The 115,343-nt window shown below is 67.3% G+C and carries 105 protein-coding genes, 1 pseudogene and 2 riboswitches (1 of these 108 running past the window's edge); of the genes and pseudogenes, 48 read left to right on the top strand and 58 right to left on the bottom strand.

Annotated features, from left to right (window positions below; genetic code table 11):
* The 4 genes in view from GOPIP_RS04165 to GOPIP_RS04150 are tightly spaced (at most 6 nt apart) and all read right to left on the bottom strand, a layout consistent with a single transcriptional unit that may run on beyond the window.
* Window positions 1-253: the beginning of an ABC transporter permease gene (locus tag GOPIP_RS04165; RefSeq protein WP_006368301.1), read on the bottom strand. The gene continues 632 nt to the left of window position 1, outside the view; 253 of the gene's 885 nt are visible here — the first part of the coding sequence; the start codon lies at window positions 251-253; its stop codon lies off the left edge, out of view.
* Window positions 246-1,235, bottom strand: a complete 990-nt coding sequence (locus GOPIP_RS04160; RefSeq protein WP_006368300.1) for an ABC transporter permease — start codon at window positions 1,233-1,235, stop codon at window positions 246-248. Before GOPIP_RS04160 ends, GOPIP_RS04165 begins: the two co-directional genes overlap by 8 nt.
* Window positions 1,236-1,241: 6 nt before the next feature.
* The gene (locus GOPIP_RS04155) at window positions 1,242-2,870 is read right to left on the bottom strand and encodes an ABC transporter substrate-binding protein (protein ID WP_006368299.1); all 1,629 of its coding nucleotides are present in this window, start codon (window positions 2,868-2,870) and stop codon (window positions 1,242-1,244) included.
* Window positions 2,870-4,033, bottom strand: a complete 1,164-nt coding sequence (locus GOPIP_RS04150) for an LLM class flavin-dependent oxidoreductase (RefSeq protein WP_006368298.1) — start codon at window positions 4,031-4,033, stop codon at window positions 2,870-2,872. Before GOPIP_RS04150 ends, GOPIP_RS04155 begins: the two co-directional genes overlap by 1 nt.
* A gap of 7 nt (window positions 4,034-4,040) precedes the next feature.
* Window positions 4,041-4,125, bottom strand: a riboswitch (SAM riboswitch).
* Between the two features lie 207 nt (window positions 4,126-4,332).
* Here GOPIP_RS04150 and GOPIP_RS04145 point away from each other — a divergent pair.
* Complete coding sequence (locus tag GOPIP_RS04145) at window positions 4,333-5,292, top strand: ABC transporter substrate-binding protein (protein ID WP_006368297.1); 960 nt, start codon at window positions 4,333-4,335, stop codon at window positions 5,290-5,292.
* A 21-nt stretch (window positions 5,293-5,313) separates the two neighbouring features.
* On the opposite strand, the gene GOPIP_RS04140 is transcribed toward GOPIP_RS04145, so the two are convergent.
* The 3 genes from GOPIP_RS04140 to GOPIP_RS04130 form a co-directional block, all read right to left on the bottom strand.
* Entirely contained in the window at window positions 5,314-6,720 is a 1,407-nt protein-coding gene (locus GOPIP_RS04140) for an NAD(P)/FAD-dependent oxidoreductase (protein WP_006368296.1), read from the bottom strand.
* Between the two features lie 19 nt (window positions 6,721-6,739).
* Window positions 6,740-6,818: riboswitch (ZMP/ZTP riboswitch) on the bottom strand.
* Between the two features lie 57 nt (window positions 6,819-6,875).
* A complete protein-coding gene (locus GOPIP_RS04135; RefSeq protein ID WP_170320170.1) occupies window positions 6,876-7,709 on the bottom strand; it encodes an SDR family NAD(P)-dependent oxidoreductase in 834 nt (277 codons plus the stop codon).
* A gap of 9 nt (window positions 7,710-7,718) precedes the next feature.
* Window positions 7,719-8,156 (bottom strand): SRPBCC family protein, encoded by a 438-nt coding sequence (locus GOPIP_RS04130; RefSeq protein ID WP_006368294.1) that lies wholly within the window; start codon window positions 8,154-8,156, stop codon window positions 7,719-7,721.
* Between the two features lie 157 nt (window positions 8,157-8,313).
* Here GOPIP_RS04130 and GOPIP_RS04125 point away from each other — a divergent pair, with 157 nt between their 5' ends.
* Entirely contained in the window at window positions 8,314-8,892 is a 579-nt protein-coding gene (locus GOPIP_RS04125; RefSeq protein WP_006368293.1) for a TetR family transcriptional regulator, read from the top strand.
* On the opposite strand, the gene GOPIP_RS04120 is transcribed toward GOPIP_RS04125, so the two are convergent.
* Both GOPIP_RS04120 and GOPIP_RS04115 read right to left on the bottom strand, forming a co-directional pair.
* Entirely contained in the window at window positions 8,881-10,476 is a 1,596-nt protein-coding gene (locus GOPIP_RS04120) for a GMC oxidoreductase (protein WP_006368292.1), read from the bottom strand. The two genes, GOPIP_RS04125 and GOPIP_RS04120, sit on opposite strands and share 12 nt — an antisense overlap.
* An 89-nt stretch (window positions 10,477-10,565) precedes the next feature.
* Window positions 10,566-11,093, bottom strand: a complete 528-nt coding sequence (locus GOPIP_RS04115) for a MarR family winged helix-turn-helix transcriptional regulator (RefSeq protein ID WP_006368291.1) — start codon at window positions 11,091-11,093, stop codon at window positions 10,566-10,568.
* A gap of 50 nt (window positions 11,094-11,143) precedes the next feature.
* Here GOPIP_RS04115 and GOPIP_RS04110 point away from each other — a divergent pair, with 50 nt between their 5' ends.
* From GOPIP_RS04110 to GOPIP_RS04100, 3 genes are all read left to right on the top strand, one after another.
* Complete coding sequence (locus GOPIP_RS04110; RefSeq protein ID WP_006368290.1) at window positions 11,144-12,280, top strand: FUSC family protein; 1,137 nt, start codon at window positions 11,144-11,146, stop codon at window positions 12,278-12,280.
* Window positions 12,281-12,417: 137 nt separating this feature from the next.
* On the top strand, window positions 12,418-14,589 hold the full coding sequence (locus GOPIP_RS04105; protein ID WP_006368289.1) for a glutamine synthetase III family protein: 2,172 nt from the start codon (window positions 12,418-12,420) through the stop codon (window positions 14,587-14,589).
* A gap of 116 nt (window positions 14,590-14,705) precedes the next feature.
* The gene (locus tag GOPIP_RS04100) at window positions 14,706-16,340 is read left to right on the top strand and encodes a PucR family transcriptional regulator (RefSeq protein WP_006368287.1); all 1,635 of its coding nucleotides are present in this window, start codon (window positions 14,706-14,708) and stop codon (window positions 16,338-16,340) included.
* Between the two features lie 117 nt (window positions 16,341-16,457).
* Here GOPIP_RS04100 and GOPIP_RS04095 read toward each other — a convergent pair whose 3' ends face one another.
* From GOPIP_RS04095 to GOPIP_RS04085, 3 genes are all read right to left on the bottom strand, one after another.
* Complete coding sequence (locus GOPIP_RS04095; protein ID WP_006368286.1) at window positions 16,458-18,095, bottom strand: HNH endonuclease signature motif containing protein; 1,638 nt, start codon at window positions 18,093-18,095, stop codon at window positions 16,458-16,460.
* A 411-nt stretch (window positions 18,096-18,506) separates the two neighbouring features.
* Window positions 18,507-19,205, bottom strand: coding sequence for a GntR family transcriptional regulator (locus tag GOPIP_RS04090; RefSeq protein WP_006368285.1), 699 nt, complete (start codon window positions 19,203-19,205; stop codon window positions 18,507-18,509).
* The gene (locus GOPIP_RS04085; RefSeq protein WP_006368284.1) at window positions 19,189-19,764 is read right to left on the bottom strand and encodes an HD domain-containing protein; all 576 of its coding nucleotides are present in this window, start codon (window positions 19,762-19,764) and stop codon (window positions 19,189-19,191) included. The genes GOPIP_RS04090 and GOPIP_RS04085 overlap by 17 nt, the downstream gene beginning before the upstream one ends.
* 126 nt (window positions 19,765-19,890) lie before the next feature.
* Here GOPIP_RS04085 and GOPIP_RS04080 point away from each other — a divergent pair, with 126 nt between their 5' ends.
* From GOPIP_RS04080 to GOPIP_RS04055, 6 genes are all read left to right on the top strand, one after another.
* Complete coding sequence (locus GOPIP_RS04080; protein WP_006368283.1) at window positions 19,891-20,934, top strand: 2-aminoethylphosphonate ABC transporter substrate-binding protein; 1,044 nt, start codon at window positions 19,891-19,893, stop codon at window positions 20,932-20,934.
* Between the two features lies 1 nt (window position 20,935).
* A complete protein-coding gene (locus tag GOPIP_RS04075) occupies window positions 20,936-22,114 on the top strand; it encodes an ABC transporter ATP-binding protein (RefSeq protein WP_006368282.1) in 1,179 nt (392 codons plus the stop codon).
* On the top strand, window positions 22,111-22,995 hold the full coding sequence (locus GOPIP_RS04070) for a 2-aminoethylphosphonate ABC transporter permease subunit (protein WP_006368281.1): 885 nt from the start codon (window positions 22,111-22,113) through the stop codon (window positions 22,993-22,995). Before GOPIP_RS04075 ends, GOPIP_RS04070 begins: the two co-directional genes overlap by 4 nt.
* 3 nt (window positions 22,996-22,998) lie before the next feature.
* On the top strand, window positions 22,999-23,796 hold the full coding sequence (locus tag GOPIP_RS04065) for an ABC transporter permease (protein ID WP_006368280.1): 798 nt from the start codon (window positions 22,999-23,001) through the stop codon (window positions 23,794-23,796).
* Between the two features lie 88 nt (window positions 23,797-23,884).
* Window positions 23,885-25,516 carry an L-glutamate gamma-semialdehyde dehydrogenase gene (pruA, locus tag GOPIP_RS04060; RefSeq protein WP_006368279.1) on the top strand — a complete coding sequence of 544 codons (1,632 nt, stop codon included), beginning with the start codon at window positions 23,885-23,887 and terminating at the stop codon, window positions 25,514-25,516.
* The gene (locus tag GOPIP_RS04055) at window positions 25,516-26,478 is read left to right on the top strand and encodes a proline dehydrogenase family protein (RefSeq protein ID WP_006368278.1); all 963 of its coding nucleotides are present in this window, start codon (window positions 25,516-25,518) and stop codon (window positions 26,476-26,478) included. Before pruA ends, GOPIP_RS04055 begins: the two co-directional genes overlap by 1 nt.
* A gap of 15 nt (window positions 26,479-26,493) precedes the next feature.
* Here the strand turns inward: GOPIP_RS04055 and GOPIP_RS04050 are convergent, their stop codons facing one another.
* The 6 genes from GOPIP_RS04050 to GOPIP_RS04025 form a co-directional block, all read right to left on the bottom strand.
* On the bottom strand, window positions 26,494-27,036 hold the full coding sequence (locus GOPIP_RS04050) for a hypothetical protein (protein WP_006368277.1): 543 nt from the start codon (window positions 27,034-27,036) through the stop codon (window positions 26,494-26,496).
* Between the two features lie 31 nt (window positions 27,037-27,067).
* Entirely contained in the window at window positions 27,068-28,651 is a 1,584-nt protein-coding gene (locus GOPIP_RS04045; protein WP_006368276.1) for an AAA family ATPase, read from the bottom strand.
* A gap of 45 nt (window positions 28,652-28,696) precedes the next feature.
* Window positions 28,697-29,572: a catechol 1,2-dioxygenase gene (catA, locus tag GOPIP_RS04040; protein WP_006368275.1), complete on the bottom strand. Its 876-nt coding sequence runs from the start codon at window positions 29,570-29,572 to the stop codon at window positions 28,697-28,699.
* A 73-nt stretch (window positions 29,573-29,645) separates the two neighbouring features.
* On the bottom strand, window positions 29,646-29,930 hold the full coding sequence (gene catC / locus GOPIP_RS04035; protein WP_006368274.1) for a muconolactone Delta-isomerase: 285 nt from the start codon (window positions 29,928-29,930) through the stop codon (window positions 29,646-29,648).
* A 9-nt stretch (window positions 29,931-29,939) separates the two neighbouring features.
* Window positions 29,940-31,043, bottom strand: a complete 1,104-nt coding sequence (locus GOPIP_RS04030; protein ID WP_006368273.1) for a mandelate racemase/muconate lactonizing enzyme family protein — start codon at window positions 31,041-31,043, stop codon at window positions 29,940-29,942.
* Complete coding sequence (locus GOPIP_RS04025) at window positions 31,040-31,963, bottom strand: LysR substrate-binding domain-containing protein (protein WP_006368272.1); 924 nt, start codon at window positions 31,961-31,963, stop codon at window positions 31,040-31,042. Before GOPIP_RS04025 ends, GOPIP_RS04030 begins: the two co-directional genes overlap by 4 nt.
* A 234-nt stretch (window positions 31,964-32,197) precedes the next feature.
* On the opposite strand from GOPIP_RS04025, the gene benA reads away from it, so the two are divergent.
* The 5 genes from benA to GOPIP_RS04000 all read left to right on the top strand — a co-directional run bounded on the left by benA (window position 32,198) and on the right by GOPIP_RS04000 (window position 41,875).
* Complete coding sequence (gene benA, locus GOPIP_RS04020) at window positions 32,198-33,622, top strand: benzoate 1,2-dioxygenase large subunit (protein ID WP_006368271.1); 1,425 nt, start codon at window positions 32,198-32,200, stop codon at window positions 33,620-33,622.
* A gap of 50 nt (window positions 33,623-33,672) precedes the next feature.
* Window positions 33,673-34,215, top strand: a complete 543-nt coding sequence (gene benB, locus GOPIP_RS04015; RefSeq protein ID WP_006368270.1) for a benzoate 1,2-dioxygenase small subunit — start codon at window positions 33,673-33,675, stop codon at window positions 34,213-34,215.
* A 16-nt stretch (window positions 34,216-34,231) separates the two neighbouring features.
* Window positions 34,232-37,033 (top strand): benzoate 1,2-dioxygenase electron transfer component BenC, encoded by a 2,802-nt coding sequence (benC, locus tag GOPIP_RS04010; RefSeq protein WP_006368269.1) that lies wholly within the window; start codon window positions 34,232-34,234, stop codon window positions 37,031-37,033.
* 519 nt (window positions 37,034-37,552) lie between these two features.
* On the top strand, window positions 37,553-39,133 hold the full coding sequence (locus tag GOPIP_RS04005; protein WP_006368268.1) for an HNH endonuclease signature motif containing protein: 1,581 nt from the start codon (window positions 37,553-37,555) through the stop codon (window positions 39,131-39,133).
* Between the two features lie 219 nt (window positions 39,134-39,352).
* On the top strand, window positions 39,353-41,875 hold the full coding sequence (locus tag GOPIP_RS04000; protein WP_006368267.1) for a helix-turn-helix transcriptional regulator: 2,523 nt from the start codon (window positions 39,353-39,355) through the stop codon (window positions 41,873-41,875).
* On the opposite strand, the gene GOPIP_RS03995 is transcribed toward GOPIP_RS04000, so the two are convergent.
* From GOPIP_RS03995 to GOPIP_RS03980, 4 genes are read right to left on the bottom strand one after another with little or no spacing between them, the layout of a single operon-like run.
* On the bottom strand, window positions 41,821-42,519 hold the full coding sequence (locus GOPIP_RS03995; protein WP_006368266.1) for a CoA transferase subunit B: 699 nt from the start codon (window positions 42,517-42,519) through the stop codon (window positions 41,821-41,823). The two genes, GOPIP_RS04000 and GOPIP_RS03995, sit on opposite strands and share 55 nt — an antisense overlap.
* Before the next feature lie 52 nt (window positions 42,520-42,571).
* Complete coding sequence (locus tag GOPIP_RS03990) at window positions 42,572-43,354, bottom strand: CoA transferase subunit A (protein WP_006368265.1); 783 nt, start codon at window positions 43,352-43,354, stop codon at window positions 42,572-42,574.
* Window positions 43,351-44,127, bottom strand: coding sequence for a 3-oxoadipate enol-lactonase (gene pcaD / locus GOPIP_RS03985; protein ID WP_006368264.1), 777 nt, complete (start codon window positions 44,125-44,127; stop codon window positions 43,351-43,353). Before pcaD ends, GOPIP_RS03990 begins: the two co-directional genes overlap by 4 nt.
* Window positions 44,124-45,365, bottom strand: coding sequence for an acetyl-CoA C-acetyltransferase (locus GOPIP_RS03980; protein ID WP_035727117.1), 1,242 nt, complete (start codon window positions 45,363-45,365; stop codon window positions 44,124-44,126). The genes pcaD and GOPIP_RS03980 overlap by 4 nt, the downstream gene beginning before the upstream one ends.
* 93 nt (window positions 45,366-45,458) lie before the next feature.
* Between GOPIP_RS03980 and GOPIP_RS03975 the strand changes: the two genes are divergently transcribed.
* Window positions 45,459-46,349, top strand: a complete 891-nt coding sequence (locus tag GOPIP_RS03975) for a LysR substrate-binding domain-containing protein (RefSeq protein ID WP_006368262.1) — start codon at window positions 45,459-45,461, stop codon at window positions 46,347-46,349.
* Window positions 46,350-46,398: 49 nt separating this feature from the next.
* On the opposite strand, the gene GOPIP_RS03970 is transcribed toward GOPIP_RS03975, so the two are convergent.
* From GOPIP_RS03970 to GOPIP_RS03950, 5 genes are all read right to left on the bottom strand, one after another.
* The gene (locus GOPIP_RS03970; protein WP_006368261.1) at window positions 46,399-47,988 is read right to left on the bottom strand and encodes a ferredoxin--NADP reductase; all 1,590 of its coding nucleotides are present in this window, start codon (window positions 47,986-47,988) and stop codon (window positions 46,399-46,401) included.
* Complete coding sequence (locus GOPIP_RS03965) at window positions 47,985-48,926, bottom strand: FAD:protein FMN transferase (RefSeq protein ID WP_006368260.1); 942 nt, start codon at window positions 48,924-48,926, stop codon at window positions 47,985-47,987. Before GOPIP_RS03965 ends, GOPIP_RS03970 begins: the two co-directional genes overlap by 4 nt.
* Before the next feature lie 4 nt (window positions 48,927-48,930).
* On the bottom strand, window positions 48,931-49,431 hold the full coding sequence (locus tag GOPIP_RS03960) for an FMN-binding protein (RefSeq protein ID WP_006368259.1): 501 nt from the start codon (window positions 49,429-49,431) through the stop codon (window positions 48,931-48,933).
* Window positions 49,432-49,538: 107 nt separating this feature from the next.
* Entirely contained in the window at window positions 49,539-51,269 is a 1,731-nt protein-coding gene (locus tag GOPIP_RS03955; RefSeq protein WP_006368258.1) for a VWA domain-containing protein, read from the bottom strand.
* A 73-nt stretch (window positions 51,270-51,342) separates the two neighbouring features.
* Entirely contained in the window at window positions 51,343-51,780 is a 438-nt protein-coding gene (locus GOPIP_RS03950) for a type II toxin-antitoxin system Rv0910 family toxin (RefSeq protein WP_006368257.1), read from the bottom strand.
* Between the two features lie 21 nt (window positions 51,781-51,801).
* On the opposite strand from GOPIP_RS03950, the gene GOPIP_RS03945 reads away from it, so the two are divergent.
* The gene (locus tag GOPIP_RS03945; RefSeq protein ID WP_006368256.1) at window positions 51,802-52,455 is read left to right on the top strand and encodes a DNA-3-methyladenine glycosylase; all 654 of its coding nucleotides are present in this window, start codon (window positions 51,802-51,804) and stop codon (window positions 52,453-52,455) included.
* Here the strand turns inward: GOPIP_RS03945 and GOPIP_RS03940 are convergent.
* From GOPIP_RS03940 to GOPIP_RS03930, 3 genes are all read right to left on the bottom strand, one after another.
* The gene (locus tag GOPIP_RS03940; protein ID WP_006368255.1) at window positions 52,452-52,685 is read right to left on the bottom strand and encodes an antitoxin; all 234 of its coding nucleotides are present in this window, start codon (window positions 52,683-52,685) and stop codon (window positions 52,452-52,454) included. The genes GOPIP_RS03945 and GOPIP_RS03940 overlap by 4 nt on opposite strands.
* Before the next feature lie 88 nt (window positions 52,686-52,773).
* A complete protein-coding gene (locus tag GOPIP_RS03935; RefSeq protein WP_006368254.1) occupies window positions 52,774-55,287 on the bottom strand; it encodes an HAD-IC family P-type ATPase in 2,514 nt (837 codons plus the stop codon).
* Window positions 55,284-56,465: an MBL fold metallo-hydrolase gene (locus GOPIP_RS03930; protein ID WP_006368253.1), complete on the bottom strand. Its 1,182-nt coding sequence runs from the start codon at window positions 56,463-56,465 to the stop codon at window positions 55,284-55,286. The genes GOPIP_RS03935 and GOPIP_RS03930 overlap by 4 nt, the downstream gene beginning before the upstream one ends.
* A gap of 142 nt (window positions 56,466-56,607) precedes the next feature.
* Between GOPIP_RS03930 and GOPIP_RS03925 the strand changes: the two genes are divergently transcribed.
* From GOPIP_RS03925 to GOPIP_RS03910, 4 genes are all read left to right on the top strand, one after another.
* The gene (locus GOPIP_RS03925) at window positions 56,608-57,234 is read left to right on the top strand and encodes a TetR/AcrR family transcriptional regulator (RefSeq protein WP_035727113.1); all 627 of its coding nucleotides are present in this window, start codon (window positions 56,608-56,610) and stop codon (window positions 57,232-57,234) included.
* Window positions 57,231-58,490, top strand: coding sequence for an alanine racemase (locus GOPIP_RS03920; protein WP_006368251.1), 1,260 nt, complete (start codon window positions 57,231-57,233; stop codon window positions 58,488-58,490). The genes GOPIP_RS03925 and GOPIP_RS03920 overlap by 4 nt, the downstream gene beginning before the upstream one ends.
* On the top strand, window positions 58,478-59,797 hold the full coding sequence (locus tag GOPIP_RS03915; protein ID WP_425558234.1) for a D-arabinono-1,4-lactone oxidase: 1,320 nt from the start codon (window positions 58,478-58,480) through the stop codon (window positions 59,795-59,797). Before GOPIP_RS03920 ends, GOPIP_RS03915 begins: the two co-directional genes overlap by 13 nt.
* Window positions 59,798-59,880: 83 nt before the next feature.
* The gene (locus GOPIP_RS03910) at window positions 59,881-60,960 is read left to right on the top strand and encodes an XdhC family protein (RefSeq protein WP_006368249.1); all 1,080 of its coding nucleotides are present in this window, start codon (window positions 59,881-59,883) and stop codon (window positions 60,958-60,960) included.
* Here the strand turns inward: GOPIP_RS03910 and GOPIP_RS03905 are convergent.
* Entirely contained in the window at window positions 60,934-62,787 is a 1,854-nt protein-coding gene (locus GOPIP_RS03905) for a purine-cytosine permease family protein (protein WP_006368248.1), read from the bottom strand. The two genes, GOPIP_RS03910 and GOPIP_RS03905, sit on opposite strands and share 27 nt — an antisense overlap.
* Before the next feature lie 141 nt (window positions 62,788-62,928).
* Complete coding sequence (locus GOPIP_RS03900; RefSeq protein WP_035727110.1) at window positions 62,929-63,660, bottom strand: enoyl-CoA hydratase; 732 nt, start codon at window positions 63,658-63,660, stop codon at window positions 62,929-62,931.
* Between the two features lie 77 nt (window positions 63,661-63,737).
* Here GOPIP_RS03900 and GOPIP_RS03895 point away from each other — a divergent pair, with 77 nt between their 5' ends.
* Window positions 63,738-64,892 carry an NAD(P)-binding domain-containing protein gene (locus GOPIP_RS03895; RefSeq protein ID WP_006368246.1) on the top strand — a complete coding sequence of 385 codons (1,155 nt, stop codon included), beginning with the start codon at window positions 63,738-63,740 and terminating at the stop codon, window positions 64,890-64,892.
* 10 nt (window positions 64,893-64,902) lie between these two features.
* Here GOPIP_RS03895 and GOPIP_RS03890 read toward each other — a convergent pair whose 3' ends face one another.
* Window positions 64,903-65,382 (bottom strand): hypothetical protein, encoded by a 480-nt coding sequence (locus GOPIP_RS03890; RefSeq protein WP_006368245.1) that lies wholly within the window; start codon window positions 65,380-65,382, stop codon window positions 64,903-64,905.
* A gap of 176 nt (window positions 65,383-65,558) precedes the next feature.
* Between GOPIP_RS03890 and GOPIP_RS03885 the strand changes: the two genes are divergently transcribed.
* From GOPIP_RS03885 to GOPIP_RS03870, 4 genes are read left to right on the top strand one after another with little or no spacing between them, the layout of a single operon-like run.
* Window positions 65,559-65,843: a helix-turn-helix transcriptional regulator gene (locus GOPIP_RS03885; protein WP_006368244.1), complete on the top strand. Its 285-nt coding sequence runs from the start codon at window positions 65,559-65,561 to the stop codon at window positions 65,841-65,843.
* On the top strand, window positions 65,843-66,445 hold the full coding sequence (locus GOPIP_RS03880) for a hypothetical protein (RefSeq protein WP_006368243.1): 603 nt from the start codon (window positions 65,843-65,845) through the stop codon (window positions 66,443-66,445). The genes GOPIP_RS03885 and GOPIP_RS03880 overlap by 1 nt, the downstream gene beginning before the upstream one ends.
* Entirely contained in the window at window positions 66,442-67,338 is an 897-nt protein-coding gene (locus GOPIP_RS03875) for an ABC transporter ATP-binding protein (RefSeq protein WP_006368242.1), read from the top strand. Before GOPIP_RS03880 ends, GOPIP_RS03875 begins: the two co-directional genes overlap by 4 nt.
* Window positions 67,335-68,561 (top strand): ABC transporter permease, encoded by a 1,227-nt coding sequence (locus GOPIP_RS03870; protein ID WP_006368241.1) that lies wholly within the window; start codon window positions 67,335-67,337, stop codon window positions 68,559-68,561. Before GOPIP_RS03875 ends, GOPIP_RS03870 begins: the two co-directional genes overlap by 4 nt.
* Before the next feature lie 19 nt (window positions 68,562-68,580).
* Here the strand turns inward: GOPIP_RS03870 and GOPIP_RS03865 are convergent, their stop codons facing one another.
* Window positions 68,581-70,023 carry an MFS transporter gene (locus GOPIP_RS03865; protein WP_035727107.1) on the bottom strand — a complete coding sequence of 481 codons (1,443 nt, stop codon included), beginning with the start codon at window positions 70,021-70,023 and terminating at the stop codon, window positions 68,581-68,583.
* Window positions 70,024-70,089: 66 nt separating this feature from the next.
* On the opposite strand from GOPIP_RS03865, the gene GOPIP_RS03860 reads away from it, so the two are divergent.
* Window positions 70,090-71,154 carry an Lrp/AsnC family transcriptional regulator gene (locus GOPIP_RS03860; RefSeq protein ID WP_006368239.1) on the top strand — a complete coding sequence of 355 codons (1,065 nt, stop codon included), beginning with the start codon at window positions 70,090-70,092 and terminating at the stop codon, window positions 71,152-71,154.
* Here the strand turns inward: GOPIP_RS03860 and GOPIP_RS03855 are convergent.
* The 4 genes from GOPIP_RS03855 to GOPIP_RS03840 form a co-directional block, all read right to left on the bottom strand.
* Entirely contained in the window at window positions 71,106-72,395 is a 1,290-nt protein-coding gene (locus GOPIP_RS03855) for a cryptochrome/photolyase family protein (protein WP_006368238.1), read from the bottom strand. The two genes, GOPIP_RS03860 and GOPIP_RS03855, sit on opposite strands and share 49 nt — an antisense overlap.
* 78 nt (window positions 72,396-72,473) lie before the next feature.
* The gene (locus tag GOPIP_RS03850; RefSeq protein ID WP_006368237.1) at window positions 72,474-72,842 is read right to left on the bottom strand and encodes an FKBP-type peptidyl-prolyl cis-trans isomerase; all 369 of its coding nucleotides are present in this window, start codon (window positions 72,840-72,842) and stop codon (window positions 72,474-72,476) included.
* Window positions 72,843-72,923: 81 nt separating this feature from the next.
* Complete coding sequence (locus GOPIP_RS03845; protein WP_006368236.1) at window positions 72,924-74,246, bottom strand: citrate synthase; 1,323 nt, start codon at window positions 74,244-74,246, stop codon at window positions 72,924-72,926.
* 67 nt (window positions 74,247-74,313) lie between these two features.
* Window positions 74,314-75,258, bottom strand: coding sequence for a carbohydrate kinase family protein (locus GOPIP_RS03840; RefSeq protein ID WP_020170251.1), 945 nt, complete (start codon window positions 75,256-75,258; stop codon window positions 74,314-74,316).
* A 136-nt stretch (window positions 75,259-75,394) separates the two neighbouring features.
* Here GOPIP_RS03840 and GOPIP_RS03835 point away from each other — a divergent pair, with 136 nt between their 5' ends.
* Together GOPIP_RS03835 and GOPIP_RS03830 are read left to right on the top strand one after the other, a co-directional pair.
* Entirely contained in the window at window positions 75,395-76,060 is a 666-nt protein-coding gene (locus tag GOPIP_RS03835) for a 5-oxoprolinase subunit B family protein (RefSeq protein WP_006368234.1), read from the top strand.
* Entirely contained in the window at window positions 76,057-76,929 is an 873-nt protein-coding gene (locus tag GOPIP_RS03830) for a 5-oxoprolinase subunit C family protein (RefSeq protein WP_006368233.1), read from the top strand. The genes GOPIP_RS03835 and GOPIP_RS03830 overlap by 4 nt, the downstream gene beginning before the upstream one ends.
* A gap of 24 nt (window positions 76,930-76,953) precedes the next feature.
* Here the strand turns inward: GOPIP_RS03830 and GOPIP_RS03825 are convergent, their stop codons facing one another.
* Complete coding sequence (locus GOPIP_RS03825) at window positions 76,954-77,430, bottom strand: hypothetical protein (RefSeq protein ID WP_006368232.1); 477 nt, start codon at window positions 77,428-77,430, stop codon at window positions 76,954-76,956.
* A gap of 191 nt (window positions 77,431-77,621) precedes the next feature.
* On the opposite strand from GOPIP_RS03825, the gene GOPIP_RS03820 reads away from it, so the two are divergent.
* The gene (locus GOPIP_RS03820; RefSeq protein WP_006368231.1) at window positions 77,622-78,620 is read left to right on the top strand and encodes an oxygenase MpaB family protein; all 999 of its coding nucleotides are present in this window, start codon (window positions 77,622-77,624) and stop codon (window positions 78,618-78,620) included.
* 201 nt (window positions 78,621-78,821) lie between these two features.
* Here GOPIP_RS03820 and GOPIP_RS03815 read toward each other — a convergent pair whose 3' ends face one another.
* The 5 genes from GOPIP_RS03815 to pdxH all read right to left on the bottom strand — a co-directional run bounded on the left by GOPIP_RS03815 (window position 78,822) and on the right by pdxH (window position 84,607).
* A complete protein-coding gene (locus tag GOPIP_RS03815; protein WP_006368230.1) occupies window positions 78,822-80,408 on the bottom strand; it encodes an HNH endonuclease signature motif containing protein in 1,587 nt (528 codons plus the stop codon).
* Between the two features lie 467 nt (window positions 80,409-80,875).
* The gene (locus tag GOPIP_RS03805) at window positions 80,876-81,961 is read right to left on the bottom strand and encodes an isopenicillin N synthase family dioxygenase (RefSeq protein WP_006368229.1); all 1,086 of its coding nucleotides are present in this window, start codon (window positions 81,959-81,961) and stop codon (window positions 80,876-80,878) included.
* 46 nt (window positions 81,962-82,007) lie between these two features.
* Window positions 82,008-83,276: an MFS transporter gene (locus GOPIP_RS03800; protein ID WP_006368228.1), complete on the bottom strand. Its 1,269-nt coding sequence runs from the start codon at window positions 83,274-83,276 to the stop codon at window positions 82,008-82,010.
* A gap of 9 nt (window positions 83,277-83,285) precedes the next feature.
* Entirely contained in the window at window positions 83,286-83,915 is a 630-nt protein-coding gene (locus tag GOPIP_RS03795; RefSeq protein WP_035727101.1) for a PadR family transcriptional regulator, read from the bottom strand.
* The gene (pdxH, locus tag GOPIP_RS03790; RefSeq protein WP_050955234.1) at window positions 83,912-84,607 is read right to left on the bottom strand and encodes a pyridoxamine 5'-phosphate oxidase; all 696 of its coding nucleotides are present in this window, start codon (window positions 84,605-84,607) and stop codon (window positions 83,912-83,914) included. Before pdxH ends, GOPIP_RS03795 begins: the two co-directional genes overlap by 4 nt.
* 214 nt (window positions 84,608-84,821) lie before the next feature.
* On the opposite strand from pdxH, the gene GOPIP_RS03785 reads away from it, so the two are divergent.
* On the top strand, window positions 84,822-85,949 hold the full coding sequence (locus GOPIP_RS03785; RefSeq protein WP_006368225.1) for a citrate synthase 2: 1,128 nt from the start codon (window positions 84,822-84,824) through the stop codon (window positions 85,947-85,949).
* Between the two features lie 156 nt (window positions 85,950-86,105).
* On the opposite strand, the gene GOPIP_RS03780 is transcribed toward GOPIP_RS03785, so the two are convergent.
* Window positions 86,106-86,756 (bottom strand): AAA family ATPase, encoded by a 651-nt coding sequence (locus GOPIP_RS03780; RefSeq protein ID WP_006368224.1) that lies wholly within the window; start codon window positions 86,754-86,756, stop codon window positions 86,106-86,108.
* Between the two features lie 229 nt (window positions 86,757-86,985).
* Between GOPIP_RS03780 and GOPIP_RS03775 the strand changes: the two genes are divergently transcribed.
* The gene (locus tag GOPIP_RS03775; RefSeq protein WP_006368223.1) at window positions 86,986-87,231 is read left to right on the top strand and encodes a hypothetical protein; all 246 of its coding nucleotides are present in this window, start codon (window positions 86,986-86,988) and stop codon (window positions 87,229-87,231) included.
* Between the two features lie 20 nt (window positions 87,232-87,251).
* Here the strand turns inward: GOPIP_RS03775 and GOPIP_RS03770 are convergent, their stop codons facing one another.
* From GOPIP_RS03770 to GOPIP_RS03760, 3 genes are read right to left on the bottom strand one after another with little or no spacing between them, the layout of a single operon-like run.
* On the bottom strand, window positions 87,252-88,838 hold the full coding sequence (locus tag GOPIP_RS03770) for an ABC transporter permease (RefSeq protein WP_006368222.1): 1,587 nt from the start codon (window positions 88,836-88,838) through the stop codon (window positions 87,252-87,254).
* Window positions 88,835-89,773 carry an ABC transporter ATP-binding protein gene (locus GOPIP_RS03765; RefSeq protein WP_006368221.1) on the bottom strand — a complete coding sequence of 313 codons (939 nt, stop codon included), beginning with the start codon at window positions 89,771-89,773 and terminating at the stop codon, window positions 88,835-88,837. The genes GOPIP_RS03770 and GOPIP_RS03765 overlap by 4 nt, the downstream gene beginning before the upstream one ends.
* Window positions 89,770-90,456 (bottom strand): TetR/AcrR family transcriptional regulator, encoded by a 687-nt coding sequence (locus GOPIP_RS03760; RefSeq protein ID WP_006368220.1) that lies wholly within the window; start codon window positions 90,454-90,456, stop codon window positions 89,770-89,772. Before GOPIP_RS03760 ends, GOPIP_RS03765 begins: the two co-directional genes overlap by 4 nt.
* 114 nt (window positions 90,457-90,570) lie before the next feature.
* On the opposite strand from GOPIP_RS03760, the gene serC reads away from it, so the two are divergent.
* From serC to GOPIP_RS03740, 4 genes are all read left to right on the top strand, one after another.
* A complete protein-coding gene (gene serC / locus GOPIP_RS03755) occupies window positions 90,571-91,713 on the top strand; it encodes a phosphoserine transaminase (protein WP_006368219.1) in 1,143 nt (380 codons plus the stop codon).
* A 23-nt stretch (window positions 91,714-91,736) separates the two neighbouring features.
* Window positions 91,737-92,504, top strand: a complete 768-nt coding sequence (locus GOPIP_RS03750; RefSeq protein ID WP_006368218.1) for a class I SAM-dependent methyltransferase — start codon at window positions 91,737-91,739, stop codon at window positions 92,502-92,504.
* Between the two features lie 199 nt (window positions 92,505-92,703).
* Window positions 92,704-93,756, top strand: coding sequence for a septation protein SepH (sepH, locus tag GOPIP_RS03745; protein ID WP_006368216.1), 1,053 nt, complete (start codon window positions 92,704-92,706; stop codon window positions 93,754-93,756).
* Window positions 93,757-93,764: 8 nt separating this feature from the next.
* Window positions 93,765-94,550 carry a DUF6928 family protein gene (locus tag GOPIP_RS03740; protein ID WP_006368214.1) on the top strand — a complete coding sequence of 262 codons (786 nt, stop codon included), beginning with the start codon at window positions 93,765-93,767 and terminating at the stop codon, window positions 94,548-94,550.
* 50 nt (window positions 94,551-94,600) lie between these two features.
* On the opposite strand, the gene GOPIP_RS03735 is transcribed toward GOPIP_RS03740, so the two are convergent.
* Window positions 94,601-94,987 carry a DUF2537 domain-containing protein gene (locus GOPIP_RS03735; protein ID WP_006368212.1) on the bottom strand — a complete coding sequence of 129 codons (387 nt, stop codon included), beginning with the start codon at window positions 94,985-94,987 and terminating at the stop codon, window positions 94,601-94,603.
* Complete coding sequence (locus GOPIP_RS03730; protein WP_006368211.1) at window positions 94,984-95,835, bottom strand: TrmH family RNA methyltransferase; 852 nt, start codon at window positions 95,833-95,835, stop codon at window positions 94,984-94,986. Before GOPIP_RS03730 ends, GOPIP_RS03735 begins: the two co-directional genes overlap by 4 nt.
* Window positions 95,836-96,017: 182 nt before the next feature.
* On the opposite strand from GOPIP_RS03730, the gene GOPIP_RS03725 reads away from it, so the two are divergent.
* Window positions 96,018-97,259, top strand: coding sequence for a GNAT family N-acetyltransferase (locus GOPIP_RS03725; protein ID WP_006368210.1), 1,242 nt, complete (start codon window positions 96,018-96,020; stop codon window positions 97,257-97,259).
* A gap of 51 nt (window positions 97,260-97,310) precedes the next feature.
* Here GOPIP_RS03725 and GOPIP_RS03720 read toward each other — a convergent pair whose 3' ends face one another.
* Window positions 97,311-97,751, bottom strand: a complete 441-nt coding sequence (locus GOPIP_RS03720; protein ID WP_006368209.1) for a MarR family winged helix-turn-helix transcriptional regulator — start codon at window positions 97,749-97,751, stop codon at window positions 97,311-97,313.
* Between the two features lie 264 nt (window positions 97,752-98,015).
* Window positions 98,016-99,563: an NCS2 family permease gene (locus GOPIP_RS03715; protein ID WP_006368208.1), complete on the bottom strand. Its 1,548-nt coding sequence runs from the start codon at window positions 99,561-99,563 to the stop codon at window positions 98,016-98,018.
* A gap of 23 nt (window positions 99,564-99,586) precedes the next feature.
* Between GOPIP_RS03715 and GOPIP_RS03710 the strand changes: the two genes are divergently transcribed.
* The gene (locus tag GOPIP_RS03710; protein ID WP_006368207.1) at window positions 99,587-99,835 is read left to right on the top strand and encodes a DUF2530 domain-containing protein; all 249 of its coding nucleotides are present in this window, start codon (window positions 99,587-99,589) and stop codon (window positions 99,833-99,835) included.
* Window positions 99,836-99,864: 29 nt separating this feature from the next.
* Here GOPIP_RS03710 and GOPIP_RS03705 read toward each other — a convergent pair whose 3' ends face one another.
* Window positions 99,865-100,440 carry a TetR/AcrR family transcriptional regulator gene (locus GOPIP_RS03705; RefSeq protein ID WP_035727160.1) on the bottom strand — a complete coding sequence of 192 codons (576 nt, stop codon included), beginning with the start codon at window positions 100,438-100,440 and terminating at the stop codon, window positions 99,865-99,867.
* Window positions 100,441-100,486: 46 nt separating this feature from the next.
* Between GOPIP_RS03705 and GOPIP_RS03700 the strand changes: the two genes are divergently transcribed.
* The 7 genes from GOPIP_RS03700 (at window position 100,487) to GOPIP_RS03670 (ending at window position 107,991) form a co-directional block, all read left to right on the top strand.
* A complete protein-coding gene (locus GOPIP_RS03700) occupies window positions 100,487-101,371 on the top strand; it encodes an alpha/beta fold hydrolase (protein WP_035727095.1) in 885 nt (294 codons plus the stop codon).
* A 156-nt stretch (window positions 101,372-101,527) separates the two neighbouring features.
* Complete coding sequence (locus GOPIP_RS03695) at window positions 101,528-102,322, top strand: enoyl-CoA hydratase-related protein (RefSeq protein WP_006368204.1); 795 nt, start codon at window positions 101,528-101,530, stop codon at window positions 102,320-102,322.
* A 51-nt stretch (window positions 102,323-102,373) separates the two neighbouring features.
* Window positions 102,374-103,123 (top strand): SDR family NAD(P)-dependent oxidoreductase, encoded by a 750-nt coding sequence (locus tag GOPIP_RS03690; protein ID WP_006368203.1) that lies wholly within the window; start codon window positions 102,374-102,376, stop codon window positions 103,121-103,123.
* Window positions 103,124-103,152: 29 nt separating this feature from the next.
* Window positions 103,153-104,883, top strand: coding sequence for a class I adenylate-forming enzyme family protein (locus tag GOPIP_RS03685; RefSeq protein WP_006368202.1), 1,731 nt, complete (start codon window positions 103,153-103,155; stop codon window positions 104,881-104,883).
* A complete protein-coding gene (locus GOPIP_RS03680; RefSeq protein WP_006368201.1) occupies window positions 104,880-106,088 on the top strand; it encodes an acyl-CoA dehydrogenase family protein in 1,209 nt (402 codons plus the stop codon). The genes GOPIP_RS03685 and GOPIP_RS03680 overlap by 4 nt, the downstream gene beginning before the upstream one ends.
* A gap of 11 nt (window positions 106,089-106,099) precedes the next feature.
* Window positions 106,100-107,245 (top strand): acyl-CoA dehydrogenase family protein, encoded by a 1,146-nt coding sequence (locus GOPIP_RS03675; protein ID WP_006368200.1) that lies wholly within the window; start codon window positions 106,100-106,102, stop codon window positions 107,243-107,245.
* A 68-nt stretch (window positions 107,246-107,313) separates the two neighbouring features.
* A complete protein-coding gene (locus GOPIP_RS03670; RefSeq protein ID WP_006368199.1) occupies window positions 107,314-107,991 on the top strand; it encodes a TetR/AcrR family transcriptional regulator in 678 nt (225 codons plus the stop codon).
* Window positions 107,992-108,016: 25 nt separating this feature from the next.
* On the opposite strand, the gene GOPIP_RS03665 is transcribed toward GOPIP_RS03670, so the two are convergent.
* The 3 genes from GOPIP_RS03665 to GOPIP_RS03655 form a co-directional block, all read right to left on the bottom strand.
* Window positions 108,017-109,090 carry a phosphotransferase family protein gene (locus GOPIP_RS03665; RefSeq protein WP_006368198.1) on the bottom strand — a complete coding sequence of 358 codons (1,074 nt, stop codon included), beginning with the start codon at window positions 109,088-109,090 and terminating at the stop codon, window positions 108,017-108,019.
* Between the two features lie 74 nt (window positions 109,091-109,164).
* Window positions 109,165-109,857, bottom strand: a complete 693-nt coding sequence (locus GOPIP_RS03660; RefSeq protein WP_006368197.1) for a hypothetical protein — start codon at window positions 109,855-109,857, stop codon at window positions 109,165-109,167.
* Window positions 109,858-109,938: 81 nt separating this feature from the next.
* Window positions 109,939-111,078 carry an FAD-dependent monooxygenase gene (locus GOPIP_RS03655; protein WP_006368196.1) on the bottom strand — a complete coding sequence of 380 codons (1,140 nt, stop codon included), beginning with the start codon at window positions 111,076-111,078 and terminating at the stop codon, window positions 109,939-109,941.
* Between the two features lie 65 nt (window positions 111,079-111,143).
* Between GOPIP_RS03655 and GOPIP_RS03650 the strand changes: the two genes are divergently transcribed.
* A complete protein-coding gene (locus GOPIP_RS03650) occupies window positions 111,144-111,659 on the top strand; it encodes a TetR/AcrR family transcriptional regulator (RefSeq protein WP_006368195.1) in 516 nt (171 codons plus the stop codon).
* Here GOPIP_RS03650 and GOPIP_RS03645 read toward each other — a convergent pair.
* Together GOPIP_RS03645 and GOPIP_RS03640 are read right to left on the bottom strand one after the other, a co-directional pair.
* Window positions 111,650-114,169: an outer membrane protein assembly factor BamB family protein gene (locus GOPIP_RS03645; protein ID WP_006368194.1), complete on the bottom strand. Its 2,520-nt coding sequence runs from the start codon at window positions 114,167-114,169 to the stop codon at window positions 111,650-111,652. The genes GOPIP_RS03650 and GOPIP_RS03645 overlap by 10 nt on opposite strands.
* Before the next feature lie 46 nt (window positions 114,170-114,215).
* Window positions 114,216-114,794, bottom strand: coding sequence for a phosphatase PAP2 family protein (locus tag GOPIP_RS03640; protein ID WP_006368193.1), 579 nt, complete (start codon window positions 114,792-114,794; stop codon window positions 114,216-114,218).
* A 379-nt stretch (window positions 114,795-115,173) separates the two neighbouring features.
* Here GOPIP_RS03640 and GOPIP_RS28645 point away from each other — a divergent pair.
* Window positions 115,174-115,343, top strand: a pseudogene (locus GOPIP_RS28645) (HNH endonuclease); the annotation flags it as partial.

Raw genomic sequence — 115,343 nt, 5'->3', positions numbered from 1 at the left:
CGAGGTTGTCGGTGCCGAACCAGTGCGACGCACCCGGTGGTGAGAGTTTCTCCGAGGGCACGGCCAGCAGCGGGTCCCGTCCGGTGAACAGGCCCGGGGCCACGGCGAATCCGACCGCAAGTGCCAGGACGATCACCGCGAGGGTCACCGCGGCATTGGACCGCAGCCACGCCCCCACCGCCGCGGGCCGCGCCGCCGTCGGACTCCACGACCAGGACGGCACCGACACACCGGTGTCGGATGAGTCAGACATTGATCAGCTCCGTCCGGGAGTCGTTGTCGCGCGCCGTCGGCTCCCGTCGGCGCGCACCGCTGAGGATGCGGGGGTCGAGGAACGGATAGACGACGTCGACGAGCAGGTTGATGGTGACGAAGACCAGCGCCGAGAGGGTCACCAGCGCAAGCACGACCGGGATATCCTGTGCGAGAACGGCGGATTGGGCGAGCTTGCCGACACCCGGTCGGGAGAACACCGTCTCCACCACGACCGCCCCGCCGAGGAGGTTGCCGACGACGACGCCGGCCACCGTCAGCGCCGGCAGCGACGAGACCCGCAGGATGTGTCGGGTGATGACGCGCCCGCGGCTCGCCCCCTTGGCGGTGGCCGTCTGCACGAACGGCGCCGCATCGGTTGCGGTCATGCTGGTCACGAGCACCTGCCCGAGTACCCCGGCGTACGGAATGGCCAGCGTCACCGCGGGCAGCACGATGGACCCGGGCCGGGTGTCCCCGAATGCCGGGAACCACGGCAGACGAAAGGCGAAGACCTGCAACAGGACCAGTCCCACCCAGAACGTGGGCAGGGCCACCACCAGCGGCGGGATGGACAACAGCCCCCGACGCAGCAGCGTCGAGCGGGTCCACGTCGCCAGCACCGCGAGTCCGACCCCACCGACCGCGGCGAGTGCCACTGCGGTGAGCGTGAGCGCCACGGTGCCGGGCAGGGCGTCGGCGATCACGTCGGTGACCGGACGCCCCTGGGAGATGGACAGCCCGAAGTCACCGTGCAGCGCGCCGGTCAGCGCCGACCAATACTGTTGCCACACCGAACGATCCAGCCCGTAGCGGGCCTTGAGGGCGGCGACGGCGGCCGGGTCGGCGGGGATCGAGGCATCCGAGGTTGCGATCGACACCGGATCCGAGGGCAGCAGGATCAGGATGATGAAGGCGACGGTGAATGCCGCCCACAGCACCCCGATGGCCGAGGCGATGCGGATCGCGAGATAGCGGATCATCGCCGGTCACCGACCCGAGAGCCAGGTGTCGTGGAACTGCAGGCGTGCCGAGGCGTCGAAGGACACCTGGTGCGCGGTGCTCGCGGCACCGATGGCCTGGGAGAGTTCGATGGTGGGCAGGAACAGTCCGTGCTCGATGATCTGGGTCTGGGCGGTGGCCAGGTCCGCGTTGCGAGCGGCGGTGTCGGTGGTGCTCTGCTGCTGCGCCAGTGCCGTATCCAACGCGGGAATCGGACCGCGCCGGTTCAGGTTTCGGGTGGTCAATCCGAACTGGGTGCGCAGGATATCCCCGTCGGCACGGGTCACGTTGTAGTAGATCGCGTCGTAGTCGCCGGCGTTCTGTCGGACGGTGGCCTCGGCCGCCGGCACCACGTCGAGCGCCATGTCGGCGCCGACGTTCTTCAGCTGCTGCTGGACGAGTTCGAGGATCGCCTGGTTGCCGGCGAACACCGGACTGTAGAGCACCGAGAACGACAGGCGCCGGCCGTCTTTGACGCGAATGCCATCCGGGCCGGGCCGCCAGCCCGCGGCGTCGAGTAGCTGCCGGGACTTGGCGGCGTCAAAGGTCAGCGCCGCCGTCTCGGCGTGGAAACCCGGAGTGTTGGCGGCCAGCACCCCGGTCGCCGGGTGGAAGTCCTTGTCGAGCACGGTGTCGACGAGTTCGGTGCGGTTGATCGCCGGGAGCAGTGCGGTGCGGACCTGTTCGTCGGCGAGTACTCCGCGGGAGACGTTGGGCTGCAGGCCGAATGGCACGCCGGGGTTCACCGCGGTGAGTACCTTGCCACCGGCCGAGGAGATCTGTGCCTTGTCGTTGGGGAGGGCATCGCTGATGACGTCGAGCTGACCGGAGCCCAGCGAGCCGGTGCGCACACCCGACTCGGGGACGACGGTGAAGTCGATCCCGTCGAGGTAGGCGTCGCCGGTGTGGGTGAACACCGCCGAGCCCCATTGATATCCGGTGCGTTTGCGCAGGGCGGCCGAACGGCCTTGTTGCCATGCGGAATAGACGAACGGCCCGGAGCCGATGTTGGTGCCCTGGCACCGCTGTTCGGGTGTGGCGGCGACGGTCGCGTCGGCCTGGATGCCGAGCTGCGGGGTGGAGGTCGCCTGCAGGAACTGCGCGTTCGGTGCGGAGAACTCGACCCGTGCGGTCAACGGGTCGACGACGGTGGTGCCGGTGTAGCCGCTGAGATATGTTGCGGCCAAGGGAGCCTTGGCACCACCAAGGGTGGTGACGATGGCGTCGAAGTTCTTCTTGACCGAGTCGGCGGTCAGCGGGGTGCCGTTGCTGAAGGTGACGTCGGGCTTGAGGTGGAAGGTGAAGGTCTTGGCGTCGGGGCTGACCTCCCAGCTCTGCGCCAGCCACGGTTTCAGGTCACCGCTTCCGGGTACCTGGTCGGTCAGTGAGTCGACGATCTGACGGGTCACGTAGATCGTCTGGTTGGTGGCGCTCTGGGCGGGGTCGGAGCAGGTGGGCGCGTCGGAGAGGCCGTAGCGCAGCGTGCCACCGGAGACCGGCGGGCCGGCGTCGTCGGACTGCGAGGAGCCCCCGCCGCATGCGGCGAGGCCGAATACGGCCAGCGCGGCAACGGATGCCGTCGCGGTACGGGCGACGGTGGTGGTGATGCCACGCATCAGATGAGGCCCCATTTCTTGGCGAGGAGTTCGTGCGAGCGCAGCCGGTCACCGTGATCATGGGTGACCGAGGTGATCACGAGTTCGTCTGCATCGGTCAGCTTTCCGAGCGCAGCCAAGCGCTCGACGACGGTGTCGGGGCTGCCCACGAACTGGGTCTCGAGGCGGTCGGCGACCAGTGCGCGCTGCTCGTCGTCCAGTGGTGGCGCGGTGGCCGGATCCGGGTACTCGACGGCACCGTGGCCGCTGCGGATGCTGTACACCCAGTGCCCGTAGGTGGAGGCGAGATGGCGTGCGGTGTCGTCGTCCTCGGCGACCACCACATCGGCCGAGACCACCACGTACGGTTCGGCGAGTACCGCCGACGGCCGGAAGGCGGCGCGATAGGCCTGCACCGCTTCGAGCGTCGTGCCGGGGCTCACGTGGTAGTTGGCGACGAAGGGCAGTCCGCGCGCGCCGGCCACCTGAGCGCTCTGACCCTTGCTGCTACCGAAGATCCAGAGCTCGACGTCGGCGCCCTCACCGGGCACCGCATGCAGTTCGAGACCGGACGGGCTGCGATAGGTGCCCTCGAGCAATGCGGCGATGTCGGCGACCTGCTCGGCGAAATCGGGGGTCTGCGCACCGGGCTGGGTGAGCACCTCGAAGCTGCGCGCCAGACGCGAATTCGCCAGCAGCGCCGACACATCGAACGGTTCGGGGAGCACCACACCGTCGACGACGCGACTCGGGCGGGGAATGCTCGGCAGGGTCACCGCAGGTGTCGAAGGCGTGGGTGTCGACGGCGTGGGTGTCGCCGTGACCGCTTCCGCGCGCCGCTGACCGGAGCGTCCGAGACCCAGGTCGATGCGGCCGGGATGGAAGGCGTCGAGCAGACCGAAGGACTCGACGACCGAGACCGCGGTCGTCTGGCCGACCTGAACCGCCGCCGACCCGACCCGGATGGTGGTGGTGGCACCGGCGATCTGACCGATCAGGACGGCCGGATTGGAGCCGGCCACCGCGACGAAGTGATGTTCGGCGACCCAGTAGCGGCGATACCCCCACTGCTCGGCGTGCTGCGCGAGGTCGATCGTGTTGGCCAGTGCGGCAGCAGGATTGGAGCCCTCACTGATCGGCGCGAGATCGAGCACCGACAACGGGGCATGGTCATGAAATGGCACGAGCCGACTCCCATCGATCCCGGCGTTAGCACCCTCCTCTGGGGTTGCTGCGACGTCGACGAGCCGGGTCTCTCGGTCGCTCCAGATGGTCGATTCACGGTAGGTCGGCGGCGCCGCACACGGCAAGAAAGTCAGGAGCTGCTCGAGTACGTCGACGGCGTCCGGGCGCGTACGCGGCACAGACTTTCGGTCACCGTGGGATTAACCCGAACGTCCGGACGGCATCGGTGGCGAGCAATGGCGTCGTCACGCCCGCGTCGACCTTGTCCGATACGGGCGATTTAGCCTAACCTAACGAGATGTGTGCTCGTGGAGTTCTCGCCGGCCTGTTGACCCTGGTGTTCGTCGCCCTTCTCGGGTGCTCCTCCCCCGACGACCCGGCCGGGTCCGCGGGAGAGACCGTGACCGTCGAGCACCAGTACGGATCGACGACGATTCCGAGCGATCCGACCAAGGTCGTGACCTTCGGCGGCGCGTGGTCGGATTCGCTGATCCGCCTCGGAGTCCCGATCACCGCGGAGTTCCTCGCGCAGGGGTATTCGGGCCCGAACAATCGCTTCGCCTGGACGCCGGAGCACTCGTCGACGATCGTCACCTATGACGTGGAGGCCGGTACCCCCGACGTCGCCGCGATCGCGCGGTTCGCCCCGCAGGTGATCCTCGCCGGATACCTGCCCGATCGTGCGGCCTACGACCGTCTGACGCGGATCGCCCCGACGATCCCGGTGATGGCCACCGACACCGTCACCGACAGCTGGCAGGACGTGATGACGACAGCCGGCCGAATCTTCGGCAAGCAACAGCAGGCCGATGAGGCCGTCGCCGAGGTCGAGCAGCAGATCGCGGCCACCAAGGCGAAATACCCGGCGAGCCAGGGCAAGTCGTTCACCTTCGGACAGTTGACCCCGCAGAATCAGTTCGGTGTGGTGACCAGCGACACCGACCCCTCCGCGAAACTGCTCGCCGAGCTCGGCCTGGTTCTCGACCCGGCGGTCAAAGGGCTCGCGCCCGGTGGCGCACGCACGATCGTGTCGGCCGAACGTATCGACATCTTCGCTTCGGACCTGCTGATCTTCTGGCCGCTGGTCGGCGGGCCCGAGGCGTTCGATGCGATACCCGGCTGGGATTCGCTGCCCGCGGTGCGCCGCGGCACGACGGTGTTCCTCACCAACGACACCGCGTCGGCGTTCGGCGGACCCACGATCTACTCGGTGCCGTGGGCGATCGACAAGCTGACGCCGGCGTTGGCGAAACTGTAGGCGCTCGCCCCCGGCGGCGCCTCAGGCGGCGCCGCGTTCCTCGATCTCCTCGAGCCGGTCGATCACGGTGCGCGCGAACACCTGCTGCTCGGTGACCGCGAGTTGGTTGCGGCTGCGCGAGGTGAACGCGAAGAGCCAATCGATCAGCGTGGTGAAGCGGTTGCGAAATCCGACGAGGTAGATCAGGTGCAGGAACAGCCATCCGAGCCAGGCGAGATAACCGGAGAACTCGATGTGCCGCGACGTCCCGGGGATCGGCACGCTGGCGACCGCCGAGTACCGCGAGACCGTCGCCATCGACCCCTTGTCCCAGTAGGAGAACGGCCTTCGAGCCCGCAGACTGCCGTTGAGCCGAGCGATGATGGTGTCGGCGGCGTACCGCGCGGACTGGTTCGCCGCCGGGGCCTGGCCCGGCACCCCGTCGAGTGCCATCATGTCGCCGACGACGAACACCTCGGCGTGGCCGGGCAGACTGAGATCGGGCTGCACCCGGACCCGTCCGGCGCGGTCGGTCTCGGCCCCACTCTGCTCGGCGAGATGGCGGCCGAGTGGGCTGGCCGCGACACCCGCCGACCACACCTTGCACTGGCTCTCGATGCGTCGGGTGGTGCCGTCGGGGTCTTTGACCACCAGCCCGTCGTAATCCATGTCGACGACCATCGACCCCAGTTGGACATCGACTCCCAGTGAGCGCAAACGCTTTTCAGCCCGTCCTCCGAGCTTGCGCCCGAACGGCGGAAGTACCGACGGCGCCGCGTCGAGGAGGATGACCCGCGCCTGCGTCGGATCGATGGAGTCGAAGGCGCCGCGCAGCGTCTTGGCCGCCATCTCCGCGATCTGCCCGGCCATCTCCACCCCGGTCGCACCTGCGCCGACCACCACGAACGTCAGCAGGCGGGCACGCTCGTCGGGATCGGTGGACAACTCGGCCTGTTCGAAGGCGCCGAGGATACGTCCGCGGAGTTCGAGGGCGTCGTCGATGGTCTTGAGACCGGGTGCGAACTCCGCGAAATGGTCGTTACCGAAATAGGATTGGCCGGCACCCGCGGCGACGATGAGGCTGTCGTAACCGGTGGTGAGTTCGCGGTCGAGCAGATGCGAGGTGACCCTGCGCTGCTGGAGGTCGATGCTCTCCACGTCGCCGAGGACGACCCGCGCGTTGCGCTGATTGCGCAGGATCACCCGCATCGGTGGGGCGATCTGGCCTTGCGAGATGAGCCCGGTGGCCACCTGATACAGCAGCGGCTGGAACAGGTGGTGGGTGGTGCGGGCGATGACCGTGACGTCGACATCGGCGTGGGCGAGTCGGCGAGCCGCGGCGAGCCCGCCGAAACCCGAGCCGATGATCACCACGTGGTGGCGGCCGGTCTGCGCGGGGTGTGCGGCATCGCTGGGATGTGCGGCAGTGATGGGTTGTGATCGGGCCATGGCACGTTCCTTCGTCGGGGATCGACACCCAGGCGGACGATGTCTCCGAACGTGCTCCTTGCCGGTCGATTCCGGCTGCGCCAGTCGCACTGCCGAGGTTAGCGCACGATCACGCCCGGCGCGAGGGCTTTGTTACGAGCTCGGTCCCGGTGCGCTCAGGTCAGGGAGCGCATGGCGCGGTCGGCGACCGCCGGTGAGAGGTAGTCGAGGACGGGCAGCACCGCACGCAGGGCCGCGGGTGCGACCTCCTCGGGCTGGTGGGTGATCGCGCGGAGGATCCAGTTCGCTGCCTCGGCCACGTCGAGCGCATGTACGTCGTCGTATTCCGCTGTGGGAGCGATCATCTCGGTCCGCACCAGTGGGTAGTAGACGTTGGTGGCGCAGACGCCGGGGTGTGGACGTTCGGCGTTGAGGCTGCGTCCGAAGATCCCGAGGGCGTTCTTGGACGCGGCGTAGGCGGAGAAGCGTGGGAACGTTCCCGCCATCAGGCCCCACGTGCAGATGTTCACGATCTGGCCGGATCCGCGCTCGACCATCCCGGGCAGCAGACCCAGCGAGAGTTGGACCGCGGCAAAGTAGTTCAGTGACATCGTCCGCTGATAGTCGTGCAGCCGATCGGTGGAGTCGAGGATCGACCGGCGGATCGATCGTCCCGCGTTGTTCACCAGGACATCGATCCGCCCATCACCGAGTTCGTCGAGAAGCGCTGCCACGCCGGCCTCGGCGGACAGGTCGGCGACGATGTGGTCGCATCCGGTCTCCGACGCCAATGACCGCAGCTCGTCGGAGCGGCGGGCGACGGCGATGAGATGGGCGCCGCGCGCGGCGAGCGCACGCACCGCTTCGCGCCCGATACCTGCCGAGGCACCGGTCACCAGCACCGTCAGGCCGGAGACATCACGACCGGGTCCGGTCACCGCGTTCTCCACCGGGCCCGGCAACAACGATCGCCGCTGCGCCAGGTCGAACAACGTCGCGGCCACATTCACCACGCGCGACTACTCCGCGAGCGCCGAGCGCAGCTTGGCGTCGGTGTGCTTGATCGCCTGGGCCGCGAACGGATCCATGATCGCGCCCAGCGCTTTTCCGGCCAGACCGCCGGGCAGGATGTACTCGAATTCGGCGTCGACCTTGGTACCGCCCGCATCCAGGTCGGCGAAGCGCCAGGTGGTGTTGGCCTGGAAGCCCTCGATGGCCCTGAGCACGATGAGTTCGTTCTCGACCCACTCGACGGTCTCGACCGTGGACTTGAGGGTCTTCGGTCCCGCCTTGATCGCGACGTCGAAGACCGAGCCCTTGCCGCTGGTCAGGTCTGTCCGCGGAGTGAACTGATGAATCCCGAACATGTACTCCGGAACGTTCTCGTAGTCGTTGATGTAGGTGAACACGCGGTCGCGTGCCACCTCGATCGTGGACGAATGGCGCACCACACTCATTGGTCTGGACCTCCCCTGTCGACGTGAGCCGAGACCCGCCGGTGGCGGCAGGTCGTGCAGCCCACAGTAGGCGGTCGGTGCGCAGGCCCGGCACACAACCCACCGGCCCAGCGTGGCGCGGCCGGGCGGGTGCGGACGCGGCGTCATAATCGAGGGCATGCGTTCGAGAGGGAAGATCATCGACGCGACGCTCAGCCTGATCGCCACTGAGGGTTTTGCCGGGGCGAGTATCGCGGCCGTCGCCGCGTCGGCGGGCGTGTCGAGGCAGACGGTGTATTCGATCTTCGGTTCCCGCGAGGATCTCGTCTCCCAGGCGCTCGGCGAGCTCGCGATCACCGCGATGGGCGCCATCCACGCGCGGCTCGAGGGCATCACCGATCTGACCGACTACCTCGTCGAATTCATCGTCGCCGGCCGTTCGATGGCCGCCGCCGATCCGGCTCTGTCGATGCTCATGACCTCGCAGGAAAGCCATCCGTTCTTCGATGACGGCGCGATGTCGAGGACCCGGGAGGTCGCCACGCAGATCCTGCACCCGATCATCGTGGCGTCGCCGCAGTACGCACCGCACGTCGACGACATCGTCGACATGACGGCCCTGCTGAGCCTGTCGCTGGTGGTCGTCGACGACGCCGCCCGCACCGACGCCGAATTGCGCGCTTTCCTCGACCGCTGGCTCCGGCCCGCCCTCGAGGCCATGCCCACCGCGGCGGCGTCGACACCCTCAGATGAGTGAGCCGACGTCGGTGGCGATGATGCGGTCCAGCGCGCGTTCGGCGACCGCGGCGATGGTCATCGACGGGTTGCAGGCGGCGCAGGTGCCGGGCATCAGTGCACCGTCGACGACGTAGAGTCCGCGTTGGCCGTGCACCCGACCTTCCAGGTCGCACACGGTGCCCATGGACGCGCCGCCGAGCGGATGCCAGGTCGACGGGAGCACCGCGTTGGTGTCGATCAGGGTGGAGTCCGGTCCGGCGATGCGGTTCACCGCCGGGGTGATGTAACGGTTTTGGAGTATCGAGTCCCCTTCGTGCGGCCATTGCAGGACCGCTTGGTCGGTGGCGGCGTCGTAGATGAAGTGTCCGCGCCCGGCGCTGACGCCGTAGGCGACCATCATCGTGGAGTGGGTGTTGACCGGGATCGGCGGGATGGACGCCTGGATGACGGTGAACGCGTGCTGCGGGTCGGACCAGTTGAGGCTGCCGTACACAACCGGGCCCCCTTGCGCCGCACCGAAATCGGCGGTGGGGGCATTCCAGATGTAGATCCGGTCGGCGTTGGTGCCCCAGCCGGTGCCGACGGCGTCCGGGAGATCGGTGATCGCTCCGGTTGCCCCGGCGCGCACCAGCATTCGGCTGGTGTTCATCGAGCCGGCGGCGAGGAACAACGTCGGGGTGGACAGGATCACGGTCTCGAGGACCCGGCCGGTCTCATCGGTCCGGTTCGCCGTCACGCGCCAGCGGCCGGTCGGTTCGCGGTGGATCTCGGTGACGTCGTGCAGGATTCGGGCATCGAGAAGTCCGGTCTGTTCCGCCTGCGCCAGGTAGGTGACGTCGACGCTGTGTTTGCCGCCGTTGTTGACGCCGATCGCGCCGTCGCCGTTGGTGTAGGACGGGCGCATCTTCCCGGCCACCTCGGCCAGGGCATAGTTCCAGTCGATCGGCATCGGGATCTTCTGCACCGGCAGTCCGGCGCGCCGCACATGGGCGGCGAACTCGCGGACGACCCGGTAGTTGGGGGTGCGGATCAACGCGTCGGGGGCGACCTGCGCGCCGAGCATGCGTGCGACCCGCGGATAGTAGGTGCCGTTCATCGACGGCCAGTCGAGACCGGCGGGGAAATGCGCGCCGAACACTTCTTCCGACGGTTGCAGGGTCATGCCCTGATAGACCAGTGAGCCCCCACCCCAGCCGGCGGCGACCATGGGTGTCATGTTCTGTCCGGCAATCGATTCGAACAGGCCCACATAGGGTTCCACCGACAGCGGACGACCGAAGACCTGTGGTGTCGACTGGTGCCAGAGGATGCGCTTGTCGGGATGGGTGGCACTCGGGAAGGTCGTCGAATTCGGTCCGGTCGGCCAGCGTCGTCCGCGTTCGAGGAGCACCACCGGCACCCCGGCACGGGTCAGCCGTAAGGCCGTGACTCCCCCACCGAATCCGGAGCCGATCACCACGACGCGGTGTTCCTCGCGTGTGGTCGGAACGGCTCGGCCCGGCGTCGCGAAGCCGCGGCCGACCCCGGCGGTGGAGGCGATCACCCCGGTGACCCCGGCGCCGGCGGCACCGGCGAGCACCTGACGGCGAGAGAATGTGCGCATGAAACCCCTGTCGGACAGCAACGTCGAGTGTTGCGAGAAAACTAGACAGTGTTTCCAGATTGTGTCAAGAACTTGCGCGCAAGCGGCGGTCAGCCGCCGACGACGAGCGAGATCTTGCGCAGCAACGCCGCGAGCGTCGCCCGTTCCCGGTCGGTCAATGCCGCCAGTGCGTCCTCGTCGTCACGCAGGCGGCGTGGCAACTCGGCATCGACAAGCCTGCGGCCGGCGTCGGTGGGCCGCAGCAGCACGACCCGACCGTCCCGCTCGGACTTCTTGCGCTCCAAGAGCCCTCGCCGAGAAAGACTTTCACTGATCTTGGTGATCGATGCACCACTGAGTGTCGTCGTCGAGACGACCTCACTGGCTCGCAGCGGCCGCCGGGCGCGCACCAGCGCACCGAGGACGTCGAACTCCGATCGACCGATTCCGTGCTCCTCGAGATTGCGGTCGAGTTGGGCATTGGAGATCGCAGCGATGCGCTGAACCCGACCGAGTACGCCGATGGGGGCGACGTCGATATCGGGAAAGGCCTGCGCCCACTCGTCGATGATCCGGTCGACCAGGTCGCGGGGGCCCGCATCCCGGGCTGCGTCGGCGGCGTCGGTCACGCGGCTCATCGTAGTCGCGATCACATATTTTACTAGTAAAATAGTGATAAAGTAATTTCATGTCCACGGCCTCTCCCTACCTCGCCCTGCCCGCTCGCCCCTCCCGTCGGGCCGCACTGCGCCACGCGGTGAGCGTGCGGGCGTGGCGGGAGGCGTTGTCGGTGGACACCAGCCGGATCGGCTACGCCGCACCACTGCGGGTGGGCATGGCCGTCGGCGTGGTCCTGGTGATCGGCGGACTGACCGGTCATCGGGACATCGCCGGACTGGCCGCTCTCGGCACACTGATTTCGGCGTTCTGCCGGCCCGACCCCTATCCGGTACGTGCGGGCCGGCTGGGCGTGCTTGCCGTCGCGATCACCACGGCCGTCGGTATCGGTGCCGCGCTCGGCGCATTCTCCGGATCGTTGGTGGTCGAGATCGGCGTCATCTCGGCCCTCGCCGGTGCCGCCGCCTATCTGGTGTCGGCGCTGCACATCGTCGGCCCGGGAGGCATCATCTTCGTCTTCGCGGCGACCGGAGCGGCCGGCTTCGCGGGCGATCTCTCCGACGTCGGCCGGGCTGTCGCGGCCACCGCCCTGGGCTCGGTGATCGGCCTGCTCGCCGCGTTGGCGCCCTGGCTGATCGCGATGTCGACCGGCCGGGGCCGCACCGAGATCCCCGGATCGGCTGCGCGGGAATCCCTGTGGACGCAACTGTCCGGAGGTCACTCCTCGCACACCCGACGCCATCTGCTGATCTCGGCGGCCCGCATCACGGTGGCCGCGGCGGCGGCCGCGGGAGTCGCCGCGGCGGCGGGGCTCGCGCACCCGATGTGGGCCGCGATGGGAGCGATGGCCGCCATGCAGGGGGTGAGCTATCACCACACGGTCAGTCGCGGGGTGGCCCGGTTGCTCGGCAACATCGGCGGTGCGGCGATCGCCGCGGCATTGCTCGCGCTGCCGCTCGGCTATTGGGGCGCGGTGGCGGCCATCGTGGTCCTGCAGACGTGCGCGGAGATCTTCTCCACCGTCAACTACGCGATTTGTTCACTGGCGGTGACCCCGATGGCACTGCTGCTCACCGGGTTGGGCGCCGGCCTGTCACCCGAGATGGCGGTGGACCGAGTGCTCGACACCGGCATCGGCATCGTGGTGGGCATCGTCGTTGCCGCACTCGCCATCACCTCACGTGACCTGCACACAACAGGAAACTGAACCGAGTTTTCACGTACGTCACATTGGCGCAACGATGCGGGTACCTGTCACTCATAGCTTCGTATCGCTCGCACAACGCCCCGGCCCGACCACGACACCCAGTCGACGATCCGGGGCACCGAACCCAGGAGTACCCCATGAGTGGCAGCATGTCGCGCCGTCAGGCCATCGAGGCCGTGACCACCTACGAGATGGAGACCGACGGCTTCCCCGAGCCGTTGGCCGACACCTTCGGCCGCAACGTCTTCACCCTGTCGGTGATGAAATCGCGTCTCCCCAAGCACGTGTTCAAGGCCGTGTCGGCCACCATCGACAAGGGCGCGCCGCTGGACCCGACTCTCGCCGACTACGTCGCCTCGGCGATGAAGGACTGGGCGATCGAGAAGGGTGCCTCGCACTACGCCCACGTCTTCTACCCGCTCACCGGGTTCACCGCCGAGAAGCACGACTCGTTCCTCGAGCCCGACGGCTCCGACGGTTCGCTCGCCGAATTCCAGGGCAAGACGCTGCTGCAGGGCGAGCCGGATGCATCGTCGTTCCCCAACGGCGGTCTGCGTGGCACCTTCGAGGCCCGCGGCTACACCGGGTGGGATGTCACCAGCCCCGCCTACATCCTCGAGAACCCCAACGGCAACACGCTGTGCATTCCCACGATCTTCATCTCGTGGACCGGTGAGGCCCTGGACAAGAAGACACCGCTGCTGCGCAGCCAGCAGGCCATGAGCAAGCAGGCCATGCGACTGTTGAAGTTGTTCGGACACAAAGACGTCGACACCGTCGTCTCCTATGCCGGAGCCGAGCAGGAGTACTTCCTGATCGACCGTCATTTCTATTTCGCCCGACCCGACCTGATGACCGCCAACCGCACCCTGTTCGGCGCCAAGCCGTCCAAGGGCCAGGAGTTCGACGACCACTACTTCGGGTCCATCCCGGATCGTGTGCTGGCGTTCATGATCGAGCTCGACCGCGAGTTGTTCAAGCAGGGCATCCCGGCCAAGACGCGGCACAACGAGGTCGCTCCCGGCCAGTTCGAGTTGGCGCCGGTGTTCGAGAAGTCCAATCTCGCCCATGATCATCAGCAGCTGATGATGACGACGATGAAGAAGGTCGCCGAACGCTACGGCATGGTCTGTCTGATCCACGAGAAGCCCTTCGCCGGCGTCAACGGTTCGGGCAAGCACGTCAACTTCTCGCTGGGTAACAGCAATCAGGGCAACCTGCTCAATCCGGGCGACACCCCGCACGAGAACGAGCAGTTCCTGGTGTTCTGCGCGGCCATCATCCGCGGTGTGCACAAATACGGTGGCCTGCTGCGCGCGTCGGTGGCCTCGGCGTCCAACGACCACCGCCTCGGCGCCAACGAGGCCCCGCCCGCGATCATCTCGATCTTCCTCGGCGAGCAGTTGGCCGACGTCTTCGACCAGATCGCCAAGGGCGGCGCCAAGGAGAGCAAGCAGACCGGCGTCCTCGAACTCGGCGTCGACACCCTGCCCCCGCTCAAGGCCGACGCCGGCGACCGCAACCGCACCAGCCCGTTTGCCTTCACCGGCAACCGTTTCGAGTTCCGGGCCCCCGGCTCCAACCAGTCGATCGCCGACCCGATGGTGGCCATCAACGCGATGCTGGCCGACTCGCTGGACTACGTGTGCACCTTCCTGGAGACGGAGACCGCCGCGGGCACCGACTTCGATGCGGCAGTGCAGAAGTTGCTCGAGGCGATCGTCACCGATCACGGCAAGGTCGTGTTCAACGGCGACGGCTACTCCGATGCCTGGCAGGAGGAGGCGGCGTCTCGTGGTCTGCTGAATCTGCGCACCACGGTCGACGCGATGGCCCAGCTCGACGAGCCGGAGATCAAGGAGTTGATGGCCAAGTACGGCATCCTGTCCGAGCGGGAACTCAAGGCCCGCAAGGAGGTCGTACTCGAGCAGTACGCGCTTGCGCTGCTGGTCGAGGCGAAGGAAACCCTCGAGATCGCCAAGACGATGATCCTACCGGCCGCGACCCGGTACATGGGCGAGCTCGCGTCCACCGCGGCGAGCCTGAAGGCCGCGGGCATCGACATGGAGACCCCGGCATTGTTGACGATGACCACCTCGGTCAAGGCGCTCAACAAGAAGATGGACGCCCTCGAGGAGGCCATCGCCGGATTCCACGGCGACACCGTCGAGGCGGAGTCGGAATACGCGCTCGCCTCGCTCATCCCGGCGATGGCCGAAGTCCGGACCGCGTCGGACAAGCTCGAGACCATCGTCGCCGACGATCTGTGGCCGCTGCCCACCTACAACGAGATGCTCACGATCCTGTGATCGCCCCGTACCGATCCACCTCGTACTGATCCACTCTGCAGCCCCGCACGTGCCCGCCGGGATTCTTCCCCGGCGGGCACGTGTGTATTCATCGGCCGGGGCCGTAGATTCGAGGTATGGACGAGGCGCGGATCGGGCTGGGGCGGCTGGTGCTCGCCCTCGACGCGACGCTCGTGACGCTGGTGGAGGCACCACGGGGCCTCGACGTGACCGTCGGGTCGGTGGCGTTGCTCGACCCCGACGACCTGCGCCTGCCGTTGGGCGCCGCCGCGCGCGGTGCCGACGTCTTCCTGATGGTCGGTACGTCGGAAGCCGATGTGGTGCACTGGCTTCCGACGATCGCTGCCGCTCCGCCGATTGCGGTGATGCTCAAATCCCCCGGTTCGGGAGTGACCGAGGCGCTCGCCGCAGCGGGGATCGCGGTCATCGACGTCGACCCGCACGCACGGTGGGAGCGGATCTACCAGTTGTTGATTCGCGTCCTCGACACCGCAGCAGGTGTCGGCGACCCCGATGCATTGGCGTCCGGGGCGTGGGCGTCGGGCACCAGCGGCGACCTGTTCGAACTCGCCGCCGAGGTGGCCCGACGCACCCACGGCCTGGTCAGCATCGAGGATCAACGTTCACACGTGTTGGCCTACAGTCGCGCCGGTGACGAGGCCGACGAGCTACGGCGATTGTCGATTCTCGGTCGCGAGGGGCCACCGGAGATGTTGGCGTGGCTGCGCCAGTGGGGTGTGATGGACGCCCTGCGTACCTCGCACGGGGTCGTGCGGGTGGCCGCGCGCACCGACCTGGGTCTACGGCCGCGGATGGCTGCACCGATCCGCTCCGGTCCGGACTTCCTGGGAGTCGTCTGGCTGCAGCAGGGCGACTCGGAGTTCGCCACCGACGCCGAGACCATCCTTCGAGGGGCCGCTGCCGTTGCGGCACGGGTGATTTCGCGACGCCGGGCGGCGGGGACCGGTCACGACGAGATCGTTCGGCGGCTCCTCGGCGCACATGGCGAGAGCATCGACGCGGGATATCTGGGGGCGCAACTCGGCATCGCGTCCGACGCACCGGTGATCGTTGTCGGCTTCGCTGGTCGCGGGCCGAGCGTCGGCGAGGTCGCCGGTTCGGGCATTCCGGCGGGTGTCGTGTCGGCATTGACGTTGCACGCCAGCGCTTTGCGGCCGCTTTCGGTGACCACCACGCTCGGGACGCGTGCCTACGTGGTGCTGCCGGGCGACGGGTCGGAGGGGAACGGCCCCGGGGTCGGCTCGGTCCTGGCGTGGGCCCATTCGGCGGTCGAGGCCGCCGACCGGCAATTTCAGACATCGGTGCGCGCCGTCGTCGCCGGACCGGCAGCAGGACTGTCCGAGGTCCCCGAGCTTCGCCGACTTGCCGATCGGGTTCTCGATGCGGCACAACGGGAGTCCGACCTCATCGACCCGGTGACGACGGTGTCGGCGTCCCAGACCGGGGTGCTGCTCGGCGAGATCGTCGCCCTGCTCTCGGCCAACCCCGACCTGATCGACAGACGCGTCGTCGAACTCGCCGACCGCGATACCGAATCCGGCGGCGACCTCACCGCGTCACTGCGCGCCTATCTCGATCATTTCGGCGACGTCCGCGCAGCATCCGAGGCACTCCACATCCACCCGAATACGTTGCGCTACCGCATCCGTCGCATTCGCGACCTCACCGACATGGACCTCGACGACCCCGCCACCCGACTGGTGGTGGCGCTGTCACTTCGCGCCCGGTAGTGCTTTTCGTGGTGGTCGAGGTGCCTTTTCATGGTGATCGAGGTGCGACGAGCGCCAGCGAGGAACCTCGAGACCCGGTGAGCCACAGCTGGTTCCATCCCACAGCAAAAGCGACCGTCACCGCGGGTAGGTGACAATCACCTGCCCACTCCGTCGGTTCCGCCACTCCACCCGTCGGTCGGTGTAGAGCGTCGGCACCCACTCCGCGAGATGCTTGCGTTGATGATCGGCCCGACACAGTGGGATGCGGTCACCGAGTACCGTCCACCCTCCGGCCTCGGGGTCGGTGTGGTTGAAGGGTCGCCGGTGGTCGAGGTCGCACAGGTGTGACGGCCTGCTGCAGTACGGGTATCGGCACCAGGCATCATTGGCCAACACCTCAGCGCGCAAGGTGGCGCTGGGTGCATAGGTCAATGCCCCAGGTGATGGCACGGTGTGACCTCCGTGTCCGGTCGGATCGGCCGGTGGTGCTTGGGGCCGGTCGGAGATCTGCGGGATCAACGGACCAGCCGTCCGTACGGATTCGGGGTAGTGGATGGTCTTCGCCACGTCGGCGAGGGTGGTGGCGTAGTCGCGGTCGATCGGCCCGTATCCCTGCAACCGAGGCACGAGAATCCCGTCCGGATCTTTCAACACCGTCAGGACGGGTGCACCGGGTACGACCAGGGCCCGCCCGAACGCCACCGCCACCTCAGGAGGGGTGGAAGGTCCAGTCGGGTCGGGGATCTCGGGTTCCGCGACCGGCTCCACCAGCTCAACTGGGTCATGCTCATCGGAAGTTTCCGGCGCACTGGAAGGTTCGATGTCCTCGACTTCAGGTACATCGGCGTCGACAGGTTCGGGCATCAGGTCGTCCCACGCTGCCGCATCCGCAGCGTCAGCGGGTGTCTCCGCCGACTCGTCACGGGCAGCACCGCCTTTCGCGCAGTCGTCGTGTCCGCATTCGCAATCAAGCCGGGCGCCCGGGACGCCGGTGATCTCCCCGAGTGCGATGACTCGCAGCGATCCCACGCGGCGGGGGTCCTTGCGGCAGGTCCGTTCATCGATGAGGGCGTTGATCTGCGTCGTGAGAAACACCCCGTAATGGGCGGGAACAACCGCATCCAGAGAGGAGTGCCCGGCAACGTCGGGGGTGATGGTCACGTTTCCCACGAGATCGGTGAGGGTGTCACGGTCCTCGATGACACTGTCGGGGTTCATTGAAATCAGTGCGGCGTCGAGTTGTTGCGACAGCACCGGATCCGTCGTGGCGCGGGACCCGTATTCCAGGACGATCTCCTCGAACGACATCTCGGACTCGTCACCGGTATCGACGGTGTCGGTGTCGCTGTCGGTGTCGGTGTCGGTGTCCGCGCCACGCTGGGCGGCGCGCGCCATGATCGAGACCCGATTCGTGGACAGTTCACCGTTCAGATAGGCGGCACGGATCAGCGGGAACTTCTCCAACAGATCCGCCAGAGCTATCCAACTCCCGGCTTTGCTGCGGGAGACCTTGAACTGCAGAGACACTTCGGCGCGTGCGAGTTTGTCGGCGTGCTCGATCACCGAACCCCACACCTCGACCTCGGACTGGCCCGCCAAACGCTCCCGATACACCCGCTCCGCCAGCGCGGCGGCAGCCAGGACCGTCCGGGCTTCGTATTTGCGGGACTCGCGTAGCAGGTCCGGACCGGTCTCGGTGAGCTCATCGCGCGACATGGCTGCGATCGCGGCGGCATCGGCACCCGGATCGGTGAACGTCAACGTCGTCGACACCCGAAACCTCCCCTCCCGCGATCGGTGATCCAACCTATGGGCACAAGTGTACGAAGGGGTACCGACAAAACCGGTGCGATGATCGCCAGGCTGGAGAAATCTGTGGACAACTATTCTCCACTCATCGACTGGGCGCTCTATTTCATCGATCGGGTAGTGGATGTGGTTGCGATACTTGTCATCTCACCAGGGTCTCGAGGCTCGCCGCACGCGGCTCACACCTCGACCATCGGGAAGAAGCGGTCGAGCATCGGCGGTAGAAGCGCTCGACCATCGGAGGGAAGGGTCGAACATCGGCCAGGAACGGCCGTCGTTCTACTCCGATGGTCGAGGTGCCGAGGAGCGCCAGCGACGAGCCTCGAGACCCCGCTCGCCGAGCATTGTCCGCACCACCGAGGAAATCGCGGCGCGCTACTCCCGCAGGACCGCTTCGAAGGCGATGCGGTCGCCGCGGTAGAGGGAACGGACCTTTTCGATCGGCCGGCCGTCGGAGTCGAGAGATCGCCTGTGCAACAGGATCATCGGCATGGACGTCGTGGTTTCGAGGAGCGCCGCCTCGCGAGGAGAGGCGAGCGCCGTCTCGATCCGTTCGTGGGCGGAGGCGAAATCGACGCCTGTCGCACGGACTGCCGCGTAGAGAGAGGTGGCGGGATCAAAGGTGGTCAAGAAGTCGCCGAAGCGATCGACGGGCAGATAGGTGATCTCGAGGCCGAGTTTCGCTCCGTCCGCGAGCAATACACGTTCGAGGTGCAGCACGCGCGAGCCTGGGGGCAATTGGAGGTCATCACAGAGGGCGTCGTCGGCATCAACCTCGATGAACTGCACCAGATCTCGACTCGGAGTCCGTCCGTGCTTCTTCGCGCCCTCGGTGTAGGACTGCAATGACAACGGCTGCACCAACTTCGGCGCCGACACGACGGTGCCACGACCGCGCCGCGCGATCCGCCCCTCGACGAGCAGATCATGCAGGGCTTGTCGGACGGTCTCGCGTGCAACGGCGAACTCCTCGGCGAGCGCGCGCTCGGCCGGCACCGGATCACCCTCTTCGAGGCCGGCGAGCTTCTCCTCCAGTCCGGTGCGCACCTGGTAGTACTTAGGAGTCTCGCGCACCGAGCGCCTCCTGCGTCGCCACTGCTCGTTCGGCGACCGATCCGGCGATACGACACAGGTCGTCGACGCTGATCGCCTGCGCACCAGGAACTTTCGCCGCATCGTCGAATCGGCGGAGCCGTACCGCATCCGACCACCAGCGGTGGTCCGTCCACTCGATCCCGACGTCGCCTGCGCCGCCCTGATGCTCCAAGGAGTCAACGGATGTATCACTGAGCGACTCCGCATAGCCCGGTTCGGTCGCGGCCAGATGACGTTTGGCCGCCACGTGCGCGCCGGCCAGCCACGCCACCCTCTCGCCGAATCGTGGTGCCAACCACGCACATGCGGCGCGGTCGTGATGAGCATGGTCATCGATCAGCGGACTGTGCCCGATGTCGTGGAGCGCCGCGGCGAGCACAAGTTCGTCGTCTGCACCGTTGACCTGCGCCTGCCACGCGGCTTGCGTCGCATGCTCGAACTCGTCGACGGCGAGCTCGTCGTAGACACCGTGGAGCGAGTCGAGCAGGGCGGTCACCTCGGCGACGATCTCTGCTGGTGAAGTCATGCCCGCAAGCATACCGGGTTCGGTCTAGACCAAAAGTTAACCGAACGTTTTCCTGGCAGACCTTCTTTGGTCTAGACCAAACGGTGATGATGGTGGAGCACACGCCCCGATCGCAACTTGTCCAGACCAGGAGCACCCATGCGAGTTCGACACCTCACCCGCGCCGTTGCAGTCGCTGCTGCAGCGGCCGCCCTCACTCTGACCGCCGCGTGCGGCGGCACCGGCACCCAGTCGTCGTCGGGCGCCACGACACTCACCGTGTACAGCGCCGACGGCCTCGGCAGCTGGTACAAGAGCCAGTTCGCGGCGTATCAGAAGCAGACCGGCGTCGCCGTCAACGTCGTGGAAGCCGGCTCCGGCGAGGTGGTTTCGCGCGTCCAGAAGGAGCAGTCCAACCCGCAGGCGGACCTGCTGGTCACACTGCCGCCGTTCATCCAGCGCGCCGACGCCGACAAACTCCTGCAGTCCTCCGGCGTGCAGGATGCCGCAATCGCCCAGGGCAACAATGCCGCCGACGGCAACTATGTCGCCATCGTCGACAACACGCTGAGCTTCATCGCCAACCCCTCCGCCCAGCCCGCACCGCGCACGTGGGATGACCTGCTCGCATCGCAGTACAAGGGCAAGATCCAGTACTCCACACCCGGGCAGGCCGGCGACGGAACCGCGGTGCTCCTGCTGTTGCAGCACCTGATGGGCAACCAGCAGGCCCTCGACTACCTCGCCAAACTCCAGACCAACAATGTCGGTCCGTCCAGCTCGACCGGCAAGCTGCAGCCCAAGGTCAGCAACGGAGAACTGTTGGTGGCCAACGGCGATGTTCAGATGAATCTCGCCTCCATCCGCGACGACGGCTCGAAGTTCTCCCTGTTCTTCCCGGCCATGCCCGACGGCACCCGCACCACCGTCTCGCTCCCCTACTTCGCCGGTGTCACCAAGGGTGCACCGCATGCGGAAGAGGCCAAGAAACTACTCGCCTACCTGGTCAGCAAGGACGTGCAGAACACCGTCGCCACCGACGCGCTGGGTATCCCGGTCCGCACCGACGTGACCGCACCGAACGGCCCCGACAGCCCCGTCGCGGCCATCAAGGGTGTCACCGTGTGGCGGCCCGATTGGAATGCGGTGCTCAGTACTCTCGACGCCGACGTCGCCGCCTACCAGAAGGCCACCGGGAACTGACATGAGCGACAACCCGATCCGCCGCTCGGCACTTGCCGGCCGCGCCACCGAGACCGATGCCACGACAGCCGTCAAGGCACCCGACAGCATCGTGTTCAATCGTGTGTCGGTCACCTATGGCCGCGGCAAGAAGTCGACCGATGCACTCCGCGATTTCACCCTTCGGGCCCGGCGTGGCGAGACCATAGCGCTCCTCGGTCCGAGCGGTTCCGGCAAGTCCACGGCGCTCAAGGCGCTGGCGGGCTTCGTCCGGCCGAGCGCGGGTCAGGTCTTCCTCAACGGCGACGACATCACCGATCTACCGCCCGCCAAACGCGGCATCGGCGTGGTCGTCCAGTCCTACGCGCTGTTCCCGCACATGCGGGTCGCCGACAACGTCGCATTCGGGCTGAAGGCACGACGCCTGCCGCGCAAGGTCATTGCCGAACGCGTCGAGGAATCGCTGTCGATGGTCGCGATGGGCGAGTACGCCTCCCGGCTCCCCCGCGAGTTGTCCGGTGGCCAGCAGCAGCGCGTCGCGATCGCCCGTGCCCTGGCCATCCGGCCCGAGGTCCTGCTGCTCGACGAGCCGCTCGCCGCCCTTGATGCCGCATTGCGGTCGTCGATGGTCGTCGAGTTGCAGCACCTTCGGGATGCGTTGCCCGACACCACGATGCTCTACGTCACCCATGATCAGACCGAGGCGCTCGCACTGGCCGACCGAATCGGCGTCATGCGGGACGCGAGCCTGGTGGATCTGGGCACCGCCGACGAGTTGTGGTCGCGGCCACCAACCGATTTCACTGCCGGATTCCTCGGCGGCGCCAACCTCATCCCGTGCACCGTGGGTCGGGTCTCCGGCTCCACCGCGCTGGTGGAGGCGGGCGGAAAGATGTTCTCCACCAACGCACCCGAACCTGTCCAGCGGTGGGCACCGGGGTCGCCGGCGCTGATCTGCGTGCGGCCGCACGACGTCGAGGTGGCGCCGGCCGGCGCACACGGCTCGATGTGGGCGCGGGTGGACGGGTCGGTGTGGCGGGGCTCGACGACGCGCGTCAGCCTGGCCGTCGAAGGACTGCCCGATCAGCTCATCGACGCCGACGTCGTCGGTCACGTCGACTACGCACCGGGTTCGGTTGTCGGCGTGCGCTTCCCGGACCCCATCGGCGTCCTCGTCGCCTCCGAGGGCACCCCGCGATGAGCGCCGGCGCACTACTCACCGACGACGCCACGTCCACGCCACCACCGCAACCGAACCGCCCCCTGCGATCGCGCAGCGCAGTCTGGGTGTGGCCACCGCTCGTGATCGTGCTGATCATCGCGGTGTACCCACTCGTGCGGGTGCTGACCGAATCAGCGGGCGGCACCGGTGAAAGCACCTGGGGTGCAGTACTGTCCAGCGAGATCTTCCGGACCGCGCTCCTGCGGACCGCGCAGGTCGCCGTCGCCTCGACACTGGGGGCGCTGATCCTCGGTACCTTCCTGGCGATCGTCCTCGCCTTCGTGCCGTTCCCCGGCTCCACGATCGTGGCGCGACTCATCGACACCGTCCTCGCACTGCCGTCGTTTCTGATCACGCTGGCGTTCACCTTTCTCTACGGCACGGCGGGTGCGGTGAACGCGATCATCGCCGACGTCACCGGCAGCCGTCCGCTGAACTTCCTCGCCACGCCGTGGGGGGTGATCGCTGCGGAGATCACCTTTTTCACCCCGTTCGTCGTCCGGCCGCTGCTCGCGTCGTTCGCGACGCTGTCCACCGATCAACTCGATGTCGCCGCGAGTCTCGGGGCCTCCCCGTGGCGGGTGTTGCGCTCGGTCATCATGCCCGAGGCGTGGCCGGCGTTGATGGCCGGCGGCAGCCTGGTTCTCCTGTTGACGCTCAACGAGTTCGGCATCGTGTTGTTCACCGGCGCCAAGGACGTGATCACGCTGCCGGTACTGATCTACACCCGCGGCATCGTCACCTTCGATCTCGCCGGCGCCGCGGTGATCGCCACCGTCCAGGTGGCCCTGTCATTGGCCCTCTACGGCATCTACCGCCTCATCTTCGCCCGGATATCCGGCAAGCGGAAAGGACTGTGAGACATGCTGTTCTGGAGTCGTGGCGGCCGCGCCGCCGTATGGATGATCTTCGCCGTCGTGGTGCTGGTGGTGTTCGTCGCCCCCATCGCCACCGTGGTTCTCGCCGGATTCGCCGGGTCCTGGACCGGCCCACTGCCCTCCCATCTGGGTCTGACACACATGGGTGACGCACTCTCGGGCGAGAACGTCGCCTCGTTGTCGGTGAGCCTGCAGACCGCGGTCATCGCCGGCGCCCTCGCCCTGATACTCGGCACCTGGGCGGCGCTGGCGATCCGGGATTCCGCGGGACCGCTGCGCCGGATCACCGACGCCGTCTTCCATCTGCCGATCGCGGTGCCGTCGGTGGCGATCGGCCTGGGCCTGTTGATCAGTTTCAACTCGCGCCCGTTGCTGCTCGGGGGCACCAAGTGGATCGTCGTCGTCGCCCACACCGTACTGGTGCTGGCCTTTGCGTTCAGCGCGGTCTCGGCCGCCTTGGATAGGCTCGACCCGGCATATCGACAGGCCGCCGAATCGCTCGGCGCGTCACCGCTGCGGGTGCTGACCCGCGTCACCCTGCCGCTGCTCCTCCCCGCGCTCGGCGCGGCCGCAGGTCTCTCGGTGGCCCTGTCCATGGGTGAACTCGGTGCCACGGTGATGGTCTATCCGGCGACGTGGAAAACGCTGCCGGTCACCATCTTCGGGCTCTCCGACCGCGGCGATGTATTCTCCGCCGCCGCCTGCACGACCATCCTGCTGGTCACCACGATGCTCGCACTGGTCCTCCTCGGACGTATCCGGTCACGCGCCGTCGTCCGCTGACCCGCTTGTCCGATCAGCCAACCATCAACGTCGATGATTGGCTGATCGGACATATCGCAGGTGTCGCCGTCTTGGTGGACTGACGGGTATGGACGCGATCACCCTTCCCCCACGCCCGGCGAACGAGCCGGTTCACACCTATGCGCCGGACACTCCGGAACGTGCCCGCATCGTCGCGGAACTGCGCGCACAGTCACAGGCCGACCCCATCGACCTCCCCCACGTCATCGGCGGCCGTGCCCGGATGGGCGACGGCGACCGCATCGACGTCGTGCAACCGCACGCCCACGCCGAGGTGCTCGGCACCTTCACCAATGCCGGCCACGACGAGGCACGAGCGGCCGTCGATGCCGCTCTCGAGGCCGCCGACGCCTGGGCACACACCAGCTTCGACGATCGTGCCGCGGTGCTGCTGCGCGCCGCCGACCTGCTCTCGGGACCGTGGCGCGAACGGATCGCCGCGGCCACCATGCTCGGACAGTCGAAGACCGTGCAGCAGGCCGAGATCGACGCACCCTGCGAGCTCATCGACTTCTGGCGCTTCAACGTGGCCTTCGCCCGCGAGATCCTCGCCGAACAACCGATCTCCTCGCCGGGCGTCTGGAATCGCCTCGACCATCGCCCCCTCGACGGATTCGTCTACGCCATCACACCGTTCAACTTCACCGCCATCGCCGGCAACCTGCCCACCGCGCCGATGTTGATGGGCAACACGGTGGTGTGGAAGCCGTCACCGACACAGGCCTACGCCGCGCACCTGACCATGGAACTGCTGCGCGCCGCGGGAATGCCCGACGGGGTCATCAACCTCGTCCACGGCGACGGCATCGCGGTCTCCGATGTCGCCCTCGCCGATCCACGTCTCGCGGGCATCCACTTCACCGGGTCGACGGCGACATTCCAGCATCTGTGGCGCGAGGTCGGGGCGAATATCGACCGCTACCACAGCTATCCACGTCTCGTCGGTGAGACCGGCGGCAAGGACTTCATCGTCGCCCACCGCTCGGCCGACCCGGATGTGTTGCGCACCGCCCTGATCCGCGGCGCCTTCGAGTACCAGGGGCAGAAGTGCTCGGCCGCCTCCCGCGCCTACATCCCGCGCTCGGTGTGGGATCGGATGGGCGACGACTTCCTCACCGAGGCCAACGAATTGACCTACGGCGACGTCCGCGACCTCGGCAACTTCGGAGGCGCCGTCATCGATCGGCGCGCCTTCGACAAGCACGTCGCGGCCATCGATCGCGCCAAGACCGTGCCCACGATGACGGTGGCCGCCGGTGGACACTGCGACGACTCGGAAGGCTACTTCGTCCGCCCGACCGTCCTGCTCGGCGACGACCCGACCGACGAGGCGTTCGCGACCGAGTACTTCGGCCCCATCCTCGCCGTGCACGTCTACCCCGACGCCGACTATCCGAACATCCTGCGGATGGTCGATTCGAGCGCGAAGTACGCGCTGACGGGATCGATCATCGCCTCTGACGGCGCCGCGGTCGCCACCGCATCGGATGTTCTGCGCAATGCCGCAGGCAACTTCTACATCAACGACAAGCCCACCGGTGCCGTCGTCGGTCAGCAACCCTTCGGTGGCGGCCGGGCCTCGGGCACCAACGACAAGGCCGGGTCGAAGGCCAACCTGATGCGCTGGAGTTCCACCCGCACCATCAAGGAGACCTTCGTGCCGCCCACCTCCTCCGCCTACCCCCACATGGAGCAGTGATGAGTACGGTCTTCGACGCGGTTCTGCGGCCGGTGATCATGAAAGCCGCTGCCAGCGAACGGATCAAGGAAGCATCGGTGCGGCTGCCGATCACCGAGCGCGTGGTGAACCGGTTCGTGCCGGGCGAGACCCTCGACGACGTACTCGCCGCGATCCGCGGATGCCTCGACGAGGGACTCTCGGTCACCATCGATCACCTCGGTGAGGACACCACCGACGAGAGCCAGGCGAGCGCCACCGTCGACGCCTATCTCGCACTCCTCCAGGCAATGTCGACGCAAGAAATGTCGCCGCTCGACGTCGAGCCCGGCAGGCTCGAGGTGTCGCTCAAACTCACCGCGCTCGGCCAATCACTGCCCCGACATGGCCGCAAGATCGCCGAGGAGAACGCGCACACGATCTGTGCCGCGGCGCGGAGGGCCGGGGTGCTGGTCACCGTCGACGCCGAGGACCACGGCACCGTCGACGAACGGTTGCAGATCGTCCGCTCCTTGCGCGGTGAATTCCCCGAACTCGGCACCGTCCTGCAGGCGTATCTGCGTCGCACCGAGGACGACTGCACCGAATTCGCGGCATCCGGCGCGCGAATCCGGTTATGCAAGGGCGCCTACGCCGAGCCGGCGGCGGTCGCCTATCCCGACCGCTCCCAGATCGACGAGGCCTACCTGCGGTGTCTGCGAATCCTGATGAAGGGCAACGGATATCCGATGGTCGCCAGCCACGACCCGACGATGATCGCAGCCGCCCGCCACCTTGCCGCCGAGGTCGGTCGCGCCCCCGACAGCTGGGAACACCAGATGCTCTACGGGATTCGCGCCGATGAGCAACATCGTCTCGCCGCCCAGGGCGCGCGGGTGCGCGTCTACATCCCCTACGGCCAGGAATGGTACGGCTACTTCGTCCGGCGTCTCGCCGAGAAGCCTGCCAACCTCGGGTTCTTCCTGAGGGCGCTCGCGGGGTAATCACCGGCCCGCTACTCAGAGCGGCTGCGCGCGCCGGACCTGATCGGCAGCGCGGGCCGCGTCGAGGTCGACGTCTGCGGTGATCACCGCCGGTCCAGCCCGGAGGACCCCCGAGGTCAGCGGCTGGGCGCGCAGTCCGCCGCGCCCGATGAGGGCCTTGCGCACGCCGTCGCCGGCCATGGTGTCCATCCAGGAACACGGATGTGCCGGCCGGCCACCGCGGAACCGGATGGGGCCGTCGCCGGTGTCGACCTCGAATTCCACGCCGCGTAGCGGATCGAGCTCGAGACCGCGCACAACGATGTTGCGCCGGGCCAGCACCGGGTCGGCGTCACCGGCCGCGGCCTGCCACGCCTCGATCGCGAGGAACGTCACCGCGGCCTCGGTGTGGGCGCGCACGCCGAAGAACCGGTCGCCGCGAATCCCTTTGTCGGCGACCACATCGACGTGATCGGGGGTGTGGGTCGCCACGTCGTCGGCGGGACCGTCCTTGGGCCGGCCGAAGTAGGCGTGTCGGGGTGACACGACCAGCGACTCGATCTCGACGTCATACCGCACCCCACCCAGCGTAGGCGCACCGAGGTATGCGCTACCGCCGATCCTCCGGCGGGATGTAATGCAACCCGCGGAACACCGCGCTGCCGGCGAACACCGAGGCATCGAGATCGACCCCGCGATGTCTGGCCATCCGCAACGCGAGTCGCAGCAGCATCTTGATGTCGCGCGGGGTGATGTCGGGGAAGCCGCCGACGAGGTCGTCGAGTAGATCCTCCCCAAGGATGACGTCGTTGCCCGCGGCGAGGATCTGCCACACCTGGCGGGCGTCCTTGGGTCCGGGTGGCTGGTATTCGATGACCGCGGCACACCGGGCGAGGATCGCCTCGTCGACGCCGTCGATCCGGTTGGTGGTGAGGAACAGCAATCCGTCGAAGTACTCGAGGGTGCGCAGGAACTCGGCGACGATCGCGTTCTGCGACAGGTCCATTCCGCGTTCCATGACGAAGACGTCGGCCTCGTCGAGCAGCAACACCGCATCCCACCGCTTGGCGCGGTCGAAGATCACCTCGAGATTCTTGCGCACCAATTCCGGTGTCACACCCAGTGATCCGGAGTGGATCGAGTACAGCGGACGTGCGGTGACCTCGGCGTACACCTCGGCGGTCAGCGTCTTGCCGACGCCGGGGCGTCCCTTGGCCAGGATCACGTTGCCCGCCGATTTCCCGTCGATGATGTCACCGGTGAACACCGAGATGTCGGTGGTGAGGATGTTGAGGAGTTCTCGCTGATCGTCGGGCAGCACCAGCTTGTCCTGCAGGTGCGCATCGTAGGCGTAGTCGACGAGGTCGCCGGTGTTGACGTCGAGGAAATCCTGTGCGCCCAAATCGAACACGCGCACCGCGGTGATCACCGGGACCGGCCCGTACTCATCGGGGCCGAACAGGATCGACGGCGCCACCATGCGCAGCGCCGCGATCTCGCTCGGTGCGACGTCGTGGACCACCTTGCGGTTCTCCCGCTTGTTGGGCGCCCGGTAGTCATCGGTGCGGATCACCCGGCCGGTGTAGCGGTACTGCTTACCGAACCCGTCGTCGATGATCCGTTGATACTGCTCACGGCGAGTCTGGTACTCCTCCTTGAGTTCCGGGGTTTCCTTGTAGGCACCGCCGGCGGCCAGGACGTCACCGGGGGTCTTGCCGACCACCTCGGTCTCCTCGAAGTAGAGCACCTTCGGTTTGCGCGACGGACGCTTCACCGTGGCGTTGTCGGCCTCCATGGTGAACTTGATCCGCGGACCGTGGGTGCGGTCGGCATGTTCGAGAGTCAGGTCCATGACGAGGTACGGATGCAGATATCCATCGGATTCACGGACGTAGAGCCAACCGTCGATGAGGTCGTGGCGCAGGAAGGTTCGGAAGATCTCGGTCGCCGCGTCGATGTGCGGGATGCGCGGAAAGCTACCGGCGCGGGCCGAGATGATCGCGGTGACCGCCCTGGCGAAGGAGTCCTCGCCCGCACCACCGGCGGTGTCGACGAGATCGGCGAGCGCCGCGTCGGTGAGATCGCGGTCGGTGATCCCGATCTCGGCCGAACGCCACGAACCCGCTTGTGCGCGTACCGCGGTGAGGTCCGGTGACGAGGTAGCCGCGACAACGGCGGTGGGTGCGACGAGCACGGTGGACTCCTTCGCTTCTGGTGAGGTCGGTCTTATTTCCTGCGATCAGGCCTGCGGATCGAGGACGAAATCGTATTCGGTGATGTAGCCCTCGCCGTTCGGGTTGTCCTTGACGTCGAGCATCAGTTCGGGCTTGACCGCCGAGGCGATGTCGTCGCCGTTGTGCGGGTCGCCGGGGAAGTACAGCTGCGAGGTGATGAGCTGATGGCCGGGCGCGCTGACCTTGAAGTGCAGGTGAGCCGGACGCCAGGCGTGCCAGCCGGCGGCGGCGATGAGCTGGCCGCACGCGCCGTCGGTGGGGATCATGTACGGCGCCGGACGCAGCGTGTGAATCTCGAAACGCCCGTCCTCGTTGGCGATCCAGGTGCCACGCAGGTTCCACTCGGGCAGGCCCGGGGCGAACTGCGAGTAGAAACCGAGATCATCGGCGTGCCACAGCTCCAGGCGCGCACCGGCGAGCGGGGCGCCGTCGACGGCGCGCACCTGCCCGGCGAACACCAGCGGATCACCGGGCTCGTCGTCGCGCATGGGAATGGTTCCGTTCCACGGCAACTCGGGTGATCCCTCAATGTAGTAGGGGCCCTCGATGGTGCCCTTGCTGCCCTCGCGGTGCTCGTTGGCGACCTCTTCCACCGAGTGCTCGAGCCACACATCGAGGAACAGCGGCCACTCACCGTCGGTGCCGACCTTGATCAGCCACGCCTTGAGCGCGTTGTACTCCTCGTAGGACACCTTGTCCTCGAGGACGATGTCGTTGAGTCCCTTGATCACCTTGCTGGCAAGGTAATTCACGCGTGCGGTGTCGATGACGCCGGAGCGGCCGCCCGCGGTGGCCATGCGCTCGGCGAAACGCGCCGACGCGTTCGCGCCGGATTCGGCGGCCTTGGCGTTGACCTCGGTGTCGAAGCTGGTGTCGGTCATGATGCGTACTCCTTGTTGATGGGGCTGGATTGATGGGGCTGGATGATGTTGGGCTTGTTGGGCTTACGGGTGATCAACCCGCGTTGATGTCAGAGGGGTGGGTGGCCAGCGGGGTCACCGAGATGTCCATGTAGGCGAAGAGCGGGAGTCCGGACAAGATCGTGTGCAACTCGTCGTGGTCGGCCACGTCGAAGATCGAGTAGTTGGAGTACTCGCCGACGATCCGCCAGATGTGCGGCCACTTGCCCGACCGTTGCAGCTCTTGTGAATACGCCTTTTCACGCGCCACGGTGTCGGCCCGCACCTCGGGGTCGAGATCGTGGGGGATGTTGACGTCCATCCGGACGTGATAGAGCATGCGCGTCTCCTATCGGTCGACTCGGTAGCGGGCGAGTTTGTCGGGGTCGATCTCGATGCCGATGCCGGCGTTCGGGCTGGTGTGCAGGTAGCCGTCCCGGATCTGCAGGGGTTCGGTGAGCAGGTCGTCGCTCATGTCGAGGAAGTTCGACAGCTCGCCGGCGTAGCGGGAGGTCAGTTCGTGGGCCGCGCCGAACGCCAAGGTGCAGGCGGTGCCGACCTGACCGTCGATCTGATTGCCCATCACCACGTCGATGCCGAGTCCCTCGGCGAGGTGATGTACCCGCCGTGACCACGTGAAGCCGGTGCGGGCGGTCTTGATGCTGATCGCGGTGGCCGAGCCGCCGAGGATCTCGCGGGTGACGTCGGCGGCGGTGGGCACCGACTCGTCGGCGATGACCGGGACGTCGAGGTGCTCGACGAGCCAGCGCCGGCCGACGACATCGTCGGCGGGGCACAGTTCCTCGGCGAAGAGCAGATCGAGGTCGGCCATGTCCTTCATGGCGCGCAACGACTCCGACGACGACCAGCCGCGGTTGCCGTCGACGTAGAGTTCGATCTCGTCGCCGAATCGCTCACGCAACGCGCGGACGACGGCGGTGTCGAGGCCGATCGGTCGGCGCCCGACCTTGACCTTGAAGGTCGCGATCCCGTAATTCTCGCGCATCTTCTCCGCCTCGGCGACCATGGTGGCCGGCTCATCGAAGCCGAGCATGTGACTGACCCGCAGGCGATCGGTGTAGCGGCCGAGCAGGTCGGTCACCGGCATCTGCAGGGTCTTGCCGAGCGCGTCCCAGATCGCCATGTCCACAGCGGCTTTCGCGGTGGGATTGCCGATGGTCCGGTTGAGACGGGCGACCATCATCTCGCGGTCGAGCAGCGTGAGCCCGGCCAGTTGCGGGGCGAACACGGTCTCGATGACGGCGACGATCCCGCGCTGGGTCTCGCCGTAGGTGAACGGACGCGGGGGCGCCTCGGCGACACCGATGATTCCGTCGTCGGTGTGGACGCGAACCAGGACGTGCTCGGCGACGGACACCTCGCCGGAGGCGAACCGCAGGGGTTTGCGGTAGGGAATGGCGAACGGAATCGCCTCGATCTCGATGATTTTCACAGTTTCTCTCCCAGCGGGGCGGACGAGGGAAGCACGGCGGACAGGTCGAAGGCGTTGCTGATCACCCGGGCCACCGATTCGACGACCGGGTTGGTCTCACCGGCGTTCCAGGCCAGGGCGACCTCGGTACTGCCGGCGTCGGCGAGATCGCGGATCACCAAGCCCTCCATGGGAAGTGCGCGGACCGAGGCCGGCAGCACGGCAACTCCGAGACCCGCCGCGACCAGCGCGAGCAGGACCGGGGTGCCCGACGCCTCATGCGCACGTTGCGGCACGAAACCGGCTCGGCGGCAGGCGCGCAGCGTCGCGTCGTTGACCGCGGAATCACGGCTGTCGTACATGACGAACGGCTCGTTGCGCAGATCGGTGGTGGCGATGACGGGTTCGACGGCGAGGCGGTGATCGGCGGAGACCACCAGGACCACCGACTCGACGTCGATGGTGCGCAGTTCGATACCGTCACCGACCACCGGTGGGCGCAACACACCGAGGTCGATCTCGCCCGACTGCAGCGCCGCGCACTGCATCGGGGTGAGCATGTCGGAGGAGATCTGCAGCTCCACGTCCGGCAGGGCCTGCTTGACCGCGCGCGCGATTCGCGGCAGGTGTGAGAAGGCGGCGATGCCGGTCAGTCCCAGACGCACCAGTCCGCTGCGTCCGGCCGCGATGCGCCGTACGCCTTCCATGGCCGCATCGACGTCGTCGAGGATGCGCGCGGCCTCGCCCTGCAGATACTCCCCTGCCGGGGTCAGCGCGACCTGGCGTGTGGTGCGGGCGAAGAGGGTGACATCGAGTTCGGATTCGAGCTGGCGGATCGCATACGACAGCGCCGGCTGGGCGACGTGCAGCAATGCGGCCGCCTGCCCGAAGTGGCAGGTCTCGGCGACGGCGGCGAAATAGCGGAGATGACGGAGCTCCATGTCGTCCTCCTTCCCTGTCTCGAGTGAACGAACCTGATCAATCGGCCGTATGTGATCGACACCACGTATCAATCACGGTAGATCCGCGATCCATACGAGACAAGGACACGTATTCCGTCGATTGAGAGGACTTGTTTATCAATCAGATGCCTGGTCAGGACTGGGGTTAATGCCGGTGTGATGGGTGACACGTGCTGCGAGAGTCGAAGCACAGCCCACATCCAGGAGGTAGCCATGACCGTCACCGATCGGCCCGACCACTCGACCCCCGAGGCGTACTCGAGCGTCGTTCCCGCGGCACCGTCGGAGCACGTCCGCTCGGTACTGTCCGAGGCCGTCATCGACGATCGCGACGCCGGCATCTACCGGGCGAACCGACGCATCTTCACCGACGAGGAGATCTTCGAGCTCGAGATGCGCCACATCTTCGAGGGCAACTGGATCTATCTGGCCCACGAGAGCCAGGTCGCCAACCCCGGCGACTACTTCACCACCTACATCGGCCGCCAACCGGTGATGATCACCCGCGGCAAGGACGGCGAGCTGCACTGCCTGATCAACGCGTGCGCACACCGCGGGGCGATGATCTGCCGCCGCAAGACCGACAACCGGATGACGCTGACGTGCCCGTTTCACGGGTGGACCTTCCGCAACGACGGGACCCTGCTCAAGGTGAAGGATCCCGACGACGCCGGCTACCCGGACACGTTCAACGTCAACGGTTCTCACAATCTGACCAAGGTGGCGAAGTTCGGCAACTATCGCGGTTTCCTGTTCGGCAGCCTCAATCCCGACGTGCTGCCGCTCGAGGAGCATCTCGGCGACACCCGCACCGTCATCGACATGCTCGTCGATCAGTCACCCGAGGGCCTCGAGGTGCTGCGCGGCTCGTCGACCTACACCTACGACGGCAACTGGAAGGTGCAGGCGGAGAACGGCGCCGACGGCTATCACGTGACGGCGACCCACTGGAACTATGCGGCGACGACCTCACGGCGCAACACCGGCGAATCCAAGAACGACACCAAGGCCCTCGACGCCGGCGGTTGGGGCAAGTCCGGTGGCGGGTACTGGTCGTTCCCGCACGGACACCTGTGCCTGTGGACGTGGGCGGCCAACCCGCAGGACCGTCCGCTGTGGGACAAGATGGATGACCTCAAGGCGAAGTTCGGCGACGCCAAGGGCGAATTCATGGTGAAGGGGTCACGCAATCTGTGCCTGTACCCGAATGTGTATCTGATGGACCAGTTCTCGACGCAGATCCGCCACTTCCGGCCGATCGCGCCGGACAAGACCGAGGTGACGATCTACTGCATCGCACCCAAGGGTGAGAGCGATACCGCCCGCGCGCATCGTATCCGTCAGTACGAGGACTTCTTCAATGCCTCCGGCATGGCGACCCCGGACGATCTCGAGGAGTTCCGCTCCTGCCAGTTGACCTTCCGCGCCACTGCCGCCCCGTGGAACGACATGAGCCGCGGTGCGCAACACTGGCTCTCGGGCCCCGACCCGGTGGCGCAGAGCCTGGGCATGACCGAGATCGTCTCGGCGGGAAAGAAGAACGAGGACGAAGGGCTCTATCCCGTCCAGCACGGCTACTGGCTGGAGACCATGCGTGCCGCCGTCGCCGAAGAAGAGGCCGCCACGCGTCAGGCGTGAGCGACGAGCCGACCTCCCAGCCCACTTTCGTTCGCAGAAGGCAGATCCCAATGACCACCGAATCCCTGTCCACCCCGTCTCCATCCACCCAGGCCGGCACCACGCTGATCACCCAGAACATGATCGAGCAGTTCCTCTACCGCGAGGCCCGCTACCTCGACGACCGCGAGTTCGAGAAGTGGCTCGAGTGCTACGCCGACGACGTCGTCTACTGGATGCCTGCGTGGGACGACGATGACCGTCTGGTGGAGAACCCGCAGCGCGACATCTCACTCATCTACTACGCCAACAAGGGTGGCCTCGAGGATCGGGTGTTCCGGATTCGCACCGAGCGGTCCTCGGCCACCTCGCTTCCCGAGCCGCGCACCAGTCACAACATCAGCAACGTCGAGGTCATCGAGCGGCGCGGCGATCTCGTCGACGTCCGATTCAATTGGCATACCATGTATTTCCGGTATCACACGGTCGACCCGTACTACGGCACCTCGTTCTACACCGTCGACTTCTCCGGGGAGTCGCCGCTGATCCGTCGGAAGACCGTCGTACTCAAGAACGATTACATCCACCACGTGGTGGACGTCTACCACTTCTGAGAAGGCCGGTGCCACCATGACTCTCACCACTGACCAACCGACGTCGGCGAGTCCCCCGACCGGCGCTCAGGCTCCCACCCACCAGGTGGCGCTGACCTTCGAGGACGGTGTGACCCGGTTCGTCACCTGCCGCGAGGATCAGACCGTCGCCGACGCCTCCTACCGTCAGCGGATCAACATCCCACTCGACTGTCGCGACGGGGCCTGCGGAACCTGCAAGGCGTTCTGTGAATCCGGCGAGTACGACGGCGGCACCTACATCGACGATGCGCTGTCGGCGGCCGAGAGCGCGGACGGCTATGCGCTGCCGTGCTGCATGAAGCCACAGTCCGATCTCGTCCTGCAGATCGCCGCGACCTCCGACATCGCCAAAACTGCCGCGGGCGATTTCACCGGCACCATCGTCAGCCTCGAACGGCTGTCGGAATCGACGATGCGCGTGGGGATCGAGATCGGTAACCGCGGGGATCTCGCATTCCTGCCGGGACAGTACGTCAACATCGCCGTACCGGGCACCGAGGCACTCGACGCCGAGGGCACCGGGACCGGTCAGCCGTTGCGGCGGTCCTATTCGTTCGCCAACGGGCCGCACGAGGAACGGCTGATCTTCATGGTGAAGCTCACGCCGGGCGGCGCGATGTCGGACTATCTGACCGACCGGGCGCAGCGTGGTGACGAGATCACCTTCACCGGGCCGCACGGCTCGTTCTTCCTACGCGAGGCCACCCGGCCGGTACTTCTGCTCGCCGGCGGCACCGGTCTCGCCCCGATCCTGTCGATGCTGCGAAAGATGCACGACGACAACAGCGCCCGCAAAGTGCATCTCATCTACGGCGTCTCCACCGACACCGACCTGGTCGCGCTCGACGAGATCGAGTACTTCGCGCGGGAGCTGTCGGGATTCACCTGGGACCATTGTGTTTCCGACCCGAACAGCTCGGCGGTGAACAAGGGTTATGTGATGACCCTGATCCGACCCGAGCATCTCTACGACGGAGATGTTGCGATCTACCTGTGTGGACCACCGCCGATGGTCGAGTCCGTCCGCGCCCATGTGGCCGACGCGGGTATCGAGCCGGTCGGCTTCTACTACGAGAAGTTCGCGCTTGCCGTCCCCGCAGCCGCGACGCAGGGCGCCCTCATCGGTGACGGCGGTGACTCTGCGACGCAAGAGATCTCGACGACCACGTCGATCGCCGACGCGGATCCGATGATCCCCGCCCCCGACGCCCGTGGCATCGCCGGGCAGCAGGTGCTGGCACCGCGCGACATCGGCCCACACGAGCAGCGCGCCGGCGCAATCGACGACGATGGCGCCATCGCGCGTATCGCCGGCCAGCAGGTGTGGAGCGCGAGCGGAGCCGGCGTCGACCTCGACCCGGACGGCGGCGACCTACTCGCCGCGAGCGAGGCTCGGGGCATCGCCGGGCAGACGGTCTTCGCGGAGGCCGATACCGCGCCATTGACCACGCCTGCACCGTTGACCGGGACTGCGCCGGTCGAGGCTGAGCCCGTCGACGAGACCGTGCCGACCGTCACCGAGCAGGGCTACGAAATCGGCGAGGAACACCCGGGTATCCACGAATCCGATGCGCTGTTCGAGGCGCGCGCAGCGCTCGAACTCGGTGCGCTGGAGCTGACTCTCGGCAGGATGACCAGCCGCCAGTTGGCCGGCTACCGGCTGCTCGCCGAGGCGACACTGCCCTACGTCAAGGGTGATTCGTTCGTCGATGCCGCCGAATACACCGAGACCAACGCCGCCTTCCACGATTACCTGTTCGGACTCACCGGCAACGATCATCTGCTCGCCGCCTATCAGGCGCTCGGCGTCAAGGGCCGGATGGGCGAGGTGCTGCGCAATGCGACGTGGTGTCATCCGTTGTGCGCGCAGGACCACATCGACATCGTCGAGGCGTTCGCGTCGGGCAACCGCGACCGGGCCCGCGGATTGATCTCCGCACATGCCGAGCGGTCCAAGCAGACGATGCGGCGCGCCATGGCCGATGAGATGGCCTCGCGGCGGCCACGTTTCATCACCCCGGGTCGCTTCGCCGGCAAGGTGGTGATCGTGACCGGAGCCGCGCAGGGTATCGGTGCACACACCGCACGGCGCATCGGCGCCGAGGGCGGTCGCGTCGTCTGTGCCGACCGATCAGAATTCGTGGACGAACTCGTCTCCGACGTCACCGATCTCGGCGGCCAGGCCGTCGGTAGTATCGCCGATCTCGAAACCTACGACGGCGCAGCATCTGTCGTCGCCACCGCGATCGAGACATACGGCCGGGTCGATGTGTTGATCAACAACGTGGGCGGTGCGATCAACTTCAAACCGTTCGTCGAGTTCACCGACGAACAGATCCGCGCCGAGATCGATCGGTCCCTGATGACGACGCTCTACGCGTGCCGTGCAGCTCTGCCATCGATGGTGGCCCACGGATCGGGTGTGATCGTCAACGTGTCGTCGGCGGCGACCCGCGGCATCCATCGCATCCCGTACTCGGCAGCCAAGGGCGGCATCAACGCGATCACCGCGTCGCTGGCAATGGAATACGCCGACAACGGCATTCGTGTGGTGGCCACCGCCCCCGGCGGCACCGAGGCCCCGCCGCGGCGGATCTCCCGCGGCACGCCCACCCCGCAGAGCGAGACACAGCAACAGTGGTTCGACGCTCACATCGAGCAGACAATCTCCTCGTCGCTGCTGAAACGGTACGGCACCCTCGACGAGCAGGCCGCCGCCATCTGCTTCCTCGCCTCCGACGAAGCCTCCTACATCACCGGATCGGTCCTACCGGTCGCCGGCGGAGATCAGGGGTAGCCCCGCCGGGTCGAGATCTCCCCCGGGTCATCGATCCCTTCCACCCTCCGGCGTTTATCCTTCCCCCGGTGGTCGAGGTGCGAGCCGCGTGCGGCGCGCCTCGAGACCGCCTGCGCCGGTGCTGGTTCGGTTCGACGGGTGGTGCGGAAACTGATCGGTGAGAGGGGTCTCGAGGCTCGTCGCTGGCGCTCCTCGGCACCTCGACCATCGGATGGAAAGGTCCAGGGTAGAACGACGGCGCATTTCCTGACCAATGGTCGACCCTTCCCCCGGTGGTCGAGGTGCGAGCCGCGTGCGGCGAGCCTCGAGACCCGGCGAGATGACAAGTATCGCAACCACATCCACTACCCACTCGACGCAACAGAGCGCCCGGTCGACGTAATTCGACGCCCGGTCGATGAGTAGAAAAAGTTGTCCACAGATTTCCCCGGTCCGGCGTTGGTTGGACCGGCTTTGTCGGTACCACTTCGTACACTTGTGCCCATAAGGTTCGATCGCTGCGGAGGGGAGGTTGTTCGGATGTCGAGTGTGTTGACGTTCACCGATCCGGATGCCGACGCCGCCGCGATCACGTCGATGTCGCGCGACGAGCTCATCGAGACCGGCCCGGATTTGTTGCGCCAATCGCGTCAGCACGAGGCCCGGACGGTCCTGGCAGCCGCCGCACTGGCAGAGCAGGTGTATCGCGAGCATCTGGCCGGGCGGCCCGAGACCGGTGTGTGGGGTTCGGTGATCGAGCACGCCGACAAACTCGCACGCGCCGAGGTGTCGTTGCAGTTCAAGGTCTCCCGTAGCAAGGCCGGGAGTTGGGTGGCGTTGGCGGAGCTGTTGGAGAAGTTCCCGCTGATCCGTGCCGCCTATCTGAACGGGGAACTGTCGACGAATCGGGCTTCGATCATGGCGCGGGCCGCGCAGCGTGGCGAGAATATCGACACCACCGACACCGACACCGTCGAGGCCGGGGAGAACGAGGAGATGTCGTTCGAAGAGATCGTCCTGGAATACGGGTCTCGGGCGACGACCGACCCGGTGCTTTCGCAACAACTCGACGCCGCACTGATTTCGATGAACCCCGACAGTGTCATCGAGGACCGCGACACCATCACCGATCTGGTGGGAAATGTGACCATCACCCCTGATGTTGCGGGGCACTCCGCTCTGGATGCGGTCGTCCCGGCGCATTACGGGGTGTTTCTCACAACGCAGATCAACGCGCTCATCGATGAACGGACCTGCCGTAAGGACCCGCGTCGAGTGGGGTCGCTGCGGGTGATCGCACTCGGGGAGATCACCGGCGTGCCCGGCGCGCACCTCGACTGCGAATGCGGACAAGATGATTGCCCGAAACGAGGAGGCGGCACCGACAGCAACGGGTCGGCCGAGACACCCGCTGACGCCGAGGACGCGGCAGCGTGGGACGACCTGCTACCCGAACCCGCCGATGCCGACGCTCCCGAAGTCGAGTTGGTGGAGCCGGTCGTCGAACCCGAGATCCCCGACCCCATGGATGAGCCGACCTGTGATGAGGTGCCGGTGGCATTCGGGCGGGCGCTGGTGGTGCCGAGTGCGCCCGTGTTGACGGTGGTCTCTGACCCGGACGGGATTCTCGTACCGCGGTTGCAGGGTTACGGGCCGATCGACCGCGATTACGCCACGACTTTGGCCGAGGTCGCGAAGACGATTCATTACCCGGAATCCGTGCGTGCGGCTGGTCCGTTGATCCCGCAGATCTCCGACCGACCCCAAGCCCCACCGGCGGATCCCACCGGACACGGCGGTCACACCGTGCCACCACCTGGGGCATTGACCTATGCACCCAGCGCCACACTGCGCGCTGAGGTGCTCGCCAACGACGCCTGGTGCCGATACCCCTACTGCGGAACGCCGTCACACCTGTGCGACCTCGACCACTGGCGGCCGTTCAACCATGCCGACCCCGAGGCCGGAGGCTGGACGGTGCTCGGTGATCTGATCCCGTTGTGTCGGGCTGATCATCAGCGCAAACATCTCGCCGAGTGGGTGCCGACGCTCTACACCGATCGGCGGGTGCAGTGGCGGAGCCGACGGACGGGGCAGGTGATTGTCACGTATCCGCGGTGACGGGGTTTCGTTGTGGGGTGGAACCAGCTGTGGTGCAAGAGGTCTCGAGGCTCGGCGCACGCGCCTCACACCTCGACCATCGGGGGGACGCCTCGACCACCAGAAAATGGGCGCACCTCGACCATCGGGGGGAGGGGCGGCTCGGTCGTCGGGGAAGGGCGCCAAGGCCCCTGGGTGAAACACCCGCTCCTCCGGAAGGGACGCAACTAGGATGTGGGGATGATCATCGAGGCCGGTTGTATCGGTCGTGATCGCGAGGTCGGCGAGATCCTCGAGCGCGCAGCTCAGCTGACACAGACGTCCTACCTCCTGGTCACCGGCGCGGCCGGCATCGGCAAGAGCACGCTGCTACGCCATGTCGCGCAACTCGCGCCGCAGCAGGACCTGTCGATTCGCACGATCGACGACGCCGACAATCTCGACGCAACGGAACTCACCGAGGTCATCGGTGAGAATGACGACGCGCACCTCGTCCTTCTCACCGCCACGCATGAAACGCCGGCACTGATGTCATTCCTGCCCGATGTGATGCCACTCGCCGGGCTGGATCGCGACGCGGTGGCCGCCCTGGCGACGGCCCGCGCACGCGTGGTTCATCCGACGGTTGTCGACACGCTCACCCACCACACCGGAGGCAATCCGCGCGACATTCTGAGTCTGCTGGACGAACTGCCGGGGCGGGCCTGGTCACAGGCGGGCATCGCACTTCCCGCGCCCGGATACATCGTCAACTCGGTCCGCGAAGAACTCGAGGCATGCCCCACGCCCGCCCGCCGACTCATCGAAGCCCTATGCATTCTCCACGAGAACGAGTCCCTGGGCGTGGCAATCGAATTGGCAGATATCACCGATCCGCTGGGCGCACTCGACGACGCCCTGCGCACCGGGCTCGTCCAGGCTCCGGCCGCTCTGGTGCCGGCCGACGCGCATCCCCGGGTCGCCGGACCGCTGATACAGGCCGCAGTGCTCGAGGTGATGGGAATCCGTCGCGTCGGCGAGATGCATCGCCGCGCCGCCGATCTGGTGACCGATCCGGTACACAGGCTCAATCATCGTGTCGCCGCCACCCCGGTCCCCGACGCCGCGCTCGCCGACGAACTCGACGCGCTCGCCCACGCCCGCGCCACCGACGGCGAGTGGGCAGCGGCCGCCGAACTCTATCGACAAGCCGGTCGTCTGACCTCGGATCGGCTTCGCAGTGACCAACGCACCACCCTGTCGGTGGATGCATTGCTGGCCGCAGGTGACTGTGTGAGCGCGGCGTCGTATGTGCCGATCGTGGAGAGCCTGCGAGAGACCGCGCTGCGCAACGCCACCCTGGCATATCTCGCCATCCTGCGTGGCCGGTCTGCTGACGCGCACCTCCGACTCGAACGCGCCTGGGGAATAGTCAGTTTCGAGCGCGAACCCGACGTTGCTGCACTGATCGCGCAGCGCTTCGTCCTGCACAATCTCGTTCGCTGCCGCGGGGACGAACTCGTCGACTGGGCCGATCGGGCCATCGAGATGGCCGGCGACAACTCCCCCGCCGGAATCGAGGCCGCGGTCATCCGCGGTCTCGGACAGGCGTGGTCGGGAGATACGACCGGCGCCGTCGCCTCGTACACCGACCTCGCCGAACGCGTGCGTTTCGGACCTCAGGCGCAGCGCGTCTCCATGGGCCGCGGCTGGCTCGAACTCGGCATCGACGACATCGGCAGCGCCCGAAGCCATCTGGAGACCGCGGTCTCCATGGCCGCTCTCGGCGGCTCCAACCGGATCTCTCTCTGGTCGTTGGCGTGGCTCGCTCGCGTCGAGTTCCTCACGGGCGATTGGGACACCGCGCTCGTCACCGTGGAGCGGGGGCGCGAACTCGCCGACCGCGGGGGCATCGAGCTGGCCACACCCCTGCTGAACTGGACTGCGGCGCAGATTCATTCGCTCCGCGGAGACTGGTCATCCGCCCACGACGCGGCCGACCGGGCGGCGGCACCGGCGGGCGACTACGAGATCATGCGGATACCGATGCTGCTCGCTCGAGCGCAACTCGCCGAGGCCGCTGCCGATTACGGCAAGGTGATCCGCACGCTCGAACCCTTGCGGCAGATGGCCAAAGACACCCCCGCTCTCGTCGAGCCCGGATGGTGGCCGTGGGTCGACGTCCTCGCCAACGCGCTCGTCGTCGACGGCCGGCTCGACGAGGCCGACGCCCTGCTCACACCGTTCGAGAAACGTACCGCGGCGCGCGGCCATCGATCGGCGGCAGCACGACTCGGCTATGCCCGGGCCCGGCTCCTCGGTTCCACCGGCGACATCCACGGTGCTCGAAGGACATTCGAGCGGTCACTGGAGCTGTTGGAGGGCCTGCCGCTGCGTTACGACCTCGCGCGCGTGAACTTCGCCTACGGCCAGACGCTACGACGTGCAGGCAAACGCCGAGCCGCCGACACCGTCATGGCCACCGCGCGCGAGATCTACCATTCCCTCGGTGCGACAACGTATGTCGAGCGGTGTGATCGGGAGCTGAAGGCGGGCGGGGTGCACACCGGCCATGCCGGCGCCTCCCACCGCACCGAGCGTGACGTCACCGACCTGACCCCTCAGGAAGAGGCCGTCGCGACCCTCGTCGCGCGCGGACTGTCGAACCGGGAAGTGGCTGCCGAACTGTACATTTCACCCAAGACCGTGCAGTACCACCTCACCCGCATCTACGCCAAGCTCGGGCTGCGGTCGAGGTCGGAGTTGGCGGCGTCGCGATCCTGACCATTGAGGTCGGTTTTGTCGACGACGGTCGCACCGGTCTTCGCCTCCACATCGGAGAACTCCACCCCCGGGGCCAATTCGACGACGTCGAATCCCGTTCCGGTGACGTCGAAGACACCGAGATCGGTGATCACCCTGCTCACCACGGCCTTGCCGGTCAGCGGCAACGAACACTCCGCGACGAGCTTCGGGTCACCCTTCTTGCTGACGTGCTCCATCAGCACGATGACCTGTCCGGCGCCGTTGACAAGATCCATGGCACCGCCGATGCCCTTGACCATGGCCCCGGGCACCATCCAGTTGGCCAGATCACCGTTCGCCGACACCTGCATGCCACCGAGGACCGCGACGTCGACGTGACCGCCGCGGATCATCGAGAAGCTGGTGGCGGAATCGAAATACGACGCGCCGGGCAGCACCGACACGGTTTGCTTGCCCGCATTGATCAGATCGGGATCGACCTCGTCGTCGTACGGGAACGGCCCCACCCCGAGGATGCCGTTCTCGGCGTGCAGCACGATGTCGGAATCGGCGGGCATGTGATCGGGGATGAGCGTCGGCAGCCCGATCCCCAGATTGACGTAGTCGCCGGGACGCAACTCACGTGCCGCGCGGGCAGCCATCTCGGTGCGGGTCCAGGTCATGGTGTTCTCCTCGGAAAGTGTTGGGTGACAGTCGATCGGGCAGGTCGGGAGATCACGCCGAGACGGCCGCGGGCCGCTCACGGATGGTGCGGTGCTCGATTCCCTTGTCTGCGGCCTGTTCCGGGGTGAGCGCGACGATCCGTTTGACGAAGATCCCCGGCAGGTGGATCTGATCGGGGCCGAGTTCACCGACCTCCACCACCTTCTCGGCTTCGACGATGGTGATGCGCCCCGACATCGCGGCGGGCGGATTGAAGTTGCGGGCGGCGGCGTGGAAGCAGCAGTTGCCCGCCGTGTCGACGACGGCGGCGCGCACCAGCGCGTAGTCGGTGACGATGGACTCCTCGAGCACCATCTCCTGACCGTTGAAGGTGCGGACCTCCTTGGCCGGCGACGCCAGCGCGACCGAGCCGTCGGAGTTGTATCGCCACGGCAGACCACCGTCGGCGACGAGGGTACCGACGCCGGTCGGCGTGAAGAACGCGCCGATTCCGCTGCCGCCGGCGCGCATCCGTTCGGCCAGCGTCCCCTGTGGGGTGAGCTCGACGGTGACCTCACCGGCGAGGAACTGACGGCCGAATTCCTTGTTCTCTCCGATGTAAGAGGCGATCACCTTGTCGATCCGCCTGGCCTCCAACAGGAGTCCGAGGCCGGCGCCGTCGACGCCACAGTTGTTGCTGACGATGGTGAGGTTTCCGGCACCCTGGGCGAGCAGCGCGTCGATGAGGAACTTGGGGATTCCGGAGAGCCCGAATCCGCCGACCGCGAGACTCGCGCCGTCGGGAATGTCGGCGACTGCCTCGGCGGCGGACGCGGCAACCTTGTTGATGCTCATGACTTCTCCAGATGTTCGATGAGGGCGGCAGTGATGATGGCGGGCTGTTCGGCGTTGGCCAGGTGCGCCGCGTCGTCGACGACGAGCAGCGTGCCGTCGGCGACGGCGTCGACGATGTCGGCGAGCATCTGCGGCGGGGTGGCCGGGTCGTCGGCGCCGGCGATCGCGAGGGTGGGTGCGGTGATCGCGGAGATCTCGCCGCGTTGATCCATCGCGGCGATGGCCTCGCAGCAGCCCGCGTACCCTTCGGCCGGGGTGGCGGCGATCATGTCCCGGTAGTAGGCCAATCGGTCCGAATTCGCCTCGTCGGCAAGGAATCCCGGACTGAACCAGCGGCTGAGTACGCCATCGGCGACGGCGACCGATCCACCGTCGCGGACCACCGCGGCGCGGTCCGTCCACCCGGTAGCCGGCCCCAGATACGGTGAGGTACACAGCAATCCGAGGCTGCGCACACGATCCGGGTTGCGCACGGCGACCCGCATCGCGGTCATCCCGCCAAGGGAGAGACCCACGATGGCCGCTCGCTCGACGCCCAGGCGGTCGAGCAGGGCGACGAGATCGTCGACGAGGTCGTCGATCCCGTACGGCCCCTGCGGAACCGGCGACGCCCCGTGTCCCCGGGTGTCATAGCGCACCACTCGGAAGGTCTTCTCGAGTTCGGGGACCTGGGCATCCCACATCCGGTGGTCGGAGCCCAGCGAGTTCGACAACACGACGACCGGGGCGTCGGCGGGCCCACTCACATACGATGCGACCTCGACCGCGCTCATCGGATCACCTCGAACACCGCGGCCAGTCCCTGACCGCCGCCGATACACATGGTTTCCAGGACGTGGCGGGCGTCTCGACGCCGCGCCTCGTACGCCGCGGTCGCCAGGATGCGGGCGCCGGTCGCGCCGATCGGATGTCCCAGCGAGATCCCGGAACCGTTGGGGTTCAGGCGTTCGTCGGTCGGGTCGATCTCCCATTCGGCGAGAACGGCGAGCACCTGTGCGGCGAAGGCTTCATTGAGCTCGATCAGATCCATGTCGGCGAGGGTCAGGCCGGCGCGGGCCAGCGCCGCGGCGGTGGCGCCGACCGGTCCGATTCCCATCTCCTCGGGGGCGCATCCGGTGACGGCCCAGGAACGCAGCGCCAGAAGCGGTGTGAGACCGCGCTTCTCGGCACCGGCGCGGGTGGTGACGACGCACATCGCCGCACCGTCGTTCTGCCCGGACGCGTTACCGGCGGTGACCGTCGAGTCGGGGTCGATGCGGGAACGGATGGCGCGCAGTTTCGACAGGCTCGCGAGGTCGGCGTCGGCACGCGGGTGCTCGTCGCGGTCGACAACGGTGTCGGGTTTTCCGCGACGCCCGGGGATGGTGACGGGCACGAGTTCGTCGGCGAAGCGCCCGGCGTCGTGTGCGGCAATGGCCCTTTCGTGGGAGCGCACCGCGAGTTCGTCCTGCTCGGTGCGGCTCAGCGAGTATTTCTTGCGCAGGTTCTCGGCGGTCTCGATCATTCCACCGGGCACCGGGTGCGACTGTCCGCCCGCGGTGAGGCGACCGCGATCGAGGCGGTCCATCAGCTCGACGCCGCCCTGACGCACCCCAGTCCGCAGGCCGAGCGCATAGTGCTCGACATTCGACATCGATTCGGCACCGCCGGCGATGACCAATTCGGCTCCCCCGGAGGCGATCTGGGCGGCACCATTGAGGATGGCCTGCAGTCCCGAGCCACATCGGCGGTCCACCTGCATGCCGGGCACGCCGATACCGAGACCGGCGTCGAGGGCGGCCATGCGTCCGATGGCGGGTGACTCACCGTTGGCATAGCCCTGTCCGAGGATGACGTCGTCGACATCGCCCTCTCCGAGGCCGGTCCGCGTGGCGAGTTCGCGTAGCAGTGTCGTCGCCAGGTCGGTGACGGTCAGCGGCGCCAGCGCGCCACCCATCCGGCCCACCGGGGTGCGCAGCGGGGAGCAGATGACCACATCGGTGTCGGAAGAAGTCGAGGTGCCAGAACTCATACTCCGAGGCTAGGCCGCACCGCTAATATTCTGAAGTACCAAAATCGCCGCTATTGAGAGCTGTTAAGTATCAAAAGTCGTAGACTCGCATCCATGGAACTGCGTCACCTGCGATACTTCCGCGCGGTCGCCGAGGAGTTGCACTTCGGCCGGGCCGCGCAACGACTCCACATCGCCCAGCCGCCACTGTCGGCACAGATCCGGCAGCTCGAGGCCGAACTCGGCGTCGAGTTGCTGACCCGCTCAACCCGCCGCGTCGAACTGACCCCCGCCGGGACCGCATATCTGACGCAGGTCGTCGCGATCCTCGACGCCGTAGAATCCGCCGGCGCCCAGGCGCGACGCGTCGCCGAAGGCCAGGAAGGACACCTGACGATCGGGTGCGTCGGCTCGGCCACCTACTCACTGCTCCCGCAACTCGTCCGCACGCTACGCGACGAACTCCCCGGGGTGGAGGTCGCGGTCCGCGGCGAGATGCTGGCGCCCGAACTCCTCTCCGCGCTGGAAGAGCGACGGATCGACCTCGCGCTGTTACGACCGCCGATCACCGGGACCGACGCGGTGATCGAACCGATCCGTTCCGACCGGCTGATCGTCGCACTCCCCGACAGCCACCGATTCGCCGACCGCACAGAGCTGTCCGTCGCCGACCTGGCGACCGACGATCTCATCGCCCACGCCGGACACGGCCGCTCGGTGATGAACTCGGTGATCTCGGGCCTGTGGGCCGACGCGGGGTTCGTGCCACGCATCCGCCACGAGGTCGCCGAGACCTCGACCCTGGTCACACTCGTGGCCGCCGGGCTCGGGGTGGCGATCGTGCCCGCCCCCACCGCCGCCCTCGACATCGCCGGCGTCCGCTACGCCGACCTCATCCCACACACCAGCGTCGAACTCGTCGCCGCCCGACCCGCCCAGGTGCACTCACCGGTGGTCGATGAGGTGGTGACGGTGTTGCGTCGCCTGGCGCAGGCGCCGGGATGAGCGCTCCCCGGGCCGGCCAGTACCCCAGGAACTCAATACCCCCAGGAACTCAATAACCCAGGAATGCGTCGGTGCGAATCCGCCAGAACGCCCAGCGGGTTGTGGTGTCGGTGCGGCGAATGGTGGCGGCGGTGGTGCGCACGAACGCGGGATTGCCCGACACGAGATAGTGCGCATCCCCGGAGTGCACCGCACGCCCGGCGAGGTCGACCAACGCCGCGGGTTCGGCGATACCCGCGGTCAGCCCTGCGTCGTCGGAGGTGACCTCGACCCGCGCGCCGGCGGCCCGCAGGATGTCGAGATCGTCGTCGTACACCGTCCGCTCGGCGGCACCGACGACGTGGACGACCGTCAGCCACGACAGGTCGGGGCGGCCGTCACCGAGCGTCAGGGTGCGCAGCATCGATCGGTACGGGGTGATGCCGATGCCGGCGGCCAAGAGCACCAGTGGGTGCCGGCCCACCCGGCGCTCGAGGGTGAAATCGCCGCCGGTGGCGTCGAGATACAGCCGGCTCCGCCGGGATTCGATGAGGTCGGACTTGAAGGTGGACACCCGCGCCGACGGCACGGTGAACGCGAACTCGGCCGGGTTCTCCCCCGGCGCCTCGGCGTAGGAGAATACGCGCCGGGTGCGCTGCCACAACGGCGCCGACCACCGTGGCGCCGACACCATCGCCCACTGACCGGGCGCGAACCGCAACCGCGAGGTCGTCTGCGCGCGAACCCGATAGGTGTTCTCGGCGATGCGGTCGACATACGTGTCGAGCACCACCCGCCCCGCACCGCGCTGGGCGACCAACCGGACCACGAAGGCGTAGACACATCCGACGCCCAGCGCGATCTGCGGCACGAACTCCAGCGAATAGGCGTCAGTGATCTCGAAGGTCTGCTGCCAATTCATCAGCACCGCAACGATGATCGCGTACACGGCGCGGTGGATTCGCGATGTCGGCGAGGTCAACGGCTCGGGCAGCATGACGGCCGCGAGGAACAGCGTGGGCGACGAGACGAACACGAACTGCAGATCCTGACCGCCCTGCGTCACCTGCAGCACTCCGACGGTGGCCAGCGTCGCCAGCAGGAAGACCGTGACGAGCCACCATTCGCGCAGCACGGTCACCAACAGGATGCCGATGATGAGCATCGGATAGAACAGCGGCTCTGCGGCCACCCACCAGAACGGCGAACTCAGCGGCACCCCAGCGATACTCACCCCGGCGTAGGAGACCGCGTACGCGGCGGTCGCCCCGACGACGGCCGGGTTGAGGATCAACCGGCGACGCCACACCACCACGTATTTGCTGATCGCCGCAGCGCCCGCGGCGATCACCATCGACACCGCCGAGGCCGCATCGGACACCCCGGGCATGAGGAAGAACAGGATCAATGCCGTGATCGCCCACGAATCCGCACCAGGCGGTACCCGCACCAGCGCCGCACACAGGTAGGTTCCGGCACCAGTGACGGCCAGCGCGATCACCAGCGACACCAGCAATTGCTCTGGGGTGTAGGCGAAATCGCTGTCGGCGGCGGCGACGATGAACGACCCCACGGCCAGTGCGAGCAGCGCGAGTAGCACCGCGCGATGCATGGTCAGCCATCGCGGTGACAGACTCGTCAGCCGTGACAGACTCGTCATACGAACAGCTCCAATCCGGGGATCGTGGTGTGCTCGACGACTCCGCTGCCGCGAATCGCCACATGGTCGGGTACGTCGGTGCCGGCGAACCGGAACCCGGCGATGTCGGAGCCGACCGACAGTGCCGGCGCCCACCCGTGACGCGCTCCGAGAACGCTCAATTCCGTTGCCGCCGTGAAGAACAGCGCGGTGGCCAGGCCGTCGGCGGTCATCGCGTCCCGCGCGTACACCCAGGTGGCCATGACCTCACGGGTGGGCGCAGCCGTCCTCGGGTCGACGATGTGGTGCCAGTCGCCCCACACGCGACGGTTGGCCGCAGACGCGCACAGTGCACCCCCGGTCAATTCGACGAGTCCGATCGCCTTGGTCGGGTCGAGGGGGTGTTCGAGGGCGATCCGTACCGGTTCGTCGCGCGGCGAGATCACCATGTCCCCGCCGGCGTCGACGAGGTAACGCTCGGCGTGGTCGGCGACGATCGACGCCACCCGGTCGACGGCGAAGCCCTTGCCGGCTGCCCCGACGTCGAGCAGAACAGGGGTGCGGACCACCAATTCGTTACCGTCCCAGTCGATGACGTCGTCCCACGCGGGCGCGGGCACGGTGCGATCGGGGGTCAACGAGTAGTCGGCGTCGTATCCGGCGTCGTCGAGGATCTGCCCGACCAGCGGGGTGACCGCACCACCGGTGGCGTCGTAGAGCTCGCGATACCACTCCAGCAGACATCGATCCTCGCGGGCGAGGCGGTACCGGCCGTCCCTGCGGGACATCTCGGCGACCGTCGAGTCCAGACGGAAGCGTGACCAGAACCGGTCGATGCGATCGAGTTCGGCACCCACCGCGGCACGCGCACGCTCCGAGAGCGGCCGGTCGGTGGTGATCTCCCAGACCGTGCCGAGCGCCTCGAAACCCCAGTCGGTCCTCAACGGGTCGGTACGCACCGGATCAGGCGCGCGCCTGCGACTTGATCTGGGCGATGGCGTCATTGAAGCCACCGGAGGTCAGTGACGACCCGGACACCTTGTGCACGTCGAGATCGTCGATGTTCTTGCCGACCACCTCGGAGTTGATCCCGCTGGCGAACTTCGCCTGGAACTCCGCCGACGTTCCGCGGGTATGACTGCGATCGAGATCGACCTTGGTGATCGTCGCATTGTCGAGCGTGACGGTCACACCGATCTGCTGCGGGCCGCCCGGGGAGACGTAGTGCCCGGTCGCGCTGTAGGTGCCGCTCTTGTACTCGCCGGAGCCGCCGGCAGCACCGGTCGCCGAGGTGGCCGAGGTCGCCGCGCCCGTGCTCTGAGTGGCGTCGGAGGCCGTCGCGTCGTCGGAACCGCATGCGGCGGTCGCCAGGCCCACGGCGGCGACGGCGGCAACCACCCCGGTCGCGCGGGTCACGGTCACGAACTCATCTTTGCGGACCATGGTCCGGATTGATCGGGTCATGGTTCCCCATTCTGGGGCACGATCACCGTGCAGCGCCTCCCCCGGGACCGATGTCTTAGGGTATCCCAAGAAACCTCGCAGCCACCTGCCGGATTCATGCCGGCGGATCAGCGTCCGGCGGCCGCCACGCGCGCCTGGATGGCGTTGACGAACACCGACGAGATGTCGTCGGCGGTCTTGGCGACATAGGAGGTGCCGCCGGTCGCGTCGGCGATCTGCTTGAGGGCGTCGGTGTCGGCGTCGGAGGAGATGCCGATGGTGAGCACGAGTACCGGACGCGCCGGATCCTCGAGCTTCTTGAGCTCGGTGATCAGCTCGTCGAGGCTGATGCTGCCGGGATCCTCGTTCTCGCCGTCGGTCATGATGATGACGCTGTTGGAGTAGGTCGGATCGTAGGTGCTCTGGACCTGCTTGAATGCGGCGAGGGTGGTGTCGTAGAGACCCGTCGCCCCGCCGAGGTTCTGCGGCGCCAGTCCCTGCGTCACCGCGGCGGCGAGTTCGTCACGGTGGGTCTTTCCGTTGGCCGCGGGCGCGTCGAGTCGACGGATGTCGGACAGTTGCACCCAGTCCTGGCCGCCCGGGCCGCGGTTCTGACTGAATGCCCAGCCGCCGATCTCGGCATTGTTCGGGAAGAGTTTCAGACCCTGCAGCGACGCGTCGATCAACAGTTGCGCCCGGGTCTCGGATCCCACACGCTGTTGCATCGATCCGGAGGTGTCCTCGACGACGAGCGTGCGGATCGGCACTCCGAGCACCTGCCACTGCCGCAGCGCTTTGTCGACCTCCGCGGGATCGCGCAGCGTGAGCACCTGCACCGGCTGACCCGTGCCGTACGGATGCTCACCACCGGCGGGCTTGCCGTTCGGCAGACGAAATGCCGCGTCGGCCAACGGTTGTGCGGCATTGCCGGCGATACCGGCGGCCAGCGCCTTGCCCGCGTCGTCGGCGTCGCCCTTGCGCGCCGAACCGGCGGTGTTCACCAACGGGTAATCCAGCAGCACCGTGCCGTCGGCGGGAATCGCGAACTTCAGCTGAGATCCCGGATGGGTGCGCATGAACATCACATATTGCTGTTCGGTCGTCACCGCCGGCACGTCGGAGGCGTTCGCCAGATTGAGGCGCGTGCCCTCGCTGTCGTTGGTCAGACGAACGTTGTTCTGCTGCACCGCAAGTACCGTCATGCCCTCGAGTAGTTGATCCTCGGTGAGCTTGTTGGCATTGACCTCGGCGAGCGCGCCGACGATCGGTGCGTCGCCGCTGCTGGTGTCCACCGGGCTGCCCGCGCGCAGATCGGGCAGCTTCATGACCTGCTCCCAACTGGACAGCTGCGGCACGTTCTTGCCGACGACGACGGTGGGCGTGGAGACCAACGACGGTGAGGTGAGATCGAGTTCCTGGCGGACCTGGGTGATGACGCGGCGAGCCTGCAGCTGCGAATCCGGCACCCACAGGTCGGGGCGCTGATCACCACTGGTCAACAGACCCGGCGCGGCCGACCCGGCCACCGAGTCGACCGAGTAGTCGTAACAACTGTTGGCCGAGACCGTGGCCGCGGAATCCCGCAATGCCGAGGCGATGGTCGGATCGGCGGCGACGGTCACGCTCGTCCGGTCACCGTGGCAGGCGCCCGAACCAACGGTGCGCCACACCACGAATCCGGTCACGAGGGCGGCCACGACCACCAGTGCGCCAAGACCCCACAGCAGGGCGCCGCGACGAGATGACCGCACCTTGCGGTGCTCGAAACCGAAGTCGTCGGCGGCAGCGCCGGACTGACCGTCACCCGGACGGCCGGGAGCGTGCCCGGAATCCGCGGGCTCGTTGCTGTGCCGCCCCATGTGCGCACTCCCCCTGTGTTGTGGAACCCGGTGTTGTCGAATCCGGTTGGTGTCGAGCCCGGCAGTGTCGAAGTCAGCCGAACTTCTGCTGGAAGGTCGTCAGCGAAGTGTGCAGATCCCCGTGGACCACCTTGGCCGTCGCCATCCCGATCGGCCCCATCAACGGGAGACCACCGAGGTCGACGAGGAACGTGATCGTCGATCCCGAGGAACGGGGCTCCACCGACAGGTCGAGCTTGACCTTGATCCCGCCCTTACCCGAACCCTTCAGCCGCACCTCACTGCCCTCGACATACTTGTCGACGACCCAGTCGATGCGCACGGGATTGCCCTTGACCTTGACGATCGAGGTCACCTTGAGTCCCTTGCGCAATTCGTGCGGCTGCGGCACCGGACTACGCCATCCACCATGCAGCACCAACCACTCGTCGAAACGCGACAGATCCGACGCCGCGGTCCAGGTGTCGGCAGGTGACAGCTCGAGGTCGATGGAGTCGCTCGTCTTCGCCATGGTGTGGAAGCCTAACCGGTGATGCAGGTGCACAGACGACGACCCGAGCCTTGCCCGACCGGGCGCGACCGGCTGACCGCGGCGATCGCCCATCCCGATGCCACCGTCGGGGCCCGAACCCTGCTCGGTGCGATCCTCGTCGGGCACGACGTGAGCCTGCGGATCACCGAGGTCGAGGCCTATGCGGGACCGCGCGATCCCGCGTCGCACGCCTTCGTCCGCACCGGGCGCTCGGAGATCATGTACGGCCCACCCGACCGGCTCTACGTGTACCGCATCCACGGCCATTTCTGCGCGAATGTGGTGACCGGGCCCGACGGGTTGGCATCGGCGGTGCTGCTGCGCGCCGGTGAGGTACTCGACGGATCGGCACTCGCCCATCGTCGGCGAGCGGCCGGTCGGACGACGCCGGTCGCCGAGTCGGCGCTCGCGCGTGGTCCGGGCAATCTGACCCGTGCGCTCGGGATCACGATGGACGATCTGGGCGCCGACCTCGGCGATGACACGCCGGTCACGCTGCTACCCGCGGACGAACCGATCGACCCGGCAGCGATCAGCGCCGGCCCACGGGTGGGTGTGCGACGCAATGCCGACCTCGCGTGGCGGTTCTGGCTCACCGACGACCCGACGGTGTCGGCGTATCGCCGACACCCGCGGGCCGCAGCGGGAACTTAGGCGGGATTCTGCGGCGGCTGGTTGGGGGTATCCGGCTTCTGTGTTTCCGGGTTCTGTGTTTCCGGATTCTGGGCCCCGACGGCCTTGCGGGCCGCGTCCTGCGCCTTGTCGACCTGCGAGGCGTACTTGCCGCCGGTCGCCTTGTCGATGGCGTCGCCGCCCTTCTCGATCAGACTCGGGTTCTTCTGCAGTGCGGCCTTGGCCTTGTCGACCAATCCCTTGAGATCCATGACCAACTCCTCGTGGTGGGGTGATGACCGTCTGTCACGGTGTACAGATCGGGCGAAGCGGTCCCCGAGTGTAGGTGCCGCATCGAGCTCATGCCAGCGATTCTCGCTCGGCGCCGTCGATGTGCCCCGAGTCGCGATCCCCGACCAGACGCGGCAACAGCCGCGACACGATCTCCACACCCGCGATGCCGCAGGCCGCGGCGATGAACGCGACCACATTCATGTCCCAGTTCGACGAATCCAGTTTGAACATGTGCTGCGTCCACGGCCAGGCGAAGATGATCACGTAGGCGCCGACGGAGGCGACCAGCAGCACGATCTTCCACCACGTGTACGGCCGCGCGACGACGGCCAGGACGTAGAGGGCGACGGCGATCAGGCAGATCAGGGTGGCCGTGGCCGCCTGGGTCTGCGCGGGCGGGAGGTCGACGCTGTCGCCACCCAACGCCACCCCGGTCCCGCCGGGATTGACGATGACGTAGGTGATGAACGCGGCGAGCCCGACGATGATGCCGTTGGGTACCGCCTGGGTCAGCACCCGACGGACGAAGCCGGTCCGGGCACGCTCGTTGTTCGGGGCGAGCGAGAGGATGAATGCCGGCACGCCGATGGTGAACCATGCCGAGATGGTGACGTGGATGGGTTGGAAAGGGTAACTGAGCGAGGCGAATCCGAAGATCTTGCCGGCCACCCCGGCAACCCCGACGAACAGTGCGAGCAGCACCGCGTACACGGTCTTGGTGAGAAACAGGTTCGATACGCGCTCGATGTTGCCGATCACCCGTCGGCCTTCGCCGACCACATACGGCAACGTCGCGAATTTGTTGTCCAGCAACACGATCTGCGCGACCGCCCGGGCCGCCGAACTCCCCGATCCCATGGCCACGCCGATGTCGGCGTCCTTGAGCGCGAGGACGTCGTTGACGCCGTCACCGGTCATCGCCACGGTGTCCGCGCGCGACTGCAGCGCCGCGACCATCGCACGCTTCTGGTCGGGACGCACCCGGCCGAAGATGACGCCGTCGGAGACGACGTCGGCGAGCTCGGCGGGATCGTCGGGCAGGGTGCGCGCATCGACGGCCGACTCGGGTGAACCGAGACCCAACGACTGGGCCACCGCGCCCACCGAGCGCGCATTGTCGCCGGAGATCACCTTCACCTCGACGTGCTGGGACGCGAAATAGTCGAGGGTATCGCGGGCGTCGTCACGCACCCGCTGTTCGAGGACGACGAGCGCGACCGGCGTCAGCGTCCCGGGAACGGTTGTCGCCGAACGGCTCTCGGTGGGCGCGGCATCGGGGTCGGTGTCGACCGGGACGTCGGTGTGCCCGAGCAGCAACACCCGCAGTCCGTTGGCGCCGATGTCCGAGGCCAGTGCTGCCGGCGCGGAGTCCGGGTCGAGGAGCACATCGGGGGCACCGAGAATCCAGTTGCCGCGATCGGCACCGGAGGCGTCGGCGAGCGACATGCCGCTCCACTTCTTGGCGGAGGTGAACGGTTCGATGGCGGTGAGGTGCCAGTCCGGGGCCTGCGGGTAGGCCTCGGCCAGCGCGAGCACGCTGGCGTTCGGGCTGCGGTCGTTGGCGGCGAGCGCGGCGAGGACCTCGTCGACCGCCGTGGTGTCGGCGGCGTCGCCGACCCCACGCACCTCCGACAGGCGCATGCCGTTCTCGGTGAGCGTGCCGGTCTTGTCGGCGCAGACGACGTTGACGCGGGCGAGCCCCTCGATCGCGGGCAGTTCGTTGACCAGGCATTGGCGGCGCCCGAGCCGGACGACGCCGACGGCGAACGCGATCGAGGTCATCAGGACCAGTCCCTCGGGCACCATCGGCACCAGCGCGGCGACCATGCCCAACAGCGATGCACGCAGCCCGTTCCCGCTGATGAACAGCTGGTTGACGATCGTCAGGATGCCGGCCGGGATGAGCAGCCACGTGATGACCTTGAGGATCTCGTTGATCCCGGACATCAGCTCCGAGGACACCAGCGTGAACTTCGACGCCTCGGCGGCCAGCTGCGAGGCGTAGGCGTCGGCGCCCACCTTGGTGGCCCGGTACGCGCCGGACCCCGACACCACGAAGCTGCCGGAGAGGATCTTGTCGCCCGCGGCCTTGTCGACGGCGTCGGCCTCACCGGTGAGCAGCGATTCGTCGACGTCGAGGACCAGCGATTCGACGACCTCACCGTCGACGACGATCTGATCGCCCGCGCCGACCTCGATGATGTCGTCGATGACGACCTCGGCGGGTGGTAGTTCGTGCACCTGCCCGTCGCGGCGTACCCGGGGTCGGGTCTGACCGACGATGGCCAGCCGGTCGAGGGTGCGTTTGGCGCGGACCTCCTGGATGATGCCGATGCCGCTGTTGGCCACGATGAGCAGACCGAAGAGGCCGTTGATGAACGACCCGGTGAAGGCGACGATGGCGAACAGCACACCGAGGATCGCGTTGATCCGGGTGAACACGTTGGCGCGGATGATGTCGCCGACGCTCCGCCCGGAGCGATCGGGCATCGAGTTGACCTGCCCGGCGGCGACCCGTTCGGCCACCTCGTCGGCGGTCAGTCCGGGATTGGTGGCTCCGGTGTCGATCAGTCCGCTCACGCCGAGGCTTCCCACCACTGCGGATCGGTGAGACCGGTCCCCGACCGACGGGTGAGGTCGATGCTGCCACCGGGCTGCGGAACCATCACCGTGGTCGCGTTGCGGCCGGCGCTGGGCAGCAGTCGCGCGATCGGCTCGGCCCACGGGTGGCGGGCAAGGGAGAACGTGCCCCAGTGGATGGGGACGAGAACGGCATCCGTGCCCGCCGACCCGGAGACCATCCGGTGGATCGCGACGGCCTCCTCGGGGTCGACGTGGACGTCGGGCCACAGCGTGTCGTAGGCGCCGACCGCAATGAGCGTGAGGTCGAACGGACCGAGCTGCGCGCCGAGGTCCTCGAAGCGGTCGGTGTAGCCGGTGTCGCCGGAGAAGAACACGCGATGGGTCGGTCCGACGATCGCCCAGCTCGCCCACTGGGTGAGGTCGCGGTCGAACATGCGGCCCGAGAAGTGCCGGGCCGGGCCGCACGTGAAGCTCACATGACCGGTTCGCCCGGTGACCTCCACGGTCTCCCACAGATCGGCCTGCCGGATGCGATCGGCCGGCACACCCCAGGACAGCAGGTGCGCGGCGACCCCGAGCGGGGTGACGAAGGTGACCGCGGGCTGGGTGTCGGCGATCGTGCGCACGGTCGCCATGTCCAGATGGTCGTAGTGGTCGTGGCTGATCAGCACGACGTCGAGGGGCGGGAGGTCGGTGGCCGGGAGCGGGGCGCTGTGCATCCGGGCGGGACCGATGACCTGCGACGGCGAACACCGCTGGGAGAACACCGGGTCGGTCAGCACCCGCATCCCGTCGATCTCGACGAGGGCCGAGGCGTGCCCGAGCCAGGTGACCGCGAGTGCCCGTGCGTCGTCGGGAAACGTCGGACGCTCGACCCGGATGGGTGTCGTCGGACGTCCGGGGCGTCGAGCCATGTCGAGGGCGACGCGCAGGTCGGGCGCCGACCCGGCCGAGGGCGGTTCGGGGTTGGTGAAGGTCCGGCCCACCAGGTTCGGCGAGCCTGCGACATGTCGCCAGATCGATTCCGGGTCGGCGCCGATCGCCCGTGCCGCGGGCAGTCCCGCCGAGGCCAGGGAGTCGACGGCCGCACCTGCCGCGCGCACGCCGAGCGTGCTGACCGAGGTCTTCACCCGCCCCAACACGTCGGTGGGCGTCTTTTCGATGGGCGTTGTCACGATCCTCAGCGTAACCGTGCCCGCCGGAAAGTCGTGCTTCCGGAAAAGGGGGACACGGCTTGGTAGCATTCTCGCCTGCAACCAAGTTCACGCGTGTGCGGAGTTCACACGCTGGTCGGGAAGTGAAATTTCGTTGGCACGGATGTCCGTCACGGATCGGCGCGCAGCGCTCGTCGAGGCCGCATATCGGGTCATCGCCGACCACGGCGTCGAGGGCGCGACGACCCGCCGGATCTGTGCGCACGCCGACATGCCACTCGCGAGCTTCCATTACGCCTTCGAATCCCGCACCGCCCTGTTGTGTGCGGTCATGGAGACGGCCGTTCCCACCGACATCAATCAGATGCTGCACACGATCCAGGCCGAGGACGACCTCGTCGCCGGGTCGGCGGTGGAGGCGATGGAAACGAACATGCGCCACCAGCTCGATGCGTTCTACGCCATGCTCAAGGCCGACCCGGGTCGGCTGCAGGCCACGATCTCGCTCGGCATCTACGCGCACAACCATCCCGAGCTGCAGCGTCACGGTAAGAAGATGTACGAGGATCTCTACGGCGTCGCCGCCGCGGGCCTCGACGCCGGGGCAGCGCGCTGCGGTGTTCGGTTCGTCACCCCGTCCAGCGAGATCGCGCCCGCGATGATCGGCGCGTTGATCTCGATCACCTTGATCTACCTGAGCACCGCCGACGACGCCGTCGTCAACACGCTCATGGAATCACTTGTCCGACAGACGATGTCGGCTGTCGTTGCGGATGACGAGGCTTCATGACGTCGTCGGCCACCCCCATGGGACTGTGGGAGCGCGACCCGCGCCGGTACTGGGAGGGCTTCACCGAGGCCCTCACCGCGGCCGGAGTCGACAGTCCCGCCCTGGTCCTCGACACGTCCGCGCTCGAACACAATGTGGCCGACCTGCTGCGCCGCGCCGGTGGCGTACCCATCCGCTTGGCCAGCAAGTCGTTGCGGGTCCGCTCGGTCATCGCCGACCTCGTCGCCCGCCCGGGATTCGCCGGGGTGCTGGCCTATGACCTCGACGAAGCACGCTGGCTGGCAACCGAATCCGGTATCACCGATGTGTTGATGGGATACCCGACGGTGCGTGCGAGCGCCATCGGCGAGTTCCTCGCCGACGAGATGGCCACCGCGCGGGTGACGTTGCTCGTGGACTCCGTGGCGCATCTCGACGCGATCGATGCGATCGCGGCTCCCGGCTCCCGCCCGTCGGTCCGGGTCGCCATCGACCTCGACGCGTCGTTGCGTGCACTCGGCGGACGAGTGCATCTCGGTGTGCGACGTTCACCCATCCACGATCTCGACGCCGCGCTGGCCCTCGGTCGCTCGATCGTCGATCGCCCGGGCTTCGATCTGGTCGGCGTGATGTCGTATGAGGCACAGGTCGCCGGGGTCGGCGACGACGTACCCGGCAAACGCGCGAAGAACGGGGCCGTGCGTCTGATGCAGCGTGCCTCCATGGCCGAGATCCGGCGTCGCCGTGGACGAGTCGTGGCGGCGCTGCGCGACATCGCACCGCTGGAGATCGTCAACGCCGGCGGCACCGGCTCCCTGGAGGCCACCTCGCGGGACACCTCGGTGACCGACATCGCCGCCGGCAGCGGGGTTTTCGGCGGCCACCTGTTCGACACCTACCGTCGCTTCCGGCCCGCACCGGCGCTCGCGTTCGGGCTCGACGTGGTGCGTGTTCCCGCGCCGGGCTTCGTCACCTGCGCCGGCGGCGGATGGATCGCCTCGGGCCCACCGGCACCCGATCGCCTGCCCCGCCCGGTGTGGCCCCGCGAGCTGCACTATGTCGCGACCGAAGCGGCCGGTGAGGTGCAGACGCCGCTGCACGGACCGGGAACCGAGGGCCTGCGGATCGGGGATCGGATCTGGTTCCGTCACACCAAATCCGGCGAGGTGTGCGAACGGTCGTCGCGAGTAGCCCGGATCGCGCGAACTGCCGACGGGACGGCCCGGGTCGACGAGCTGGTACCCACCTACCGTGGAGAAGGGAAGTGTTTCCTGTGACCGTCGCGAGTTGGCGCAACTGGGGCGGGACGGCGCAGTGCACACCGGACGCCGTGCACTCCCCCGCCCGGATCGACGACGTCGTCGCGCTGGTCGAGCGTGCCGCGCAGACACATTCGACGGTCAAGGCCGTCGGGGCGGGCCACAGCTTCTCCCCCATCGCCGTGGCGCCGCAGCATCAACTGGACATGTCCGGGTTGCGCGGACTCGTCGACGTCGACGCCGACGCCCGGCGCGTCACGCTGCGTGCGGGCACCCACCTCCACGAGTTGCCTACCCTGCTCGGTGAGCACGGTCTGGCCATGACGAACCTCGGCGACGTGGACCGGCAAACCATCTCCGGGGCCACCTCGACCGGAACCCACGGCACCGGAATCGCTTTCGGCGGCATCAGCACCCAGATCGTCGGCGCAACCCTCGTGTCCGGAACCGGTGAGGTCGTCACGGTGTCCGAGGACGATCCCGACCTCGCCGCCGTCGCGTTGGGCCTCGGCGCGCTCGGCATAATCGTCGACCTGACCATGCAGTGCGTTCCCGCGTTCTCCATCCGGGCCGAGGAGTACCCGCTCGACGCCGACGACGCGATCGACGGCTTCCTCGAACGCGTTGCGACACAAGATCATCACGAGTTCTACTGGTTCCCGCACACCAACTGCGCGCTGGCGAAGACCAACACCCGACTCGACGGCCTGGTCGAGCCGTCGGGTACCGGCGCGGTGCGCCGCTACATCGACGACGAGATCCTCTCCAACCGCGTGTACGGCGCCGTGTGCGCGCTCGGCTCCCGTCTGCCCGCGGTGGTTCCCGCGATGAGTCAGCTGTCCGGGCGGGTGCTGTCGGCCCGCACGTTCACCGACCGCTCCGACAAGGTGTTCATCTCCTCCCGCACCGTCCGCTTCCGGGAGATGGAGTACGCGGTCCCGCTGGAGGCGACCCCGTCGGCACTGCACGAGCTGCGAAAGATGATCGACCGCAAGCGCTATCGGGTGAGCTTCCCCGTCGAGGTCCGCGCCGCCGCAGGCGACGATCTGATGCTCTCGACCGCATCCGGTGGACCACGGGGGTACATCGCCGTGCACCGATACCACCACGACGACCCCGCCGACTCCGCCGCATATTTCGCCGATGCCGAGGCGATCATGACCGCTCACGGCGGTCGCCCGCATTGGGGCAAGATGCACACACGCGACGCCGAGTATCTCCGGTCGGTCTACCCGCGCTTCGACGAATTCCTGGCCGTCCGAGACCGCTTCGACCCGGATCGGGTGTTCACCAACCCCTACCTGCACCAGGTGCTCGGTTCCTGACGGTTACCCCACCGGCACACGAGGTCTCGAGGCTCGTCGCAGCCCGAGTGGCGCACACACGTCCGGGCGCCGACACTGGGAGTATGCGTGATGTTCTCCCCGCCTTGGTTCGGCACCTGGAGCGCGGTCCGGTCGCCCTGGCCCGGGTGATCTCGACGACCGGCGCGTCGCCGCGTGCTGTCGGGTCGGCCATGCTGATCACCGAAGACGGGGAGATCATCGGGTCGTTGTCGGGTGGGTGCGTCGAATCGGCGATCATCGACAGTGCCGCACAGGCGTTGAGCGACGAGACCGCGATCATCGAGCACTTCGGACTCGCCGACCCCGACGGCATCGCGATCGGATTGACCTGCGGCGGAGAGATGGAAGTGCTCGTCGAGCCGCTCGGCGCCGGGCACCTGAGCGCGGTGCAACGGATCGCCGCAGCGGTGGCCGCAGGCACACCGATCGCCCTGGCCGCCACCCTGAGCGCAAGCCCGACATGGCACGTGGCCACTCCCGATGACCAGCGACCGTGGCGACACCTCGACGCCGACATCGCCGACCTGCTCGTCACCGGACGCAGCGGCATCATCGGCGTCGACGACTGCGAGACCGGCCCACAGGGTGACCGGCCACGCACGTTCGTGCAGACCTTCGCCCCGCGCTCACGGCTGATCCTGGTGGGCGCCAACGATTTCGTCCGCGCGCTCGCCACCCTGGGGTCGACGCTCGGCCATCACGTGACCGTCGTCGATGCCCGCGCGGTGTTCGCGACCCGCGCGCGGTTCCCCGACGCCGACGAGGTGATCGTCGACTGGCCCCATCGCTATCTCGCCCACGAGATCGCCGAGCACCGCACCGACAGGTCGACCTGCGTGTGCGTGATGACCCACGACACCAAATTCGACGTCCCGGCGTTGCGCACGGCGTTGGGTTCCGACCGGGTGGGATTCGTCGGCGCGCTCGGTTCCCGCCGGACCGTCGCCGACCGAAACGCCCGCCTCGTCGAGGCGGGTGTCACGGCAGATCAGTTGGCGCGGTTGCGTTCTCCGCTGGGTTTGGATCTCGGGGCACACACCCCGGCCGAGGTCGCCGTGTCGATCGCCGCTCAACTGATCGCCGACCGGCACGACGCCTCGGGGATGTCGTTGACCCTACGGAGTGGACCCATCCACCGGTGACCCCGAGGCCGGTGACTCCGCTGCGGTCGACTCCGCCGCGGGTTCGCCGGTGGTGGAATCGACGGCGATGTCGGAGGTCACCGACGACGTCGGGGCGGCCGACATGTCCTGTGCGGGAAGCACATGCTCACCGGTGCGGTCACAGGACAACGCCAGCGAGCTGATGTACTGCTTCTCGCCGTTCGGGCCGGGCACCGCCGAGGCGATCATGTCGGGGCGTTCGAACTCGATGCCGGTGACACAGCACAGCAGTCGCGCATCGGTCGGGTTGCCGTGCTCGTCGTACATCGGGATGTCGATGCCGTCGTCGTGACGACGCAGGTAGTACTTCCCCTTGGTGGCCAGCGCCAGGATCGGCGGCAGCACGACGGCGAGCACCAATGCCACCAGCGGCGAGTAGGGCTGGATCGCATCACCGAAGACGTGGAAGTACACCAGGATCGAAGCTCCCGCCGACACGATCAGCGATCCGAACCCGACGGGGTTCACGTTGTGGATCATGCCGCGCCGGAACTCGGGCTGCTTGGGCGAGATCCCGAGCAGGTACTTGTTGATCGCGATGTCGGAGGCCACGACGGCGATCCAGGCGATACCGCAGTTGGCGTAGAAGTTGAGCAGGTTGTTCAGGAAGCTGAACATGTCGGCTTCCATCAACACGATGGCGATGAAGACGTTGAAGAACAGGAACACCAGTCGACCCGGGTAGGTCTTGGTGACGCGGGTGAAGGCGTTGGTCCAGGCCAACGATCCCGAGTATGCGTTGGTGACGTTGATCTTCACCTGGCTGATGACCACCAGGATCACCGCGAGGGTCAGTGCGAGCCAGTGCGGCAGGAAGTCCTGATAGATCTCGACGAACTGGTGCACGGGCTGGTTGGCGATCCCGGCGTTGTCGATGCTGATGCCGATGAGGTAGACGGCCAGGAACAGGCCGACGATCTGCTTGATGGCACCGAAGAACACCCAGCCCGGTCCGGCGGTGAGGGTGGCGATCCACCACTTGCGGTTGTTCTCCGGGGTGCGCGGCGGCATGAATCGCAGGTAGTCGATCTGCTCGGCGATCTGCGCGATCAGCGACAGACACACGCCTGCGGCCAGCATGGTGCCGGCGAAGCTGACACCCTTGCCCAGCGGGTTGCCCGCCGAGTCGACACCGCTGAACGCGAAGAAGTCACCGATCGCCGACGGGTGCTTGATCACCAGGTACAGGAACGGCAGCACCATCATGATCAGCCACAGCGGCGTGGTCCACACCTGCAGTTTGGCCAGGGTGTTCATGCCGTAGATGACCAGCGGGATGATCAGCACCGAGGACAGCAGGTAGCCGATCCACAGCGGGATGTGCAGGCCCAGCTGGAGGCCCTGCGCCATGATCGAGCCCTCGAGTGCGAAGAAGATGAAGGTGAAGGACGCGAAGATGACGTTGGTCAGCACCGAGCCGTAGTAACCGAATCCGCTTCCGCGCGTGATGAGGTCGAGGTCGATGTTGTACCGCGCGGCGTAGTAGGCCAGCGGATAGCCGGTCAGCACGATCACCACCGCGAAGAACAGGATGCCCCACAAGGCATTTCCCGTGCCGTTGGCGATGCCGATGTTGGCACCGATCGCGAAGTCGGCCAGGTAGGCGATACCGCCGAGGGCCGAGATCGCGACGACCCCCGGGCCCCACTTGCGATAGCTGCGCGGTGCGAACCGAAGTGTGTAGTCCTCCAAGGACTCACGCGCGGCGGCTGCCTGCGCACCAGTGGCGATGATGCTGTGTTCGGCGTTCTCGATCTCTCCGACCCCTGCGGAGAGATCGTCGGCTCCGTGGTGTTTTTTCGACACGCAGTCCCCTTCCAGGAATGAACTGCGATCACGCTAGGGCTGACGCGTTTCTGAAAGGCACCCCTGCATGTTTCGGGAACGTTACGCGCTCGGCAAACCGGACAATCCGAACACCGGGGACACAGAACCGATGGGCCCGAACTACTTTCCGGAGAAGCGCGGGGCGCGGCGCTCGGCGCGCGCGGCGCGGCCCTCGGCGAGGTCGTCGCTGTGCCAGGCACGCATCATCGCGGCATGACGTTCTTCCGGCGCCACGTCCCGGGCGCCGTCGCCGTTGAGCACGAGTTTGTAGTGTTGCAGGGTCAGCGGCGCAAGCTCGGCGATGGTCGCCGCCCAGTGCTGGGCGTCGGCCAGATCACCGATGCGATTGGCGAATCCGAGGTCGTGGGCCCGATCGGCCGAGAGTGGATCGCAGCCGATCAGCATCCCGGCGGCCTGCCCGGCGCCGACGAGTGAGACCAACCGGCGGATGGTCCATTCATCCACGGCGACACCGATTTTGGCGGCCGGGATGCCGGCGATCGCATCGGGTGCCATGACCCGCAGGTCGGCGGCCATTGTCAGCTGGAGTCCGGCGCCGAGCGCCGCACCGTTGACCGCGGCGATCACCGGCACCGGGGTCGACTCGATCTGCTGCAACGTGGCGACGAGGTGGTCGAGGAAGCCGGGGTCATACACCGGACCCGACAGGTCGGCGCCGGCGGAGAACGCACTGCCCCGCCCGGTCAGCACGATCGCCCGGGCACCCGCATCGACAGCCGCGGTGAAGGCCGCGCCGAGAGCCTCGATCACCTCTCCGTTGAGAGCATTGCGCTTGTCGGGGCGGTCGAGTTCGATTGTCGTCACCGCACCATCTGCACTCGTTGCAATCATGAACGCAGAGCCTACCGAGCCGGTGGCCGACCGGAGGCCGGTACATGCCGCTCACATGGACATGACAGGCTGGCGGGATGCACACCGATACCGATGTCCTCGTCATCGGCGGAGGTCAGGCGGGATTGTCGGCAGCCTACTTCTTGGAACGCTTCGGGCTGCACGGACGGTATCGGCTCCTCGACCATTCACCCCATCCCGGGGGCGCATGGCAGTACCGATGGCCGACGCTGACCCTCGCCGGCGCCAATCATGTCCACGACCTGCCCGGATACGGTCTCGTCGAGGCACTCGGCGTCGAGTGTGATCAGTTCCCGGCGGCCACGGCGGTCCCCGACTATTTCGGTCGGTACGAGGAGAAGTTCGGGCTGACGGTGGCCCGACCGGTCCACGTGCGGGCGGTCCATCGCGACGGCGACGCCTTCCGGGCGTCGATCGTGGCGCCCGACGAGTCCGGCGAACACCGGGAATCCGAGGTGACGACGCGGACGCTGATCAACGCGACCGGCACCTGGGATCGGCCGTTCATCCCGCACATCCCGGGTATCGGCGACTTCCGGGGACGGCAACTGCACACCCACGACTACACCGGCCCCGAGGAATTCGCCGGACAACGTGTCCTGGTGGTCGGCGCCGGGATCTCCGCGATCCAACTCCTCATCGAGATCGCCCGCAACGCCCCCGAGGTCACCACGTTCTGGTGTTCGCGCACCGAGCCGCACTTCCGCGACGGACCCTTCACCCCCGAGGAGGGCCGGGCCGCGGTCGCCCGTGTCGAGGAACGGGTGCGTGCCGGCCTGCCGCCGACCTCGGTGGTGTCGGTGACGGGCCTGTCACTGACGCCGGCGATCGCCGCGGCCCGACACGACGGGATTCTGCAGTGGCGACCGATGTTCACCCGGATCACCGAGACCGGGGTGTGCTGGGATTGCGGTGGCGGTGACCTCGGGGTCGGCGATCTCGGGGACGGCGATCTCGGGGGCGGCACCGAACTCGACGTCGACGTGCTGTTCTGGAACACCGGATTCCGCAGTGCGCTGGACCATCTCGCGCCCCTTCACCTGCGCGCGCCGGGTGGCGGGATCACCATGACCGGCCGACTCGCCACGACGGTGGCCGCCGATCCCCGCGTCCAGTTGCTCGGGTACGGACCGTCGGCGTCGACGATCGGGGCGAATCGGGCCGGCCGGGAGGCCGCACGCGTGATCGCCGACCTGCTCGACGCCGCCTGATCAGCCCTGCTCAGCCGGTCACCGACAGCTCACCACGGCACGCGCCGGAGCTCGTGTAGCGCACGAGGGCACCGAGGGTGTCGACGGTGACGTCGAAAGCCACTCGGCCCGAACCCGTCTCAATGCGCGCCACGGTGTTCGATCCGCCGAAGGCGCCGATGCGGGTCCACCCGGACGCGGCGGTGCCATGGTCGGCGCCGGAACCACCATCCGGGGCGGTGTTCGTCCACGACACGCGTACGCGCTGATCGAATCCGAGCAGCGGTGGCGGCGTCGTCACCGTCAGTGACACGATGCCCGAGCCCGCCGAGGCCACCGTGACCGAGCTCGTCGATCTCAGTATTCCCAGATCGGCGAGATTCGGGTTCACATAGGTCATCGCGCAGAGTCGCGTGGCCGGCGCGGCCGGCGCCGGTGCGACGCCCAGCGTGGACGACGCGGCCACCACGGCGGCGGTGACCAGGGCGGCACCGGGTATCGATCGGGGCATCGGAGACCTTCTGTTCTCCCCCGAACTCGTTACCACCCACCCCTCGGGACACGACCGTTTTCACCGTGTCACGGCCCTGACCGAACCCGCGGCCCTTCGCCCGAAGAGCACACGAACGGACGACAGTTCCGCATACAGACTTGACAGATTGTTGGGTTTTCCCAACACTTGGTTCTATGAGTCCGGTCAGACGGGGAGAAAAGCTCCCGATCTTCAACCGCATCGGCGTCCTACGCGCCGAGCGTCGGATGTCTCGGGCCGCACTGGCGGCACTCGTCGGGATCAACGTGCAGACCGTCGGCGCTCTCGAACGCGGTGATCACTATCCGAGCCTCGACCTCGCCTTCCGCATCTGCGATGTGTTCGAGCTCCCCGTCGAAGCGGTGTTCAGTCGCACCGAATTCGGCGCGATGTCGGCCGAGCTGTACTCCCGCCGATCCAACGAAGGGACAGGTGCCTGATGTACGACCAGAATTCCGCCATCCCCGAAGAGGCACAGCCCGAACTGTGGCGACGCTATGACGAGTGGCGCGGTGAACGTCACCGCCGTTTCACCGCGCGCCACGCACATCGGCTGCCCCGCTGGCGCAACCGCCGCGCCTACCGGCGCGTGGTCGTCGCCCAGGCGCTCGCCATCGCCCTGATGATCGTGGGTGCCGTCATCGGGTTCTTCTCCGACATCTGGTTCCTCCCGCCGTGGATTCTCGGCGCAGTCGTCACGATCACCTCTCAGCGACTCCTGCGCATCATCACCGGCTCGGTCGGCGACGCACCGGTCAGCGCCCTCGACGAAATCCAGCTCGCCCAACGTAATTCGGCGCGCTCGATCGCCTTCATCGTGCTTTTCTCGCTGATGTTCATCCCATATTTCATCCTGATCGCGATGTCGATCCCCGACCACATCGACCGACAGGCCATCTACGGCGTGGCCATTCTGCTGATCTCGCTGGTTCTCGCCGCCGGAGTGCTGCCGTCGATGCTCACCGCGTGGTGGATGGCCGACTCCGATCCCGAAGACTATGCCGAACCCGAATCGTCCACCTGGAAGGGAGAGCTCCGATGAGCGACCCGTTGATCATCGACGGCCTACACAAGAAATACGGTGACGTCGTCGCCCTGCACGACATGACCTTCACCGTCCAACCCGGGGAGATCTTCGGCTTCGTCGGCAGCAACGGCGCCGGCAAGTCCACGACCATGCGGATCATCCTGGGCGTGCTGGCCGCCGACTCGGGCACCGTGGCACTCGGTGACCGCCCGATCGACCTGCCCACCCGTCGTCGTATCGGTTACATGCCCGAGGAGCGCGGGCTCTATCCCAAGATGAAGGTCGGCGATCAGTTGCGCTTCCTCGCCCGGCTGCACGGGATGTCGGCGGCCCAGGCCGACGAGTCGGCGCACCGCTGGACCGAACGCCTGGGCGTGGCAACACGTTTCGGCGACAACGTGGCCGATCTGTCGTTGGGCAACCAGCAGCGCGTCCAGCTGGCAGCCGCGCTCATCGCCGACCCCGCGGTCCTGGTTCTCGACGAGCCGTTCTCCGGCCTCGACCCGGTCGCCGTCGACGTCATGAGTGATGTCCTCAAAGAGAAAGCGGCCGAGGGCATCCCGGTGATCTTCTCCTCACATCAACTCGACCTCGTGCAACGCCTGTGCGACCGCGTGGGCATCGTCGTCAAGGGACAGATGCGCGCGCTGGGCAGCGTCGAGAGCCTGCGCGCCCGCGGCGGGGTGACCCTCGAGGTCGAGGGCCCCGGCATCGGAACCGCCTGGGCCGACGGCATTCCCGGGGTTCTCGACACCGACTACGGACCGACCACGCTGCTGCGCATCGACCCCGACTCCGTCGATGACCAGCAGGTGCTCGCCGCGGCCCTGCACACCGGGCCGGTACACCGCTTCACCAGATCCACACCGTCCTTGACCGACATGTTCCGAGAGGTGGTATCGGCATGAGCACCCCGACCCAGACCCTGCCCCCGACCGCACCCGATGGCGGTGCCGGCGCGATGACGTCGGTGTGGCTCATCGCCGAACGCGAGATCTCCACCCGCGCCCGCACCAAGTCGTTCCTGTGGAGCACGATCGCGCTGATGCTCGTCATCGTGATCGGGCTGATCGTGTGGAAGGCGTTCAGCGGCGGTGGCACCGACACCGACAAGGTGGGCATCGTCGGTGCCGACACCTCCCTCTCGACGACGGTCACCGAGGTCGGCAAGGCCGCCGGCACCCCCGTCTCGGTGCAGACCGTCGATTCCCCGGCACAGGCCCGCTCCCAGGTCGACAGCGGTGATCTCGACGGCGCGATCGTCGTCGGACCGTCCGGATCGTTCACGTTGATCAGCAAGAACGGACTCTCCGACACACTCTCGGGTGTGCTGCGTTCATCGATCTCCCAGACCACCCTCGCCACCGGTCTGGCCGAACGCGGTGTCGATGCGGCCGATCTGCCACGTGCCACGATCGCCGAGGATCAGACCCAGCCGGCCAAGCCCGACAACGGCCAGCGGATCATCATCGCCATCGTCGGGGCGATGCTGCTGATCATGGCGATCATGCTCGGCGGCAACATGATCGCGGTCGGCGTCGTCGAGGAGAAGACCTCACGCATCGTCGAGCTGCTGCTGGCCACCGTCAAACCGCTGCACCTGATGTGGGGCAAGATCCTCGGCATCGGCGTCGTCGCACTCGGTCAGGTGGTGGTGCTCGGCGCGACAGCCCTGATCGCCGGTGCGGCAACGGGAATGCTCACCATCGCGGGCACCGCGGTCGGGATGTTCGCGGCCACCCTCATCTGGTTTCTCCTCGGATTCGTCTTCTTCGCGACGCTGTACGCCGCCGCCGGTGCGCTGGTGTCCCGTCAGGAGGAACTCGGGTCGACCATCATGCCGCTGACCGTGCTGTCGATGGCGGTGATGTACGCGGGGATCTTCGGAATCCAGGCCCTCGACTCCACCTTCATCCAGGTGCTGACCTGGATTCCGCCGTTCTCCGCGGTGCTGGTACCCATCCGGATCGCGACCGGTGACACCGATGCCATGCAGATCGTCATCACCCTGATCCTGATGATCGCGGCCTGCGCGGTGGCCACCTGGATCGCGGCGCGGATCTACCAGCGGTCGATCCTGCGGACCGGCAGCCGGGTCAAGTGGTCCGAGGCGCTGTCGATGACCCGGTGAGTTCTCGCGACACGGTGACTCAGCCCGCCGGGACCTGCTCCGGTTCGTCGTCGACGACCGGCGCGGGTCCGTGCGGCACGAAGTCCTTGGACCGGATCATGACCAGTGCGCACACCCCACCGAGCACGGCGACCACACCGCTGACCCAGAACAGCAGGTTCAGTCCGTCGGCGTAGGCGGCGTGGATGCCACCGGTCAGGTTGTCGTGCATCGAACTGGTCATCCGCGAGCTGAACAGCGATCCGTAGACGGCGATACCCACCGCGATGCCGATCTGACGGAAGGTGGTGTTGATGCCCGAGGCCATCCCGGACCGGTGCACCGGCACCACACCGACCGCGGTGGCGGCCAGCGGCGGATTGACCAGGCCACTGCCGATGCCGGCGATGACGAGTCCGGGGATCAGATGGGTCCACGACGAGCCGGCTTCGAGTCCGGCCATCGCAAACAGGCCACCACCCACCAGCACCAGCCCGGGGCCGATCAGCCATCGCACCGGCATGTGCTCGGACAAACGGCCGGCGATCGTCGCGAAGATCATCGTGCAACCCGACATCACCAGCAGCCGCAGACCGGTCTCCAGGGCCGAGAAGCCGAGCGAATTCTGTAGGTAGAGAACCAGATAGAGCAGCATCGCGAACAGTGACCCGTTCATTGTGAAGGCCGCGATCAGACCACCACCGAAGGTCGGGATGCGCAGTAACCCCAGGTCGAACATCGGTTGGGCGACGCGCAGTTCGACGATCACGAAGGCCACCAGGAGCACCGCGGCCGCCGCGAAACATCCCAGCACCAGGCCGTCGGTCCACGATCGCTGCCCCGCCTCGGTGAGGCCGTAGACGCCGACGAGCAGTCCCGCGGTGAAGGTGAGCACTCCCGGCCAGTCGATGCGCCGCGCGTGCGGCGAGCGCGACTCGTCGACCATCCGCAGCGTCAGGTACAGGGCGACGATCCCGATGGGCAGGTTCACCAGGAAGATCGCCCGCCACGTGATACCGGTGGTCAGGACACCGCCGAGGATCGGTGCGAGAGCCGTCGCGATGCCGGTGACCGCACCCCATGCGCCGAAGGCCAGTCCGCGTTCGCGGCCGTGGAAGGTCGCGGCCAGCAACGCCAGCGACGTCGCGAAGAGCATCGCTCCGCCGATGCCCTGCAATGCCCGGGACACGATGAGCATCGTCGGGTCCTGCGCCACCCCGCACAGCAGCGAACCGAGCGTGAAGATGACCAGCCCGATCGAGAAGATGCGACGTCGGCCGAATTTGTCCGAGATCGATCCGGACGTCAGCAACAGCGACGCCAGTGCCAACGCGTACGCGTCGGTGACCCACTGGAGCTGGGAGAAACTCGCTCCGAGCGCGTGCTCGATGTCGGGGAGTGCGACGACGACGATCGTGACGTCGAGCAACAACATGAATGTCGCCGCGCAGACGACGACCAGAGTCCACCATTTTCTTGCCATGCCCCAAGTCTGGCGACCCGAACGACCATCGTCGCCCTCGGTCCGAGCAGACGTAGGATTCCACCCATGAGCGCCCGAATCGCGTTGGAATCCTCCACCCTCGACACGTTGGATGCGCAGATCACCCGAGCGCTACAGATCTCGCCGCGGGTGGCCTTCGCCGAACTCGCCGAGATCCTCGACGTGGCCGAACAGACGGTGGCCCGACGCTACCGACGGATGCGGCGCGACGGATACCTGCGGGTCACGATGACCGCCGATCTGCACGGCACCGGCGGCGCCAACTGGCTCGTGCGCGTGCGCTGCCGGCCGGAGGGCGCCGACACCATCGCACGGGCGATCGCGGCGCGCGACGACGTGTCGTGGGTGTCGATCTACGGGGCCGGCTGGGAGGTCGACTTCAACCTCCGAGCCCCCGCCGACGTCGAGACGCACGAGCTGCTGCACGAGATGTTGCCGAGGTCCGCGCCGGTGCTCGACGTCGCACCCGCCGAGATCCTGCACACCTACATCGGCGGGGCGGGCGAGCATCAGGACACGTGGAGCGATGTGCTCACGTCCGCGCAGACCGCGGCGTTGCGGGCGACCGCACCACCGGTGGTGTCGTCGAAAGGTGTTCGGGCGGAGCTCGACGACATCGATCGCCTCCTGATCGACGAACTCGGCCGGGACGGCCGGGTCGCATATTCGACGCTGGCGCGCACTGCGGGGAGTACGCCCGGGAAGGTGACGCGTCGCGTGGAACGTCTCATCGGTTCCGGGGTGGCCTACTTCCATGTGGATCTGGCAACTGCGGCAATCGGGTTGCGCAGCACCGCATTATGGCTCACGGTTGTGCCGCGATCACTGGCCTCGGTGGGGCGGGCGCTGGGTACCGATCCCCGAATCCCGTTCGCCGCCGCGGTCACCGGCCGTGCCAACCTGACCGCCAACGTGATCGGCGCAGGCCCCGACGACCTCTATTCCTTTGTCACCGAAGACCTTGCACGGCTGGACGGGATCACCGGTTACGAACTCGTCCCGCTGCTGCGCCGGGTCAAACATGCGGGCGCACTCGTGCACGGCGACAAACTCGCGCCGCCTCAGATCTCGCCGAACCGACGCAGGGCCTCTTCTCGCTCGGCCTTGTGATCGAGGATCGGCTCCGGATAGTCGTCGGTACCGTACTCGGGCACCCACTGCGCGACGTAAGCACCGTCGGGGTCGAACTTCTTCGCCTGCGCCTCCGGGTTGAACACCCGAAAGTACGGCGCCGCATCTGTTCCCGTGCCGGCCGCCCACTGCCAGCCGTGCTGATTCGACGCCATGTCGCCGTCGAGGAGCTGATCGAGGAACCATCGCGCACCCCACCACCACGGCAGGTGCAGATCCTTGACGAGAAAGGACGCGGTGACCATCCGCACCCGGTTGTGCATGTACCCGGTCTGCGCGAGCTGGCGCATGCCGGCATCGACGAGCGGAAAACCGGTGCGGCCCTGCTTCCACGCGTCGAATCGTCGGCCGGCGGCGGCGTCGGTGTCGAGGTCGATGTCGTCGAACTGGCGATTCCAGTTGTGCCACGCCGACTCCGGCCAATGATGGAGGACGTCGGCGTAGAAGTCACGAAATGCCAACTCGCGCAGGTACGCCTGCGCGCCCTTGCCGGTGCCGGTCAGGTCGGCGGCCAGGGTGCGCGGGTGGATGTTGCCGAACTTCAGGTACGCCGACATCCGGCTCGTCACATCGAGATCGGGCCGGTTGCGGTCGTCGTCGTAACCGGCGAGATCCTCCGCGACGAACTCGCCCCACCGCGCCAGGGCGGCGTTCTCCCCGGCGGGAATGTCGGTCGTCGTGGGCGCCTTGGGTATTCGGATGCGACCGGAGCGGGTGAGGTCGGACGGGTCGACGAGATCATCGGCGGTGACCGACGTCGACGCGGGTGTGCGCCACCCGTGATCGCGCCACTGCCGGAAGAACGGTGTGAAGACCTTGTAGGGGCTGCCGTCGGACTTGGTGACGCGACCGGGCGACACCAGGTACGGCGAACCGACCGGCTCCCAGGACACATCACCGGCGTCGTCGAGCGCCGCCACCACGGCATCGTCACGACGGCGGCCGAACGGCGAGAAGTCTTCGGAGACATGGACGGTCGACGCGCCGACGGCGTCGACCAGCCGGGGGATCTCCTCGTCGGGACGCCCCCGCACGACGAGGAGTCGACCGTCGAGGCGCTCGTCGAGCTCACGCAGCGAATCGACGAGGAATGCCAGGCGTCGGTCGCCGGCGGACTTCTCCAGCCGGGGGTCGAGGACGAAGCAGATCAGGACGCGATCGGCGGCGGCGAGCGCCTCGGCGAGTGCCGGCAGATCACCGAGCCGCAGATCGCGGCGCAACCACAGCAGAGCCGTACCGGTCGGCGTCTCCGACGTCGACGCGGCCGACCCACCCCGGGTGCGCTTGGCGGCGGAGATCTATCCCACGCCCAGCAGATCGATGACGAAGACCAGGGTGCGGCCCGAAAGTCGGTGTCCCGCACCGGGAGGGCCGTAGGCCAGGTTCGGCGGCACGGTCAGACGCCGACGGCCGCCGACCTTCATTCCCGGGATTCCCTCTTGCCAGCCCGGGATCAGCCGCTCGAGCGGGAAGTGCGCGGACTGACCGCGATCCCACGACGAGTCGAATTCCTCGCCCGACTCGAAATCGACTCCGACGTAATGGACATCGACGACGTCGCCCCGCTGGGCCTGGGCACCGTCACCCTCGACGAGATCGACGACCTCGAGTTCAGCGGGGGCCGGGCCCTCCGGGAATTCGACTTCTGGCTTTTCGGCACTGGTCATCGGGACTCTCCTTTGAGTCGTCGGTTCTCTGGTGGCTCGGGCCCTTCGTGGACGAGAGGGCCCGTCGGGCGGGCGAGCGCCTCAGCGATCCCCGCGTGCGATGTAGTCGCGTTCGGTGTAACCGGTGTAGAGCTGGCGCGGACGCCCGATCTTGCCGGTCGGGTCGGAGTTCATCTCCCGCCAGTGCGCGATCCAGCCGGGCAGCCGGCCGAGTGCGAACAGCACGGTGAACATCCGGGTCGGGAAGCCCATCGCGCGGTAGATGACGCCGGTGTAGAAGTCGACGTTCGGGTAGAGCTTGCGCTCGATGAAGTAGTCGTCGTTGAGGGCGACCTCTTCGAGGCCCTTGGCGATGTCGAGCAGGTCGTCCTGCACGCCGAGGGAGGTGAGGATCTGATCGGCGGTCTTCTTCACGATTGCCGCGCGCGGGTCGTAGTTCTTGTAGACGCGGTGCCCGAAGCCCATCAGCTTCACGCCGGCTTCCTTGTTCTTGACCTTGGTCATGAACGCCTGGGTGTCGCCGCCGGAGTTCTTGATGTCCTCGAGCATCTCGAGTACGGCCTGGTTGGCGCCGCCGTGCAGCGGGCCCCACAGGGCGTTGATGCCGCCGGAGATCGAGGTGAACAGGTTGGCCTGCGACGACCCGACCAACCGGACCGTCGACGTCGAGCAGTTCTGCTCGTGGTCGGCGTGCAGGATGAACAGCATGTCGAGGGCCTTGGCGACCTCGGGATCGACCTCGTAGGGCTCGGCGGGGAACCCGAAGGTCATCCGCAGGAAGTTCTCCACCAGGCTCAGCGAGTTGTCCGGGTAGAGGAACGGCTGGCCCGCCGACTTCTTGTAGGCGTAGGCCGCGATCGTCGGCAGCTTGGCCAGCAACCGGATGGTCGACAGTTCGACCTGCTCGGGATCCTTGGGGTCCAACGAATCCTGGTAGTACGCCGACAACGCGTTGACGGCGCTGGAGAGCACCGGCATCGGGTGGGCGTTGCGCGGGAATCCGTCGAAGAACCGCTTGAGATCCTCGTGCAGCAGGGTGTGCCGCTGGATCTTGTTGGTGAACTCCTCGAGCTCGGCCGGGGTCGGCAGTTCGCCGTAGATCAGCAGGTAGCTGACCTCGATGAAGGTCGACTTCTCGGCCAGCTGGTCGATGGGGATGCCGCGGTAGCGCAGGATGCCCGCGTCGCCGTCGATGTAGGTGATCGACGACTTGGTGGATGCGGTGTTGACGAATCCACCGTCGAACGTGGTCAATCCGGTCTCGGACAGGAACTTGCCCAGTTCGACCGAATCGCTACCCTCGGTGGCCTTCAGGATCGGGAGCTCGAGTTGCCCACCGGGATAAGTGAATGTTGCCGAAGCCGCATCGGTTGTGCCGTCGGCCGGGACTGTTTCAGCGGACACTCGTGGACCCCTTTACTCAGGTGCGAGATTTTCCTCTTCGCCCATTACGGGCTCTTGAGAACCTAACCTAGTCTCCCCCGAGCTCGCTCGCCCACGGAGGGTCCGCCCCCGGACGCGAGACGGTGATCCCGGCCACCTTCACGGCGAACCGCGCGACCTCGCGCCACTGCTGGTCGTCGAGGCCGCGCACCGCGGCCGACGACAGTGCACCATCGCGATCGAGTTGGTGCAGGATTGCGCCCATGATGCTGTCACCAGCGCCGATGGTGTCGGCAACGGTGACCCGGGGCGCCGGGATACGACTCGTACCCGACGCGGTGACGACGTCGATACCGTCGGCGCCCGCGGTCACGAGCACCGCACACACCCCGGCGTCGAGCCAGTCGGCGGGACGCGAACCGTTCGGTCCGCGGCCGAGCCACTCGGCGTCCTCGTCGGAGAGCTTGACCACGTCGACCGCGTTCATCCACGACGCGAACCGGGCGCGGTAGGCGTCGGCGTCGGCGATGACGGCGGAACGGATGTTGGGGTCACAGACGACCAACCGCCCCTCCTCGTGACACCGGCGCATCGTCGCCTCGTACACGCTCGCACCGGGCTCGAGAACCAGTGACAGCGTGCCGAAGCCGACCGCAGCGACCGTCGGCGCGAACGGCCCGGGGTCGGCGACGAAGCGGTCGGCGGTGCCCTCCACATAGAACGAGTAGTGGGCGGCACCGTCGGCGCCGATGGTCGCCAGGGCCAGGGAGGTGGGCTCGGCACGCCGTTGGACCAGGGTCGTGCCGACGCCGCTGTGCCGCAATGCCGACATGACGGCCTCGCCGTAATCGTCGGTCGACACCGCCGAGCAGAACGAGACCGCACTTCCCAGCCGCCCCAAGGTGATCGCGACGTTGAACGGTCCCCCGCCCAGGGCCGGCTGCAACGGGGGCAATTGCCCGCCGCCGACACCCGGTGGGGCCGTGGCCACCACGTCGACGAGCGCCTCACCGCACACGACGATCTCCCTCATCGACCGATTCCGACCACTGCGTACGTCCGTCCCGTCCTCACGGCATCAGTCTGCCATCGCCCGGCGGCGCCGATGTCGGCTATGGGTGAAACGACGACGAGACCAAAACAGCAGCGGGCGGGTAGATTCGACGGACATGAACGAGTTGCCCGCGGGACGCGATGCGGTGTTGCTCGACTTCGGTGACGACCCGGTCGCGGTGCGCCGAGCACACCGGGCACTACGCGCGGCCACAGCCGCGGGTGATCTGCCCGGCGTCAGCGAGATCGTGCCCAGCGCATCGACTGTCCTCGTTCAGTTCGAGCTGGGAAGCGGCGCGGATTCGTTGGGAATCCACCGGGTGTTGCGGGGTGCGGTCGCCGACGACGACGCGACGCCGGAGACCGACGACGAGGTGACGATCACCGTGACGTACGACGGCGCCGATCTCGACGGCGTCGCCGCCACCCTGGGGTGCGGGGTCGGTGATGTGGTCGCCGCGCACACCGCGACGCGGTGGCGCGTCCAATTCATGGGATTCGCACCGGGTTTCGGCTACCTCGTCCCCGAGGATGCCGACAACCCGCTGCTCCGGATCGGCAGGCGAACGCAGCCGCGCACCCGGGTGCCGGCCGGCGCGGTGGCCGTCGCCGCCGGATACAGCGCGGTCTATCCACGCCCGAGCCCCGGGGGATGGCATCTGTTGGGCCGCAGCGGTATCCGCCTGTGGGACGAGACGTCGGATCCGCCGTCGCTGCTGTCACCGGGCACGCTGGTGCGATTCGTCGACGCCGCTCGTGGTGACACCGGAGAGCAACGGTGAGCGCGATCGAGGTGATCAGCCCCGGCCCGTTCGCGACGATCCAGGATCTGGGTCGGCCCGGGCTGGCCCATCTCGGTGTCCCCCGGTCGGGTGCCGCCGACCTCGTGTCGATGACTCTCGCCAATCGCCTTGTCGGAAACCGGGAATCAGCGGCCGTGATCGAAGCAACCTTGGGCGGGATACGAATTCGAGCGATGCGCGGCCTGGTGATCGCGGTGACCGGGGCGGGTGCGCAGGTGCGCGTCGACGATGTGCCGGTCGGCCTCGGCACAACCGTCACCGTGGCCGCGGGTTCGGAACTGGCCGTGTCGGCGCCGACCTGGGGTTGTCGCAATTACGTTGCGGTGCGGGGCGGAATCGACGTCGGCGAGGTTCTCGGTTCGCGGTCCACCGATACGTTGTCGGGGCTCGGGCCGCCACCGTTGTCGGCAAGTGATCTGCTCGAGGTCGGCGCCGAGACCGGGCCATGGCCCGCGGTGACGCATGCGCCGGTCGAGGCGACACCACCGACGGTGGTCGAGCTCGATGCGAGTGCAGGTCCGCGTTCCGGGCACCTGCACCGGGTCGGGGATCTGATGGTCGGCGAGTGGGAGGTGAGCGCCGACGCCGATCGGGTCGGGGTGCGGCTGGTGCGGCCTGACGGGTCGGATCATCCGTTGTTGCACCACCGTGCCGATGTCGGCGAACTCGCCTCGGAAGGCGTTGCCCACGGGGCGGTTCAGGTCCCACCCAATGGGCAGCCGGTGCTGTTTCTCGCCGATCATCCGGTGACCGGCGGCTATCCGGTCGTCGCGGTACTCACCGCTGGGGCGCTGGCGCGAGCGGCTCAGCTGGTCGCCGGCAACCGGGTGCGTTTCCGCTCCCGGTGAGTGCCGGCGACCAACCGGCACCGGTCACCACAGGTCGTAGCCGACGTTGACGGTCGGGTAGCCGGTGTCGATGTGTGCGTTGATCCAGTAGTTGCCGCTGGTGGTTCCGGTGGCGTTCAGATTGACTGCGCCCTTGGCGTTCTCGATGTTGTAGACCGCCTTGGGGCCGAACGCGCCGATCCGGTAGGTGACCATGACGCTCTCCGATGGGCTGTGCGGCGCGTTGGAGACGATCGTCTCGGTGGCGCCGGGAGCCAGCTGTGCCCGCGGGGACTGCACCCACTGCCCCGCTCCGGGAGTGGCGCCCTGCAGGAACTCGGTGCGGTTGGTGTGGTTGGTGATCGTCATGGCGACGGTCGGCTCACCGGGATGGGTGATCGGCACGGTTCCGGCGGTGGCCAGACCCGCTCCGCCGAGCACCAGTCCGGTGCCGACCCCGAGACCGGCGAGGCCGATGAGTGCGCGGTTACGGAAGCGGCGGGCTGTGGTGATCGTGTTCATGGGGGTCTCCCTTGCGTCCGTGGCCCGCCGGGTGTGTGGCCGGCGGTCCGTGGTGTTTCTGACACCCATGACTCTGCCGTCGACGAGCGGCTCACCTCTTCACCTGACCAGCCGATTCACCGGAGGAACCATGCCTCCCCCGATCGGGGGAGCCTTGACTCCGGCGTGAGACGCTTCTAGTCTTTCGTCTCATGACCCAGGTTGCGTCTCCACCCGACACCGCAGTGCTTGGCCCGGACTCGTTGACCTGGCAGATCTGGGGGACGTGGACCGGCATGTTCCAAGGCCTGTGGGCGGGGTCGATGCAGAACATGCATCCCAAGTTGGGACAGGCCGTCTGGGATCACTCGGACTTCTTCGGGGAGCGATGGCAGCGTTTGCTGCGGTCGTTGTATCCGATCAGCGGCGTCGTCTTCGATCCGGTGGCCACCGACGGTGCGGCCGCGACCGGCCACGAGGTGCGCGACTATCACCGCACCATCAAGGGGACGATGCCGGACGGATCGCGTTATCACGCACTCGATCCCGATGTCTTCTACTGGGCGCACGCCACCTTTTGGTATGGCAATGTTCGCCTCTGCGAGCGATTCGGACCCTGGCTCACCGAAGGCCAGAAACGCCAGTTGTTCGAGGAGTCCAAGGTCTGGTACGCGCAGTACGGCGTATCGATGCGACCGGTTCCCGAGACCTACGAGGACTTCCTCGAATACTGGGATCACATGTGCCGCAATGTACTCCGCGATCACGAGTCGGTGCGCACCGTCCTCGACATCGGCTCGCTGCCACCCCCGCCGTTTCTGTCGTTCATCCCGGAGGGGTTGTGGCGTCGTCACATCGCGCCACGGAATGCGCGCTTCTTCGTGTGGCTGACCACCGGCTTCTACGATGAACCCATCCGCGAGATGATGAACCTGCCGTGGAGCGAGGCCGACGAACGACGATTCCGCCTGCTGGGCAGGGTGATCAACCTCGTGATGCACCGACTGACGCCGAAACGCTATCTCCGGCATCCCCGTCCCCGTGATGCATGGGACCGCGTCCGCGGACGCGTACCGCACTCCGCACCCCTGGTGGAGACGCCCGCCCGCAACCTGCCGCCAGAAGCCGAGCGCGACAACCCAATCCACTACTGCCCTGTGCATGCCGCCCGCACCGCCGACTATCCAACGCACGTCCACGCCTCGCGATAGCCCCGAACCTGGCCGAGGCTTTACCCCCGATGGTCGAGGTGCCTTTTCTTGGTGGTCGAGGCATTCTTTCCAGGTGGTCGAGGTGCCTTTTCCTGGTGGTCGAGGTGCCCCCTTTTCTGGTGGTCGAGGTGCGACGAGCGCTAGCGAGGAGCCTCGAGACCCGTTGCACCGCAGCTGGTTCCACCCCACAGCGGAACCCCGTCACCGCGGGTAAGTGACAATCACCTGCCCCGTCCGCCGATTCCGCCACTCCACCCGCCGATCGGTGTACAACGTCGGCACCCACTCCGCGAGGTGTTTGCGTTGGTGATCAGCCCGACACAACGGGATCAGGTCACCGAGCACCGTCCACCCTCCGGCCTCGGGGTCGGTGTGGTTGAACGGCCGCCAATGATCAAGGTCGCACAGGTGTGACGGCATCCCGCAGAACGGAAACCGGCACCACGCATCATTGGCCAACACCTCAGCGCGCAACTTTGCGCTGGGTGCATACGTCAATGCCCCAGGAGGTGGCACGGTGTGACCACCGTGTCCGGTCGGATCCGCCGGCGGTGCCTGCGCGCGGTCGGAAATCTGCGGGATCAACGGACCAGCCGCACGCACGGATTCCGGGTAATGAATCGTCTTCGCGACCTCGGCCAAAGTCGTGGCGTAATCGCGGTCGATCGGCCCGTAACCCTGCAACCGCGGTACGAGAATCCCGTCCGGATCAGTGACCACCGTCAACACGGGCGCACTCGGCACCACCAGGGCTCGCCCGAACGCCACCGGCACCTCATCCGGCGTCGGCTCATCCATCGGATCGGGGATCTCGGGTTCGACGACCGGCTCCACCAACTCGACGTCGGGAGCGTCGGCATCGGCAGGCGCCGGCAACAGGTCGTCCCACGCTGCCGCGTCGTCGGCGTCAGCGGGTGTTTCGGCTGACCCATTGCTGTCTGTGCTGCCGCCTCGTTTCGGGCAGTCATCTTGTCCGCATTCGCAGTCGAGGTGCGCGCCGGGCACGCCGGTGATCTCCCCGAGGGCGATCACCCGCAGCGACCCCACGCGGCGGGGGTCCTTGCGGCAGGTGCGTTCATCGATGAGCGCGTTGATCTGGGTGGTGAGGAACACCCCATAATGCGCCGGGACAACCGCATCCAGAGCGGAGTGCCCCGCAACATCGGGGGTGATGGTCACGTTCCCCACCAGATCGGTGATCGTGTCGCGGTCCTCAATCACGCTGTCGGGGTTCATCGAGATCAGCGCGGCGTCGAGCTGCTGCGACAACAACGGGTCAGTCGTGGCGCGGGACCCGTAGTCCAGGACGATCTTCTCGAACGACATCCCGGACTCGTCACCGTCGGTGCTGTCGCTGTCGGTGTCGGGGTCGGCGTCGATATCCCCGCCACGCTGGGCGGCGCGCACCATGATCGAAGCCCGATTCGTCGAGAGCTCCCCATTCAAATAGGCGGCACGGATGAGCGGGAACTTCTCCAACAGCTCCGCCAACGCCACCCAACTCCCGGCTTTGCTGCGAGAGACCTTGAACTGCAACGACACCTCGGCGCGTGCGAGTTTGTCGGCGTGCTCGATCACCGAACCCCACACACCGGTCTCGGGCCGCCCGGCCAGATGCTCGCGATACACCCGCTCCGCCAATGCGGCGGCTGCCAGGACCGTCCGGGCCTCGTACTTGCGGGACTCGCGCAACAACTCAGGGCCGGTCTCGATGAGCTCGTCGCGCGACATCGACGTGATCGCGGCAGCGTCGGCATCCGGATCGGTGAACGTCAACGTGGTCAACACCAGGTACCTCCCCTCCCGCGATCGGACGTGATGAGAACAAGTGTACGAAGGGGTACCGACAAAACCGGTCCGGCGATCGCGCGGCTCGAGAAATCTGTGGACAACTATTCTCCACTCATCGACCGGGCGTCGAATTACGTCGACCGGGCGCTCTGTTGCGTCGAGTGGGTAGTGGATGTGGTTGCGATGCTTGTCATCTCACCAGGGTCTCGAGGCTCGCCGCACGCGGCTCGCACCTCGACCACCGGGGGATCCTTTCCGGTGGTCGAGGTGCCGAGGAGCGCCAGCGACGAGGCCTCGAGACCCCGCTCGCCGATGAGTATCCGCACCACCCGTCGAACCGAACCAGCACCGGCACAAGCGGTCTCGAGGCTCGCCGCACGCGGCTCGCACCTCGACCATCGGGCGGGGACCAGCGGAGGGAAGGAAGCCTACGGCCATCGAGCAGAGGATGCCTACCCGGGACGCTACTGCTGGCCGAGGCCTCGCTGCATCGCGCGCTGCACGCGGGCGGCCTCACGCTTTGCGTACGGATTGGCTTGTCCGGCACGCGAACCCGCGAGTTTGGCACCGATGTGCTCGCCGACGGTGATCGGCGAGTAGCGGCTGCCGGCGCCCACACAGGACGGCAGTGTGGAGATGGTGGCGTCGATGTTGCCGTCATGGAAGTAGGCGGCAGACCTGCGCCGTTCGATGGTGCCGTCGACGATGGGCGGCTTGACGCGGTGCAGTGTCGACATCCAGCGTTCGTTGGTCCAGCGCGCCATCAGGTCACCGAGGTTGATGAGGAGCGCACCGTCGGTCGGGGCGACGTCATGCCACACCCCGTGGTGGTCGAGCACCTGCAGGCCGCGCACCTGGTCTGCCCAGAGCACCGTGACGATGCCGTAGTCGGTGTGCTCGCCCATGCCGGTCAGTTCACCGTCGAGTTCGATCTCGCCGGGCGGCAGCGCATAGTTGTTCATCCGCAGCACGTCGAGGGAATGGTCGGTGTAGCCGTCGAAGAAGTCCGGCGGGAGGTCGAGTGCGTCGGCGAAGATGCGCGTCAGCACGTGTGCGACGCGTCGGGCCTCGACGAAATACGTCGACACCGCAGCCTGGAAATGACTGACCGCGGGCCAGGTGTTGTCGGCGTAGTGATCGGCGGGCAGCTCGAGTCCGGGATACTGCTTCGCCTCGACGCCCACGTTGAATGCCTCGAAGAAATCATTCATCCGCCCCGCCGATTCCACGCCGAGACTCAGCGACAGCGACTCGGATTTCGGAGGTGCATAACCACGGTTGATCTGCGGCGGCGTCCGGTAGGCCTTCTTCTCGTCGAGCGGCAACGCGAAGAAGTCGTCCATGACGGCGGTGAACTCCTCGATCACCGCGGAGGGGATCTGGTGGCCGACGATCTGCATGAATCCGACCGAACTCGCCGCGTCATCGATCTGCGCCGCGACCACCGCGCGGTCGGCGGCGCTACCTCCGTCGGTGTAGGCGGAGATGTCGATGATCGGAACGCGAAAGGAGTCCACGGACTCGTCGACGGTCGCAGTCATGGCCACCATGGTGACACCGATCGAGAGGATTCGCTGATCAGCGCGGCTGCCGCGGTCAGGCGTGTTGGCCGACGCGGTAGCGAACGAAAGCCGGAATGAACAGTGCGGCAACGATGGTCAGCACCACCACGGCCGCTCCGCCGAAGGCCGTGGTCGCCGCGACGCCGACGACCGCTGCCGCCGAACCGTGCGCGACGTCGGCGATGCGCGGACCACCGGCAACCACGACGATGAACACCCCCTGCAGTCGCCCGCGCACCTCGTCGTTGGCCGCGGCCAGCAGGATCGACTGGCGGAAGGCCGCCGAGGCCATGTCGGCGGCGCCGCCGATCATCAACAGCACCAGGACGACCGGCAGCCACGGCATCGCCGACCCGCCGGCGAACCCCACCGCCACACCCGAGAGCGCGATCGCCACACCCCAGATGAGGATGCACATGATCACCGCGAATCCCTGCCGCTGAACACGACTGACCCACCCGGAGAACACCCCGCCGACGACGGCGCCCGCCGAGATCGCGACGAACAGCAGCGCAAAGGCGAGGCCGCCACCGGACGGACCACCGAAGTTCTCGTGCGCCATCTGCGGGAACAGCGCCCGAGGCATGCCGAAGATCATCGCGATCAGATCGACGAGGAAGGACGCCATCAGCACCTTGTGCCGGGCGAGATAGGTCAGGCCGTCGATCACGGACCGCAATCCCGCGACCTTCGGCGCGTGCTCGCTCTCCGGACGCAGCGCAGGCAGCAGGATCACCGCCCACAGCGTGGCGAACAAGAAGATCGTGTCGATCAGGTACAGCACCGAATACCCCAGCACCGGGATCAACGCGCCGCCGACGAGCGGTCCGGCGATCGCGCCGGCCTGCATCACCGTCATGTTCAGCGACAGCGCCGCCGGCAGTTCGGACGCGGGCAGCAACCGCGGGAGCACCGCTGTCCGTGTCGGCTGATTGACCGCGAAGAAGGCCTGCTGAACGGTGAAGAGCGACAGGATGATCCAGACGTTGTTCCAGCCCATCGCCGACTGCACCCAGAACAGCGCACTGGTGCCGATGAGTCCGACAGTGGTGACGACCAGGATGAGCCGGCGATCCATGACGTCGGCAAGCGCCCCGCCCCAGAGGCCGAATACGACCAAAGGGACCAAACCGAATATTCCGGTGAGTCCGACATAGGCTGAGCTACCGGTGATCTCGTAGATCTGCGCAGGCACCGCCACCACGGTGAGCTGCGCGCCGATGACCGTGACGATGTTGGCCCACCACAGTCTCCGGAAATATCGATTGGACAGCGGCCGGGTGTCGGCCAGGAGACGACGCACCGAAACAGCTTAGGGGATCGAAGAATTGCCCCCGGCCGCTCCCCCGCCTACTCCGCCGTCGGTGGCCAGGCTGTCGAGCATCGCCAGACCCTCGCGTGCCCAGGCGATCTCCGCCTCGCTCCGGGCGACCATCCCGGCATAGGTGTGCGCCTTGAAGGCCACGATCCGCTCGTGATCGGAGTCGGGAAAACGCGAGAGCCTGCGCATGATCATCGGATCGGTGCGCGCGACGATTCCCGCGTGCACCGCGAGCAGCAACTGCCGCTGCTCGGTGTGATGGGCGATGTGATCTTCGAAGAATCGCCGCGCGCCCGCGGCATCGGTCCATTCGAGATAGGCGGCCTGTAGGTGGTGGGTGTCGCGCGGCGGCGAGTACGGCAGCGCTCTGCCCGCCCAGTCGATCAGTTCCTCGAGTCCGGCGTCGGTGATCGTGTACTGGGTCTTGGTACTGCGCGGCCCCCAGCGGACGGCGCTGCTCTCCACGAGTCCGTCACCTTGCATCCGCTTGAGCTCGGGATAGATCTGCGAGTCCGGCGCCGACCACACGTGCCCGACCGAACCGCTGAACCGCTTCGCGGCGTCGTATCCGGTCGCCGGCCCGGCGCTGAGCAGGGCCAGCAGTGCGTGTCGCAGGCTCACGGCTGCAGCCGCAGGACTTCCCAGACCCCGTCGACCATCGTCAGACGTATCCGGTTGTGCAGCCGGTTCGCGCGGCCCTGCCAGAATTCGACGCACGCCGGCTCCAGGCGATACCCACCCCACTGCGGGGGCACCGGGACCGGGGTGTCTCCGTCGATGCCGCCACACCGCGCAGCGACTTCGGCCGCCTTCGCCTCCAACTCCGCCCGGCTGCCGATGGGACGGGACTGCTCGGAGGCGAGCGCCGAGAGCTGCGAACCCCGCGGCCGCTTGTACCAATAGTCTTGCGTCTCTTCGGGACTCACTCGGACCACCGCGCCCCGGAAGTGCACCTGACGCTCCAGTGCGATCCACGGGAAGGTCACCGACGCAACGGGATTGGCGGCCAAGTCATGGCCCTTGTCGGAGTCGTAGCCGGTGAAGAACACGATTCCGGCGGCGTCGGCGCCCTTGCACAGCACGGTCCGCGTGGCCGGCAACCCATGGGCGTCGACGGTGCCGAGGACCATCGCATTCGGCTCGGGTATCCGCGCGTCGAGGGCCTCGTGCAACCACACCTCGAACAGATCGAGCCACGGTGGGTCGCCGCGCAACCAACTCGGATCGAGGTTGTCGCGCACCCCGTCGGCCCCGGCCGCGCGATCTCCGTCGCCAACGTTGGGCGGGATGCCGCCGCCGTACCCGACACGCATGTTGGGCAGGTCGATCCCGGGGCGTCGGGGCCCGCCGTCGATGGATTCGCTCACTGTCCAGACGCTACTCCGGGCGAGTGCCGTGACCAGCGTGGCGGGGCGGTTACTCCCCGGTATGACGGCCTCTGCGGACTGTCCTACAGTGCACACAGAGGATGCCCCCAGCCCGGCATCCCCGGCACAGCGCCGTGCGGAACAGAAGGTGGTCGCAGACATGACGAACAAGATCCCCGACGACTTCGTCCCCGGCCTCGAGGGCGTCGTCGCCTTCACCACCGAGATCGCCGAACCGGACAAGAACGGCGGCAACCTGCGCTACCGCGGTGTCGACATCGAGGATCTCGTCGAGAACAAGGTCACCTTCGCCGACGTGTGGGCACTGCTCGTCGACGGCCGGTTCGGCGACGGTCTGCCACCCGCGGAACCCTTCCCGCTGCCCATCCACACCGGCGACGTCCGCGTCGACGTGCAGGCCGCGCTGGCGATGCTCGCCCCCATCTGGGGCTACCGGCCGCTGCTCGACATCGACGACGCCACCGCCCGCGCGAACCTGGCGCGCGCGTCGGTGATGGCACTGTCCTACGTCGCGCAGTCGGCCCGCGGCATTCACCAACCTGCCGTGCCGCAGCGCATCATCGACGAATGTGACACCGTCACAGCACGATTCATGACCCGGTGGAAGGGCGATCCGGACCCGAAGCACATCGCCGCGATCGACGCCTACTGGGTCGGAGCGGCCGAACACGGACTCAACGCGTCGACGTTCACCGCCCGGGTGATCGCCAGTACCGGAGCCGATGTGGCAGCGGCGCTGTCCGGGGCGATCGGCGCGATGTCGGGGCCGCTGCACGGTGGCGCACCGGCACGGGTGCTGCCGATGATCGAGGAGGTCGAGCGCACCGGGGACGCGCGGGCGCTGGTCAAGGGCATCCTCGACCGCAAGGAAAAGCTGATGGGGTTCGGTCACCGGGTCTATCGCGCCGAGGACCCGCGAGCCCGCGTCCTGCGCCGCACCGCCCAACAGCTCGGGGTGCCCCGCTACGAGGTGGCCGCGGCGTTGGAGCAGGCCGCACTCACCGAACTGCGCGAACGCCGCCCGGACCGCGCGATCGAGACCAACGTCGAGTTCTGGGCGGCGGTCATCCTCGACTACGCCGAGGTACCCACGCACATGATGCCCGCCATGTTCACCTGCGGCCGGACCGCGGGCTGGTGCGCACACATCCTCGAACAGAAGCAGCTCGGCAAACTCGTCCGCCCGGCCGCGCTCTACACCGGCGCCGCACCGCGGCGGCCCGAGGACGTCGAAGGGTGGGGTGACGTGGTCAAACCCGGCCTCTAGTCGACCAATCCGCGACGCCGGCCCGGCGGCTCGGTGACGAAGACTGCCAATTGTCACCAGGGTGTCGGGGGGCGGCGGGCTCTAGAACGAGATGAAGGACCTTTTCGCAGGTCACATCTGGATCGGAGCCCGTCATGAATCTGAAATTCCGCCTTCTCACGGTGGGGGTCGTCGCGACGGCGTTGACCGCACTGGCGGGGTGTTCCACCGCCGAGAACTCCTCGCAAGCTCGTGTTCGGCGAGAAGGGTTTTCAGATACAACGGGTTGCCGCCGGTGTGTTCGTGCAGCCGACCCACCAGTTCGTCGGAGATACTCGGCCACCGACGACGTGCCATCTCGGCCACCTGCCCGCGCGTCAGACCGGTCAGCGTGATCGTCACCGCTGCGCCGGGACCCTCGATCCACCGCTTCCAGTCGGGGTGTTGCCCAGGCGCCGGCGGCCGCGTGCCGACCGCCACCAGCAGCCGATCCCCGGCGGTGCGTCGCAACAGCCAGAGCAGCGCATCGACCGACTCCGGGTCAGCCCACTGCAGGTCGTCGGCGACCAGCAGTACCGGTCCGGCGGCGGCCAACGCATCGAGGCGGTCACGCAGTCCTTGGGCAGCCACCCGGGGCGTGGATTGCCCACCGTCGAACATTCGACCCGGTTCGACTCCCCATTGGGTCAGCAGCGCATACGGTGCGCGATCGTTCTGCACGCCGTCGGCCGTCAGGACCCGAAAATTTCGTGCTTGCGCGATCAGGTCCGCCAGGAGGCTGGTCTTGCCGAGTCCGGGTTCGCCCTCGACCACCAGAACCGTCGGCACACCCGCCCTCGGCGCGATCGAGCACCGAGGTGAACAGGCCCGGATCGACGCCGTTCCATTCCAGCACAGTGAGCTCCTGGCCTCGATCGCGTGGTGCGCCCGGCGCGCATACCGGACATCGCGAACATACTCCCCGTATCAACTCTCCGTCGCACCTCACCACGTGAGGCAGACTGGGGACGGGACCCGCGACGGCCGCGGGCCACCTCCAGCGAAAGGACCCATCGACGTGTCGAAGAACGCGAAGATCGCTCTCATCATCGTCGGCCTCGGGCTGATCGTGGCGCTACTGGTGTTCTTGCGGCGGGAGAAGACCCTCGTGGACGCGGCCACCGCGAAGATCGAGGAGACGATCGACGAGCTCGATCCCGCGGCCAAGGCCGCCGTGGTGGCGCGTCTGGGCATCGAGGTCAAGGACAAGGCGATCGAGGCCAAGGACATCGCCGTCGGCACCGCCAAGGGCCTCGCGGGCTGACTTCGCCGAGCTGACGCTGCTCAGCCGATGTCGCGGTGTCGGAACGAGATCCATCCGACCAGCACGAGTCCGCCGGCGACGCACAGCATCACCACCACCGGCAGCCATCGCATCGGCTCCACCGGGACGAGCGGGACGTGGGTGAACGGCGACAGGTCGTCGACCCACTGCGGCAGGTTGAACATCCCCGACAGCGGACCGAGAAGCAGGGCGACGACCACCACCGGCCACCCCAGGTGCACCAGCACGGGCGCCACCGCATAGAGCGCCACCACCAGTGCGCCGATGACGAACATCGCCGGAAGCTGGACCGCGGCGATCTGCGCCTGATGCGCGGCGGGCGTTGCCCAACCACCGCCGGCGATGCCGTTGCCGACGACGATGCACACCGCGGTGACGACCATCGCCGCCACCAGCCCGCCACCGGCGACGAGCGCGTAGGCCAGGAAGTACCGACCTCGCGCCGTCGGGGTCGCGAGCACGGCTTCGGCGCGGCCCGAGGCCTCCTCGGTGCGCATCCGTTCGGCGAGGGTGACCGCCCACGCGCCGGCCGCGACGGCGAGGATCGAGGTCATCGTCACCGCGAACACGGTGCTCAGACCGATGCCGCCCAGACGTGCCGAGAGTACGTCGGTGACCAGCTGATTCCCTTGTGCCAGTTGGTCGACCGACGGTCCCATGAAGCCGATGACGAGTGCGTAGACACCGAGTCCGCCGAGCCATGACCGGAGCAGCGGCGTCGAGGTCTGCGCGACCATCGCCTCCACATTCGGCAGCCGGTCGGTGCCCGCGGGGCCGGGTCGCGGGGCGATGAGGCCGCCGCCGAGATCGCGATGGCCGGCCACCCAGCCCGCAGCGGCACCACAACAAGCCAGCACCGCGAGGTCCGCGAGCAGCGGCCACGCGTTGTTGGCGCCGAACGGGTCCATCACCTGCGCCCAGCCGACCGGGCTGATCCACCGCAACCACCCCACGTCGCCGGTGGCGTCCGGGATTCCGCGCAACAGATAGCCAACGAGGACGACCGAGGCGCCGACGAGATTGCCGATGTGCCCGGTCGCCGCCACCTGCGCGGTCAGCAGTCCGACGCCGACCGCGGCGAGCGCGGTGCCGGCGTACTGGGCGAAGACGATGCCGACCGACGCGGCATCCGCGCCGAACCCGAAGAGCATCAATGACATCGGCGCCGCCACCGCGATCCCGAACAGCGACGCGACGCTGGCCGCCGCCGCGGTCGGCGCGAGCGGCCCGACCACCCCGGACCGGATCAGTTCCGCACGACCGAGCTCCTCCTCCCGGCGGGTCTGGCGCACCACCATCAACACCGTGCACACGCCGAGCGCGGCGATCATGAAAAGACCTGCGCGCCAGACGGTTGCCGAGGCGATGGACTGGATGTGCACGGTGTCGCCGAGCAGGAAACGGAAGGCGGCGTTGGCCCCCGGACCGGCCGCCAGCAAGCGTCGCTTCTCCGGCGTTCCATAGGCCGAGGCGATCGAGGCCGCGGTCGCCAGATTCACCAGCACGAAGATGACCACCGTGGCCGGTGCCAGAATCCGTTCGCGCCGCAGCGCCAGCCCGAACAGCAGCCGGTAGCCGGTGATCACCGGGCCTCCAGACGTTCACCGTAGGCATGCAGGAACAACTCCTCCAGGCTTGGTGGGGTCACCGCGAGCGTGCGCACATCCCGGTCGGCCAGCTCCCTTGTCACCGCGACCAATCCGGTGTCATCGACGGTGAAGGTGACCTCGCCCTCGGCCCGCTGCTCGAAGTCGTGGACACCGGTCACCGAGGCCAGGTCGGCGGAGTCGCCGGCGACGGTCGCGGTCACCCGGGAGCGTCGTAGGTGCCGCAAGTCGCGCAGCGAGCCGGACTGGACGGTGCGGCCGTCACGGATGATCGTCACGGTGTCGCAGAGCTGTTCGACCTCGGCGAGGATGTGACTCGACATCAGCACCGCCGATCCCTGTGTCGCACACTCCCGTACGCATTCGGTGAACTGATGGGTCATCAGCGGATCGAGTCCCGACGTGGGCTCGTCGAGGATGAGCAACTCCGTGTCGGCGGCCAGCGCGGCGATCAGGGCCACCTTCTGCCGGTTGCCCTTGGAATAGGTGGAGGCCTTCTTTGTCGGGTCGAGGTCGAAACGATCGATGAGTTCGGCTCGGCGGGATGCGGATTCGGCCCGGATGCCCCGCAGCGACAACAGCAGATCGATACATTGACCGCCGGTCAGCTGCGGCCAGAGGTTCACATCCCCGGGTACGTAGGCCAGCCGCGAATGGATCGCGACGGCGTCGGCATGAGGGTCGGCACCGAAGACACGCACCGTGCCGCCGTCATATCGATAGAGTCCGAGCAGCACCCGGATGGTGGTCGACTTACCGGCGCCATTGGGTCCGAGGAAACCCGCGACCTCACCGGGGCGCACCCGCAGGTCCAATCCGTCGAGGACACGGAACGAGCCGAAATGCTTTGTCAGCCCGGCAACCTCGATCACCGGGTCGGGCAAGCCGACCCGGCCCTCATGTGCATCGGTCATCGTCGTCCTCCTGGTTTGTCGTCCTGATAGCGCAGCACCACATCGAGCAGTGAGTCGTCGGCCATGACGCCGTGGACCGCGAGTTCGGTCGCCGGGATCACCACCCGGTCGGTGTGCGAACGCAGGATCGCACCGGCATCCGACCAGTCCTCCGGCGGGTTCATCACGAGGTCGACCAGCAGCGCACCGAGGGACTGGGCGAGGAGGTAACGCGCTCGGGCCGGCTCGTCCCGGGAGGGTCTGATCGTCCCGTCGGCGACACCGGCCCGAAGGGTGACCTCGGCATCGGCAGCGAGCTGTTCGAGCAGTTCGCGCGCCATGTCTCCCCCGGCCTGCAGACTCCGAATGAGATAGACCATGCGCGGCCCTTGGTCTTCGAGCGTGTCCATCTGGGCCAGGATCGACGCGAAAGCCGGTGCGCCGGGCGATCTCTCGAGACTCTCCCGGTTCGCCTCACGAGTCTGGCGCAGCACGTGGGCATCACATTCACGCCGTAACGCGTCCTTGCTCCCGAAGTGGTGGATCACCAGACCCGGACTGACTCCTGCGGCCTCGGCGATCGCGCGGACCGAGGCCCCGAAGCCGGAGCGGGCGAAAATCTCGATCGCGGTGTCGCGCAGGCGGGCACGGGTGTTCCGGTCGTCACCGGCGACCGAATCCGAACCCCGCTCGGCTATACGCATGTTCAATAGGCTAAACATGCGTTCAGCCTCGGTCAAGGGTGCGCATCTGCCTCGTCGTCGCAGGACGACGGGCCGCGGCGCAGTGGCGAGGGCCACAGCCCTAGAATTGCGCCCATGAGCGACGCCGCCACCCCGATCACCCTTCCCGCCGACCTGCTGCCCGCCGACGGGCGTTTCGGTTGTGGACCGTCCAAGGTGCGGCCGGAGCAGCTGCAATCCCTCGTCGACATCGGCGCCTCGGTGATCGGCACCAGCCATCGTCAGGCCCCGGTGAAGAACGTGGTGGGCTCGGTGCGCGAAGGACTGTCGCAACTGTTCGCCCTCCCCGACGGCTACGAGATCGTGCTGTCCAACGGCGGCACCACCGCCTTCTGGGATGCCGCGTCGTTCGGCCTGATCAAGCGCCGCTCCCTGCACCTGACCTACGGTGAGTTCTCGTCGAAGTTCGCCACCGTCGCCAAGAAGGCGCCGTTCCTCGATTCCCCCGCGGTGATCTCGACCGATCCCGGTACCGCCCCCGACCCGGCCGCGCTGACGGCCGACGACTTCGGTGGCGTCGATCTGATCGGCTGGGCCCACAACGAGACCTCCACGGGTGTCGCGGTGCCGGTCTCCCGCCCCGACGGCGCCGACGACGCGCTGATCGCCATCGACGCGACCTCCGGCGCCGGCGGACTGCCCGTCGACATCGCCGCGACCGACGTCTATTACTTCGCCCCGCAGAAGTGCTTCGCCGCCGACGGCGGCATCTGGCTGGCCGCGATGAGCCCGGCGGCCCTCGCCCGGATCGAACAGATCGCCGGCACCGACCGCTGGTGCCCGGAGTTCCTGTCGCTGCCGACCGCGGTCGACAACAGTCGCAAGAACCAGACCTACAACACTCCGGCGCTGTCGACATTGCTGTTGCTGGACAACCAGATCCAGTGGATGCTCGGCAACGGCGGCCTGGACTGGTGCGTCTCACGTACCGCCGATTCGAGTTCGCGCCTGTACTCCTGGGCCGAGAAGTCGGAATTCGCAACGCCGTTCGTCACCGACCCAACCCTGCGTAGCCAGGTCGTCGGCACCATCGACTTCGACGACGAGATCGATGCGGCCGCCGTCGCCAAGACCCTGCGCGCCAACGGCGTCGTCGACACCGAGCCGTACCGCAAGTTGGGCCGAAACCAGTTGCGAATCGGGATGTTTCCGGCAATCGACCCTGACGATGTCAGCAAGCTCACCGCGAGCATCGACTACATCGTCGAGCGCCTGTAGCCCGCGGGCGCATACTCGATGAGGTGACCACCAGCCAGCCCAGTCATCTCGATCGCCGGCGTGCCGAATCCTTCGGTCAGGTCGCCGACGCCTACGACCGCTACCGTCCGCCGTTCCCGCCCGAGGTCATCGAGCGACTCCTACCTGTCCCGGGCATGTCGGTGCTCGACGTCGGCGCAGGCACGGGCATGGTCTCGGCGCCGATGGCCGCGGCCGGCGCGAGCGTGCTCGCCGTCGAACCCGACCCACTGATGGCCGAGAAGGCCCGCGCGAAGGGCATCGTCGTCGAGGAGGGGACCTTCGAGGAATGGGATGCGCGTGGACGCACCTTTGATCTGGTGGTCTTCGCCCGCTCGTTCCACTGGGTCGACCCACAGGTCGCACTCGCCCGCATCCCTTCGCTGCTCAACCCCGACGGCCGCCTGGCCCTGCTGTGGAACCGCGCGGCGGCCATCGAGCCCTCGGAAGCACGGATCCGCGAGATCTACCGGGAGGTGTGCGGCGCGGACGCGGTGCCGACCACCCGGGAGGCATCACGCGCCGAGGACCGCGCGCACGAACTGCTGACGAGCGCCGGACTGACGCCGACCATCGATCGATTCGCCGTCGAGACCCACCTGAGCACCGAGGATTACGTGAACCTGGCGTTCACGTACTCGCGCCAGCTCACCCTCGATGCGGACACCGCGGCGCGATTGCGCTCCCGTCTCTCCGAGTTCCTCGGGAACGACGGGGTACGCGTGCGCAACAGCACCGTGGCACTCGTGTGCCGAGCACCGGTGACGGCCTGACCGAGCGGGCCCACACGCTACCCTGGAGCACATACGTCCCATCCGACGCATGGGTCACGTCCGCCACTGTCGGGCTGAACTGCGCGTTTCCGCCGTACCGCCGGGCGACTCCGGCCCGCGTGTCCGGCCCGATCCGCGACGTTCGGTGGTCTAACCTGGCCACAATGCCCGCACTCGTGGTCAACCGGAGGAGGAGCAGATGCGTGAACTTCGAGTGGTCGGCGTCGACGCCGGCGGCTCCCGAGTCATCTGCCAAGACGTCGAGTCGGGTGAGAAGTTCACCATTGCCGCCGATGAACGCCTCCGTGCCGCCGCCCGCGGCGATCTGTCCCGCCTCGGACAGATCGAGATCGAGATGACCAGCTCACTGCGACCACGCGAGATCCAGTCCCGCATCCGGGCCGGCGCCACCGTCGCCGAGGTCGCCGCCATCGCCGGGGTCAGCACCGACAAGATCGAACGATTCGCCCACCCGGTACTGCTCGAACGCAGCCGGGCCGCCGAACTCGCCGCGCTGGCTCATCCCCTGCGTCACGACGGACCCTCGGAACTCACCCTCGGCGACGTCGTCACCGAGGGGCTCGTCGCGTTCGGCCAGAATCCGTCGGAGGCGGCCTGGGACGCCTGGAAGGGCGAGGACGGCTACTGGGCGGTGCAGATCGCCTGGCAGGTCGGCCACACCGAGCATCGCGCGCACTGGCGGTATCACCCCGGTGCGCACGGCGGAACCGCCGACCCGCTCGACGACCTCGCCGAGGAGCTGACCCATCCGGAACTGATCGAGCCGCGCCGACGCCTGACGCCTGTCGCGACCCCGGTCATCACTCCGGTTCCCGCGCCCGTCGTCGACGTCGACGATGCGGGCCGCGAGCAGGTCACCCTCGACGCCGACTCGATCATCGGTGCCCAACGCAGCCGACACGATCCCGCGCATGCCCCCTTCGACGAGCACGGCACCTACGCACTCGATTTCGACTCCGCAGACCCGCACGGCACCGAACCGCACGGGCGCCACCGCGACGACGTCGAGGTCGGCACCGAACCCTCGGAGACCTCCGACGACGTCGCGACGGCCGAGGACGCCGACAGCCACGCTGACACCGACAGCGCCGACGATTCGGCGCACACCACCGACGACGCACCGCCCGCGCCGACCCCGGTCACCGCACAGCGTCGGCGCAAGTCACGCAAACCACCGGTACCTGCCTGGGAGGACGTCCTGCTGGGTGTCCGTAGCAATCCGAACAGCTGAGGGGGACGATGTCGGCGCGCGCAGTCACACTCTGGTTCATCGATACCGATGATCCTGCGCGAGTGATCCGTGACGGAGTCACCAACGACGTGACCGCTGCCGGACGCCTGGCGTCGGCCATCTACGGCGACAGCGTCCTACTGCCGATGGTCGACACCGACCTCGCGTCGGCGATGAGTGCGACGGATTCGCACGTCTACGCCGGTTTCTACGGGCCGCTGAGCGTGTTGTCGTGCTCGCTGTTCGCCACCGAGCGGCCCAGCACACTCACGCGGACGATCGCGTCGATCCAGCGCAGTGCCGCAGCCACGGTGCTCTACACCGATCCGGCCACCGGCACCGGCGCCTTCGCCCGATGGGAGAACGGGGAGCTACGGCGCTCGTTCTCGGCGACACCGGTGGACTACTTCGAGGACGAGGGCGTGCCCTTCGGATTCGAAGGACCGTTCTGGGGCGGCGAACATCCGCTGCGCTACGCCGACGGGGTGGCCCCCGACCCGCTGGCCCTGCCTTTTCACCCGCAGCAACTCGCCGAGGAATCCAACCGGGCCTGGCTCGGTTTCCGCTTCACCCATCCCCTCGCGCCGACCGACTCCGACCCGGCCCGAATCCCGGTGACCGCGTTCGCCATTCATCCGGCGGACTACCAACCGACGAGCGAGGACATCGAGCGCTACCACGCCGCGTCACGTGCGCGGGCGACACCACCGCCGACGCCCGACGAACAGGGCGGCGGTGAACCGAAACGCGGCCGCGGCCGGTTGGCCCGGTACTTCGGCTTCGGCGGCTCCTGACACCTCGGTCACCGCAACGTTTTTCGCTGTCGCTACGACATGGCGAGTCGTTACGACATGGCGAACAGGGCGATTCCCGAACCGACCCCGGCGAGCAGTCCGGTGAGCGCACCCCACACGATCCACCGCCACACCGGGCGAAACCTGAAGTCCCACAGCGTCCACGCAGTCGCCGGGGCCAGCACGAAGATCGCGACGAGACCGACGCCGTGCGCGAGCGACTCCGCCAGACTGTAGACCCCGACGGTCACCAGCGAGCAGAAGGCCACAGCCACCGCACTGACGAGCAGCCCGAGTGTCCACGGCGTCGGCTCGTGGCGGCGCCACGGCTCGAGGTCGGCGCCGTCGGCCGACCCAGCGATCACCCGCTGCGCCTCCGGGATGTACATCGTCCACGCGGGGGTGCGGTCGGTGGTGCGCTCACCCGAATCGCTCATTGCCCCATCGTGCCCGACCGGACGCGCTCGTAGAAGGCGATCGCCGCCGCGGTGGCGACATTGAGTGAGTCGGTGCCCCGACTCATCGGGATCCGTGCCTGCACATGGGTGGCACGCATGGTGGCCCTGGCCAGTCCGGGGCCCTCGGCGCCGACGAGGAAGGCGACGCGCTCGGCGTCCACCGACTCGGCCAGGACCGCGGCCTGCGGGTCCGGGGTCAGCGACACCGTGGTGAAACCATGCCGGTGCACGTCGTCGAGTCCCGCGGGCCACTCGTCGAATTGCGCGGACGGCACCAACAGGGCGTGCCCCATCGACACCCGCACACTGCGCCGATAGAGCGGATCGGCACAGCCCGACCCGAACAGGACGGCGTCGACCCCGAGCCCCGCGGCATTACGGAAGATCGACCCGATGTTCTCGTGGTCGTTGACGCCCTCGAGGATCGCCACCGTCCGCGCGCCGGCGAGCACCTCATCGACGTGGCGGACCGGTGGTCGGCGGGCCACCCCCAGGACCCCGCGATTGAGATGGAACCCGACGATCTCGGCCATCACCTCGGCAGTGGCCCGATAGAACGGGACGGCCGGGTCGGTGTTCTCCGGCCCGACCACCCGCACGTCGTCGGCGAGTTCGTCGAGTCGCCGCGAAACCCCGAGGAAGGCGTGCGGGGTGAAGCGGGAGGCGATCATCCGTTGGGCGACGAGGACTCCCTCGGCGATGACCAGACCCAGGCCACGCCGGCCACCGGGCAGGGCGGGTAGATCCGGACGCCGGTCGACCGAATTGAGATCGCGGAAGTCGTCGACCCGCTCGTCGGCGGGATCGTCGATGTCGATCACCCGCACCGGCAGTCTCCCGGCCGGCACGGGACCCGAGTGGACCGGACTCGAGTGGACAGGGCTGGGAGGCACGGGAGGGGAAGGCGCGTCGGACACAACCAGTCAGTCTGCCAAAGCGGCGACCGGGGACACTCGCCGATCCGAACCCGACGGGCCCGGTGACGAGTCCGGTATGACAACGTGGAGTCGTGAACAGTGCCGATGCCACGATCGACCATCTGAGCCTGAACCGCGCCACCGACGACGACTGGGACGACATCATCGCCGCCGACGCCCGGGCGTTCGCGATGCGCAACCCGATCCCCGACGACGAGCGAGATGATCTGCGCGCCAAGGTCTCCGATTCCGACGTCATCGTCGTCCGGGATACCGATGTGTCGTCGGTGCCGTTGGTCGGGGTGTCGATGTTCTACCGGATGTCGATGACCTTGCCCGGCGGAGCCGTCGCCGATGCAGCCGGACTGTCATGGGTGTCGGTGGCCGCGACTCATCGTCGCCGCGGCATCCTGCGGCGGATGCTCACCGAGTTGACCCGCCAATGGATCGACGAAGGGCAGACCTTTGCGATCCTCACCGCATCGGAGGGCACCATCTACGAGCGCTTCGGCTTCGGGCCGGCGTGCTTCGCGCATTCGATCCGCATCGGGTCATCGGCTCGGATGCGGGCCGAGCACCCGTCCCACGCGACGGTGCGCTTCGCCCACCCCGACGAGGTGGCGGCCGCCGTCGCCGACATCCATCACCGGTGGACCGCGACCCGACCGGGTGCCCTCGCCCGCACCGAGCAGTGGTGGGCGCCGATCCTGGCCGACCGCGACTCCGAACGCCCGCCGGCCGCGAGCGGGTTGCACTACCTGCTGCACGACGACGGGTACGCGAGCTACCGGGTGTTCAAGGGCGTCGCCGACGGCGAGGTACACGCCGAGATCGAGGAGGTCGTGGCGGTCACCGAGGACGCCCACACCGATCTGTGGCGGGTGTTGATCTCCCTCGACCTCATCCCGACCCTGCACGCGTCCATCCCGGTCGACGACCCCCTTCCGCGCAAGCTGCTGAACCTGCGCTCGGTCGAGGTGACCGGCCTGGTCGACAAGATGTGGTTACGCATCCTCGACGTGCCCGCCGCGCTCGGCGCGCGCCGATACGACGCCGATCTCGACGTGGTCCTCGAGGTGGGCGATCGCTTCGCCGGGCGCGGCGGAACCTTTGCCCTCACCGTCCGCAACGGTGCCGCCGTCGTGGTGCACAGCGAGGCCCAACCGACCGTGCGACTGGACACCTCGGTGCTCTCCAGCCTCTACCTCGGCGGGATCTCCGCGCACGAGTTCGCCGCGGCGGGACGACTGTGGACCGATTCGCCGGCCACGCTCGACGCGCTGGACCGGGCGTTCGCGACGACCCGGGCTCCGTTCGCCGGCACCTTCTTCTGACCCGACCTCCCGCGCCGACCCGACCCTCCTCTCGGCCCGACGGGTCGGAGGTCAGCTGTCGTCGGAGATGATCCGTTCGAGGATCGGCACGGCCGCACTCAGCGTCGCGCGTTCCTCGTCGGAGAGCTCCTCGAGCCGGTCGTTGAGCCAGGCCTTGCGGGCGGCCACCTCGTTCGCGATGACCCGCTCCCCGGCCGGCGCCAAGGTCACGATGGCCTGCCGACCGTCGGTGGGGTGCGCCTCACGCTTGATCATGCCGAGGTCGGCGAGCGAGGCGATGACCCGCGTCATCGACGGCGGTTTGACGCGTTCGGCCGCGGCGAGCGCACCCGGCGACATCGACCCCTCGTGATAGAGGGTGTTCAGCGCCGAGAGCTGCGTCAACGACACGAGTTCGTTGTCGCGACGCAGTCGCAGCCGCCGGGCCATACGTACGATCGCGAGCGACAGCGACCCGGCCAGCCGTTCGTCACCCTCAACAACAAGCTCCACGGCGCAAATATTATGTTCTTCTCAGGAATTCCGCAGCATCGCGGCGAGAATGTCGCTCCTACGGACCACAGATGTCCTCACGCGTGCACGAGTCCCGTCGCGACGGCCGCGTGGTGCTCCCCCCGCTTCTTCCCCAAGCAATCCCTTCCTCCGCAAGAAATTTCGCGGGGAAGAACGAAAGAGTAGGGGAAGAACACTCTTCCCCCACTCTTCGTGGGGCGTACGAGCCGATCGGAGACGAGGCAGCGCGCACGAGTGCGGTCCTCAGCCGAGGAGATCGGAGATCGGCTGCCGCGCGAAGTAGGCGACGAAGACGATGGCCACCAGCCACATCAACGGATGCACCGTGCGCGCCTTGCCCGCCGCGGTCGCCATCACCACCCAGCTGATGAAGCCGACACCGATGCCGTTGGCGATCGAGTAGGTGAACGGCATGGTGACGATCGTCAGGAAGGTCGGCAGCGCGATCGCGAAGTTCGTGAAGTCGATGCTGCGCACCTGCGCGATCATCAGTCCGCCGACGATCACCAGTGCCGGCGCGACGGCCTCACTCGGGATGACCTCGTAGACCGGGGTGAAGAACATCGCCGCGAGGAACAGCACGCCGGTGACGATGTTGGCCAGACCGGTCCGCGCACCTTCGGCGATACCCGACGCCGATTCGACGAAGACGGTGTTCGACGACGACGACGCGACACCACCGGCGATCGCGCCGGTGCCCTCCACCACCAGTGCCCGTCCGATGCCGGGCAGATTGCCCTTGGCGTCGGTCAGCCCGGCCTCCTTGCCGAGGCCGGTCATCGTGCCCATCGCGTCGAAGAAGTTCGACAGCACCAGAGCGAACACGAGCACACATGCGGCGAGCACACCGACGCGGGTGAAGGCGCCGAACAGGTCGACGTCACCGACGAGGCTCAGATTCGGCAGTCCGCCGAGTGAGTGCGGGATCTCGGGCACCGACAATCCCCACCCGCCGGGCTTGGTGGCACCCGATCCGAGGTGCAGCACCGACTCCAGGATGAGCGAGGCGACCGCGGTCACCGCAATACCGATGAGGAGTCCGCCGGGGACCCGTCGGACCACCAGCACGCCCATCAACAGCACGCCGAGCACGAACACCAGCGTGGGGATGGTGGTGATCGAGTTGCCACTGCCCAGTTGCACCGGCACCGTCGTCCCGGCGGCATCGGGGATGCGCCGGACGAAGCCGGCGTCGACGAATCCGACGAACGCGATGAACGCGCCGATACCCGCGGCGATGGCCGCTTTCAGTTCGGCCGGAACGGCATTGAACACCGCGGTACGGAACCCGGTGACCGCGAGCAACACGATGATGATGCCGTCGATGACGACCAGACCCATCGCCTCGGGCCACGTCATCTGCGGCGCGATGGTCACCGCGAGCAGGCTGTTGATCCCGAGGCCGGTGGCGATCGCGAACGGATAGTTGGCGACGAGACCGAAGATGATCGACATGACGCCGGCGACGAGCGCGGTGACGGCGGCGACCTGGGCGATCGGCAACACGTGCCCGAGGACGTCGGCGTTGTGCGGCTCGCCGGGGATGCCGCCGATGATGATCGGATTGAGCACGACGATGTAGGCCATCGTGAAGAAGGTGACCAGGCCGCCGCGGAACTCCCGACCCAGCGTCGACCCGCGCTCGGAGATCTTGAAGAAACGGTCGAGCGCGCCCGTCGACCGGGCGCTCTCCTGCGTCGATTGGGCGCCCGATTCCGTCGACCGGGCGCTGGATTCCGTCGACTGGGCGGGAGTCGGTTTCGGGGGCTGACTCGAGGAATCGGTGGACACACCGGAAAGCTACCCTGAAGCCCATGTCCGACGCAGCAACCGTGCCCGAACTGCCCCGTGCCCTGCGCGCGCCCGAGCCGGTGATCATCGTCGGGATGCTGGCGTGGCTGATCGCCACGATCGTCGTCGGCGTGTCCGGATGGGGTGGGGGGCGAACGCTCGCGGTCTGCCTCACCGGCCTCGGCGTGGGCGTGCTGGGGACGCTGGTCTTCCTGATCCAGCGCAGGGCATCGCGACGCGGCGAGAAGACCGCACAGCGCGGACTCGACTGAAGACCGACTCGACGGACTCGCGAGCTCGGTCAGTCGGGCACCCGGATCAGCCCCGAGGCCAACGCTGCCGCCGATCGTCCCGCCGCGCGAATCGGGTCCCCCGATCGCAACGTCCGGGCGAGGACGAAGGCACCTTCCAGCGCGCCGATGACCGCGAGCGCCAAGGTGCGCGCATCGGTATCGGACATTCCGCGGGTCGCGAACAGCGCGGTGCCGGCCTCGATCCACGATGTGAACACCTCGGCCGCGACCTCGCGGAGAGCCGGCTCGGCGTCGGCGACCTCACCGGCCACGGTGCCGACCGGGCACATGTTGATCCACCCGGACCGCTCGATATCATCGGCGGCCTCGTCGAAGGCGGACATGATGATGTCGGGCAGTGCGCCGTCGACCGCCAGCAATCCGCCGACCAGTTGCAGATAGGCAGCACCCATCTGGCGCAGCGCCGACGCCGCGACGTCACGTTTGCCGCCGGGAAAGTGGTGATACAGCGAGCCGTTCGGGGCTCCCGACGATTCGAGGACCTTCTTGATCGCCGAACCCGCGTAGCCGTTGCGCCGAAGCGACTCCCCCATCGCCACGGTGATCCGCTCGTCATTCCGCATCTTCACATCGTAGAACAATTGCTCTAGAGTGAATACTCTAGAGTGATTGCTCCACACCGATCGTCGAGGAGATGCCGTGAACACCACCGCCCCGTCCGTGCGTCGGGTGGAGATCCCCGCCGGAACCATCGAGTACCTCGACGAGGGATCGGGCGCACCCGTCGTCCTGCTGCACGGACTGTTCATGGATGAGGCACTGTGGGACCCGGTGATGGCACACCTGCCCAACGGTTTTCGCTATATCCGGCCGGTGTTGCCACTCGGCGCCCATCGCGTCGCGATGAACCGCGACGCCGATCTGACGATGCCGGGCATGGTCGCCCTGCTCGCCGACTTCCTCGACGCCCTCGACCTGCGCGAGGTCACCCTCGTCCACACCGACTGGGGCGGAGGACTGTTCCTCACCGCCGCCGGGCGCGACGAGCGCGTCGGCGCGATGGTGATTCTTCCCAGCGAGGCGTTCGAGAACTTCCCACCGGGACTGCCCGGCAAGATGGCGACGATCGCGGCCCGACTCCCCGGCGGCCTCACCCTCGCCGCCCGCCAGCTCCGCAACAGCCGCCTGCGCAGGCTCCCGATGGTGTTCGGCCAGATGACGCGCCGGCCGATCTCCGACGAGCTGGCGCGGCGCTGGACCGAGCCGGTGCTCACGACTCCCGGCATCGCAACCGATCTGGCTTCTTATGCCGCAACGCATTTCGACCGGCGAGAACTCATCGCCGACACCGAGGCGCTCGCGCGATTCACCGGCCACGCGCTCGTGCTCTGGTCCCCCGACAACCGCGTCATGCCGCCGGCACACGGGCGCCGCCTCGCCGAACTGATTCCCGGTGCACGCTACGCCGAGATCGCCGATGCCGCGGTCCTGCTGACCCTCGACGCCCCGGTCACCGTGGGTCACGAGATCGGCTCCTTTCTCACCGGGAACTGACCGTCATCCCGTGATCGATCCCGCGTGATCGATTCCTCTCCACCGATCTCTTTTCGATGTGACCCTTGACACGCTCAGATCAGTGAATGTACGTTCATTCATCATGAAGAGGTGATCACCCGATCACCACCGACGATTCGACGAGGAGCATCCGCCATGAACTACGAGGACATCGAGTACACCGTCGAGGGACCGGCCGCGATCATCACGATGAACCGGCCGAAGCGCTACAACGCATTTCGCGCCAAGACCGTGGAGGAAATGATCAACGCCTTCCGCCGCGCCTGGGCGGATTCCTCCGTGCAGGCCGTCATCCTCACCGGTGCGGGCGACAAGGCGTTCTGCACCGGTGGTGACGTCAAGCAGCGCGCCGAGACCGGCGACTACGGTCCGTCGGAGAGCGGGATGTTCGAGATCGGCAACCTGCACAAGACGATTCGTGACATCCCCAAGCCGGTCATCGCCGCCGTCAACGGCCTCGCCATCGGCGGGGGCCACGTGCTGCACGTGCTGTGCGACCTGACCATCGCCGCCGACACCGCCCGCTTCGGCCAGTCCGGTCCCAAGGTCGGCTCCTTCGACGCCGGCTTCGGCTCGGCCTTCCTCGCCCGCGTCGTCGGGGAGAAGCGGGCCCGCGAGATCTGGTATCTGTGCCGCCAGTACGACGCGCAGACCGCCGAGCGCTGGGGACTGGTCAATTGGGTCGTCCCGGCCGCCGACCTCCTCGACGAGGCCAAGAAGATTGCCGGCGAGATCGCCGAGAAGTCACCCACCGCGATCCGGGTCCTCAAGCAGAGCTTCAACGCCGACACCGACCACCAGGCGGGACTGTCGAACATGGCGATGAGCGCCCTGGATCTGTTCACCCACCACACCGAAGAAGGTGCCGAGGGTGCCGCGGCATTTGCCGAGAAGCGCATGCCCGAATTCAACAAATTCGCCGCCATCTGAGCCCACCCCCGACTCCCCCGCACTCGACTCCCCACGAAGGACACACACCTCATGAGCAGCACCAACATCGCGGTCGTCACCGGCGCCGCCTCGGGTATCGGCAAGGCCATCGCACTGGCTTTCGCCGAACAGGGCACGACCGTCGTCGCCGCCGACCTCAATCTCGACGCCGCCAAACAGACCGCCGCGCAGAACCCCGCCATCGTGCCGATGAGTGTCGACGTCTCCGATCGCGCGCAGGTCGACGCTCTCCGTGAGGCAGTCAACGCCGAGGTCGGCGTCCCGGACATCCTCGTCAATGCCGCGGGCTGGGACCGCACCGATCAATTCCTCAATGCCACACCGGAATTCGCCGAAAAGGTGGTGGCCATCAACTATCTCGGACCGGTGCACATGGCCAGCGCCTTCCTGCCCGGCATGGTCGAGGCGTCGGCGTCGGACGACTGGGCGGGCGGGCGCGTGATCAACCTCGCGTCCGACGCCGGGCGCGTCGGCAGTTCCGGAGAATCCATCTACGCCGGCGCCAAGGGCGGCGTCATCGCGCTCAGCAAGTCACTCGCCCGCGAGATGGCCCGACATCGGATCACCGTCAACGCGGTCTGCCCCGGACCCACCGACACCCCACTGTTCCAGGCACAGGACGAGAAACTCAAAGCCGCACTGATCAAGGCGATTCCGTTCCGCCGGCTCGCGCGCCCCGAAGAGGTCGCCGCACCCGTGCTGTTCTTCGCCTCCCCCGCAGCGTCGTTCATCACCGGCCAGGTGATCAGCGTCAGCGGCGGATTGACCATGGCCGGCTGAGGAATTCACCGAGCACCGAAAGATCTGACATGAGCACCAGCACCGCGCCCCACGTCTACGACGCACATCAGTACCGTTCGTTCTTCGAGAACGAATTCACCTATCTGAACGGCTTCCGCCGCAACGTCTCCCGATATGCCGGCGCGGTCGCGATGATCGACCCCGTCACCGACACACAGTGGACCTACGCACAACTCGGGGCGGCCGTCGACGCACTGGCCGCCGGACTGGCCCACCGCGGCGTCACCGACGGGGATGTGGTTGCCTACCAACTGTTCAACGGCCCGGAGTTCGCCCAGCTCTACCTCGCCACACAAGCCGCGGGCGCCGTCGGTTCACCGGTCAACTTCCGGCTCGCCGCCGGCGAGACCGCGGTCATCCTCGACGTCAGCACCCCGAAGGTGTATGTCTACGACACCGACCTGACGCCGATGGTCACCGAGGCGATCGCCCTGGCAGACCACACGCCGGAAATCCTGATCGGCGTGGGTACCGGCGCACTCGTCGACGGCCCGACGTCGTTGCGCTTCCACGATCTCCCGACCGAGTCGGCGCCACCACGGGTCACTCGCACCGTCTTCGACGAGACCACCCGCCTCTACACCTCGGGAACCACCGGCATGCCCAAGGCGGTGCCGATGAACAGCGCGATCGAGATCTTCTCCGCTCACGACGTGATCATGCACTTCCCTCTGACGCCGGAGGACCGCACGCTCAACATGTCACCGTGGTTCCATCGCGGCGGACTCTATTGTGCGGGCCCCAATCCGACGTTCTATCTGGGATCGTCGCTGGTACCGATGCGCGCCTTCGACGCCGAGACGACCCTCGACTGGGTGGAACGGTACCGCCTGACCTTCCTGATCGGCGCACCGACGAACCTCGCGATGCTGGCCACCGCGCAGCAGGCCCGCCCGCGTGACCTCTCGAGCCTGCGCGGCATCGTCACCATGGGAGCACCGCTGGAACGCGAAGCGGCCCTGCGGTATCAGGAGATCCTGACGCCTCGCGTGTTCAACGGATACGGCAGCACCGAGGGATTCTGGAACACCTTCCTGCGTCCCACCGATCTACCCGCCCACGCCGGTACGGCCGGGCGCGCCTGCATCGACGACGACGTGCGCGTGGTCCGGGTCCACGACGACGGCCGGCTCGCGAGCCCCGACGAGGTGGTCGCCCGCGACGGCGTCGAGGTCGGTGAGGTGATCATCCGCTCGCCCAAATGCGCTGCCGCCTACTTCGATTCCCCGCAGCAGGAGAAGGCCAAGTACAACGGCAGCTGGCTACACATCGGCGATCTGGCGACCTGGGATGCCGACGAGTTCGTCACGATCGTCGGCCGCAAGGACGACATGCTGATCTCCGGCGGCGAGAACGTGCACCCGGTGCAGGTCGAGGAGGCGCTCAACGGACATCCGGCCGTTGCCGATTCGCTCGTCGTCGGAGTCCCCGACGATCGTTGGGGCCAACTCGTCGTCGCCTACGTCGTTCCCGCCGAGGGCGCCCACCCGACCGCCGACGAACTCGACGCCTACTGTCGCACCCACCCGATGCTCTCGCAGTTCAAACGGCCCCGCGCCTACCGGATCATCGACGCACTCCCGGTCTCGGCGACCGGGAAGAAGTTGCACTACAAGGCCACCACGTCGGCGGCATCGGAGATGGCCGAAGGCCGATTCGCCACCCCCGAACCCACACCCCGCCCCCAAGAACCCGACGCCCAAGAACCCCAGGCCCAAGAACAAGGAGCGACCCCGTGAGCGCCACCACCTCCACCCCGAAGTTCTCCGCGATCGACCCGCTGAATCTCGACCTCGGCTACTCCGACGACGAACTCGCCGTGCGTGATTCGGTGCGCGGATTCCTCGCCGAGCACGTCACCCCGCATATCGCCGACTGGTTCGAGGCGGGCTCGATCCCGATCGCGCGGGATCTGTTCAAGCAATTCGGTCAGCTCGGCGTGCTCGGCATGCACCTCGACGGATACGGCTGCGGCGGAGCATCATCGGTGCACTACGGCCTGGCCAGTCTCGAATTGGAGGCCTGTGACTCCGGCATCCGGTCGATGGTGTCGGTGCAGGGCTCGCTGGCGATGTTCTCCATCTACAACAACGGCAGCAAGGAGCAGAAGACCCGGTGGCTGCCGTCGATGGCCGAGGGCACCACCGTCGGCTGCTTCGGGCTGACCGAACCCGACGCCGGCTCGGACCCGGCATCGATGAAGACCAGGGCCCGACGCGACGGTGACGACTGGATTCTCGACGGCCGCAAGATGTGGATCACCAACTCCCCCATCGCCGATGTGGCGGTCGTGTGGGCCCGGACCGAGGAGGGCGTTCGCGGCTTCATCGTGCCCACCGACACCGCCGGCGTGTCCACCCCGGAGATCAAGCACAAACTGTCGCTGCGGGCCTCGACGACCGGCGAGATCGTCCTGGACAACGTGCGTCTGCCGGCCGAGGCACTGATGCCCGGCGACGACGATCTGCACAAGGGCCAGGGCATCAAGGCCCCGTTGTCGAGCCTCACCGAAGCGCGGTACGGCATCATCTGGGGGTCGATCGGCGCCGCCCGGACCGCATGGCAGGCGGCCGTCGACTATGCCACGCAGCGAACGCAATTCGGCAAACCCATCGCCGGTTTCCAACTGACGCAGGCCAAGATCGCCGACATGGCCCTGGAACTGCAGAAGGGCCAGCTGCTCGCCCAGCATCTGGGCCGACTGAAGGACTCGGTGGGTCTGCGTCCCGACCAGGTCAGCTTCGGCAAGCTCAACAACACGCGCGAGGCCATCAAGATCTGTCGCACCGCGCGAACCATTCTGGGCGGCAACGGGATCTCGCTGGAGTACCCGATCATCCGGCACATGGTGAACCTGGAGTCGGTGCTGACCTACGAGGGCACCCCCGAGATGCATCAGCTGGTCCTCGGTCAGGCCTTCACCGGCCAGAACGCCTTCCGCTGAGAGGAATCGACATGAGCGCACTGACCCACGACATCGAACACAGGCAATTCCGCGAGACCGTCACCAAGTTCGTCGCCGAGCAGATCACCCCGCACCACGATGAATGGGAGCGGGCGGGGCTCTGGGATCGCACCCTGTTCACCGAGGCGGGCAAGAACGGACTACTCGGCTTCAGCGTGCCTGACGACTTCGGCGGCCCCGGCGTCGACGACTTCCGCTATCACGCCATCGTCATCGAGGAGACCGCCCGGACCGGCGCGGCGGCCGAGGCCATCGCCTTCTCCCTGCAGAACGACGTCGTGCTGCCGTATCTGACCGAGATGGCCGACGACGAGCAGAAGGCGCGCTGGTTGCCCGGCGTCGTCTCCGGGGAGACCGTCCTGGGCATCGCGATGACCGAACCCGGTGCGGGCAGCGACCTCACCGGCATCCGCACCACCGCGGTGCGCGACGGCGACCACTACGTCGTCAACGGGTCCAAGACCTTCATCTCCAACGGGCGCAACGGTGATCTGTTCGTCGTCGCGGTGCGCACCGGGCCCGAGAAGCACAAGGGACTCACCCTGCTGGTGGTCGAAGTCGACACCGAGGGTTTCCAGCGGGGCCGCAAGCTCGACAAGATCGGCCTGCATGCGCAGGACACCAGCGAGCTCTCGTTCGTCGACATGCGGGTTCCGGTGCGTAACCGCCTGGGTGCGGAGGGCGCCGGCTTCTACCAGCTGGTGCACAATCTGCCTCAGGAGCGACTCTCGCTCGCCGTCGGCGCGGTTGCCGCCGCGGAGGGGACCTTCGCGCGGACGATGGATTACGTCACCGATCGCACCGCATTCGGCTCGCCGATCAGCTCCTTCCAGAACACGCAGTTCGTGCTCGCCGAGATCGCCACCGAACTCGACATCGCACGCACCTATCTCGACGACTGCCTCGCCGAACACGTCGCCGGCGAGCTGACGGCGGCCCGCGCGGCCAAGCTCAAGTGGTGGGCCACCGAGTTGCAGTTCCGCACGGCCAACCGGTGCCTGCAACTGCACGGCGGGTACGGCTACATGCGCGAATACTCGGTCTCACAGGCATTTCTCGACGCGCGCATCCAGTCGATCTACGGCGGCACCACCGAGATCATGAAGACGATCATCGCCAAGGACCTCGGCATCTGATCGACTACCCTACGGTGACGGCGTGGTGGTGAACTCCAGTTCACCACTTGTGAACGAGGAGGGTTGCGGTGGCCAAGACAGCGGCGGCACGGTCGGCGACCGACACCGCGGTGGAGGAGGCGGTCCGCGCGGTGCGGGTGTCCTCGCGTCGCCGCCAGCTGCTCGATGCCGCGGTGGCGGTGATGGAGCGCACGGGGTTCCACCAGATGTCGATGCAGGCGCTGGCCGAGGAGGCCGGCGTCAGCGTCGGCCTGTTCTACAAGTACTTCGGCGGCAAGGAGGAGATCCTCCTCGCGGCCATCGTCGACATCCTCGAGAAGTTCCGCGATCAGCTCGCCCCGGCGATGGAACTCGCCGGCGACGACCCGGTCGAGCAGTTGATGGCCGGGTTCCGGGAGTACGTCGCGATCGTCGACGCCAACCGTGATGCGGTGGTCCTGACCTACCGCGAGAGCCGGACCCTCGACGCCGACGGACGCGAACGGATCAAACAGCTCGAGGTGCAGACCTCCGCGCCGATGCGCGGGGCCATCACCGCCGCGATCGCCGCCGGGTTGGTGCATGACGACGTCGACGCCGATCTCGTCGTGTTCGACCTGATGATGCTGGCGCACGGGTGGGCGCTCAAGCACTGGCATTTCGCGCCCGCCTTCGACCTCGACGGATACGTCACCACCCAGCTGCGGATCGCGTTGCGCGCATTGGTGACCCACGACCATCTCGATCGGTACCTGGCCGGACTCTGATCTCGGTGAGACTCTGATCTCGCCGTCAGCCGCCGATCAGGGCATCGAGTCGCTTCTCGACCATTCCCACGGACTGACCGATCAGGGCGAACATCTCGTTGGTGGTCTGGCCGTGGTAATAGCGGTAATAGATCTGCTGGGCGATCGCCGCGAAGCGGAACAACCCGAACACCTCATACCACCGCCAGCGCTCCGGATTCATCTCGAATCCCATTGCCGCACAGTAGCGCTCGACGAACTCGGCGCGGGTGATCATTCCCGGCATCGTGGTCGGCACCCGACGCATCGCCTTGACCTGCTCGTCGTCGTCGGCCTGCACCCAGTAGGCCATCGACCCCGCCACATCCATCAGCGGGTCTCCCAGGGTGGCCATCTCCCAGTCCAGGATGCCGATGACCCGGGTCGGGTCGTCGGCCGACAGCACGACGTTGTCGAGTTTGAAGTCGTTGTGGATCACGCAGTTCGCGACGTCGTCGGGCTGATTCTCCGCGAGCCAGACCATCGTCGACTCGTAGTCGGGAACGTCGGGCGTGCGGGCGTTGCGGAATCGTGCCGACCACCCATCGACCTGACGCTGCACATACCCGAATCCCTTACCGAGATCGGTGAGTCCGGCGGCACCCGGATCGACCGAATGCAACTCGGCCAGCACGTCGATGAAGTTGTGGCACAACCGTCGTGCCGACTCCGGCGGCAACGGCACGTCCGACGGCCAGTCCCGGCCGGCGATGATCCCTTCCAGACGGCCCATCACATAGAACTCGGCGCCGATCAGGTCGGGGTCGTCGCAGTGGGCCACCATCGGGGCGATATAGGGCAAGACAGGCGCGAGCCGCGACTGGATGCGGTACTCGCGGCCCATGTCGTGAGCGCCCTTGGCCTTGGTGCCCGACGGCGCGCGACGCAGGATGAGGTCCCGGCCCGGATACGACAGCAGGTAGGTGAGATTGCTGGCACCGCCCGAGAACTGACGGACCTGCGGCTCGGCGTCGAGTCCGGTCGTGTCCTGCGCGTGCTCCCGCAGCCATTCGGCGACCTTGCCGACGTCGAAGCTGTCCTCGGCACGCACCTCACCCGCACCCGCCACCTGCAGTCCCACTTGTCCGGCCCTCCTCGTCGTTCCCGTCTCAGTCGAGGGTAACCATCACAGCCGCTCGGATGAGGGCGGTTCGATCAGTGCGGGACGGCGGTACCGCTGTTCTGGTGCTCGTCCGGGCCCCGATTGTCACGTGGACGTCGAAACGGCTTGAGCCGCAGGATGTGCCGCAGTACGAACGCGAGCACCGGGCGAACCAGAGGTACTCCCCACCGCCACGGCAAGAAGGCCACCCATCGTGGCGATCCGGCGATCTCCCAGCGCACGGTCAGTGTGCGCGGTCGCGGGCCGTCGGAGATGGTGAATCGCTCCGCGAAGTCCTTGATGGCCAACGGAACCGAGACGCCGGTGCCGGTCAGGGTGATCCGCTCGCCGTCGATCACCTCCGTGGCGCGCTGGGCCACCGAGAGGAAGGTTCCCGACATCGTCCGCCCATCGCCGACCACCGGACCCGCCGGTGCGTTCCCCTCCGACGCACCGGCGTGGATCCAGATCGGCCCCCGAAGAAACGGGAGCGAGCTCAGATAGTGGGCATGGGCGAGCCGATCCCACACCTCACGCCGCGACAACGGCGTCGTGTATTCGAGGCTGATGGCGAAGGCCGCCCGCGTCGCGATGTAGCGGTCGACGTCACCAAGCGCCACCTCCCGCACCGCGAATCGGTCGGGTCGGGTGGCGAGACCGTAGGCTATGACGAGGCCGATCGCACCGAGAAGGGTGATGGCGAGAACCGCCCCGACCACGATTCCCGCCACCACGAGACCACTCACACCGACCCCCCGAACGGCTCGCACGCAACATCAAATATGAAATATGAATCTAGACAAGTGACCTGCGTTACGTCAAGAGCGTCACGCTGTCGGCGGGGACCAGCTGGTGACCGCGCGGACCCGGGAGTCCACCGCGCGGGCATGAACCGACCGCATGGCCAGGTCACGCAGTGTCGCGGTGACCGGATGACTCGCCTGCATCACCGCACCGAGTACCCGGGCCTGGCGCGCAATCCGTTGCGTGCGCCGTCGACGCAGGGCGTCGTAGCGGGCGAGGACGGCGGGTAGCTCGTTGTTGTGCTTCGCGGCGGCGATGAGGAGGGTGGCGAGAGTGGCCGCGTCCTCGATCGCCAGGTTCGCGCCTTGGCCCAGGTTGGGAGTCATCGCGTGCGCGGCATCCCCGATCAACACCCGCCGGCCCGACACGAACGAGGCCAGGGGCGCCGCCAGCTCCTCGATCGGCAGATACGACACCGATGCCGGGTCCGTGGCGTCGAGGATCTCCTCGATCGGCTGGTGCCAGTGACCGAAGCGGCGACGTACCTCCTCCATGGCGGCGTCGCCCGCCGGGCTCGACCCGGGTGGCGTCGACACGCACGCGAACCAGTACACGCGGCCGTCGGCGAGCGGGGCGATCCCGAACCGCGCACCGCGGCCGACCGATTCACCCGCGGTGTCGGTCGCCACCGGTCGGGTGGTGATCGCCCGCCATGCACCGTATCCGCTGTCGCGCACACCAGGGTCGTCGAATGCGCTGGTGCGCACCGCACTCCGCAGTCCATCGGCGCCGACGATCACGTCTGCGAACAGATGCTCACCGGTGTCGAGAACAACGGAGGTTGCGGTGACCGATGCCACCACCGCTCCGGTGCGTATCGAGTCCGGCGCAACCGACGCCAGCAGGATTCGATGGAGGTCGGCGCGGTCGATCACCCGCACGTCATTGGTCGAGGCCGGACCCATTCGTGTGAGCCAGGAGCCGTCTCGGCTACGAGTCCCGGACTGGTGGACGGCAACCGCAGTACCGGCGGTTGCGCGCACCTGTTCACCGATGCCGATGGCGTCAAGTGCACGAAATCCGTTGCGGAACAACGATAGTCCTGAGCCATGAGCCCGCACGCGCTCAGCACGCTCCAGGATTTGAACGTCGACGCCGGCCTGCCGGAGCCCCACCGCGACCGCGAGACCGCCGATACCCGCCCCCACCACGATCACCCGCATGATTCCTCCTCACGGTTCTCCAGTTGGAGAAACTCCTTGAATGCGCAGTAAGGTATCTTCTCCACATGGAGAAGGCAACCCGAATCCGACTGCTCGACGCAGGGCTGGCGCTACTCGGCACCATCGGTGCCGGGTCCACCTCGACACGGGCAGTCGAGGTGGAGGCCAAAGCCCCGCACGGCAGCATTCGCCATCACTTCGGTGGCCGGAAAGGTTTTTATGCGGCATTGGCGGATCACCTCTACGACAGCGATCGGCCACGGCCGGGTGAGAGCATGGCGCAACTGGTGCAACGACTCGTGGGACCGGACCGCGCGGTGACCCTCGCGCGCTATGAATTGACCCTGCTCGCCACCTGCGACTCCGATCTACAGAGCTCCATGATCGCAGGGCGGGATCGATTCGTCGACGAACTCGTCGCCGGCGGTGTCGATCGCGCCGACGCCCGGCTGGTCATCGCAGCACTCGACGGGTTCATACTCGACCTCTTGCTGCGCGGCGTGGGCCCCGACGACCCGACCAGCGACCCGAGCGCGCTGGTCGAGCGGCTCACCGTCCGCGATTGCGTCGCTCAACGGTAACGCGTGGACCCGTCCGGCGGCGCCGTGGTCGACACGAGCTTGGCGAAGCAGTGTTCGCCGTCGAATCCCTGTGCCGCACACCATGCGTTGGCCTGGTCCGGCCCGGGGAAGGTTGCCGCGGCCACGGTCACCCACCAGCCGGGCTGACTGAAGACGCTCCATTCGTCGGAGTACAGCAGCCGAACATCGTTGAACCGCAATCGCAGTGCCAGGAATTCGTCGAGGATGGCCTGGTTGTCCCAGGTCTTGCCGTCGGCGAACAGACCGGGCCGTTTGGAGCTCAGCTGCGCCACCCACCGGTTGTTGAGGGTGGAGAGGATGAAGGCACGATCCGAATTCGCCTGTCTGCGAAGCGCATCACCGGTGGTCGAACCGAGGTCGACGCCCGGCGGCAGCGCCGGACCCGTCGAGACCTGTGGTGGCGCGGCCGAACCGCCTTCCGGCTTCGGCAACGAGGTGGTGGTCTGGGGGCCGGGATCGCAGTCGACGGTGAACGTTCCCGCGACCGTGCCGTTGGCCTGGCCGAGGGTGTCGGGTGTCCGATAGAAGGAGCCGGGCGGGTAGGTCAGTTCCATGGTGATGCCCTCGCCGACATCGCTCGGCGGGATGGCGGCGGGCGCCCGGGAGAAGTCGAAACGCCCGGAGGCGACGAGCGATCCCGAGTCCGCGATCGAGATGCGGGTTCCGGTGCCCGACATGACATCTCCGTCGGCGCACGTGGCCACGACCTTCATCGTCGCGACCAGTCCGGCCGGGGTCGTGCGGAACTGCTGCGGCGTGAATGTCGGCGCCGTCGCACAGTGGGTGACCGTGCCCCCGGCGGCTGTCTGCGTCTGGGCCGGCGCGATGCCCGGCGGGCCCGCCGGGCCGCCGGTGGGTGCGAAGCCGGTGATCGTCGTGCCCGTCAAGGTCACCAGAGTCGATCCGACGGCGAAGGTCTGCGCGGCCGGTGAGGAGCCCGATGAGGCGCCGCCCACGGCGGACACGGGCAGCGACCAGGCGTTGCTGCCGTCGGCCAACGACAGCGCCGTGATCCCACCCGTGGGGTCGGCAGCGATCAACCGCTGTCCGTCGGTGACCGGGAAACCCGTTGCGTAAGAACTGGCTACCTTCTGCGTCCAGCGGGTCTGCCCCGTCACGGTATCGGCCACGGTCAGGTTTTCACCTTGCGCGATGACCACCTCGCGATCGTCGGCGAGGACCGCAGCGGTGGAGCCGTAGGGCGAGTCGGGTCCGCCGACCGCGGTCGTCCAGTTGCTGGACTTGTCGGCCACCGAGGTCCACTTGCCGTCGACGAGAAGGTGGCCTCGCTGATTCGGCGAGGCCACCGTGGGCACCGACACAGACGCGCCGGGGATCTCCACGGTGGTGCCGTCAGGTCGCACGACGACGACCGGACCCGGGGTAAAGGATCCTGCCGAACCCGAGGCCGAGATGACGGCGATGGAACCATCGGCCAACGGCTCGGTGGTGGCGTATCCGGCGCGGTTGAGAAGTTCTCGGCCGTCGGCGGCCGAGACGACGAGCACCGAGGTCTGACCGCTGGCCACCAGCGACGACGTGGCAGTGAAGCTGGACGCGTCCCCGCCGGGACCGCCGTCGGCAAGCGGGTAGTACTTGGTCCGCACCGTATGCGCGCTGTTGTCGAGCTTGATGATGGACAGCCCGCCGTCGGTGAACGATCGCAGGTACGCGCCGTCGGTGTTGAGTGCGATCTCGTAGGCCTGGGGCGAGGGGTTGTCGGCGGTGGCGACGACGGAGCCGGTCGCGGTGTCGAAGAAGGTGATGGTCGACTGGTCGTAACACGCGATCCGTCCGTTGACGATGGTGTCCGAGCAGCCCTGAACGGTTCGCGATGATGTCCAGTGCTTGCCGGTCTCGGTGTCGACGCCGGCAAGCGTGCGGCCGGACGAGGACTGGCTGCTGACGAAAGTCACCAGCGTGTGCTCGTCGTGGACCGCGCCGAGCGAGAGGTATTGGGCCTTGTTGGGGTCGGGCGAGACGAACTGCTCACCACCGAGTTGCGAGGCGCCGACCTGCCACTTCGCTGTCGGCGCGGTCGGGAATGTGCCGGTGAGTTGCCCATCGAGCGGGGCGGCGCGGCTCGAGTCGTCGTGGCGGGTGGTCCACCAGACGAGTCCGCCGGCGACCAACCCGGCGACGCAGACCAGCGCGACAGCGGTCAGAATCCACGGCAGCGCACGGCGTCGGCGGGGTGGCGTCGAGCCGGGCGGCCGAATCGGGAACCCGCCGCTCGGATATCCGGGCGGCATCACCGGTGGCATTCCGGACTGCGGGCCCGACGGCGGACCGAAGTACCCGGCGCCCGTCGGCGGCATCGGTCGCGCCATGGTCGGCTGATACGCCGCCTGCGGCCCGGTGGCGGGCGGAGGTGGAGGCGGCGGAGGTACCGGAGACTGGGGACCCAGCGTCGTTGGTGGCGCGGGACGCGCGATGAACTCCGTCGCGTCCGAGGCGTTGTCGCCGGCGAGTTCATCCGAGTCGGACATCGTTTCAGTTAAGCCGAGTTGGACCTCGGCGTTGCAGCGTCGACTGTCATCCGATCGGACCATTTCTGCGCACCGTGACCCGCGTCGACGCCCAGACGCACAGCAGCACCCACAAGGCGCCGCACGCCCATCCGGCGAGCACATCGGTGGTCCAGTGCACGCCGAGGTACACCCGGGTCACGCCGATTGCGAACGACAGCGCAGGCGCGGCGAGCAACACCCACCGGTGGCCCCTGACCCACGGACTGAGGCGGTAGGCGACGACGGCGAGCAGACAGTAGACAACCATCGACATCATCGCGTGTCCACTCGGAAACGAGCAACTCTCGATGTGCAACAGCCGGTCGGTGACCGGCGGACGAGTCCGCGCCACAACGTGTTTGAACGTCACCATGACCGCCGCGCCCACCAATGACCCGACGGCCAGCAGCACCGCCTCGTCCACGTGTCGCCGAATCATCAGCCAGACAACGACCGCCGTGCAGATGATCGTCATCGTCAGCGAATTCCCGAAGAAGGTGACGACGTGCGCCACCCCGATCCACGGCTGCGACCGTCCCTCGACCATCCAGTTGGTGACATCGTCGTCGATCCGAAGCCGGTCGAAGGCAAGCGTGGCCGTCATGACGCCACCCTACTGATCGGCTGTAGCGTAACCCCGTTAAGAGGTGGTCGCGCATCTCTCCTGATCGATGGTCACAACCCTTCCGCCGATGGTCGAGGCACTCGGTTCGCCGATATCAACCCCCGACTCACCCTTCACCGATGGTCGAGGTGCACGGCGCCTCAGGCGCCGGGCCTCGAGACCCGGTGAGACAACAAGCCTCCCAACCACATCGAACAGCCTCGCAGCGAAAGCCGAACCCACTACCACACCCCACCGACAGAAAATGAGCGCCGAAACACGTTGTCCACAAGCAGAATTGATCGAAAGTATCCCTTGCATCGAACATACTTTCCCGTAGACTGGACCCATCACACCGATCAGCCACTGGGGAGGGCCCATGATCGACACCACCGCAGCTCTTGACGTCAAAGATGTTGACGCCGAAGCAATCTTCGCCGACATCGTCACCCAACTCAGCGAGCTGCAATGGAATCCGGACATGACCGGGCCACAAGCCTTCGGTGCGATGAAACAAGTCCTGCTACTGCGGAACCTGGTTGATCACCA

Origin of the sequence: Gordonia polyisoprenivorans NBRC 16320 = JCM 10675 (assembly GCF_000241325.1) — a bacterium.
Lineage (GTDB): Bacteria > Actinomycetota > Actinomycetes > Mycobacteriales > Mycobacteriaceae > Gordonia > Gordonia polyisoprenivorans.
This window is presented reverse-complemented; position numbering and strand designations above follow the sequence as displayed.

Excerpts from the sequence above, each read along its gene's own strand:
- GOPIP_RS04160 (WP_006368300.1), bottom strand. The coding sequence starts at position 1,235 with ATGATCCGCTATCTCGCGATCCGCATCGCCTCGGCCATCGGGGTGCTG.
- GOPIP_RS04155 (WP_006368299.1), bottom strand. The coding sequence starts at position 2,870 with ATGCGTGGCATCACCACCACCGTCGCCCGTACCGCGACGGCATCCGTT.
- GOPIP_RS04145 (WP_006368297.1), top strand. The coding sequence starts at position 4,333 with ATGTGTGCTCGTGGAGTTCTCGCCGGCCTGTTGACCCTGGTGTTCGTC.
- GOPIP_RS04140 (WP_006368296.1), bottom strand. The coding sequence starts at position 6,720 with ATGGCCCGATCACAACCCATCACTGCCGCACATCCCAGCGATGCCGCA.
- GOPIP_RS04130 (WP_006368294.1), bottom strand. The coding sequence starts at position 8,156 with ATGAGTGTGGTGCGCCATTCGTCCACGATCGAGGTGGCACGCGACCGC.
- GOPIP_RS04125 (WP_006368293.1), top strand. The coding sequence starts at position 8,314 with ATGCGTTCGAGAGGGAAGATCATCGACGCGACGCTCAGCCTGATCGCC.
- GOPIP_RS04120 (WP_006368292.1), bottom strand. The coding sequence starts at position 10,476 with ATGCGCACATTCTCTCGCCGTCAGGTGCTCGCCGGTGCCGCCGGCGCC.
- GOPIP_RS04115 (WP_006368291.1), bottom strand. The coding sequence starts at position 11,093 with ATGAGCCGCGTGACCGACGCCGCCGACGCAGCCCGGGATGCGGGCCCC.
- GOPIP_RS04110 (WP_006368290.1), top strand. The coding sequence starts at position 11,144 with ATGTCCACGGCCTCTCCCTACCTCGCCCTGCCCGCTCGCCCCTCCCGT.
- GOPIP_RS04105 (WP_006368289.1), top strand. The coding sequence starts at position 12,418 with ATGAGTGGCAGCATGTCGCGCCGTCAGGCCATCGAGGCCGTGACCACC.
- GOPIP_RS04100 (WP_006368287.1), top strand. The coding sequence starts at position 14,706 with ATGGACGAGGCGCGGATCGGGCTGGGGCGGCTGGTGCTCGCCCTCGAC.
- GOPIP_RS04085 (WP_006368284.1), bottom strand. The coding sequence starts at position 19,764 with ATGCTTGCGGGCATGACTTCACCAGCAGAGATCGTCGCCGAGGTGACC.
- GOPIP_RS04080 (WP_006368283.1), top strand. The coding sequence starts at position 19,891 with ATGCGAGTTCGACACCTCACCCGCGCCGTTGCAGTCGCTGCTGCAGCG.
- GOPIP_RS04075 (WP_006368282.1), top strand. The coding sequence starts at position 20,936 with ATGAGCGACAACCCGATCCGCCGCTCGGCACTTGCCGGCCGCGCCACC.
- GOPIP_RS04070 (WP_006368281.1), top strand. The coding sequence starts at position 22,111 with ATGAGCGCCGGCGCACTACTCACCGACGACGCCACGTCCACGCCACCA.
- GOPIP_RS04065 (WP_006368280.1), top strand. The coding sequence starts at position 22,999 with ATGCTGTTCTGGAGTCGTGGCGGCCGCGCCGCCGTATGGATGATCTTC.
- pruA (WP_006368279.1), top strand. The coding sequence starts at position 23,885 with ATGGACGCGATCACCCTTCCCCCACGCCCGGCGAACGAGCCGGTTCAC.
- GOPIP_RS04055 (WP_006368278.1), top strand. The coding sequence starts at position 25,516 with ATGAGTACGGTCTTCGACGCGGTTCTGCGGCCGGTGATCATGAAAGCC.
- catA (WP_006368275.1), bottom strand. The coding sequence starts at position 29,572 with ATGACCGACACCAGCTTCGACACCGAGGTCAACGCCAAGGCCGCCGAA.
- catC (WP_006368274.1), bottom strand. The coding sequence starts at position 29,930 with ATGCTCTATCACGTCCGGATGGACGTCAACATCCCCCACGATCTCGAC.
- GOPIP_RS04025 (WP_006368272.1), bottom strand. The coding sequence starts at position 31,963 with ATGGAGCTCCGTCATCTCCGCTATTTCGCCGCCGTCGCCGAGACCTGC.
- benA (WP_006368271.1), top strand. The coding sequence starts at position 32,198 with ATGACCGTCACCGATCGGCCCGACCACTCGACCCCCGAGGCGTACTCG.
- benB (WP_006368270.1), top strand. The coding sequence starts at position 33,673 with ATGACCACCGAATCCCTGTCCACCCCGTCTCCATCCACCCAGGCCGGC.
- benC (WP_006368269.1), top strand. The coding sequence starts at position 34,232 with ATGACTCTCACCACTGACCAACCGACGTCGGCGAGTCCCCCGACCGGC.
- GOPIP_RS04005 (WP_006368268.1), top strand. The coding sequence starts at position 37,553 with ATGTCGAGTGTGTTGACGTTCACCGATCCGGATGCCGACGCCGCCGCG.
- GOPIP_RS04000 (WP_006368267.1), top strand. The coding sequence starts at position 39,353 with ATGATCATCGAGGCCGGTTGTATCGGTCGTGATCGCGAGGTCGGCGAG.
- GOPIP_RS03995 (WP_006368266.1), bottom strand. The coding sequence starts at position 42,519 with ATGACCTGGACCCGCACCGAGATGGCTGCCCGCGCGGCACGTGAGTTG.
- GOPIP_RS03990 (WP_006368265.1), bottom strand. The coding sequence starts at position 43,354 with ATGAGCATCAACAAGGTTGCCGCGTCCGCCGCCGAGGCAGTCGCCGAC.
- pcaD (WP_006368264.1), bottom strand. The coding sequence starts at position 44,127 with ATGAGCGCGGTCGAGGTCGCATCGTATGTGAGTGGGCCCGCCGACGCC.
- GOPIP_RS03980 (WP_035727117.1), bottom strand. The coding sequence starts at position 45,365 with ATGAGTTCTGGCACCTCGACTTCTTCCGACACCGATGTGGTCATCTGC.
- GOPIP_RS03975 (WP_006368262.1), top strand. The coding sequence starts at position 45,459 with ATGGAACTGCGTCACCTGCGATACTTCCGCGCGGTCGCCGAGGAGTTG.
- GOPIP_RS03970 (WP_006368261.1), bottom strand. The coding sequence starts at position 47,988 with ATGACGAGTCTGTCACGGCTGACGAGTCTGTCACCGCGATGGCTGACC.
- GOPIP_RS03960 (WP_006368259.1), bottom strand. The coding sequence starts at position 49,431 with ATGACCCGATCAATCCGGACCATGGTCCGCAAAGATGAGTTCGTGACC.
- GOPIP_RS03955 (WP_006368258.1), bottom strand. The coding sequence starts at position 51,269 with ATGGGGCGGCACAGCAACGAGCCCGCGGATTCCGGGCACGCTCCCGGC.
- GOPIP_RS03950 (WP_006368257.1), bottom strand. The coding sequence starts at position 51,780 with ATGGCGAAGACGAGCGACTCCATCGACCTCGAGCTGTCACCTGCCGAC.
- GOPIP_RS03945 (WP_006368256.1), top strand. The coding sequence starts at position 51,802 with ATGCAGGTGCACAGACGACGACCCGAGCCTTGCCCGACCGGGCGCGAC.
- GOPIP_RS03940 (WP_006368255.1), bottom strand. The coding sequence starts at position 52,685 with ATGGATCTCAAGGGATTGGTCGACAAGGCCAAGGCCGCACTGCAGAAG.
- GOPIP_RS03925 (WP_035727113.1), top strand. The coding sequence starts at position 56,608 with ATGTCCGTCACGGATCGGCGCGCAGCGCTCGTCGAGGCCGCATATCGG.
- GOPIP_RS03920 (WP_006368251.1), top strand. The coding sequence starts at position 57,231 with ATGACGTCGTCGGCCACCCCCATGGGACTGTGGGAGCGCGACCCGCGC.
- GOPIP_RS03910 (WP_006368249.1), top strand. The coding sequence starts at position 59,881 with ATGCGTGATGTTCTCCCCGCCTTGGTTCGGCACCTGGAGCGCGGTCCG.
- GOPIP_RS03900 (WP_035727110.1), bottom strand. The coding sequence starts at position 63,660 with ATGATTGCAACGAGTGCAGATGGTGCGGTGACGACAATCGAACTCGAC.
- GOPIP_RS03895 (WP_006368246.1), top strand. The coding sequence starts at position 63,738 with ATGCACACCGATACCGATGTCCTCGTCATCGGCGGAGGTCAGGCGGGA.
- GOPIP_RS03890 (WP_006368245.1), bottom strand. The coding sequence starts at position 65,382 with ATGCCCCGATCGATACCCGGTGCCGCCCTGGTCACCGCCGCCGTGGTG.
- GOPIP_RS03885 (WP_006368244.1), top strand. The coding sequence starts at position 65,559 with ATGAGTCCGGTCAGACGGGGAGAAAAGCTCCCGATCTTCAACCGCATC.
- GOPIP_RS03880 (WP_006368243.1), top strand. The coding sequence starts at position 65,843 with ATGTACGACCAGAATTCCGCCATCCCCGAAGAGGCACAGCCCGAACTG.
- GOPIP_RS03875 (WP_006368242.1), top strand. The coding sequence starts at position 66,442 with ATGAGCGACCCGTTGATCATCGACGGCCTACACAAGAAATACGGTGAC.
- GOPIP_RS03870 (WP_006368241.1), top strand. The coding sequence starts at position 67,335 with ATGAGCACCCCGACCCAGACCCTGCCCCCGACCGCACCCGATGGCGGT.
- GOPIP_RS03865 (WP_035727107.1), bottom strand. The coding sequence starts at position 70,023 with ATGGCAAGAAAATGGTGGACTCTGGTCGTCGTCTGCGCGGCGACATTC.
- GOPIP_RS03860 (WP_006368239.1), top strand. The coding sequence starts at position 70,090 with ATGAGCGCCCGAATCGCGTTGGAATCCTCCACCCTCGACACGTTGGAT.
- GOPIP_RS03850 (WP_006368237.1), bottom strand. The coding sequence starts at position 72,842 with ATGACCAGTGCCGAAAAGCCAGAAGTCGAATTCCCGGAGGGCCCGGCC.
- GOPIP_RS03840 (WP_020170251.1), bottom strand. The coding sequence starts at position 75,258 with ATGAGGGAGATCGTCGTGTGCGGTGAGGCGCTCGTCGACGTGGTGGCC.
- GOPIP_RS03835 (WP_006368234.1), top strand. The coding sequence starts at position 75,395 with ATGAACGAGTTGCCCGCGGGACGCGATGCGGTGTTGCTCGACTTCGGT.
- GOPIP_RS03825 (WP_006368232.1), bottom strand. The coding sequence starts at position 77,430 with ATGAACACGATCACCACAGCCCGCCGCTTCCGTAACCGCGCACTCATC.
- GOPIP_RS03820 (WP_006368231.1), top strand. The coding sequence starts at position 77,622 with ATGACCCAGGTTGCGTCTCCACCCGACACCGCAGTGCTTGGCCCGGAC.
- GOPIP_RS03805 (WP_006368229.1), bottom strand. The coding sequence starts at position 81,961 with ATGGTGGCCATGACTGCGACCGTCGACGAGTCCGTGGACTCCTTTCGC.
- pdxH (WP_050955234.1), bottom strand. The coding sequence starts at position 84,607 with ATGCGTGTCGGGTACGGCGGCGGCATCCCGCCCAACGTTGGCGACGGA.
- GOPIP_RS03785 (WP_006368225.1), top strand. The coding sequence starts at position 84,822 with ATGACGAACAAGATCCCCGACGACTTCGTCCCCGGCCTCGAGGGCGTC.
- GOPIP_RS03765 (WP_006368221.1), bottom strand. The coding sequence starts at position 89,773 with ATGACCGATGCACATGAGGGCCGGGTCGGCTTGCCCGACCCGGTGATC.
- GOPIP_RS03760 (WP_006368220.1), bottom strand. The coding sequence starts at position 90,456 with ATGCGTATAGCCGAGCGGGGTTCGGATTCGGTCGCCGGTGACGACCGG.
- serC (WP_006368219.1), top strand. The coding sequence starts at position 90,571 with ATGAGCGACGCCGCCACCCCGATCACCCTTCCCGCCGACCTGCTGCCC.
- sepH (WP_006368216.1), top strand. The coding sequence starts at position 92,704 with ATGCGTGAACTTCGAGTGGTCGGCGTCGACGCCGGCGGCTCCCGAGTC.
- GOPIP_RS03740 (WP_006368214.1), top strand. The coding sequence starts at position 93,765 with ATGTCGGCGCGCGCAGTCACACTCTGGTTCATCGATACCGATGATCCT.
- GOPIP_RS03735 (WP_006368212.1), bottom strand. The coding sequence starts at position 94,987 with ATGAGCGATTCGGGTGAGCGCACCACCGACCGCACCCCCGCGTGGACG.
- GOPIP_RS03710 (WP_006368207.1), top strand. The coding sequence starts at position 99,587 with ATGTCCGACGCAGCAACCGTGCCCGAACTGCCCCGTGCCCTGCGCGCG.
- GOPIP_RS03705 (WP_035727160.1), bottom strand. The coding sequence starts at position 100,440 with ATGCGGAATGACGAGCGGATCACCGTGGCGATGGGGGAGTCGCTTCGG.
- GOPIP_RS03695 (WP_006368204.1), top strand. The coding sequence starts at position 101,528 with ATGAACTACGAGGACATCGAGTACACCGTCGAGGGACCGGCCGCGATC.
- GOPIP_RS03690 (WP_006368203.1), top strand. The coding sequence starts at position 102,374 with ATGAGCAGCACCAACATCGCGGTCGTCACCGGCGCCGCCTCGGGTATC.
- GOPIP_RS03685 (WP_006368202.1), top strand. The coding sequence starts at position 103,153 with ATGAGCACCAGCACCGCGCCCCACGTCTACGACGCACATCAGTACCGT.
- GOPIP_RS03675 (WP_006368200.1), top strand. The coding sequence starts at position 106,100 with ATGAGCGCACTGACCCACGACATCGAACACAGGCAATTCCGCGAGACC.
- GOPIP_RS03655 (WP_006368196.1), bottom strand. The coding sequence starts at position 111,078 with ATGCGGGTGATCGTGGTGGGGGCGGGTATCGGCGGTCTCGCGGTCGCG.
- GOPIP_RS03650 (WP_006368195.1), top strand. The coding sequence starts at position 111,144 with ATGGAGAAGGCAACCCGAATCCGACTGCTCGACGCAGGGCTGGCGCTA.
- GOPIP_RS03645 (WP_006368194.1), bottom strand. The coding sequence starts at position 114,169 with ATGTCCGACTCGGATGAACTCGCCGGCGACAACGCCTCGGACGCGACG.
- GOPIP_RS03640 (WP_006368193.1), bottom strand. The coding sequence starts at position 114,794 with ATGACGGCCACGCTTGCCTTCGACCGGCTTCGGATCGACGACGATGTC.